The 114,287-nt window shown below is 75.2% G+C and carries 105 protein-coding genes and 1 riboswitch (2 of these 106 cut by a window edge); of the genes, 35 read left to right on the top strand and 70 right to left on the bottom strand.

Annotated features, from left to right (window positions below):
- From argB to E1O70_RS17120, 4 genes are all read right to left on the bottom strand, one after another.
- On the bottom strand, positions 1-748 hold the 5' portion of the coding sequence (gene argB / locus E1O70_RS17135; RefSeq protein WP_021482919.1) for an acetylglutamate kinase. The gene continues 239 nt to the left of window position 1, outside the view; only the first 748 of its 987 coding nucleotides appear in the window; the start codon lies at positions 746-748; its stop codon lies beyond the left edge, outside the window.
- Positions 745-1,956: a bifunctional glutamate N-acetyltransferase/amino-acid acetyltransferase ArgJ gene (argJ, locus tag E1O70_RS17130; RefSeq protein ID WP_061269212.1), complete on the bottom strand. Its 1,212-nt coding sequence runs from the start codon at positions 1,954-1,956 to the stop codon at positions 745-747. Before argJ ends, argB begins: the two co-directional genes overlap by 4 nt.
- A complete protein-coding gene (gene argC, locus E1O70_RS17125) occupies positions 1,953-3,047 on the bottom strand; it encodes an N-acetyl-gamma-glutamyl-phosphate reductase (RefSeq protein WP_061269211.1) in 1,095 nt (364 codons plus the stop codon). The genes argJ and argC overlap by 4 nt, the downstream gene beginning before the upstream one ends.
- Positions 3,048-3,550: 503 nt before the next feature.
- On the bottom strand, positions 3,551-5,305 hold the full coding sequence (locus tag E1O70_RS17120) for a 2-isopropylmalate synthase (RefSeq protein ID WP_061269210.1): 1,755 nt from the start codon (positions 5,303-5,305) through the stop codon (positions 3,551-3,553).
- Positions 5,306-5,484: 179 nt separating this feature from the next.
- On the opposite strand from E1O70_RS17120, the gene E1O70_RS17115 reads away from it, so the two are divergent.
- The 4 genes from E1O70_RS17115 to E1O70_RS17100 are packed head-to-tail and all read left to right on the top strand — an operon-like array spanning position 5,485 to position 8,566.
- A complete protein-coding gene (locus E1O70_RS17115) occupies positions 5,485-6,177 on the top strand; it encodes a FadR/GntR family transcriptional regulator (RefSeq protein ID WP_061269209.1) in 693 nt (230 codons plus the stop codon).
- Positions 6,178-6,203: 26 nt separating this feature from the next.
- On the top strand, positions 6,204-7,241 hold the full coding sequence (locus E1O70_RS17110; protein ID WP_061269208.1) for a quinone oxidoreductase family protein: 1,038 nt from the start codon (positions 6,204-6,206) through the stop codon (positions 7,239-7,241).
- Positions 7,238-7,519, top strand: a complete 282-nt coding sequence (locus tag E1O70_RS17105) for a hypothetical protein (RefSeq protein WP_061269207.1) — start codon at positions 7,238-7,240, stop codon at positions 7,517-7,519. Before E1O70_RS17110 ends, E1O70_RS17105 begins: the two co-directional genes overlap by 4 nt.
- A gap of 36 nt (positions 7,520-7,555) precedes the next feature.
- Positions 7,556-8,566 (top strand): DUF4862 family protein, encoded by a 1,011-nt coding sequence (locus tag E1O70_RS17100; RefSeq protein WP_061269206.1) that lies wholly within the window; start codon positions 7,556-7,558, stop codon positions 8,564-8,566.
- 73 nt (positions 8,567-8,639) lie between these two features.
- On the opposite strand, the gene thiD is transcribed toward E1O70_RS17100, so the two are convergent.
- Positions 8,640-9,611 carry a bifunctional hydroxymethylpyrimidine kinase/phosphomethylpyrimidine kinase gene (thiD, locus tag E1O70_RS17095; RefSeq protein WP_082774806.1) on the bottom strand — a complete coding sequence of 324 codons (972 nt, stop codon included), beginning with the start codon at positions 9,609-9,611 and terminating at the stop codon, positions 8,640-8,642.
- A riboswitch (TPP riboswitch) is annotated at positions 9,605-9,699 on the bottom strand. (Overlaps the previous gene by 7 nt.)
- Before the next feature lie 77 nt (positions 9,700-9,776).
- On the opposite strand from thiD, the gene E1O70_RS17090 reads away from it, so the two are divergent.
- Positions 9,777-10,001 (top strand): hypothetical protein, encoded by a 225-nt coding sequence (locus E1O70_RS17090; protein WP_061269205.1) that lies wholly within the window; start codon positions 9,777-9,779, stop codon positions 9,999-10,001.
- Positions 10,002-10,073: 72 nt separating this feature from the next.
- Here E1O70_RS17090 and E1O70_RS17085 read toward each other — a convergent pair whose 3' ends face one another.
- From E1O70_RS17085 to infC, 8 genes are all read right to left on the bottom strand, one after another.
- On the bottom strand, positions 10,074-10,958 hold the full coding sequence (locus E1O70_RS17085; protein WP_061269204.1) for an SDR family NAD(P)-dependent oxidoreductase: 885 nt from the start codon (positions 10,956-10,958) through the stop codon (positions 10,074-10,076).
- Positions 10,955-13,576: a phenylalanine--tRNA ligase subunit beta gene (gene pheT, locus E1O70_RS17080; RefSeq protein WP_061269203.1), complete on the bottom strand. Its 2,622-nt coding sequence runs from the start codon at positions 13,574-13,576 to the stop codon at positions 10,955-10,957. The genes E1O70_RS17085 and pheT overlap by 4 nt, the downstream gene beginning before the upstream one ends.
- Positions 13,576-14,697, bottom strand: a complete 1,122-nt coding sequence (gene pheS, locus E1O70_RS17075) for a phenylalanine--tRNA ligase subunit alpha (protein ID WP_082774805.1) — start codon at positions 14,695-14,697, stop codon at positions 13,576-13,578. Before pheS ends, pheT begins: the two co-directional genes overlap by 1 nt.
- A gap of 286 nt (positions 14,698-14,983) precedes the next feature.
- Positions 14,984-15,628, bottom strand: coding sequence for an RNA 2',3'-cyclic phosphodiesterase (thpR, locus tag E1O70_RS17070; protein ID WP_167496901.1), 645 nt, complete (start codon positions 15,626-15,628; stop codon positions 14,984-14,986).
- On the bottom strand, positions 15,625-16,503 hold the full coding sequence (locus tag E1O70_RS17065; RefSeq protein ID WP_061267617.1) for a TrmH family RNA methyltransferase: 879 nt from the start codon (positions 16,501-16,503) through the stop codon (positions 15,625-15,627). Before E1O70_RS17065 ends, thpR begins: the two co-directional genes overlap by 4 nt.
- Before the next feature lie 68 nt (positions 16,504-16,571).
- Positions 16,572-16,958, bottom strand: a complete 387-nt coding sequence (gene rplT, locus E1O70_RS17060) for a 50S ribosomal protein L20 (protein WP_024840664.1) — start codon at positions 16,956-16,958, stop codon at positions 16,572-16,574.
- A gap of 67 nt (positions 16,959-17,025) precedes the next feature.
- Positions 17,026-17,220 (bottom strand): 50S ribosomal protein L35, encoded by a 195-nt coding sequence (gene rpmI / locus E1O70_RS17055; protein WP_034653792.1) that lies wholly within the window; start codon positions 17,218-17,220, stop codon positions 17,026-17,028.
- 108 nt (positions 17,221-17,328) lie between these two features.
- The gene (infC, locus tag E1O70_RS17050; protein ID WP_240696753.1) at positions 17,329-18,297 is read right to left on the bottom strand and encodes a translation initiation factor IF-3; all 969 of its coding nucleotides are present in this window, start codon (positions 18,295-18,297) and stop codon (positions 17,329-17,331) included.
- Between the two features lie 432 nt (positions 18,298-18,729).
- On the opposite strand from infC, the gene E1O70_RS17045 reads away from it, so the two are divergent.
- From E1O70_RS17045 to E1O70_RS17020, 6 genes are all read left to right on the top strand, one after another.
- Positions 18,730-19,194, top strand: coding sequence for a Fur family transcriptional regulator (locus E1O70_RS17045; protein WP_081600341.1), 465 nt, complete (start codon positions 18,730-18,732; stop codon positions 19,192-19,194).
- Between the two features lie 113 nt (positions 19,195-19,307).
- Positions 19,308-20,822, top strand: a complete 1,515-nt coding sequence (locus E1O70_RS17040; protein ID WP_061267598.1) for a catalase — start codon at positions 19,308-19,310, stop codon at positions 20,820-20,822.
- Between the two features lie 154 nt (positions 20,823-20,976).
- On the top strand, positions 20,977-21,339 hold the full coding sequence (locus tag E1O70_RS17035) for a DUF1844 domain-containing protein (RefSeq protein WP_043659864.1): 363 nt from the start codon (positions 20,977-20,979) through the stop codon (positions 21,337-21,339).
- Complete coding sequence (locus E1O70_RS17030) at positions 21,336-22,091, top strand: hypothetical protein (RefSeq protein ID WP_240696749.1); 756 nt, start codon at positions 21,336-21,338, stop codon at positions 22,089-22,091. Before E1O70_RS17035 ends, E1O70_RS17030 begins: the two co-directional genes overlap by 4 nt.
- On the top strand, positions 22,088-22,849 hold the full coding sequence (locus tag E1O70_RS17025) for a S1 family peptidase (protein WP_061267597.1): 762 nt from the start codon (positions 22,088-22,090) through the stop codon (positions 22,847-22,849). Before E1O70_RS17030 ends, E1O70_RS17025 begins: the two co-directional genes overlap by 4 nt.
- A gap of 94 nt (positions 22,850-22,943) precedes the next feature.
- Positions 22,944-23,468 carry a hypothetical protein gene (locus tag E1O70_RS17020; RefSeq protein WP_051028483.1) on the top strand — a complete coding sequence of 175 codons (525 nt, stop codon included), beginning with the start codon at positions 22,944-22,946 and terminating at the stop codon, positions 23,466-23,468.
- A 72-nt stretch (positions 23,469-23,540) separates the two neighbouring features.
- On the opposite strand, the gene E1O70_RS17015 is transcribed toward E1O70_RS17020, so the two are convergent.
- The 6 genes from E1O70_RS17015 to E1O70_RS16990 all read right to left on the bottom strand — a co-directional run bounded on the left by E1O70_RS17015 (position 23,541) and on the right by E1O70_RS16990 (position 28,037).
- Positions 23,541-24,287, bottom strand: coding sequence for an SseB family protein (locus E1O70_RS17015; protein ID WP_061267596.1), 747 nt, complete (start codon positions 24,285-24,287; stop codon positions 23,541-23,543).
- Positions 24,284-25,015, bottom strand: a complete 732-nt coding sequence (gene priA / locus E1O70_RS17010; RefSeq protein ID WP_034654096.1) for a bifunctional 1-(5-phosphoribosyl)-5-((5-phosphoribosylamino)methylideneamino)imidazole-4-carboxamide isomerase/phosphoribosylanthranilate isomerase PriA — start codon at positions 25,013-25,015, stop codon at positions 24,284-24,286. Before priA ends, E1O70_RS17015 begins: the two co-directional genes overlap by 4 nt.
- An 82-nt stretch (positions 25,016-25,097) precedes the next feature.
- Positions 25,098-25,772, bottom strand: a complete 675-nt coding sequence (hisH, locus tag E1O70_RS17005; protein WP_051028482.1) for an imidazole glycerol phosphate synthase subunit HisH — start codon at positions 25,770-25,772, stop codon at positions 25,098-25,100.
- Positions 25,769-26,281: a hypothetical protein gene (locus E1O70_RS17000; protein WP_061267595.1), complete on the bottom strand. Its 513-nt coding sequence runs from the start codon at positions 26,279-26,281 to the stop codon at positions 25,769-25,771. The genes hisH and E1O70_RS17000 overlap by 4 nt, the downstream gene beginning before the upstream one ends.
- Complete coding sequence (hisB, locus tag E1O70_RS16995; protein WP_021482124.1) at positions 26,278-26,877, bottom strand: imidazoleglycerol-phosphate dehydratase HisB; 600 nt, start codon at positions 26,875-26,877, stop codon at positions 26,278-26,280. The genes E1O70_RS17000 and hisB overlap by 4 nt, the downstream gene beginning before the upstream one ends.
- Positions 26,874-28,037, bottom strand: coding sequence for a histidinol-phosphate transaminase (locus E1O70_RS16990; RefSeq protein ID WP_061267594.1), 1,164 nt, complete (start codon positions 28,035-28,037; stop codon positions 26,874-26,876). The genes hisB and E1O70_RS16990 overlap by 4 nt, the downstream gene beginning before the upstream one ends.
- Before the next feature lie 315 nt (positions 28,038-28,352).
- On the opposite strand from E1O70_RS16990, the gene adhP reads away from it, so the two are divergent.
- Together adhP and E1O70_RS16980 are read left to right on the top strand one after the other, a co-directional pair.
- On the top strand, positions 28,353-29,375 hold the full coding sequence (gene adhP, locus E1O70_RS16985) for an alcohol dehydrogenase AdhP (RefSeq protein WP_061267614.1): 1,023 nt from the start codon (positions 28,353-28,355) through the stop codon (positions 29,373-29,375).
- 363 nt (positions 29,376-29,738) lie between these two features.
- Positions 29,739-32,006: a RecQ family ATP-dependent DNA helicase gene (locus E1O70_RS16980; protein ID WP_061267612.1), complete on the top strand. Its 2,268-nt coding sequence runs from the start codon at positions 29,739-29,741 to the stop codon at positions 32,004-32,006.
- Positions 32,007-32,034: 28 nt separating this feature from the next.
- Here the strand turns inward: E1O70_RS16980 and E1O70_RS16975 are convergent, their stop codons facing one another.
- Together E1O70_RS16975 and hisD are read right to left on the bottom strand one after the other, a co-directional pair.
- On the bottom strand, positions 32,035-32,559 hold the full coding sequence (locus E1O70_RS16975) for a GNAT family N-acetyltransferase (protein WP_082774413.1): 525 nt from the start codon (positions 32,557-32,559) through the stop codon (positions 32,035-32,037).
- Positions 32,556-33,881, bottom strand: a complete 1,326-nt coding sequence (gene hisD / locus E1O70_RS16970; RefSeq protein WP_061267593.1) for a histidinol dehydrogenase — start codon at positions 33,879-33,881, stop codon at positions 32,556-32,558. The genes E1O70_RS16975 and hisD overlap by 4 nt, the downstream gene beginning before the upstream one ends.
- A 133-nt stretch (positions 33,882-34,014) precedes the next feature.
- Between hisD and E1O70_RS16965 the strand changes: the two genes are divergently transcribed.
- Positions 34,015-34,251, top strand: coding sequence for an RNA-binding S4 domain-containing protein (locus tag E1O70_RS16965; protein WP_034652908.1), 237 nt, complete (start codon positions 34,015-34,017; stop codon positions 34,249-34,251).
- 28 nt (positions 34,252-34,279) lie between these two features.
- Here E1O70_RS16965 and E1O70_RS16960 read toward each other — a convergent pair whose 3' ends face one another.
- The 24 genes from E1O70_RS16960 to mraZ all read right to left on the bottom strand — a co-directional run bounded on the left by E1O70_RS16960 (position 34,280) and on the right by mraZ (position 60,643).
- Positions 34,280-34,684, bottom strand: a complete 405-nt coding sequence (locus E1O70_RS16960) for a pyridoxamine 5'-phosphate oxidase family protein (protein WP_061267592.1) — start codon at positions 34,682-34,684, stop codon at positions 34,280-34,282.
- A gap of 58 nt (positions 34,685-34,742) precedes the next feature.
- Positions 34,743-34,874 (bottom strand): 50S ribosomal protein L32, encoded by a 132-nt coding sequence (rpmF, locus tag E1O70_RS20725; RefSeq protein WP_082774420.1) that lies wholly within the window; start codon positions 34,872-34,874, stop codon positions 34,743-34,745.
- Positions 34,875-34,898: 24 nt separating this feature from the next.
- A complete protein-coding gene (dnaE, locus tag E1O70_RS16950) occupies positions 34,899-38,435 on the bottom strand; it encodes a DNA polymerase III subunit alpha (RefSeq protein ID WP_061267591.1) in 3,537 nt (1,178 codons plus the stop codon).
- A 98-nt stretch (positions 38,436-38,533) separates the two neighbouring features.
- A complete protein-coding gene (locus tag E1O70_RS20510) occupies positions 38,534-38,671 on the bottom strand; it encodes a GNAT family N-acetyltransferase (protein ID WP_240696748.1) in 138 nt (45 codons plus the stop codon).
- A gap of 283 nt (positions 38,672-38,954) precedes the next feature.
- Entirely contained in the window at positions 38,955-39,884 is a 930-nt protein-coding gene (locus E1O70_RS16940; protein ID WP_043655591.1) for an RluA family pseudouridine synthase, read from the bottom strand.
- Positions 39,881-40,567 (bottom strand): signal peptidase II, encoded by a 687-nt coding sequence (locus tag E1O70_RS16935; protein WP_082774412.1) that lies wholly within the window; start codon positions 40,565-40,567, stop codon positions 39,881-39,883. Before E1O70_RS16935 ends, E1O70_RS16940 begins: the two co-directional genes overlap by 4 nt.
- A 59-nt stretch (positions 40,568-40,626) precedes the next feature.
- On the bottom strand, positions 40,627-41,088 hold the full coding sequence (locus E1O70_RS16930; RefSeq protein ID WP_021482712.1) for a TraR/DksA family transcriptional regulator: 462 nt from the start codon (positions 41,086-41,088) through the stop codon (positions 40,627-40,629).
- Positions 41,089-41,226: 138 nt separating this feature from the next.
- Complete coding sequence (locus E1O70_RS16925) at positions 41,227-41,901, bottom strand: DivIVA domain-containing protein (protein ID WP_061267590.1); 675 nt, start codon at positions 41,899-41,901, stop codon at positions 41,227-41,229.
- A gap of 225 nt (positions 41,902-42,126) precedes the next feature.
- The gene (locus tag E1O70_RS16920) at positions 42,127-42,417 is read right to left on the bottom strand and encodes a YggT family protein (RefSeq protein ID WP_240696747.1); all 291 of its coding nucleotides are present in this window, start codon (positions 42,415-42,417) and stop codon (positions 42,127-42,129) included.
- Positions 42,418-42,567: 150 nt separating this feature from the next.
- Complete coding sequence (locus tag E1O70_RS16915; protein ID WP_034652914.1) at positions 42,568-43,053, bottom strand: cell division protein SepF; 486 nt, start codon at positions 43,051-43,053, stop codon at positions 42,568-42,570.
- 139 nt (positions 43,054-43,192) lie between these two features.
- On the bottom strand, positions 43,193-43,999 hold the full coding sequence (gene pgeF, locus E1O70_RS16910; protein WP_240696746.1) for a peptidoglycan editing factor PgeF: 807 nt from the start codon (positions 43,997-43,999) through the stop codon (positions 43,193-43,195).
- A gap of 34 nt (positions 44,000-44,033) precedes the next feature.
- Positions 44,034-45,371 carry a cell division protein FtsZ gene (gene ftsZ, locus E1O70_RS16905; protein WP_061267589.1) on the bottom strand — a complete coding sequence of 446 codons (1,338 nt, stop codon included), beginning with the start codon at positions 45,369-45,371 and terminating at the stop codon, positions 44,034-44,036.
- Between the two features lie 149 nt (positions 45,372-45,520).
- Positions 45,521-46,591 (bottom strand): cell division protein FtsQ/DivIB, encoded by a 1,071-nt coding sequence (locus E1O70_RS16900; RefSeq protein WP_061267588.1) that lies wholly within the window; start codon positions 46,589-46,591, stop codon positions 45,521-45,523.
- Complete coding sequence (gene murC / locus E1O70_RS16895) at positions 46,591-48,069, bottom strand: UDP-N-acetylmuramate--L-alanine ligase (protein ID WP_061267587.1); 1,479 nt, start codon at positions 48,067-48,069, stop codon at positions 46,591-46,593. Before murC ends, E1O70_RS16900 begins: the two co-directional genes overlap by 1 nt.
- Positions 48,066-49,214, bottom strand: a complete 1,149-nt coding sequence (gene murG, locus E1O70_RS16890; RefSeq protein ID WP_128957523.1) for an undecaprenyldiphospho-muramoylpentapeptide beta-N-acetylglucosaminyltransferase — start codon at positions 49,212-49,214, stop codon at positions 48,066-48,068. The genes murC and murG overlap by 4 nt, the downstream gene beginning before the upstream one ends.
- A gap of 126 nt (positions 49,215-49,340) precedes the next feature.
- Complete coding sequence (gene ftsW, locus E1O70_RS16885) at positions 49,341-50,687, bottom strand: putative lipid II flippase FtsW (RefSeq protein WP_082774411.1); 1,347 nt, start codon at positions 50,685-50,687, stop codon at positions 49,341-49,343.
- Positions 50,688-50,699: 12 nt separating this feature from the next.
- Entirely contained in the window at positions 50,700-52,148 is a 1,449-nt protein-coding gene (murD, locus tag E1O70_RS16880; protein ID WP_061267586.1) for a UDP-N-acetylmuramoyl-L-alanine--D-glutamate ligase, read from the bottom strand.
- Positions 52,148-53,230 carry a phospho-N-acetylmuramoyl-pentapeptide-transferase gene (gene mraY / locus E1O70_RS16875; RefSeq protein WP_021483305.1) on the bottom strand — a complete coding sequence of 361 codons (1,083 nt, stop codon included), beginning with the start codon at positions 53,228-53,230 and terminating at the stop codon, positions 52,148-52,150. The genes murD and mraY overlap by 1 nt, the downstream gene beginning before the upstream one ends.
- Complete coding sequence (locus E1O70_RS16870; RefSeq protein ID WP_061267585.1) at positions 53,227-54,675, bottom strand: UDP-N-acetylmuramoyl-tripeptide--D-alanyl-D-alanine ligase; 1,449 nt, start codon at positions 54,673-54,675, stop codon at positions 53,227-53,229. The genes mraY and E1O70_RS16870 overlap by 4 nt, the downstream gene beginning before the upstream one ends.
- Positions 54,672-56,324, bottom strand: a complete 1,653-nt coding sequence (locus tag E1O70_RS16865; RefSeq protein ID WP_061267584.1) for a UDP-N-acetylmuramoyl-L-alanyl-D-glutamate--2,6-diaminopimelate ligase — start codon at positions 56,322-56,324, stop codon at positions 54,672-54,674. Before E1O70_RS16865 ends, E1O70_RS16870 begins: the two co-directional genes overlap by 4 nt.
- Before the next feature lie 115 nt (positions 56,325-56,439).
- Positions 56,440-58,383, bottom strand: coding sequence for a peptidoglycan D,D-transpeptidase FtsI family protein (locus tag E1O70_RS16860; protein ID WP_128957524.1), 1,944 nt, complete (start codon positions 58,381-58,383; stop codon positions 56,440-56,442).
- 149 nt (positions 58,384-58,532) lie between these two features.
- Positions 58,533-58,982, bottom strand: a complete 450-nt coding sequence (gene ftsL / locus E1O70_RS16855) for a cell division protein FtsL (RefSeq protein WP_061267582.1) — start codon at positions 58,980-58,982, stop codon at positions 58,533-58,535.
- Complete coding sequence (gene rsmH, locus E1O70_RS16850; RefSeq protein ID WP_061267581.1) at positions 58,979-60,040, bottom strand: 16S rRNA (cytosine(1402)-N(4))-methyltransferase RsmH; 1,062 nt, start codon at positions 60,038-60,040, stop codon at positions 58,979-58,981. The genes ftsL and rsmH overlap by 4 nt, the downstream gene beginning before the upstream one ends.
- 168 nt (positions 60,041-60,208) lie before the next feature.
- Complete coding sequence (mraZ, locus tag E1O70_RS16845; RefSeq protein WP_031316739.1) at positions 60,209-60,643, bottom strand: division/cell wall cluster transcriptional repressor MraZ; 435 nt, start codon at positions 60,641-60,643, stop codon at positions 60,209-60,211.
- Between the two features lie 445 nt (positions 60,644-61,088).
- On the opposite strand from mraZ, the gene E1O70_RS16840 reads away from it, so the two are divergent.
- From E1O70_RS16840 to E1O70_RS16830, 3 genes are read left to right on the top strand one after another with little or no spacing between them, the layout of a single operon-like run.
- Positions 61,089-62,096, top strand: a complete 1,008-nt coding sequence (locus tag E1O70_RS16840; protein WP_034655085.1) for an AAA family ATPase — start codon at positions 61,089-61,091, stop codon at positions 62,094-62,096.
- 1 nt (position 62,097) lies between these two features.
- Positions 62,098-63,438: a DUF58 domain-containing protein gene (locus tag E1O70_RS16835; protein WP_061267580.1), complete on the top strand. Its 1,341-nt coding sequence runs from the start codon at positions 62,098-62,100 to the stop codon at positions 63,436-63,438.
- The gene (locus E1O70_RS16830; RefSeq protein ID WP_061267579.1) at positions 63,435-65,732 is read left to right on the top strand and encodes a transglutaminase TgpA family protein; all 2,298 of its coding nucleotides are present in this window, start codon (positions 63,435-63,437) and stop codon (positions 65,730-65,732) included. Before E1O70_RS16835 ends, E1O70_RS16830 begins: the two co-directional genes overlap by 4 nt.
- On the opposite strand, the gene E1O70_RS16825 is transcribed toward E1O70_RS16830, so the two are convergent.
- From E1O70_RS16825 to E1O70_RS16815, 3 genes are read right to left on the bottom strand one after another with little or no spacing between them, the layout of a single operon-like run.
- A complete protein-coding gene (locus tag E1O70_RS16825; protein ID WP_031316425.1) occupies positions 65,680-66,075 on the bottom strand; it encodes a DUF3040 domain-containing protein in 396 nt (131 codons plus the stop codon). The two genes, E1O70_RS16830 and E1O70_RS16825, sit on opposite strands and share 53 nt — an antisense overlap.
- Positions 66,076-66,112: 37 nt before the next feature.
- Complete coding sequence (dinB, locus tag E1O70_RS16820) at positions 66,113-67,369, bottom strand: DNA polymerase IV (protein WP_061267578.1); 1,257 nt, start codon at positions 67,367-67,369, stop codon at positions 66,113-66,115.
- 39 nt (positions 67,370-67,408) lie between these two features.
- Entirely contained in the window at positions 67,409-67,852 is a 444-nt protein-coding gene (locus tag E1O70_RS16815) for an SAV_6107 family HEPN domain-containing protein (RefSeq protein ID WP_034655077.1), read from the bottom strand.
- An 80-nt stretch (positions 67,853-67,932) separates the two neighbouring features.
- On the opposite strand from E1O70_RS16815, the gene E1O70_RS16810 reads away from it, so the two are divergent.
- The gene (locus tag E1O70_RS16810; protein ID WP_082774409.1) at positions 67,933-68,988 is read left to right on the top strand and encodes a spermidine synthase; all 1,056 of its coding nucleotides are present in this window, start codon (positions 67,933-67,935) and stop codon (positions 68,986-68,988) included.
- 87 nt (positions 68,989-69,075) lie between these two features.
- Here E1O70_RS16810 and E1O70_RS16805 read toward each other — a convergent pair whose 3' ends face one another.
- From E1O70_RS16805 to E1O70_RS16785, 5 genes are all read right to left on the bottom strand, one after another.
- Positions 69,076-69,279, bottom strand: coding sequence for a cold-shock protein (locus E1O70_RS16805; protein WP_034655075.1), 204 nt, complete (start codon positions 69,277-69,279; stop codon positions 69,076-69,078).
- Positions 69,280-69,583: 304 nt separating this feature from the next.
- Positions 69,584-70,510, bottom strand: coding sequence for a proteasome assembly chaperone family protein (locus E1O70_RS16800; protein WP_034655073.1), 927 nt, complete (start codon positions 70,508-70,510; stop codon positions 69,584-69,586).
- Positions 70,511-70,621: 111 nt separating this feature from the next.
- Entirely contained in the window at positions 70,622-71,062 is a 441-nt protein-coding gene (locus E1O70_RS16795; RefSeq protein ID WP_021482350.1) for a response regulator, read from the bottom strand.
- Positions 71,059-72,729, bottom strand: a complete 1,671-nt coding sequence (locus E1O70_RS16790; protein ID WP_082774418.1) for a sensor histidine kinase — start codon at positions 72,727-72,729, stop codon at positions 71,059-71,061. Before E1O70_RS16790 ends, E1O70_RS16795 begins: the two co-directional genes overlap by 4 nt.
- Positions 72,726-73,964 (bottom strand): PP2C family protein-serine/threonine phosphatase, encoded by a 1,239-nt coding sequence (locus tag E1O70_RS16785; RefSeq protein ID WP_061267607.1) that lies wholly within the window; start codon positions 73,962-73,964, stop codon positions 72,726-72,728. Before E1O70_RS16785 ends, E1O70_RS16790 begins: the two co-directional genes overlap by 4 nt.
- Before the next feature lie 257 nt (positions 73,965-74,221).
- Here E1O70_RS16785 and E1O70_RS16780 point away from each other — a divergent pair, with 257 nt between their 5' ends.
- The 3 genes from E1O70_RS16780 (at position 74,222) to E1O70_RS16770 (ending at position 78,290) form a co-directional block, all read left to right on the top strand.
- Positions 74,222-76,462 (top strand): HelD family protein, encoded by a 2,241-nt coding sequence (locus E1O70_RS16780; RefSeq protein WP_061267577.1) that lies wholly within the window; start codon positions 74,222-74,224, stop codon positions 76,460-76,462.
- An 89-nt stretch (positions 76,463-76,551) separates the two neighbouring features.
- Complete coding sequence (gene serA / locus E1O70_RS16775) at positions 76,552-77,751, top strand: phosphoglycerate dehydrogenase (protein WP_021482809.1); 1,200 nt, start codon at positions 76,552-76,554, stop codon at positions 77,749-77,751.
- 119 nt (positions 77,752-77,870) lie between these two features.
- Complete coding sequence (locus tag E1O70_RS16770) at positions 77,871-78,290, top strand: pyridoxamine 5'-phosphate oxidase family protein (protein WP_021482810.1); 420 nt, start codon at positions 77,871-77,873, stop codon at positions 78,288-78,290.
- Positions 78,291-78,351: 61 nt separating this feature from the next.
- Here E1O70_RS16770 and E1O70_RS16765 read toward each other — a convergent pair whose 3' ends face one another.
- Positions 78,352-78,546 (bottom strand): DUF5302 domain-containing protein, encoded by a 195-nt coding sequence (locus E1O70_RS16765; protein WP_043654554.1) that lies wholly within the window; start codon positions 78,544-78,546, stop codon positions 78,352-78,354.
- 211 nt (positions 78,547-78,757) lie between these two features.
- Here E1O70_RS16765 and E1O70_RS16760 point away from each other — a divergent pair, with 211 nt between their 5' ends.
- Positions 78,758-79,855 carry an aldo/keto reductase gene (locus tag E1O70_RS16760; protein WP_061267576.1) on the top strand — a complete coding sequence of 366 codons (1,098 nt, stop codon included), beginning with the start codon at positions 78,758-78,760 and terminating at the stop codon, positions 79,853-79,855.
- 67 nt (positions 79,856-79,922) lie between these two features.
- Here E1O70_RS16760 and nrdR read toward each other — a convergent pair whose 3' ends face one another.
- Together nrdR and E1O70_RS16750 are read right to left on the bottom strand one after the other, a co-directional pair.
- Positions 79,923-80,453, bottom strand: a complete 531-nt coding sequence (gene nrdR, locus E1O70_RS16755) for a transcriptional regulator NrdR (protein ID WP_061267575.1) — start codon at positions 80,451-80,453, stop codon at positions 79,923-79,925.
- A gap of 368 nt (positions 80,454-80,821) precedes the next feature.
- Complete coding sequence (locus tag E1O70_RS16750) at positions 80,822-81,196, bottom strand: LysM peptidoglycan-binding domain-containing protein (RefSeq protein WP_061267574.1); 375 nt, start codon at positions 81,194-81,196, stop codon at positions 80,822-80,824.
- A gap of 336 nt (positions 81,197-81,532) precedes the next feature.
- Between E1O70_RS16750 and lexA the strand changes: the two genes are divergently transcribed.
- Entirely contained in the window at positions 81,533-82,267 is a 735-nt protein-coding gene (lexA, locus tag E1O70_RS16745) for a transcriptional repressor LexA (RefSeq protein ID WP_031315073.1), read from the top strand.
- A 114-nt stretch (positions 82,268-82,381) separates the two neighbouring features.
- On the opposite strand, the gene E1O70_RS16740 is transcribed toward lexA, so the two are convergent.
- The 3 genes from E1O70_RS16740 to hflX form a co-directional block, all read right to left on the bottom strand.
- The gene (locus tag E1O70_RS16740) at positions 82,382-83,389 is read right to left on the bottom strand and encodes an L-lactate dehydrogenase (RefSeq protein WP_082774407.1); all 1,008 of its coding nucleotides are present in this window, start codon (positions 83,387-83,389) and stop codon (positions 82,382-82,384) included.
- Between the two features lie 29 nt (positions 83,390-83,418).
- Positions 83,419-85,563 (bottom strand): ATP-dependent DNA helicase, encoded by a 2,145-nt coding sequence (locus tag E1O70_RS16735; RefSeq protein WP_370670908.1) that lies wholly within the window; start codon positions 85,561-85,563, stop codon positions 83,419-83,421.
- Positions 85,564-85,708: 145 nt separating this feature from the next.
- A complete protein-coding gene (hflX, locus tag E1O70_RS16730; protein WP_061267572.1) occupies positions 85,709-87,265 on the bottom strand; it encodes a GTPase HflX in 1,557 nt (518 codons plus the stop codon).
- A 158-nt stretch (positions 87,266-87,423) separates the two neighbouring features.
- On the opposite strand from hflX, the gene E1O70_RS16725 reads away from it, so the two are divergent.
- Positions 87,424-88,110, top strand: coding sequence for a class I SAM-dependent methyltransferase (locus E1O70_RS16725; protein ID WP_061267571.1), 687 nt, complete (start codon positions 87,424-87,426; stop codon positions 88,108-88,110).
- Positions 88,111-88,118: 8 nt separating this feature from the next.
- On the opposite strand, the gene dapF is transcribed toward E1O70_RS16725, so the two are convergent.
- Positions 88,119-89,147: a diaminopimelate epimerase gene (dapF, locus tag E1O70_RS16720; RefSeq protein WP_082774406.1), complete on the bottom strand. Its 1,029-nt coding sequence runs from the start codon at positions 89,145-89,147 to the stop codon at positions 88,119-88,121.
- Positions 89,144-90,214, bottom strand: a complete 1,071-nt coding sequence (gene miaA / locus E1O70_RS16715; RefSeq protein WP_061267570.1) for a tRNA (adenosine(37)-N6)-dimethylallyltransferase MiaA — start codon at positions 90,212-90,214, stop codon at positions 89,144-89,146. The genes dapF and miaA overlap by 4 nt, the downstream gene beginning before the upstream one ends.
- A 145-nt stretch (positions 90,215-90,359) precedes the next feature.
- Between miaA and E1O70_RS16710 the strand changes: the two genes are divergently transcribed.
- Genes E1O70_RS16710 through E1O70_RS16700 form a run of 3 tightly spaced genes read left to right on the top strand, consistent with a single transcriptional unit; the run spans position 90,360 to position 94,833 of the window.
- Positions 90,360-90,857 carry a type III secretion system chaperone family protein gene (locus E1O70_RS16710; protein ID WP_082774404.1) on the top strand — a complete coding sequence of 166 codons (498 nt, stop codon included), beginning with the start codon at positions 90,360-90,362 and terminating at the stop codon, positions 90,855-90,857.
- Positions 90,854-92,839, top strand: coding sequence for an HSP90 family protein (locus tag E1O70_RS16705; protein WP_082774403.1), 1,986 nt, complete (start codon positions 90,854-90,856; stop codon positions 92,837-92,839). Before E1O70_RS16710 ends, E1O70_RS16705 begins: the two co-directional genes overlap by 4 nt.
- A complete protein-coding gene (locus tag E1O70_RS16700; protein WP_061267569.1) occupies positions 92,836-94,833 on the top strand; it encodes a hypothetical protein in 1,998 nt (665 codons plus the stop codon). The genes E1O70_RS16705 and E1O70_RS16700 overlap by 4 nt, the downstream gene beginning before the upstream one ends.
- Here E1O70_RS16700 and E1O70_RS16695 read toward each other — a convergent pair.
- Positions 94,823-95,542, bottom strand: a complete 720-nt coding sequence (locus E1O70_RS16695) for a hypothetical protein (protein ID WP_061267568.1) — start codon at positions 95,540-95,542, stop codon at positions 94,823-94,825. The genes E1O70_RS16700 and E1O70_RS16695 overlap by 11 nt on opposite strands.
- A gap of 98 nt (positions 95,543-95,640) precedes the next feature.
- Between E1O70_RS16695 and E1O70_RS16690 the strand changes: the two genes are divergently transcribed.
- Together E1O70_RS16690 and E1O70_RS16685 are read left to right on the top strand one after the other, a co-directional pair.
- Positions 95,641-96,240 carry a type III secretion system chaperone family protein gene (locus E1O70_RS16690; RefSeq protein ID WP_081599986.1) on the top strand — a complete coding sequence of 200 codons (600 nt, stop codon included), beginning with the start codon at positions 95,641-95,643 and terminating at the stop codon, positions 96,238-96,240.
- Positions 96,237-96,749: a type III secretion system chaperone family protein gene (locus tag E1O70_RS16685; RefSeq protein ID WP_021483660.1), complete on the top strand. Its 513-nt coding sequence runs from the start codon at positions 96,237-96,239 to the stop codon at positions 96,747-96,749. The genes E1O70_RS16690 and E1O70_RS16685 overlap by 4 nt, the downstream gene beginning before the upstream one ends.
- Before the next feature lie 50 nt (positions 96,750-96,799).
- Here E1O70_RS16685 and miaB read toward each other — a convergent pair whose 3' ends face one another.
- Positions 96,800-98,473 (bottom strand): tRNA (N6-isopentenyl adenosine(37)-C2)-methylthiotransferase MiaB, encoded by a 1,674-nt coding sequence (gene miaB / locus E1O70_RS16680; RefSeq protein ID WP_061267567.1) that lies wholly within the window; start codon positions 98,471-98,473, stop codon positions 96,800-96,802.
- A gap of 102 nt (positions 98,474-98,575) precedes the next feature.
- On the opposite strand from miaB, the gene E1O70_RS16675 reads away from it, so the two are divergent.
- From E1O70_RS16675 to E1O70_RS16660, 4 genes are all read left to right on the top strand, one after another.
- Entirely contained in the window at positions 98,576-99,394 is an 819-nt protein-coding gene (locus E1O70_RS16675) for an amino acid ABC transporter ATP-binding protein (protein WP_082774402.1), read from the top strand.
- 119 nt (positions 99,395-99,513) lie between these two features.
- Positions 99,514-100,389 carry a glutamate ABC transporter substrate-binding protein gene (locus E1O70_RS16670; protein ID WP_021482423.1) on the top strand — a complete coding sequence of 292 codons (876 nt, stop codon included), beginning with the start codon at positions 99,514-99,516 and terminating at the stop codon, positions 100,387-100,389.
- Positions 100,390-100,485: 96 nt separating this feature from the next.
- Positions 100,486-101,175 (top strand): amino acid ABC transporter permease, encoded by a 690-nt coding sequence (locus E1O70_RS16665; RefSeq protein ID WP_061267566.1) that lies wholly within the window; start codon positions 100,486-100,488, stop codon positions 101,173-101,175.
- A complete protein-coding gene (locus E1O70_RS16660; protein WP_061267565.1) occupies positions 101,172-102,077 on the top strand; it encodes an amino acid ABC transporter permease in 906 nt (301 codons plus the stop codon). The genes E1O70_RS16665 and E1O70_RS16660 overlap by 4 nt, the downstream gene beginning before the upstream one ends.
- 87 nt (positions 102,078-102,164) lie before the next feature.
- On the opposite strand, the gene E1O70_RS16655 is transcribed toward E1O70_RS16660, so the two are convergent.
- The 5 genes from E1O70_RS16655 to E1O70_RS16635 all read right to left on the bottom strand — a co-directional run bounded on the left by E1O70_RS16655 (position 102,165) and on the right by E1O70_RS16635 (position 107,412).
- Complete coding sequence (locus E1O70_RS16655) at positions 102,165-102,656, bottom strand: regulatory protein RecX (protein WP_240696745.1); 492 nt, start codon at positions 102,654-102,656, stop codon at positions 102,165-102,167.
- 116 nt (positions 102,657-102,772) lie between these two features.
- Positions 102,773-103,885: a recombinase RecA gene (gene recA, locus E1O70_RS16650; RefSeq protein WP_034655657.1), complete on the bottom strand. Its 1,113-nt coding sequence runs from the start codon at positions 103,883-103,885 to the stop codon at positions 102,773-102,775.
- Positions 103,886-104,094: 209 nt separating this feature from the next.
- Positions 104,095-104,895, bottom strand: a complete 801-nt coding sequence (locus tag E1O70_RS16645; RefSeq protein WP_061267564.1) for an MBL fold metallo-hydrolase — start codon at positions 104,893-104,895, stop codon at positions 104,095-104,097.
- Positions 104,892-107,078, bottom strand: coding sequence for an alkaline phosphatase family protein (locus E1O70_RS16640; RefSeq protein ID WP_061267563.1), 2,187 nt, complete (start codon positions 107,076-107,078; stop codon positions 104,892-104,894). Before E1O70_RS16640 ends, E1O70_RS16645 begins: the two co-directional genes overlap by 4 nt.
- 100 nt (positions 107,079-107,178) lie before the next feature.
- Positions 107,179-107,412 (bottom strand): DUF3046 domain-containing protein, encoded by a 234-nt coding sequence (locus E1O70_RS16635; RefSeq protein ID WP_061267562.1) that lies wholly within the window; start codon positions 107,410-107,412, stop codon positions 107,179-107,181.
- 167 nt (positions 107,413-107,579) lie between these two features.
- Between E1O70_RS16635 and E1O70_RS16630 the strand changes: the two genes are divergently transcribed.
- Both E1O70_RS16630 and E1O70_RS16625 read left to right on the top strand, forming a co-directional pair.
- Positions 107,580-112,553: an Lhr family helicase gene (locus tag E1O70_RS16630; RefSeq protein WP_061267561.1), complete on the top strand. Its 4,974-nt coding sequence runs from the start codon at positions 107,580-107,582 to the stop codon at positions 112,551-112,553.
- Between the two features lie 44 nt (positions 112,554-112,597).
- Positions 112,598-113,437 carry a DNA-formamidopyrimidine glycosylase family protein gene (locus E1O70_RS16625; protein ID WP_061267560.1) on the top strand — a complete coding sequence of 280 codons (840 nt, stop codon included), beginning with the start codon at positions 112,598-112,600 and terminating at the stop codon, positions 113,435-113,437.
- 51 nt (positions 113,438-113,488) lie between these two features.
- Here the strand turns inward: E1O70_RS16625 and E1O70_RS16620 are convergent, their stop codons facing one another.
- Together E1O70_RS16620 and E1O70_RS16615 are read right to left on the bottom strand one after the other, a co-directional pair.
- Positions 113,489-113,830 carry a helix-turn-helix domain-containing protein gene (locus tag E1O70_RS16620; RefSeq protein ID WP_021483863.1) on the bottom strand — a complete coding sequence of 114 codons (342 nt, stop codon included), beginning with the start codon at positions 113,828-113,830 and terminating at the stop codon, positions 113,489-113,491.
- Between the two features lie 390 nt (positions 113,831-114,220).
- On the bottom strand, positions 114,221-114,287 hold the 3' end of the coding sequence (locus tag E1O70_RS16615) for a CinA family protein (protein ID WP_061267559.1). 473 nt of this gene lie beyond the right edge of the window; only the last 67 of its 540 coding nucleotides appear in the window; its start codon lies beyond the right edge, outside the window; the stop codon is at positions 114,221-114,223.

Below are 114,287 nucleotides of genomic sequence, written 5' to 3'. Positions count from 1 at the left end.
TGATCTGCGCGACGAGCGACCCGCGGTCCGGCCACGACGTGTACAGGCCCTCGACGTCGGTCAGGACGACGAGCTTCTTCGCGCCGAGCGCGACCGCGAGCGCCGCGGCGGCGGTGTCCGCGTTGACGTTGAGCACCTGGGTCGGGTCCTCGAGGTCGGGGGCGATGGTCGACACGACGGGGATGCGGCCGGCGTCGAGCAGGTCCTGGACCGCGGACGGGTGCACCTCGACGACGTCGCCGACGAGCCCGACGTCGACCGGCTCGCCGTCGACGGTCGCGTGCCGGCGCTGGGCCTGCAGCAGGCCGCCGTCCTCGCCCGAGAGCCCGACGGCGTACGGGCCGTGCGCGTTGATGAGACCGACGAGCTCGCGCGACACCTGGCCGGTGAGGACCATGCGGACGACGTCCATCGCCTCCGGCGTCGTCACGCGCAGGCCCCCGCGGAACTCGGACTCGATGCCGAGCCGGTCGAGCATCGCGGAGATCTGCGGGCCCCCGCCGTGCACGACGACCGGGCGCAGCCCGACGCGGCGCAGGAACACCATGTCCTCGGCGAACGCGGCCTTGAGCGTGTCGTCGACCATGGCGTTGCCGCCGTACTTGACGACGACGAGCGCGCCGGCGAACTCCTCGAGCCAGGGCAGGGCCTCGACGAGCACCTCGGCCTTCTGCTCGGGGCGCAGGTCGGTGCGGGTGTCGAACGCGGCGTCGTCCGGGTGGGGCGTGGGCGTGGTGGGGTCGCTCATGAGGAGTACGCGCTGTTCTCGTGGACGTAGTCGTGCGTGAGGTCGTTGGTCCAGACGGTCGCGCTCGCGGAGCCGGCGTGCAGGTCGATCTCGACGCGCACCTCGCGCTCGGCCGCGAGGTCGACGAGCTCGCGGGGCTCGCCCACTCCCCCGGCCCGGCAGACCTGCACACCGTTGACCGACACGTCGAGCAGGAGCGCGTCGAACGGCGCGACGTCCTCGGGGACGGTCCCGACGGCGGACACGATGCGCCCCCAGTTCGGGTCGTTGCCGAAGATCGCGGCCTTGAACAGGTTGGACCGCGTCACGGCGCGCGCGACGGCGACCGCGGCGTCCTCGCTCGACGCACCCACCACCGTGACGGCGACGTCGTGGCTCGCGCCCTCGGCGTCGGCGACGAGCTGGCGCGCGAGCGACCCGCACGCCTCGGTGACGGCGTCGGTGAGCGCGTCGAGACCGACCTCGACCCCGGACGCGCCCGAGGCGAGCAGGATCACGGTGTCGTTCGTCGACATGCAGCCGTCGGAGTCGACACGGTCGAACGTCGTGCGGGTCGCGGCCCGCAGCGCGGCGTCGGCCGTCGCGGCGTCGACGACGGCGTCCGTCGTCAGCACGCAGAGCATGGTCGCGAGGCCCGGCGCGAGCATGCCCGCGCCCTTCGCCATGCCGCCCACGGACCACGTCGCGGCGCCGTCCGTCGCGGTGGCGTCCGTGACCTCGCGGACCACCGCCACCGTCTTCGGCACGGTGTCCGTCGTCATGATCGCGAGCGCGGCGTCGCCGCCGCCGTCGACCGCGGCGACCGGGTCCGCGAGCGCCGCCGCGGCGGCGTCGACGCCCGCGAGGAGCGTGTCCATGGGCAGCCGCACGCCGATGAGGCCCGTCGAGCAGACGAGCACGTCGCCCGCCGACGTCGCGAGGACGTCGGCGACGTGCTCCGCCGTGCGGTGCGTGTCGGCGAAGCCCTCCGGCCCGGTGCACGCGTTCGCACCGCCCGAGTTGAGCACGACGGCCGTCGCACGCCCGTCGCGCACGGCCTGGCGCGTCCAGGCGACCGGCGCCGCGAACACGCGGTTCGTCGTGAGGACGGCCGCGGCGACGTCGAGCGGCCCGTCGTTGACGACGAGCGCGACGTCGCGCGCGCCCGTGGACTTGAGCCCGGCGGCGACGCCGGCGGCCCGGAAGCCCTGCGGGGTGGTGACGGTCACGGGGCGACCCCCTCGGTCGTGAGGCCCGCCGTCTGCGGCAGGCCGAGCGCGATGTTCATGGACTGCACCGCGGCGCCCGCGGTGCCCTTGACGAGGTTGTCGATCGCCGTGACGGTGACGACGCGGCCCGCCGCGTGGTCGACCGCGACCTGGACGAGCGCGGTGTTCGCGCCGAGGGTCATCGCCGTCGTCGGCCACTGCCCCGCAGACAGCACGCGGACGAACGGCTCTCCCACGTACGCGTCCTCCCAGGCCTGGCGGACGCGCGCGTCGAGCGCCGCGGGGTCGAGGCGCGCGGCGTCGTCGGACAGGCGCGCCGTCACCGTGGCGAGGATGCCGCGCGACATGGGCACGAGTGTCGGCGTGAACGAGATGCTCACGGCCGGGGCTCCGGCGGCCCGCAGGTTCTGCGCGATCTCCGGGATGTGCCGGTGCGACCCGCCGACGGCGTACGGCTGCGCCGACCCGAGCGCCTCGGACGCGAGCAGGTGCGGCTTGAGCGACTTGCCCGCGCCCGAGTACCCGTTGGCGAGCACCGCGACGAGGTCCGTGCCCTCGACGAGCCCGGCGGCGACGCCCGGCTGGATGCCGAGCGTGACAGCCGTGACGTTGCACCCGGGGACGGCCACGCGCCGCGCACCGGCGAGCCGCTCACGCTGCCTGGTCTCGGTCGCCGCGGCACCCGGCACGTTCGTCAGCAGGAGCTCCGGCAGCCCGTACGGCCACGTGCCCGCGTGCTCGGAGCCGTAGAACGCCGACCAGTCCGCCGCGGACTCGAGCCGGTGGTCCGCGCCGAGGTCGAGCACGAGCACGTCGTCGGGGAGCTGCGCCGCGATCTCGCCCGAGGCACCGTGCGGCAGCGCGAGGACGACGACGTCGTGCCCCACGAGGTGCTCGACCGCCGTCGGCAGGAGCACGCGGTCGGCCAGGGATCGCAGGTGCGGCTGGTGCTCGCCGAGGAGCGTGCCCGCGTTGCTGTGCGCCGTCACGGCGCCGATCTCCACCTCGGGGTGCCCGGCGAGCAGGCGGAGCGTCTCCCCGCCGGCGTACCCGGACGCACCCGCGACCGCGACTCTGATCGTCATATGCATCACTATACATACTTATGCAACGGTCGGGCCGGAGGTCCCGCCCCACGGTACGCGGGGTCGAGCTGGTGGGGTCAACGGTCCGCGGGTCACGTCCGCGGATCGGCATCGGCCTCCAGCCCCGCGGCCGGTCCGCCGGACTCGTCCGAGCCGACATGCGGTGACGACAAGCGAGAAGTAGCCCCACGAGCGGGGCTCGGAGGGGCCACTTCTCGCTTCTCAGCGGAACGTCCGGGACCGAGGCGACGGGCCGAGCCTGACCGAACCGCCGGGCGTGACCTCGGTCGTGCGGTGCGGGACAGGACGAGCGGTGGGGTCGGACCGTGCGCGAAGGACGTCAAGGCGCACTCCTTCGACCTCCGCCCGGAAGACCAGGGCGACGGTGCGCCAGTCCGAGCGCACGGTCCGACCCCACCGCGGACCCGACCCTGCGGGCCGTGGATCCCTGCAGACCCGCGGACCCGACCCTGCGGGCCGTAGATCCCCGCAGACCCGCGAACCCGACCTCAGGCCGTCGCCGCGCAGACCGCGCGGACGGCGGCTCCCAGGACGGACGCGTCACGACCCACGGTCCAGCGCGGGGCGCCGTCGGGGCCGCGGTGCTCGAGGTAGGTCACCGCGGTCGCGTCGCTGCCGCTGCCGACGGACTGCTGGGTGAGCGAGAGGACCTCCACCGGGCGGCCGAGGCGGGCCAGCGCGTCGACGAGGGCGTCGACCGCGCCGGTGCCCGTGCCGGACGTGGCGACGCGCTCGCCGTCGACCGTGATTTCGAGGTCGAGGTGCTCCGTCCCGCCGTCAGCGCGCCGGCTCGTCCATGCGACGGGCGCGACGGCGCCCGGGCGCGCGTAGGCCGCGTCGAACAGCGCGAGGAGGACGTCGGGCGTCACCTCGGCACCGGTGGCGTCGGCGTGCTCCTGGACACGGCGCGCGAGGTCCACCTGGAGGCCCCGGGGCAGGTCCAGGCCGTGGACGGACTGCAGCACGTACGCGACGCCGCCCTTCCCGGACTGGCTGTTCACGCGCACGAGGGCCTCGTACGACCTCCCGAGGTCCGCGGGGTCGACCGGCAGGTACGGCACGCGCCACGGCGCGGCCGCGGGGTCGAGGCCGGCCGCCGCGGCGTCGGCCCGGTGCCGCGCCATCCCCTTGCGGATCGCGTCCTGGTGGGTGCCGGAGTAGGCGGTGTGCACCAGGTCGCCCACGTACGGGTGGCGCGGGTGGACGTCGATCCGGTTGCACGCCACGACGACGTCGCGGATCGCGTCGAGGTCGGAGAAGTCGACCATCGGGTCGACGCCCTGCGCGTGCAGGTTGAGGCCCAGCGTCACGAGGTCGACGTTCCCGGTGCGCTCGCCGTTGCCGAACAGGCACCCCTCGACGCGCTGCGCGCCCGCGAGGACCGCGAGCTCGGCGCACGCGACGCCGGTGCCCCGGTCGTTGTGCGGGTGGACCGAGAGGATCACGCCCTCGCGCCGCGCGAGGTTCCGGTCCATGTACTCGATCTGGTCGGCGTAGACGTTGGGCGTCGCGACCTCGACCGTGGCGGGGAGGTTGAGGACGACGGGCCGCTCGGGCGTCGCGTCCCAGAGCGTCGTCATGCGGTCGCACACGTCGAGCACGTAGTCGGGCTCGGTGAGGTTGAACACCTCGGGCGAGAACTCGAACCGGACGCGCGGGTCGTCGCCGGCGTGGCGCAGCACCTCGGTCCCGGCGTCGGTGATCAGCCGGGCGAGCTTCTCGCGGTCGCGGCCGAGCACCACGTCCCGCCAGACGGGCGCCGTCGCGGTGTACACGTGGACGACGACCGGGTTGCGCAGCCCGCGCACGGACTCGACCGTGCGCGCGATCAGGTCGGCGCGCGCGGCGGTGAACACGACGACGGTCACGTGCTCGGGCGCGAGGTCGGTCTCGGCGAGCAGGCGCACGAAGTCGAAGTCGGTCTGCGACGCCGACGGGTAGCCCACCTCGATCTCGGTGTACCCCATCGCGACGAGCAGCTCGAAGAAGCGGCGCTTGCGCGCCGGGTCCATCGGTTCCGCGAGCGCCTGGTTGCCGTCGCGCAGGTCGACGGGGACCCACAGCGGCGCCTGGGTGAGCCGGCGGTTCGGCCAGCGGCGGTCGGGCAGGTCGGGCACGTCGACACGGGCGTGGACGTCGGCGTAGCGGGACGACGGCATGGGCGACGGGCGCTGCCGGTTCCACGGCGGCGTGGTCCTGGCGGCGGGGCGGTCCGTGCGGGCGGGCGTGGTGGAGACGGTCATGGCGGTCCTTCGGCTGGAGCCCCGGAGTGGGGGGCGCGGGACGACCGGCGCACGACGGACCCCCACGGCGGGGGGCCGGTCCGGTCAGACCCCGCCGTGGCGCCGAAGAAGGAGCGCCGTCCAGGACATGCGGGGTACGCTAGCGCCGATCAAGTCCTCAGACAACCTGAGAGGTTTCCATGACCGCGCTGCAACGACGCCCGCTGGCCGACCAGGCGGCCGAGCTCCTGCTCGAGCGCGTGCGCTCCGGTGCCTGGCCCCTCGACCACCGGCTGCCCGGGGAGCAGGCGCTCGCCGCCGAGCTCGGCGTCGGCCGATCGACCGTCCGCGAGGCGATCCGCCAGCTCGCGGGCCGCGGCGTCCTCGACAGCAGGCAGGGCTCGGGCGTGTACGTCGTCTCGACGGACACCGCCGACGACTGGGACGAGGTGCTGCGCCGCGGCGAGATCGTCGACGTGCTCGAGGTGCGCGCGGCGCTGGAGGCGGAGGCCGCGGGGCTCGCCGCCGCGCGCCGCACGCCCGCGGACCTGCGCACCATGACGACGGCGCTCGCCCGCCGCGGGCAGGTCGCGGCGACGGCGTCGCCCGCCGAGTACGTGGACGCGGACCTCGCGTTCCACCGGGCGGTCGTCGACGCCGCGCACAACGCGGTGCTCGCCGAGCTCTTCGCGACCTTCGTCCCGCGCCTGCGTCGCGCGATGGTCGCCATGGTCGACCTCGACCGGACGGGCACGACGCACCGGGACGACCAGGACGCGCACGAGGCGATCCTGGACGCCGTCCGCGACCGGGACACCGGCCGCGCCGCGGCGGCGGCGCGCGAGCACCTCGCGGCCGTGCACGCGAAGGGCGCCGACCGAGGGCGACCGTGACCGCCGCGCGACCCTAGGCTGAGGCCATGCACGCGATCGTGGCCCGCGCGGCGGGCGGTCCCGAGGTCCTCGAGTACACCGAGCTGCCCGACCCGTCGCCGGGCCCGGGGCAGCTTCTCGTCCGCTCCGCGGTGGCGGGCGTGAACTTCATCGACACGTACAAGCGCTCCGGCGTGTACGCGATGGAGTACCCGCACGTCGTCGGGAGCGAGGGGGCCGGGGTCGTCGCCGAGGTGGGCGAGGGGGTCGAGGGGTTCGCCGTCGGCGACCGCGTCGTGTGGACCGAGGCGCCGGGGTCGTACGCGGAGCTCGTCGCGGTGGACGCCGGGCAGGCGCTGCACGTGCCGGACGCCGTCTCGCTCGAGGACGCGACCGCCGTCGCGCTCCAGGGGCTCACGGCGCACTACCTGTGCACGTCGTCGTACCCCGTCCGCCCGGGCGACCGCGTGCTCGTGCACGCGGGCGCGGGCGGCGTCGGGCTGCTCCTGACGCAGATGCTCGTGGCGCGGGGCGCGCACGTGATCTCCACGGTCTCGACCCCCGAGAAGGCGGAGCTGTCCCGCGGCGCGGGCGCCGAGCACGCGATCCAGTACACGGCGTTCGCCGACCTCACGGCCGAGCTGCCCGAGGTCGTGCGGGGGCTCACGGGCGGCGAGGGCGTCGCGGCGGTGTACGACTCGGTCGGCAAGGACACGTTCGACGCGTCGCTCGCGTCGCTGCGCCGCCGCGGCACGCTCGTCCTCTACGGCGGCTCGTCCGGGCAGGTCCCGCCGTTCGACCCGCAGCGCCTCAACGCGGGCGGCTCGCTGTTCCTCACGCGGCCCAAGCTCGCCGACCACACGGCGACGCGCGCGGAGCTCGTCGAGCGCGCGACCGAGGTGCTCGGCGCCGTCGCGGGCGGCACGCTGCACGTGCGCGTCGGCGCGACGTTCCCGCTCGCCGACGCCGCCGACGCCCACCGCGCGCTCGAGGGACGGGCGACCACCGGCAAGGTGCTGCTCCGGCCCGCCGGGGCGGACGACGCTCCCGGCACGACGACCGGCACGACGACCGGCACCGCGTGAGCTGGGACTGGGTGCCGCCGCGTCCCGGCGAGGAGGACGGCTCCGACGGCGGCCCCTCCCCCGCGCTGCACCGCACCGTGACCGTGCTCGCCGTGCTGCTCACCGCGGTGTTCGTCGTCTACTACGTGACCGTGGCGGTGCGCCAGCAGGCGGACGCGTGCGTCGCCGACCGGCCCGCGGGCGTCGCGGTGCAGGACGTCGAGGCACGGTGGCGCTGGGTCCCGCCGGGCTACGCGTGCGAGTACGCCACCGCCGACCAGGACGTCGCCCGCGCCTGACGCATGAGGCACCCCCACCACGACCGACGAGGACCGATGACCGACCTGCACGACCGCCCCCTGACCCTGCTCGGTGCCTACGCCCTCGCGGGCGTCCCCGACCCGGGCGGCTGGTACGCCGCCCTCGACGAGGACGGCCTCGGCGGCCTCGAGCACCCCGTCGACCCGGACGACCCGGGCGCGCTCGCGACGACCGCGGCCGCGCTGCCGGCGCACTGGGCGCTGCTGCCGACGACGGTCGCCGCGACGGCCCGCCGCGCCGGGGCCGACCGCTCCTACGGCCTCGCGTCCGACGACGAGGAGGGTCGGCGCGAGGCGGTCGACGGCGTCGCACGCGTCCTCGCGGCCGTGACCCGGCTCGCCGAGGCGGAGGGTCGACAGCGCGTCGTCGCGGTCGAGCTCCAGTCCGCGCCCGGTCCGGGCCGCGGCTCCGGCGCGGCGCTCGCGCGCAGCCTCACCGAGCTGGCCGCCGTCGCGCCCGCCGGGCTGCCGCTCGTGGTGGAGCACTGCGACGCACCACGCCCGTGGGGCGTCGCGGAGAAGGGCTTCCTCGCGCTCGACGACGAGATCGCCGCCGTCGCGCGCGCGGCCCGGGACACCGGCCACCCCCTGCACGTCGGGCTCAACTGGGGCCGGTCCGCCATCGAGGGGCGCAGCGCCGCGACGCCCGTCGAGCACGCGCGGGCGGCCGCGGGCGCGGGCCTCCTCGCGAGCGCGATGCTCTCCGGTGCCGCGGGCCGGGCCGGCCGGTGGGGCGCGCCGTGGGCGGACGCGCACGTGCCGCCCCACGGCCCGGACCCCGCGCTCCCCGGCCCGGACGAGTCGATGCTCGGCCCGGCCGAGGTGCGCGAGTTCCTCGCCGCGGCCGGCCCCGTCCCGCTCGTCGGCGCCAAGGTGACCACGCGGCCCGCGGACGCCCCGCCCGCGCAGCGCCTCGCCGTCGCGCGCGCGACGCTCGCCGTGCTCCGCGACGCGCTGGCCGACCTCGACACCGACCGCGGAGCCGACCGCAGGGCCGCCCACGCACCGAGCCGCCCCACGGCCTGAGCGCGTCCCGCGGGCCGGGCGCAGGCACGTCACGGCAGCCCGGGCTCGCCCGGTCGGCCCGGTCGGCCTGGGCTCAGCCCGGCCGCACGGGCGCCGAGCGGTGCAGGTGGTCCACGGGCCCCCGGCCCGTCCCCACCCGCAGCGCGGCGCCGGCACGCAGCGCGCCCGTGAGCCACTCCTTCGCCTCGCGCGCGGCCTCCTCCCAGCTCGCGCGCTGCGGCCGCAGCGCTGCGAGCGCCGCCGAGAGCGAGCACCCCGTGCCGTGGGTGTGAGGCGTGTCGACGCGCTCGGCGTCGAACGTCGTGACGGTGGCCGCCCCCGGCGCGCGGCCCGTCGTCGGCCCGGGCGCGGGGACGACGAGCGCGTCCGGCGACGTGCGTCCGGTGAGGTGACCGCCCTTGAGCAGCACGACGGCGTCGCTCGCGGTCGCGTACGCCGTCGCCTGGCGCAGGGCGTCGTCCCACGTCGTCGCGGGCTCCTGCCCGCCGAGGACGCCGAGCTCGGGCAGGTTCGGCGTGACGACGTCGGCGCGCGCGGCGAGGTCGCGCACGGCCTGCTCGGCGCCCGCGTCGAGCAGGCGGTGGCCGGACGTGGCGACCATCACCGGGTCCAGGACCACCCAGGGCCGCGGACCGCCCGCGGCGGCGCGCGCCGCGGCGAGGTCGTCGAGCCACTCCCCGACGGCACGGGCGTTCGCCTCGTCCGCCACCATGCCGATCTTCACGGCGTCGACCTCGACGTCGTCGGACACGGCGTCGAGCTGCGCGCGCAGGAACGCCGGCCCGGGGACGTGCACCGACCGCACGCCGTGGGTGTTCTGCGCGACGAGCGCCGTGGTGACGGCCATGCCGTAGGCGCCGTGCGCGCAGAACGCCTTGAGGTCGGCCTGGATCCCGGCACCGCCGGTCGGGTCGGTCCCCGCGACGGAGAGGACGCGGGGGCGGGACGGGGCCCGGTCGGGCCGACGGCCCGGGTCGGGTCGGTGATCACGGTCCGCGGGGGCGGGGACCGGGTCGGAGGTGTGCCGAGGCAGGGCGAGCGTCATCGCGCGGACATCCCTTCGCTGGTACGAGCCAGATCAGGTTCGACGGGTCTCATCTCAGCCCCGGTGCGGGGCACCCCGTGTCGCGGGCCATGCTACGCGGCGACCCGTGCGCTTTTCACCCGCCCCGACGCGTGAGACGACGCGCGTGCGCGCGTCTTTCCGGGTATGACGCAGCACGTCGCCCCCGCGACCCGCCCCTTCCTGCCGGACGCGCACGTCCCGGTCCAGGTGCCCGCCCTCTGCACGACGTTCGACCGCGACGGCCGGCGGGTCGTGCTCACCGGCGTCGTCACGCACGACGCAGGCGGGCTCGTGGCGTTCGAGTACGAGCACCCCGAGCGGGGCCTGTGGCACGTGTGGGTCGACCGGGACACGTGCGTCCCGCTGTGACCCGGTGCCCGGACGCACGGACGCCGCCCGACCGGGGGGTCGGGCGGCGTCGGCCGTGCGGGGTGCGTGCGCTCAGCGGGCGGGGAGCTCTCCCGGCATCGGGTCGTCGGCGCCCCAGCGCGTGACGCGCAGCCGACGGCCGTCCGGCCCGGGCAGCGCGACGCCCGCGCGGGCGGCCTCCTGGGCGGCCGCGCGGAGCGACCCGGGCGAGTCGTGCGTCACGCGCACGAACGCCCCCGAGAACGCGTCGAGCTCGCCGCGGGCGATCGCGACGACCATCTCGACCGTGCGCTCGACGGGCGTCCACTCCGTGCGACCCTCGTGCATGACCATGGACGCCGTCATGTCGGTCTGCACGACGCCCGGCGACACCTCGAAGGTCCGCAGCCCGAGCGCGTGGCCCGAGCGGTGGAGGTTCGCCCCGAGGCGCAGCAGCGCCGTCTTGCTCGCGTTGTACGCGCTCGCGCCCTCCATGTCGTGAGAGCCCGCGCCGCTGTTGAGGTCGACGACGCGGCCGCCGCCGCGCGCGAGCATCCCGGGGACGACCGCGCGCGCGAGCAGGAACGGCCCGCGCACGTTGGTCTCCAGGACGGCCCACCACTCGTCGGGGTCCGCCTCCCAGAGCGGCACCTCGGCGTCGACCCGGCCCGCGTTGTTGACGAGCAGGTCCACGCTCCCGAGCGCGGCCTCGGCCTCGCGGACGGCCGCGGCCACCGCCGCCGCGTCGGTCACGTCCGCCGTGACGACGACGGCCCGGCCCGCGCCGGCGAGCGCGGCGATCTCGTCGGCCACCCCGGCGAGCCGGCCCGCGTCGCGCGCGAGGAGCGCGACGTCGAGACCGGCCGCGGCGAGCCCGACGGCGACCGCGCGGCCGATGCCGCGCGACGCCCCGGTGACGAGCGCGGTGCGCGCGGGCACCACGTCCGGCGTCGTGCCCTCCCCCGGTGCGTCGCTCATGCGCGCAGCTCCGCCCCGACGCGCTCGCGCGCGGCGGCCACGGCGCCCTCCCGGACCCGCGCGACGTCGTCGGCGGTGAGGGTGCGGTCCGCGGCGCGCAGCCGCAGCGAGAACGCGAGCGACTTGCGCCCGGCGCCCACCTGCTCGCCCGTGAAGACGTCGAACAGCACGACCTCCTCCGCGAGCTCGCCGGCGCCCTCGACGACCGCGGCGCGCAGCGCCTCGGCCGGCACGTCGGCGGCGACGACGAACGCGAGGTCCTCCTTCGCCGCCGGGAACCCGGAGACCGGCGTCGCCTGGACGGGCTCGTCGGACGCACCTGCGACGAGCGCCGACAGGTCGAGCTCGAACGCCACGGAGCGGGCGGGCAGGCCGACGTTCTCGAGCACCTTGGGGTGCAGCTCGCCCGCGTGCCCGACGACCGTCCCGTCGGCGAGCTCGAGGCGCGCGCAGCGGCCGGGGTGGAACGGGGCCCGCGCGGTGTCGGCGACCACGCGCACGGCGTCGTCCCCCCGCAGGCCGGCGCGGTCCGCGACCAGGCGCGCCGCGTCGAGCGCGTCCGTCCAGTCCGCCGGCCGGCCGGGGCCCCACCAGCCCGCCCGCTCGCGACGACCGACCAGGACGCCCGCGACGTGGCGCGGCTGCGCCGGGAGCGCGGCCTCGATCGCGGCGAGGTCGTCGTCGGAGGGACGCACCCCGCCGGGCAGCGACGGCGCGGCCGGGGCGCCCGCGCGCGGGTGCGTCACGAGCCCGACCTCGAACACGGCGACGTCCCCGAGTCCGCGGCCCACGTTGCGGCGCGTGGTCTCCAGGAGCGTGCTCAGCACGTCCGTGCGCATCAGTGGGCGGTCGTCGGCCAGCGGGTTCAGCAGGCGCAGCGCCCGGCGGCGCTCGTCGTCCGCGGGGATCCGCAACGCGTCGAGCTCGCCCTCGCCGACGAACGGGTAGCTCAGCGTCTCGACGAACCCGTGCTCGGCGAGCGCGCGGGCGACCGACCGGCGCACGCGCTGCTCGCGCGTGAGCCCGCGGCCGCCGGGGGCGGCGGGGAGCACCGACGGGATCTCGTCGTACCCGACGAGGCGCGCGACCTCCTCGACCAGCTCGGCCGGCTCGGTGAGGTCGGGGCGCCACGACGGCGGGGTCACGACGACGACGCCCGTCGCGGCGGCGTCGTCCGCGGCGACCGTGCACCCGATCGCCCCGAGCGTCCCGACGACCTGCTCGAGCGTGTAGGGCACGCCGACGAGACGCTCGGCCTCGCCGACGGGCAGGTGGATCGGGGTGGGCGCGGTCACGCGGTCGAGGTCGCTGACGGCCGGGTCGGCGGTCCCGCCGCCGAGCTCGACGAGCAGGTCGACGACGCGCTGCGCCGCGACGGCGGGCAGCAGCGGGTCCACGCCGCGCTCGAACCGCTTCGCGGCCTCGCTCGACAGCTTGTGGCGGCGCGACGTGCGCGCGACCGTCACGGGATCGAAGTGGGCGGCCTCGACGAGCACCGCCGTCGTCTCCGGCCCGACCTCCGACGAGGCACCGCCCATGACGCCGGCGAGACCCAGGACGCGCGCGCCGCGCGCACCGTCGGGGCTGTCGGTGATGAGCAGGTCCTCCGGGTCGAGCGCGCGGTCCACGTCGTCGAGCGTCGTGAGCCGCTCGCCCGGGGCGGCGCGCCGCACCACGACGGGAGCCGCGACCTTCTCGAGGTCGTACGCGTGCAGGGGCTGCCCGAGGTCGAGCATGACGTAGTTCGTCACGTCGACCGCGAGCGAGATGGGCCGCATGCCCGACGCCGTGAGGCGGCGCTGCATCCACGCGGGCGTCTGCGCCGCGGGGTCGATCCCGCGCACGACGCGCGTGACGAACCGGTCGCACCCGACGACGCCGTGGACCGGAGCCGCGTCGTCGACCTCGACGGGGAAGCCGTCGGGCGTCGCCGCGGGCGGGGGCGTGGGCAGGGAGCCGGGCAGGCCCGGGTCCGTGAAGCGCGCGCCCGTCGAGTGCGAGAACTCGCGCGCGACACCGCGGTAGGAGAACGCGTACCCGCGGTCGGGCGTCACGTTGATCTCGAGCACCTCGTCGCCGAGCCCGAGCAGCGCGACCGCGTCCTGCCCCGGGGTGAGGTCCTCGGCCGCGTACCCGAGCCGCGGCAGCACGATGATGCCGTCGTGGTCCTCGCCGAGGCCGAGCTCGCGCTGCGAGCAGATCATGCCGTCGGACACGTGCCCGTACGTCTTGCGGCTCGCGATGGGGAACGGACCGGGCAGGACGGAGCCCGGCAGCGCGACCACGACGAGGTCGCCCGGCGCGAAGTTGTGCGCGCCGCACACGATGCCGCGCGCACCGCCCGCCGGCATGTCGGCCGGCTCGACGCCCTTGATCTCGGCGGCGTTGTGCTCCGGCCCGACGTCGACCAGGCACCAGTTGATCGTCTTGCCGTTCTTCTGCGGCTCGGGCGTCATCTCCAGGACGCGCCCGACGACGAGGGGACCCGTCACGGCCGCGCCGTGGATCGCCTCCTCCTCCAGGCCGACGCGGACGAGGTCGGCGGCGAGCCGCTCGGCGGTGAGCCCCGCGGGCAGCTCGACGTGGTCGCCCAGCCAGTCGATGGCGACGTACGGCATCAGATCTCCGTTCCGAACTGGGCGGAGAAGCGCACGTCGCCCTCCACCATGTCGTGCATGTCCGCGATCCCGTGGCGCAGCATGAGCGTCCGCTCGATGCCCATCCCGAACGCGAAGCCCGAGTACTCGTCGGGGTCCACCCCGACGGACCGCAGCACGTTCGGGTTGACCATGCCGCAGCCACCCCACTCGATCCAGCCCGGTCCGCCCTTCTTCTGGGGGAACCACAGGTCCATCTCGGCGCTCGGCTCGGTGAACGGGAAGTACGCGGGCCGCAGGCGCGTGCGCGCATCCGGGCCGAACATCGCGCGCGCGAACGCGTCGAGCGTGCCGAGCAGGTGCGCCATGGTCAGGCCCTTGTCGATCGCCAAGCCCTCGACCTGGTGGAAGACGGGCGTGTGCGTCGCGTCGAGCGCGTCCGTGCGGAAGGTCTTGCCCGGGCACGCCACGTACAGCGGCACGCCACGCTCGAGCAGCGAGCGGGCCTGGACCGGCGACGTGTGGGTACGCAGGACGAGGTTCGACGGCTCCACGCCGTCCTCGCCGTCCGGGCCGGCGACGTAGAACGTGTCCTGCATCTGGCGCGCGGGGTGGTCCACGCCGAAGTTCAGGGCGTCGAAGTTGAACCACTCCGCCTCGACCTCGGGGCCCTCCGCGATCTCCCAGCCCATGCCGACGAAGAAGTCCGCGACGCGCTCCTGCAGCGTCTCGAGCGGGTGCCGCGCGCCCGCGGGGACGCGGTCCACGGGCAGCGTGACGTCCACGGCCTCCTCGACGAGGACGCGCTCGTCGCGCTCGGCCTCGAGCTCGGCCTGGCGCGCGGCGAGGGCCTGGTTGAGCCGGCCGCGCAGCGGGCCGAGGAGCTTGCCCGCAGTCTTCTTGTCCGCGGGGGCGAGCGAACCGATCTGGCGGTTCGCGAGCGCGAGCGGGCTGCGGTCGCCCGCGTGCTCGGTGCGCACGCGCTTGAGCGCGTCGAGGTCGCCGGCCGCGGCGACGGCGGCGAGCGCGGCGTCGAGCGCGCGCTGCAGCGCGTCGGCGTCGAGCGGGGAGGGTGCGGTGGTGGTGTCCGGTCCGCCGTCGCCCGCGTGGGGGGTGACGACGTCGGCGTCAGGGCTGGACATGCGTGCCTTCCTGGCGAGGGCGGGACTGCGGGGAGCGGACGACGGCCGGCGTCGACCCGCGGCACGCGCCGCTCGGGGCGGGGCGTGCGGGGCGCGCACGTGCGCGCGTCGCCGTCATTCTAGGGCGCCCGTCCGGGCCAGGACCCGTCCCGCCACGAGGCGGGCGGGGAGCACGCGTCAGTCGCGCGGGCCCGTGACGGGCCCGGGAAATCGACGACCACCGCGCAGGCTCATGCGGCCCATCCTCGCACAGGCGTCTCCGGGCGCGGCCGGAGGGTGGTCCCGCTCAGCGCGCGGCGGGCCCGAGCGGCAGGGTCCGCAGCGTCCGGTGCACCGGGTGCCCCGAGGCGTCGCCGAGGTCGGACTCGACGAGGTGCAGCGCGTCGGTCGTCCACCCCGGGCCGGCGTACACGGCGAGGGCCGCGGCGGGCGCGGCGAGCGGGTCGCCCGCGGTGCGGTCGGGACGGGTCGCGCCGCGACCGCGCGCCCGGCGGTTCGCCTGGCGCGCCCCGGCCGCGGCCCGCGCGACGGTGAGGTGCGCGCGCTGCCGGGGACGGCGGTCCACCCGCACGCCCGCGTCGCCCGCCGCCTCGGCGACCGCGGCGCTCAGCGCCCGCAGGGCGTCGGCACCGTCCCCGCCGACGCCCACCCACAGGACGCGGCGGTCGAACACGCCCGCGCCCCGGAGCCGGAGGTCGAGCGGCACGGCCTCGTGCGCGACCGGCTCGAGCGCCGCCGCGAGGTCGGGGACGGCCCCCTCGGGCACGTCGCCGAAGAACGACACCGTGAGGTGCCACAGCTCGGGGGACGTCCAGCGGACGAGCGGTGCGCCGTCGGGCCGGCGCGCCTCCTGGGCGTGCGCGTCCGCGAGGGCGAGCGCGAGGTGGTCGAGCGCCGCGGCGCTCGGGTAGAGCGCGGCGAACAGTCTCACGCGCCGCCCTCCGGGTCGGCGCCCGGGCCTCGGTCGGGCCGGTGCGCGCGGCTGGAGGCGTAGAGGCAGACCGTCGCCGCCGTCGCGAGGTTCAGGGACTCGGCCCGGCCGCGGATCGGCACGCGCACGACGGCGTCGGCCAGCGCGCGGTCCTCCGGTGGCAGCCCCCACGCCTCGTTCCCGAAGACCCATGCGGTCGGCGCGGCGAGGTCGACCGGGCGCTCCGTACCGGCGCCCGCGGCGCCGGCCACGTCGAGCAGGTCGTCGAGGTCGAGGTCCCCCGCGCCGTCGGCGGCGAGGACCGCGAGCCCCGCGCCGCGCAGCGCGGCGACGGCCTCGGCCAGGCTCACGCCCGTGACGACCGGGAGGTGGAAGAGCGACCCGGCCGTCGAGCGCACGACCTTCGGGTTGTGCACGTCGACGCTCTCGCCGGCGAGCACGACGGCGTCGGCCCCGGCGGCGTCCGCCGCGCGGACCACGGTCCCCGCGTTGCCCGGGTCCCGGACCGTCGCGAGCACCGCGACGAGCGCCGGGCGGTCGCGCCGCGCGAGCGTCGCGACGACGTCCTCCAGCCGCGGCGCGTCCGCACGCACGACGGCGAGCACGCCCTGCGCGTCGGCGCTCATCGCCGCCAGCACCTCGGGCGTCGCGCCGTGCACGTGCAGCCCGGCCGCGCGCGCGTCGGCGACGATCTCCGGGTGCCGGTCCGCCGCAGCGGGCGTGACGTAGACGTCACGGACCCGGTCAGAGGCGCGCCGGACGGCCTCGCGGACGCCCTGCGGGCCCTCCACGAGGAGCTGTCCGTGCCGTGAACGCGCCGGACGCCCGGCCAGCGCACGGACCGCCTTGACCCGGTCGCTGCGAGGGTTCGTCAGCGTGGGGTCGAGCGGGCCGGGCGCCGGACGGGCGTCCGTGGCCGACGGGCGGCCGGGCGAGGCGCTGGTCAGGCTGCGGCCTTGGGCGCGTTGACGTCCTCGGGGAGCGCGTCCTTCGCGACCTGGACGAGCGCGTTGAACGCGGCCACGTCGTTGACCGCGAGCTCGGCGAGCAGGCGACGGTCGACCTCGACACCCGCGGCCTTGAGGCCCTGGATGAGGCGGTTGTACGTCAGGCCCTGGGCGCGCGACGCAGCGTTGATGCGCTGGATCCACAGCTTGCGGAAGTCGCCCTTGCGCGCCTTGCGGTCACGGTAGGAGTAGACGAGGGAGTGGGTGACCTGCTCCTTCGCCTTGCGGTAGAGGCGCGAGCGCTGGCCGCGGTAGCCGCTGGCGCGCTCGAGGGTCGTACGGCGCTTCTTCTGGGCGTTGACCGCCCGCTTCACGCGTGCCACGTGATGCTCCTTGCAGTTCGGGGCTCAGGGGTGAGCCGGTCGGTGGCGGGTCCCGCCACCTGCCGGGTCACTTGCCGAGCAGCTTCTTGATGGACTTGACGTCGGCGGGCGAGACCACCTGGTCGGCAGCGAGGCGGCGCTTGCGCTTGGTCGCCTTGTGCTCGAGGTAGTGACGGGCGTTGGTCTGCTCGCGCATGACCTTCCCGGAACCCGTGATGCGGAAGCGCTTCTTGGCACCCGAGTGCGTCTTGTTCTTCGGCATGACTGCCGTCTCTCCTTGTGTCCGGTCAGCCACCTCGCGGTGGCCGACGTGTTCGGGTCCGGGCCGGTGGGCCCGGACCCCGAGCAGGGTCCGTCCGTGGTGCCGGTGTCAGCCGGCCTTGCCGCGCGGCGTCGGCTTGGGTGCCGGCTTGGGCGCGGGGCGCGGGGCGCCCGGCTTCGGCGCGGCGGGCCGGGGTGCTGCGGGCTTCGCGCCGTCCGACGACGCGGGCGAGGCCGCGGGCGTCGGGCGCGGCGCCGCCGGCTTCGAGTCCGCCGCCGGTCGAGCCGCGGGACGCGGGGCAGGAGCCGACCGCGGAGCCGGAGCCGACCGCGGAGCCGGAGCCGACCGCGGAGCCGGAGCGGAGCGCGGAGCCGGAGCGGCCTGCGCCGGGGCCTCGGCCGGGGCGGGCTCCTCGACCGGGGCGGCGGCCTCGACCGCGGCCGTGGTCTCCGTCGCCTCGACCGCGCCGGTGGCCTCGACGGTCTGCGTCTCGACCGTCTCGGGCTCGTCGGTCACGTCCGCGTCGTCGCCGGAGCGCGCAGCGGCGCGCTGGGCGGACTTGGTGAGACGCGGCTCGGCCTCCTGCGCGCGCTTGCGCTGCTCGCTCTTGGCGTCGGCCTTCTTCTTCACCGGACCGAGCACCATGGTCATGTTGCGCCCGTCCTGCTTCGGCATGGACTCCACGAAGCCGAGCTCCGCGACGTCGTCCGCGAGGCGCTGGAGCAGGCGGACACCCATCTCGGGGCGCGACTGCTCACGGCCGCGGAACATGATCATGACCTTGACCTTGTCGCCCGCCGCGAGGAAGCGCTCGACGTGGCCCTTCTTGGTGCCGTAGTCGTGCGGGTCGATCTTCAGGCGGAAACGGATCTCCTTGAGGACCGTGTTCGCCTGGTTGCGCCGCGCCTCACGCGCCTTCATGTCGGACTCGTACTTGAACTTGCCGAAGTCCATGAGCTTGGCGACGGGGGGCCGGGCGTCCGGGGCGACCTCGACGAGGTCGAGGTCCGCGTCCTGGGCAAGGCTCAGGGCAACCTCGGTGCGGACGACGCCGACCTGCTCCCCGCCGGGACCGATGAGTCGGACCTCGGGGACGCGGATCCGATCGTTGATGCGAGGCTCGCTGATGTGATGCTCCTAGGAAGTCGTCGGTAGACCGCCCGGACACGAAGAAGGCCTCCGTCCCTGGCGCAGGGCGGAGGCCATCAGGTCGGGACGTCACGCGAACGCGACGACCACGGCGGAACGGTCCCCGAGGGGCTCGCTCCGGACCAGGACCCGGCCTCTGTCGCGACGTGAGTCGGCGGTCGAAGCCCGGGTGGGATGTCATCCACTTGCGCACCCGCACGTCTTCCCCACCACCCAGAACCGGGCGGTGCGGACACGAACGGGTCGGTCAGCTGTCAAGGATAGCAGAGCGGCCGTGCGGGTCGAGCCGACCGTCCCCGTGGACATCTGATCCGATCCATCAATGGAACTCTTCCAGAATAGGGGGGTAGAGTGGGCGCCATGACCACAGGAGCGACGTCGACCGCGGGCACCGGCCTCGAGGACGGGCCCCGCCGCGCACGCCACGAGAGCGAGCTCCGCGACCACGGCCTGCGCGTCACCGCCGCACGCCTCGCCGTGCTCGACGCCGTCGAGGTGCAGCAGCACGCGGACGCCGACGACGTGCTGCGCGCCGCGCGCACGGCGCTCGGCTCCGTCTCCGTCCAGGCGGTCTACGACGTCCTGCACACGCTCACCGACAAGGGGCTCGTGCGCCGCATCGAGCCGGCCGGGCACCCGGCCCGCTACGAGCGCCGGCTCGGCGACAACCACCACCACGTGGTGTGCCGGGGCTGCGGCGCCGTCGCCGACGTGGACTGCACCGTGGGCCACGCCCCGTGCCTCACCCCCAGCAGCACCGCGGGGTTCCGGATCGACACCGCCGAGGTGACGTTCTGGGGACTCTGCCCGGACTGCGCCGACTGACCCCGCACCACCCGCTCCGGGGCCTCGTGCACCCGGAGCGCGTCCGTTTCCTCACGGATGCACTGTTTGAGAACGCCAGACGAGCCGTACCCGCGGCTCACGGAAGGAGACCCATGACCGCCCCCTTCACCACCACGAACGCCGGCGCCCCCGTCGCCTCGGACGCCCACTCGCAGTCCGTCGGCGCCGACGGCCCGATCGTCCTGCACGACCACTACCTCGTCGAGAAGCTCGCCCAGTTCAACCGCGAGCGCGTCCCGGAGCGCGTCGTGCACGCCAAGGGCGGCGGTGCGTTCGGCACGTTCACCGTGACCCAGGACGTCAGCGCCTACACGCGCGCGGCGCTGTTCCAGCCCGGCACGACGACCGAGATGCTCGCGCGCTTCTCCTCCGTCGCCGGCGAGCAGGGCTCGCCCGACACCTGGCGCGACCCCCGCGGCTTCGCGCTGAAGTTCTACACGACCGAGGGCAACTACGACCTCGTCGGCAACAACACGCCTGTGTTCTTCCTGCGCGACGGCATCAAGTTCCCCGACTTCATCCGGTCGCAGAAGCGTCTGCCGGGCTCGAACCTGCGCGACAACGACATGCAGTGGGACTTCTGGTCGCTCTCCCCCGAGTCGGCGCACCAGGTGACCTGGCTCATGGGTGACCGCGGCCTCCCGTCGAGCTGGCGCCACATGGACGGGTTCGGCTCGCACACCTACCAGTGGATCAACGCGGCGGGCGAGCGGTTCTGGGTCAAGTACCACTTCAAGACGCAGCAGGGCATCAAGAACCTCACCGCGGACGAGGCCTCGCAGCTCGCCGGGTCGGACTCGGACCACCACATCCGCGACCTGTACGAGCACATCGAGGGGGGCGACTTCCCGCGCTGGACGCTCTCGGTCCAGGTCATGCCGTACGAGGACGCCAAGACCTACCGGTTCAACCCGTTCGACCTCACGAAGGTGTGGCCGCACGCCGACTACCCGCTGATCGAGGTGGGCGTCATGGAGCTGAACCGCAACCCGGAGAACTACTTCGCGCAGATCGAGCAGGCGACGTTCGCGCCGAGCAACTTCGTGCCGGGCATCGCGACGAGCCCGGACAAGATGCTCCTCGCGCGCATCTTCTCCTACGCCGACGCCCACCGGTACCGCGTGGGCACGAACCACGCCCAGCTCCCGGTGAACGCGCCGCACGCCGCGGCCGAGGCCGGTCACTCGTACGCGAAGGACGGGTCGATGCGCTACTCGTTCTCGTCGGCGACCACGCCGGTGTACGCGCCGAACAGCCGCGGCGGCGCGCACGCCGACCCGGCCCGCGCGGCGGAGTCCGCCGGCTGGGAGGCCGACGGCGAGCTGACGCGCAGCGCCGCGACGCTGCACCCGGAGGACGACGACTTCGGCCAGGCGGGCACGCTCTACCGCGAGGTCTTCGACGACGCCGCCCGCGCGCGCTTCCTCGAGACGATCACGGGCCACGTCGGCGCCGTGCGCAGCGAGGACATCCGCGAGCGCGCCGTGCAGTACTGGACGTACGTCGACGCGAACCTGGGTCGCGAGCTGCGTGCGGCCCTCGCCGCCGCGGACGCCCCGCTCGAGGGCGGCCAGCCCGGGACGGCCGCGGAGCCGGTCCGCGTCTGACCCGTCGTGGCCGCCCTGCGGGGCGGTCGCACCCCGTCGGCCGTCGCCCCTCGCCGGGGGCGGCGGCCGACGTCGTCCCCGGCCCGGGGCGCGTCGGCCGTCCTTCCCGCGCACCGGGCCACCGCTCCCGCCGTCGGATGGAAAGATGGTCGCCATGAGTACCGAGAACGCCGCCGTGCCCGACCCCACCACCGACGCGGTGCGCGACATCGCCGACGTGGCCGCCGTGGAGGTCATCACGTCCGCGGCCGTCCACCTCATGAGCGCCGCCGCCGTCAAGTGCGGCCTCGCGGAGGACGCGCAGGAGCAGGGCCACCTCGACCTGGACGAGGCGCGCAAGCTCATCAACGCGCTCGCCGCGCTCGTGACGGCGAGCGCCCCCGACATCGGCAACCAGCACGCCCGCTCGCTCCGCGACGGGCTGCGCTCGCTCCAGCTGGCCTTCCGCGAGGCGTCGGTCTACCCGGACGCCCCGGGCGAGGGGCCGGGCGAGAAGTACACGGGCGCCGTGAGTTGAGCACGCCCCCGGTCCCGCCCCCGCACGGCGGTCCCGCGGGCCCGCCGCAGCCGCCCGAGAGCGTGCCGCGGGGCACCCCGGCCGACGCGGTCCCGGCGGCCCGACCGGGCGCCGTCGGGCCGCCGTCGTTCGCACCGGCGGCCGGCCCCGGGGGTGCCGCACCCGGGGCGGCGTCCGCCACGGCGACCGCGCCGGGCGACGGCGCGCCGGCGAGCGACGACGCCGCGGCGACCCGGCCGCGACGGCGTCGCGGGGCCGTGGTCGCGGTCGTCGTGCTCGCGCTGGCCCTCGCCGCGGCGCTGGGCGTCGGCGCGTACCTGTGGCTCACCACGACGCGCTGGCAGGAGACGAGCGCCGGGTGGGAGGCGCAGGCGCGCGGGCTCGGGCAGGACGTCGCGCAGCTGCGCACCGAGCTCGACGGCGCGAACGCGGAGCTCGAGTCCGCGCGCACCCAGCTCACCGCCGCCCAGGACCGCATCAGCGACCTCGCCAACGAGAAGGCCCAGCTGGGCGACGAGAACGAGGCGTCCCAGCAGTACCTGGACTACCAGAGCCGGGTCTCGGACGCCGCGGGCAAGGTCGCGGCCGCGCTCGGGCAGTGCACGACGGCGCAGACGCAGCTCATCGGGTACCTCAACGACCGGGACGCCTACGACCCCGCCGACATCGACCGGTTCGCGGACCAGGTCGGCGTGCTCTGCCAGGAGGCCACCGACGCGAACGCCCAGCTCCAGCAGGAGCTCGCCGGATGACGCGCCGCCCGTCCCGGCGCGCGGCGGTGCGCGTCGTCGGCGCGCTGCTCGGGCTGTCGCTCGCGGGCGGCTCGCTCGGCGCGTGCGGCGTCCTGCCGGAGCTCCCCGAGCCGGTGCCGGGCTCGGTCGTGCCGTCGCTCGTGGCGCCCGACGACCCGGCCGGCTCGGAGAACCTCTCCCCCGACGGGTTCGACGCCGTCCAGCGCATGGCCGTGCGCATCCGCAACGTCCGGTGCGACGGCCTGTCCACCGGCTCGGGGTTCGCCGTCGACTCCCGGACCCTCATCACCAACAAGCACGTGGTCGACTCGTCGCGCTCGCTCCAGCTCCTCACCTACGACGGGCGTGACATCGCCGCCCAGACGGCGAGCGTGGCCGGTCTGGCGGACCTCGCGATCGTCCGGACCGCGGAGGACCTCCCGTCCGCCCCGACCCTCGCCGCCGCCGACCCGGCGCCCGGCGACGCGGTGACGGTCGTCGGGTACCCCGAGGGCGGGCGGCTCACCGTGACGCAGGGGTCGGTCATCGGCACGACGACGGACCCGCTGCACGAGAACCTCGGCGAGGTGCTCGTCACCGACGCCCCCGTCGAGCCCGGCAGCTCCGGGTCCGCCGCGCTCAACGAGGCGGGCGAGGTGATCGGCGTGGTCTACGCGAAGACGTCGACGGAGAAGTCGCTCCTCGTGCCCGTGAGCACCCTCCAGACGATGCTCGGCGACGAGTCCGCGTTCACGGCCCTCCCGGAGTGCGACGCCTGACCCGTCCGGGCGCCCGTGCACCGACGGCCTCGACGACGAGGCGGTGCGCGCGGTTCCCGCGCGCACCGGGGGGCCCAGGTCTACCCTTCGTGCCATGAGCACACACGCGAGCTCGGACACGCCTCCCGTCGACCCGGCGCACATCACCCACGCGGCGCGCGACACGCTCACCGTGCGTCGCGTCTTCGGGGAGTCGTACGAGCGGGACGGCACGCTCGTCATCCCCGTCGCGACGGTCTGGGGCGGCACGGGATCCGGCTGGGGGTCCGGCGCCGGCGAGCTCTCCGGCAAGGGCGCGGCGGACTGGCGCCGTCGCGTCGGTGCGGCGGCCCGCGGGGCGGACGCCGGTCCCGACGACGGCACCGCGGACGGCGGCTCGACGTCCGACCCGGGCTCCGGCAACGCCGGGGGCGAGGCGGGCGGCGAGGGCTCGGGCGGTGGCGGCGGGTTCGGGGTGCGCGTCGTCGCGAAGGGCGTCTACGTCGTCGACGACGCGGGCGTGCGCTGGCAGCCCGCCCTCGACCTCAACCGCGTGATCCTCGGCGGGCAGGCCCTGGGCGCGGTCGTGGCGTTCTCGGCCGCGCTCGCGTGGGGCCTCAGCCGCCTGCGCCGGCGCTGAGCCCGGACCGCGCTGCCCGCCGACCCGTACGGCCGACGCGTCCGCGCGGGCCGGACCGGGCGGACGACCGCCTCAGTCGGCCCGGCCGACGCGGAGCTCGAGCCCGTCGACGCGCTCGGACACCACGGCGTCCGTGGCGAGCGCGGCGTTGACCTGCCCGAGCACGGCGTCGAGACCGGCGCGGTCGAGACCGGCGTCGATGCGCAGGACCACCGCGACCTCGGCCCGGCGGCCCGGCTCGGCCCAGACGCGCGCGACGTGCGGCACGCCCGCGAGCGACCCATGCACGGCGGCGAGCACCTCCGGCACGACGACCCCGTCGACGACCGCGGGCGACCAGTCCTTGCCCTGCGCGAGCGCCCACACGGCCGGGCGTGGCACGAGCGCGGTGACCGGTCCCGCCGGGTCGAGCACGAGGAGCGACCAGTCCTCGCTCACGGCGGACAGCGCCGCGCGGCGCGCGTCCACCGGCACCGGCCGCGCGCTCGCGCGCCAGGCCGCCATCGCCGCGACGGACGTGAACACGGGCAGCGCGCGGCGCCCGTCCGGCGCCTCGATGGCGACGACCCCCGCCGACGCCTCCTTGTCGACCGTGTGCCCGTGCTCGCCCTCGCCCGCGCTCTCGAGCTCGGCGAGGATCGGCACGAGCACGCGCGTCTCGCCGAGTCGCGCGACGACGTCGGACAGCGAGGCCGAGCCCGCGGCGTACGCGTCGAGGAGCCCCGCGAGCGCCGGGTCCGCCGACCCGTCGTCGCCCGCGAAGCCGGACGACGGCGGGAGCGCCTTGCCCGGGCCCGCGGGCTCGTGGTCGGTCGTCACGGCCGGCCCGCGACGTCGAGCGCCTGCGGGAGCGTGAACGCGCCCGCGTAGAGGGCCTTGCCCACGATCGCGCCCTCGACGCCGGCCGGCACGAGCGAGCGCAGCGCCTCGAGGTCCTCGAGGCTGGAGATGCCGCCGGACGCGACGACGGGCGCGTCGGTGCGCGCCGCGACGTCGCGCAGCAGGTCGAGGTTCGGGCCGCGCAGCGTCCCGTCCTTGGTCACGTCCGTGACGACGTACCGCGCGCACCCGGCGGCCTCCAGGCGGTCGAGGACCTCCCACAGGTCTCCGCCCTCCTGCGTCCACCCGCGCGCGGCGAGCGTGGTGCCGCGCACGTCGAGCCCGACGGCGATCGCGTCGCCGTGCTCCGCGATGACCTTCGCCGTCCACTCGGGGTTCTCGAGCGCCGCGGTGCCGAGGTTGACGCGGCGCGCGCCGGTGGCGAGCGCGCGCTCGAGCGACGCGTCGTCGCGGATGCCCCCGGACAGCTCGACCTGCACGTCGAGGCGCGCGACGACGTCGGCGAGCAGCTCCGCGTTGGAGCCGCGGCCGAACGCGGCGTCGAGGTCCACGAGGTGGATCCACTCCGCGCCGCCGGACTGCCAGTCGAGCGCGGCGGCGAGCGGGTCGCCGTACGAGGTCTCGGAGCCCGCCTCGCCCTGGACGAGGCGGACGGCCTGGCCGTCGGCGACGTCGACGGCGGGGAGCAGCACGAGGCGGTCGGTCACGAGGGTCTCCATCGGTGTAGGCGGTGGCGCGTCGCTCGCGCCGGGTGGTGCGCGCCGGGCGTGTGCCTCGGCGCGCGGACGGTCAGAGCGAGCGGACCCAGTTCTCGAGCAGGGTCGCGCCGGCGTCGCCCGACTTCTCGGGGTGGAACTGCGTCGCGGACAGCGGGCCGTTCTCGACGGCCGCGACGAAGCGGCCACCGTGCTCGGACCACGTGACGAGCGGTCGGCGGACGGGCGAGTCCGCCGGGAGGTCCTGGCCGGTCGTGAACGACCGGGCCGCGTAGGAGTGCACGAAGTAGAAGCGCTCGTGCTCGACCCCGCGGAACAGCACGCTGCCCTCGGGCACGTCGACGGTGTCCCAACCCATGTGCGGCACGACGTCGGCCTCGAGACGGTCGACGAGGCCCGCCCACTCCCCGAGCCCGTCGGTGAGCGTCCCGTGCTCGTCGCCCTGCTCGAACATGACCTGCATGCCCACGCAGATCCCGAGGACGGGCCGCCCGCCGGCGAGCCGCCGGCCGACGATCTCGTCGCCCCGCACGCCGCGCAGACCGGTCATGACCGCGGCGAACGCGCCGACGCCCGGGACGACGAGCCCGTCCGCGTCCTGCGCGCGCGCCCGGTCCGCCGTCAGCTCGACGTCCGCGCCGACGCGCTCGAGCGCGCGCACGGCCGAGCGGACGTTGCCGAACCCGTAGTCGAGCACGACGACGGACGGGCGGCGGGCGGCGGGCGTCGCCGCGGTGGGCTCGGTCATGCGCCGTCCTTCCGTGCGCGCCGCGCCGCCGACGTGAGCAGGCGCATCGCCTTCCAGCGCGAGATCGACGAGCTCGCCACGACGCCGTCCTGGTCCGCGAGCGTCGTCGTGCCGGTGAGCAGGTCCTCGAGCGACTCGGGCGCACCGCCGAGCACGAGGCCCGGCGCGAGGGTGTCACCCTGCACGCCGTCCGCCCAGCGCGTCATCGTGAGCTGCTCGCCGCTGCGCTCGACGAGCACGAGCGGCACGCCCTTGACGAGGGTCGTCAGAGCGGCGGCCGCGTGCGCGGGCGCGTCGCCCGCGGGGTCGCGCAGCACCGCCACGGCACCGACGTCGGTCGGGACGACGTCCGCCTCGACCTGCGCGAGCGAGCACGCCGCCGCGAGCGGCTCCGCGCCCGCGATCTGCGTGATGAGCGCCACGAGGTCGGGGACCGCCGAGGCCGTCAGCGACGAGAGGTCGTCGGGGATCTCGACGCCGTCCAGGCCGTCGTCGTCGTGCGTGCTCACAGGGCTCCCTTCGTGGACGGGACGCCCTCGACGCGCGGGTCCGGCGCGACGGCGGCGCGCAGCGCCCGGGCGAGCGCCTTGAACTGCGCCTCGACGATGTGGTGCGGGTCGCGGCCCGCGAGGACGCGCACGTGGATGCAGATGCCCGCGTGGTGCGCGATCGACTCGAGCACGTGCCGCGTGAGCGACCCCGTGAAGTGCCCGCCGATGAGGTGGTACTCCTGACCCTCCGGCTCGCCCGAGTGCACGAGGTACGGCCGCCCGGACACGTCGACGACGGCGAGCGCGAGGGCCTCGTCCAGCGGGACCGTCGCGTCGCCGAAGCGCCCGATGCCCACCTTGTCGCCGAGCGCGACGCGCAGCGCCTCGCCGATCGTGATCGCGACGTCCTCCACCGTGTGGTGCGCGTCGATGTGGGTGTCCCCCGTCGCGACGACCTTGAGGTCGATGAGCGAGTGCTTGCCCAGCGCCGTGAGCATGTGGTCGTAGAACGGGACGGTCGTCGAGATCTCGGTCCGTCCGGTCCCGTCGAGGTCGAGCTCGACGAGCACGCTCGACTCGGACGTCGCGCGCTCGATGCGCGCGGTGCGCTTCACAGTCCTGCCACCTCCACGAGGGCCTGACGGAAGGCCCTCATCTCGTCGCCGGTGCCGATCGACACCCGCAGCCAGCCGTCGGGACCAGTCTCCCGGATGAGCACGCCCCGCTCCAACAACGCCGCCCAGACCGCGTGCCGGTCCGCGAACGTGCCGAACAGGACGAAGTTGGCGTCGGACTCCGCGACCTCGACCGGACGACCGTCCGGGTGCCGCAGCGAGCGCAGCCACGCGACGGTCTCGTCGCGGCGCTCGCGCAGCGCGGAGACCTGCGCGAGCAGCTCGCCCGAGTGCGCGAGGGCCGCGCGCGCGACCGCCTGCGTCACCGCCGACAGGTGGTACGGCAGGCGCACGACGCGCAGCGCGTCGACGAGCTCGCGCGACGCCGCGAGGTACCCGACGCGAGCGCCCGCGAGCGCGAACGCCTTGGACATCGTGCGCGTCACCGCGAGGTTCGGGTAGCGCTCGAGCAGCTCGAGCGCCGACGGCGTCCCCGCGCGCCGGAACTCGCCGTACGCCTCGTCGACGACGACGACGGCGGGCGCCTCCTGCCCCCCGGGGAGCGGGACGCGCACCGCGAGCGCCGCCTCGCACACCGCCTCGACGGTCGCGGCGGGCAGCGCCGTCCCGGTCGGGTTGTTCGGGCTCGCGAGCAGGACGACGGACGGCTGCTCGCGCGCGATCACCTCGCGGGCGTGCTCCGGATCGAGCGTGAAGTCCTCCGCGCGGCGCCCGACGACCCAGGCCGTGTGCGTGTCGCGCGCGTACTCCGGGTACATCGAGTACGTCGGCGCGAAGGAGACGGCCGTGCGCCCCGGGCCGCCGAAGGCCTGCAGCACGTGGAGCATGATCTCGTTCGAGCCGTTCGCGGCCCAGAGCTGCTCCGCCCCCAGCGCGACGCCCGCCTCCGTCCCGAGGTAGGCGGCGAGGTCGGAGCGCAGGCCGAGGAAGTCGCGGTCGGGGTAGCGGTTCAACCCGGTGGCGGCGTCGTGCACCGCGCGCGTGATGGTCGCGACGACGGCCTCGCTCGGCGCGTGCGGGTTCTCGTTGACGTTGAGCAGGACCGGGACGTCGAGCTGCGGCGCGCCGTACGGCTCGACGCCGGCGAGCTCGGGGCGCAGCGGGAGCAGGGGTCGTCCCGCGACGGAGGGTGGGGTCACTCCCCCAGTCTACGAAGCGTGGACGCGCGGCCGCCCGTGACGTCCGGCACGCGGGCACCCGGGACGACGGGCACGCGGCGGTCCCCCAGGACGGTCGGCGAGCGGTCGGCGAGCGGTCGGCGCGCGGTCGGCCGGGACGGTCGGCCTCGCCGACAAGAGGCGGAGGTCCCGACCTGGGCGGACGTCGGTCGCCGGTCCGGCCGTCCGGGGCGCCGGAGCGGCGTCGCGCGCGTAGCGTCGAGAGCGAAGGGAGGACCGTCGGCAGGGTCCTCCTGGCCCTCTCCCCGAGAAGACGAGGTGATCCCCGTGCCCGCCATGCGTGCCGCCGTCGTCCGCTCGTTCACCGACCCGCTGGTCGTCGAGGAGCTCGACGTCCCGTCGCCCGGGCCCCACGAGGCCCTGGTCAAGGTCGACTACACCGGCGTGTGCCACACGGACCTGCACGCCGCGCACGGCGACTGGCCGGTCAAGCCCGCTCCCCCGTTCGTGCCGGGCCACGAGGGCGTCGGCACGGTCGTCGCGGTCGGCGACCAGGTCACGCGCGTGCGCGTGGGTGACACGGTCGGCAACGCCTGGCTGTGGAGCGCGTGCGGCGAGTGCGAGTACTGCGAGACGGGCTGGGAGACGCTGTGCCCGCAGCAGAAGAACGGCGGCTACTCGGTCGACGGCTCGTTCGGCCAGTACATGCTCGTCGACTCGCGGTACTGCCCGGTGATCCCCGACGGGGTCGACCTCTCCGCCGTCGGGCCGATCCTGTGCGCCGGCGTCACCGTCTACAAGGGGCTCAAGGTCACGGACACCCAGCCCGGCGAGTGGGTGCTGGTCTCGGGGATCGGCGGCCTCGGGCACATCGCGGTGCAGTACGCGGTCGCGATGGGCCGCCGCGTCGCCGCGGTGGACGTCGACGACGAGAAGCTCGCGCTCGCGCGCAAGCACGGCGCGGAGGTGACGGTGAACGCGGCGACGTCGCCCGACGCGGCGGCCGAGATCCGCGAGAAGACGGGCGGTGGCGTCCACGGCGCGCTCGTCACCGCCGTCAACGCGCACGCGTTCCCGCAGGCCGTGGGGGCGCTGCGCCGCGGTGGCACGGTCTCCCTCGTCGGCCTCCCGCCGGAGAAGTTCCCGCTCGACATCTTCACGACCGTCCTCTTCGGCCTGACCGTGCGCGGGTCGATCGTCGGGACGCGCAAGGACATGGCCGAGGCGCTCGACTTCTTCGCGCGCGGCAAGATCAAGCCGACCTACACCGTGCGTCCGCTCGACGACATCAACGCGATCTTCGCCGAGATGGAGGAGGGGCGGATCGACGGGCGCGTCGTCATGGACATGCGCTCCTGACGTCGGGCCGCTGCCCCGTCGTCCCCGGCCCGTGACCCCCGACCGGGTCGCGGGCCGGGGCTGTGCACGACGGCCCGAGGGTCGGCGGGTGCGCCTACGATCGTGCGGGTGAGCCCCACCGACCCGTACGCCGACCTGCCCTTCGACCCGGCCGACGAGCCGCCGCTCGACGAGCCCGCCGACTCGTTCGGCGACCCGTGGGCGGGGACGGCGCCGCAGGCACCGGCGGCCACGGCTCCCGCCGCGCGCACGGCCGGCGGCGAGGTCCCGGGCACGGGCGCTCGGGGCGACGACCCCGCGCCCGACCCCACGCCCGTTCCGGCGGCCGACGGCGGCGAGGCCGCCAAGCGCGCCAAGCTCGCCATGCTGCGCGGCCTCCTCGACGGGCAGTCGCTGCGCGAGGACGCCGAGACCGCGCTGCGCGCCCTCGTGGGGCGCGACGACGCGACGCTGCGCGAGGACCAGTGGCGCGCGATCGAGGCGCTCGTGGCGTTCCGCCGTCGTGCGCTCGTCGTGCAGCGCACCGGGTGGGGCAAGTCGGCCGTGTACTTCGTCGCGACCCGGCTGCTGCGGGACCGCGGCGCCGGCCCGACGGTGATCGTCTCCCCGCTCCTCGCGCTCATGCGCGACCAGATCTCCGCTGCCGCGCGCGCCGGGATCAAGGCGGTGACGATCAACTCCGCGAACGTCACCGAGTGGGACGACGTCCACCGCGCGATCGCGGACGGCGAGGTCGACGTCCTCCTGTGCTCGCCGGAGCGGCTGAACAACCCCGGCTTCCGCGACGAGGTCCTCCCCCGGCTCGCGGCCGACGCGGGCCTCGTCGTCATCGACGAGGCGCACTGCATCTCGGACTGGGGCCACGACTTCCGGCCGGACTACCGGCGCATCCGCACCCTGCTCGCCGACCTGCCGCCCGGCATCCCGGTGCTCGCGACGACCGCGACGGCGAACGAGCGCGTGACCGCCGACGTCGCGGAGCAGCTCGGCGTCACGGCGGCGCACGCCGGGGGCGGGGCCGTCGGCGACGCCGCGGGCGGAGCGGCCCACGAGGACGTCCTGGTCCTGCGCGGCGGCCTGGACCGCGAGTCGCTGCACCTCGCCGTGCTGCGCCTGCCCGACCAGCCGACGCGCGTCGCGTGGCTCGTCGAGGCGCTCCAGGACGTCGACGGCTCGGGGATCGTGTACTGCCTCACCGTCTCCGCCGCCGAGCAGGTCGCGAGCCAGCTCCGCGCCGCCGGTCTCGCCGTGGCGTCGTACACGGGCCAGACGGACCCCGCCGAGCGCGAGCGGCTCGAGGAGGACCTCAAGGAGAACCGCGTCAAGGCGCTGGTGGCGACCTCCGCGCTCGGGATGGGCTTCGACAAGCCGGACCTGGCCTTCGTCGTCCACCTCGGGGCGCCGAGCTCGCCCATCGCGTACTACCAGCAGGTAGGGCGCGCGGGCCGTGGCGTGGACTCTGCCGTCGTGGTGCTCCTGCCGGGCGAGGAGGACCGCCGCATCTGGGAGTGGTTCGCGTCCACCGCGTTCCCGCCGCAGGACCAGGTGCGCGCGACCCTCGACGCCCTCGACGCGGGCGGCACGCAGTCCGTCGCGCAGCTCGAGACGCAGGTCGACCTCAAGCGGTCACGCCTCGAGGGCATGCTCAAGGTGCTCGACGTCGACGGCGCGGTCCGGCGCGTCAAGGGCGGCTGGGAGGCCACGGGCGAGCCCTGGACGTACGACGCCGAGCGCTATGCGCGCGTCGACGCCACGCGCTCGGCCGAGCAGCAGGCGATGCTCGACTACGAGGCCACCGACGGGTGCCGCATGGCGTTCCTGCGCGCCGCGCTCGACGACCCGGAGCTCGAGGACGGGTGGCGGTGCGGCCGCTGCGACACGTGCGGCGGCGTGACGCTGCCCGCGCTCCCCGACGCGGAGGCCGTCGCTGCCGCGCGCGCCGACATGGACCGCCCCGGCGTCGAGGTCGTGGCCCGTCGGCAGTGGCCGAGCGGCATGGACCGCCTGGGGCTCGACCTGCGCGGGCGCCTGGGTGCGGACGAGCTCGCGGAGACCGGGCGCGCGGTCGCGCGCCTCGACGGGCTCGGCTGGTCCGCGCCGCTGCGCGAGCTCTTCGCGGCCACGACGCCCGACGGCGACACCCCCGTCGCGCTCCGGCGCGCCGCCGCGCGCGTCCTCGACGACTGGGCGGAGCTCTACGAGTCCGCCCCGCAGCCGGATCCGGAGACCGGGGCCGACGACGACTCTCCTGACGGCACGGCCCCGGCCGAGCGGCGGCTCCTCGTGGACGGCGTCGTCGCGGTCCGCTCCGCGACGCGTCCGCGGCTCACCTTCCACCTGGCGAACGGGCTCGCGAGCTACCTCGGCAAGCCGCTCATCGGCGCGGTCGGGCCGGTCCCGGGCCGCGAGGAGCCGGGCCGGCACGACGTGAACTCCGCGACGCGCCTCGCGGGCGTCGCGGGCCGCCTCCAGCTCGAGCTGTCGGACGCCGCGCGGGCGGGGCTCGCCGGGCGCCGCGTGCTGCTCGTCGACGACTACACCGAGTCGGGCTGGACCCTCACGGTCGCGGCACGCCTGCTGCGCCGCGCCGGGGCGGCGGCGGTGCACCCGTTCGTGCTCGGGGTGCGCTGACGCGGGCTCGGCCCGGCGACCGGGCGCGTCACCAGCGCAGGCGCAGCTCGGTGTACGTCGTGTCCACGAAGCCGAGCGACCGGTAGAGCGGCTCGCCCTCCGGCGTCGCGTGGAGGGACACCGAGTCCGCGCCCGCCGTGCGGGCCCAGTCCAGCGCCGCTCCGACGCACGCGCGACCGAACCCCCGGCCGCGGTCTCCTGGGTGCGTGCAGACGTTCGACAGGTGCGCCGTCGTGCCGCGCGGGTTGCGCGCCGACGGCGCGGACCGGTGCAGCTCGACGAGCGCGCACGCCGCGAGGCGTCCCGGCGCGTCGACCACGAACGCGACGACGTCGGTCGTCGCGAGACCCGCGGCGAACCACGCGCGTGCCCGGCCCTGCCACGTCGGGTCCTCCGCGCCGGGCTCGCCCATCGCGCGCATGAGGTGCACGCGCAACGACACGAGGTCGGCCGCGTCGCGCGGGACGGCACGCCGCACCCGCACGACGGCGTCCCGAGCGGAGACCCCGTGCGGGCCGCCGTCGTGCGACGCGCCGGACCGACCGGCGGTCACAGGAACCGCGCCCGCACCGCCTCGCCGTGCGCCGGGAGGTCCTCGTCGTTCGCCACGGCGACGATCCGGTCCGCGAGGTCCTCGAGGGCGTCGCGGTCGTACTCGACCACCTGGACGGCCTTGACGTAGCTGTGCACGCCGAGCCCGCTGGAGAAGTGCGCGCAGCCGCCCGTCGGCAGCACGTGGTTCGAGCCGGCCATGTAGTCGCCGAGCGAGACCGGCGACCAGGGCCCGACGAAGATCGCCCCCGCGCTCGTGACGCGCTCGGCGAGCCCGGCCGCCCCCGCGGCCTGGATCTCCAGGTGCTCCGCGCCGTAGGCGTCCACCACCTGCAGCCCGTGCTCGAGGTCGTCGACGAGCACGATCGCGGACTGCGGGCCCGCGAGCGACTGCGCGACGCGCTGCGCGTGCTTCGTCGCGGTCACGAGGTCCGCGAGGCGCGCCTCCACCGCGGCGGCGAGCTCGACCGACGGGGTGACGAGCACCGCGGCGGCCAGCGGGTCGTGCTCCGCCTGGCTGATGAGGTCGGCCGCGACGTGCCCCGGGTCCGCCGAGGCGTCGGCGAGGACCGCGATCTCGGTGGGGCCCGCCTCCGCGTCGATGCCCACGACGCCTCGCACGAGCCGCTTGGCCGCCGCGACGAAGACGTTGCCGGGGCCCGTCACCACGTCGACCGGCTCGCACAGCACGTCGCCGTCCTGCGGCTCGCTGCCGGCCGCACCGTACGCGAACATCGCGACAGCCTGCGCCCCGCCGACGGCGTACACCTCGTCGACGCCGAGCAGCGCGCACGCCGCGAGGATCGTCGGGTGCGGCAGGCCGCCCCCCTCACGCTGCGGCGGTGATGCGACGGCGAGGCTCGGCACGCCCGCCTCCTGCGCCGCGACGACGTTCATCACGACGGACGACGGGTAGACGGCCAGACCACCGGGCGCGTAGAGCCCGACGCGGCGCACGGGCACCCACCGCTGGCGGACCTGGGCGCCCGGCGCGACCTGGACCGTGAAGTCCTGCGGGCGCTGCGCCGCGTGCACGAGCCGGACCCGTCGGATCGACTCCTCGAGCCCTGCCCGGACCTGCGGGTCGAGCGCCGCGAGTGCCGCGGCGATCTCGTCGGCCGGGACCCGCAGGTGCTCCGGCCGCACGCCGTCGAAGCGCTCGCCGTACTCGCGCAGGGCCTCGGCCCCGCGCGTCCGCACCGCCTCGAGGATCGGCGCGACCCGATGCGCCGCGTCCTCCACGCCGACCTCTGCGCGCGGCAGGGCCTCGGCGAGCTCGCGTGCGGACAGGGAACGCCCTCGGAGATCGATGCGGGAGATCATGCGACGAGTCTAGGAGCCCGGGAGGCCCGCGACGAGCGCGTTTCGCCCACCGGTCGTCTTGGTGGCCCGCGCCGGGCGCGTTCTCGTCGGGAGTCGTGTCGTCGCGGCACGCGGCGCCGGGGAGAATGGCGTCATGAACGCCTCCGACGACGCCCGCCCGGTCGAGATCTCCGACGACGTCATCCGCCTCGGCCAGTTCCTCAAGCTCGCCGGGCTCGCCGAGTCCGGCGCGGAGGCGCGCGAGCTCGTCACCGAGGGCGAGGTCCGCGTGAACGGCGAGGTGGACACGCGCCGGGGACGCCAGCTGCACCGGGGCGACGTCGTCACGGTGGACCGGCCGCAGGGCGGGGAGAGCGCGACCGTCGCCTGAGCCGCGAGTACGACCCGCCGGGTAGGGGTCAGGCCATGTACGTCGAGGCCATCACCTTGTCCGGCGCGAGGCGCAGCACCACGCGCTCCGGCTTGGGCGTCAGCGGGCGGTAGCGGCGGGCGTAGCGCGCGACGGCGTCCGCCACCTCCTCCGCGTCCTCGACGACCTCGATCGTCCCCTCGAGCGTGAGCCACCGTCCGCCGTCGACCTGGCACACCGCGGCGCGCGGGTGCGCCCCGTCCGGCCCGGTCCGGCGGGCGTTGCGCGCCTTCACCGACCCGCGGTTCGTCGTGATCCGCACGACGCCCGCGTCCGGGTCCCAGGTGAACGCCACCGGGACGACGTGCGGGCTCCCGTCCTCGCGCAGGGTCGTGAGCGTGGCCAGGTGCCGCTCGGTGACGAAGACGCGCTGCTCGGGGTTGAGTCGGATCACGCTCGCGAGTCTAGGCGCGGCCTGCCCGGCACCGGCCGGAGCCGTCTCGTGCCGGTCGTCACACGACGCCGCCGACGAGCCGCAGCGGGTGCGCCGTCCTGCGTGCGCCGCAGCGCGGGCAGGACGGCACCGCCCGGGCGGTGGCACCGTCTGCGCGGCGGGACCGTCTGCGCGGCGGGACCGTGCGCAGTGCCGGACCGACGGCGTCGGCGTGTCAGAGCAGGCAGGACGGCCCGAGCAGCGCCTTGAGGTCGCCGAACAGCGCCGGCGACTTCTCGACCCGCAGCCCGTCGCCCGCGCGCACGACCGTGGTCTTGCCGGGCTCGAGGACCTGGACGTGCACCTCGGCCGAGCCGGGGTGCGTCGCGAGGACCTCGCGCAGACGCAGGATGATCGGCTCGACGCAGCGCGTGTGCGAGACCTTCACGGCGAGCGGCGACTCCGCGCCCACGGTGATGTCCGGGAGCGAGACCTCCATCGCCTGGAGCTGCATCGTGTCGTCGCGCCGGCGCACGCGCCCGCGCAGGACCACGACCTGGTCCTCGGCGAGGACGGTCGAGTACGCGAGATACGTCTCGCCGAAGAACATGACCTCGACGGCACCCTCGAGGTCCTCGATGGTCACCGCCGCCCACGGGTTGCCGTTCTTGCTCATCTTGCGCTGGAGCGACGTCACGAGTCCGGCGATCGTCACGGTGGAGCCGTCGGGCCGGCCCTCGTCGGCGAGGAGGTTCGCGATCCCGGTGTCTGCCGCGCGCGTCAGCACGTGCTCGAGACCGGACAGCGGGTGGTCGGACACGTACAGGCCGAGCATCTCGCGCTCGAACGCGAGGCGCTGCTTCTTGTCCCAGTCCGGGAGGTCGGGCACGTCGACGGAGAACGACATGCCGTCCTCGGCGTCGGCGCCCCCGAAGTCGGCGAAGAGGTCGAACTGCCCCTCGGCCTCCTTGCGCTTGACGCTGATGACCGAGTCGACGGCCTGCTCGTGCACGACGAGCAGGGCGCGCCGCGCGTGGCCGAGCGAGTCGAAGGCGCCTGCCTTGATGAGCGACTCGATGGTGCGCTTGTTGCACACCACGGCCGGCACCTTGTCGAGGAAGTCGGTGAACGACGTGAACGCGCCCTTCTCCTCGCGCGTGCGGATGATCGCGTCGACGACGTTCGCGCCAACGTTGCGCACGCCCGTGAGACCGAAGCGGATGTCGCCGCCCACCGCGGTGAACTTCGCCGCCGAGTCGTTCACGTCCGGCGGGAGCACGGTGATGTGCATGCGGCGGCACTCGTTGAGGTAGAGGGCCAGCTTGTCCTTGTCGTCGCGCACGCTCTGCAGGAGCGCCGCCATGTACTCCGTCGGGTAGTTCGCCTTGAGGAACGCCGTCCAGTACGCCACGAGGCCGTACCCGGCGGAGTGCGCCTTGTTGAAGGCGTAGCCCGCGAACGGGACCAGCGTGTCCCAGACCGCCTGGATCGCGGCGTCGGAGTACCCGCGCTCCCGGCAGCCCGCCTGGAACGGCACGAACTCCTTGTCGAGGATCTCCTTCTTCTTCTTGCCCATCGCGCGCCGCAGCAGGTCGGCCTGTCCGAGCGAGTACCCGGCGAGGATCTGCGCGGCCCTCTGGACCTGCTCCTGGTAGACGATGAGGCCATAGGTCTCGTCGAGGATCTCCGCGAGGGGCTGCTCGAGCTCCGGGTGGATGGGCTCGATCTTCTGCAGCCCGTTCTTGCGCAGCGCGTAGTTCGTGTGCGAGTTCATGCCCATCGGGCCCGGGCGGTACAGCGCGATGACGGCCGAGAGGTCGTCGAACTTGTCCGGCTTCATCTGGCGCAGGAGCGCGCGCATGGGGCCGCCGTCGAGCTGGAACACGCCCAGCGTGTCACCGCGCGCGAGCAGCTCGTACGACGCCTTGTCGTCGAGCGTGAGCGACTCGATCTCGATCGGCTCCTTGCCGTTCATCTCGATGTTCTCGAGCGCGTCGTCGAGGATCGTGAGGTTCCGCAGCCCGAGGAAGTCCATCTTGATGAGGCCGAGGCCCTCGGACGTCGGGTAGTCGAACTGCGTGATGACCGCGCCGTCCTGGGGACGGCGCATGATCGGGATGATGTCGATGAGCGGGTCGCTCGACATGATGACGCCCGCGGCGTGCACGCCCCACTGCCGCTTCAGCCCCTCGATACCCCGCGCGAGCTCGACGACGCGCTGCGCCTCCGGGTCGGTGTCGTGGAGCTGGCGGAACTCCGCCGCCTCGGAGTACCGCTCGTGCTTCGGGTCGAAGATCCCCGACAGGGGGATGTCCTTGCCCATGACGGCCGGCGGCATCGCCTTGGTGAGCTTCTCCCCCATCGCGAACGGGAAGCCGAGGAGCCGTGCCGAGTCCTTGAGGGCCTGCTTGGCCTTGATCGTCCCGTAGGTGACGATCTGGGCGACGCGGTCGTCGCCGTACTTCTCCGTGACGTACCGGATGACCTCCCCGCGCCGACGCTCGTCGAAGTCGACGTCGACGTCGGGCATCGAGACGCGCTCGGGGTTGAGGAACCGCTCGAAGATCAGCCCGTGCTCCAGCGGGTCGAGCTCGGTGATGCCCATGAGGTACGACGCCATCGAGCCTGCGGCGGACCCACGGCCGGGGCCGACGCGGATGCCCTGGTCCTTGGCCCAGTTGATGAAGTCGGCGACCACGAGGAAGTACCCCGGGAAGCCCATCTGGATGATGACCTCGGTCTCGTACTGCGCCTGCTTGCGCGCCGCGTCCGGGATGCCGTTCGGGTAGCGGCGGTGCAGCCCGCGCTCGACCTCCTTGACGAACCAGCTCGTCTCGTCCTCGCCCTCGGGGACGGGGAACCGCGGCATGTAGTTTGCCTTCGTGTCGAACGACACCTCGCACTGCTCGGCGATGAGCAGCGTGTTGTCGCACGCCTCGGGGAGCTCCGCGAAGACCCGGCGCATCTCGGCCGCCGACTTCACGTAGTAGCCGGTGCCGTCGAACTTGAACCGGTCCGGGTCGTCGAGCGTCGAGCCGGAGTTGATCGCGAGCAGCGCCTCCTGGCTGGAAGCGTCCTCCTCGCGCACGTAGTGGAGGTCGTTCGTCGCGACGAGGCGCGCCCCGATGGTCTCCGCGAGGCGCAGGAGGTCCTTCGTGACCCGTGTCTCGATGTCGATCCCGTGGTCCATGAGCTCGACGAAGAAGTTCTCGCGGCCGAAGATGTCCTGGAGCTCGCCCGCCGTCCGCACCGCCTCGTCCCACTGGCCGAGGCGCAGGCGCGTCTGGATCTCGCCCGACGGGCACCCGCTCGTCGCGACGAGGCCCTTGCCGTAGCGCTGGAGGAGGTCGCGGTCCATGCGCGGCCACTTGCCCATCTGCCCCTCGAGCGACGCGAGCGACGACGCCCGGAACAGGTTGTGCAGACCCTCGTTGTCCTTCGCGAGCAGCGTCATGTGCGTGTACGCACCGCGCGCCGACACGTCGTCGGACTCCTGCCCCTGCTGCCCGAACCGCACGCGGGTCTGGTCGAACCGGCTCGTGCCCGGCGTGACGTACGCCTCGACGCCGATGATCGGCTTGATGCCCTTCGCCTGCGCCCGCGACCAGAACTCGAACGCCCCGAACACGTAGCCGTGGTCCGTCGTCGCGATGGCCTTCTGGCCCAGGCGCTCGACCTCGTCGAACAGGTCCCCGATCCGGGCCGCACCGTCCAGCATCGAGTACTCGGTGTGGACGTGGAGGTGGACGAAGTCCTCGGTCGCGGTGGGCATGCACCGATCTTAGGCGTGCCCCACCCACACCCGGGCGAGGTCGCGGCGGGTCGTGCGGTACGTCACGCGAACGGCGCGCGGTGCCCCGCCGAGAGGGGTCAGACGTACGTCGTCAGGGTCTTGGCGGCGTCGCGGTGGTCGATGCCCGCGTCGAGGTAGACGGGTCCGGACACGGCGTACCCGAGCCGCTCGTAGAAGCCGATCGCCTGGACCTGGGCGGAGAGGAGGACGCGCACGGCGCGGCGACCGCGACCCGGCCGACGTGCACCTCTCCCGGGTGCGCGGGGTCCGTGAGGAGCCGGCCCGTGCCGACGACGTCCCCGCCCCGGTCGCGGTCCCGGACGAGCACGTGCGTGGTCGTCTCCGCGGTGTCCAGGTCGTCGATCTCCTCCTCGACCGGCACCCCCTGCTCGTCGACGAACACCGCGAGCCGCAGCGCGTGCGCGGCGGCCAGCCCGGCGTCGTCGGCCACGCGCTCCACGGCGAGCCGGGCGTCGCCCGGCCCCGAGGCGGCGACGGTCACGCGTACGCCCCGCGCAGCACCTCGAGCGCGTGCGCGAGGTCGTCCGGGTACTCGCTCGTCAGCTCGAGCCACTGCCCGGTCGTGGGGTGCTCGAACCCGAGGCGCATCGCGTGCAGCCACTGGCGCGTCAGGGACACGCGCGAGGCCAGCACCGGGTCGGCACCGTACGTGAGGTCGCCGACGCACGGGTGCCGCAGCGCGGAGAAGTGCACCCGGATCTGGTGCGTGCGACCCGTCTCGAGGTGCACCTCGACGAGGGACGCGGCGGGCAGCATCTCGAGCACCTCGTAGTGCGTGACCGAGGGCTTGCCCTCCGCCGTGACCGCGAACTTCCAGTCCGCGCTGGGGTGCCGCCCGATCGGCGCGTCGATGGTCCCGGTGGTGGGCTCGGGATGGCCCTGGACGAGCGCGTGATAGACCTTCTCGACCGTGCGCTCCTTGAAGGCGCGCTTGAGCGCGGTGTACGCGACCTCGCTCTTCGCGACGACCATGAGTCCCGACGTCCCGGCGTCGAGGCGGTGCACGATGCCCTGGCGCTCCGCGGCGCCCGACGTCGAGATCCGGTACCCCGCGGCCGCGAGGGCGCCGACGACGGTCGGGCCCGTCCAGCCCGGCGACGGGTGGGCCGCGACCCCGACGGGCTTGTCGACGACCACCAGGTCGTCGTCGTCATGCACGATGCCCATGCCCGGCACGGGTTCCGCGACGACCTCGACGGCGGGCGCGGCGTCGGGCACGTCGACCTCGAGCCACCCGCCCGGGACGAGCCGGTCGGACTTGCCGACCTCGCGCCCGTCGAGGCGGACGGCGCCGCCTGCGGCGAGCTCTGCGGCCCGCGTCCGCGAGAGGCCGAGGAGCCGGGACAGCCCGGCGTCGACCCTCTCGCCCGCGAGGCCGTCGGGCACCGGGAGCGACCGGAGGCTCACCGCGCCCCCTCGTCGTCGGTTCGCGTGGCGGTCGGCTCGGGTGCGGGCCCGGACGTCGGCTCGACGGCGTCGTCGGCGCTCGTCCCGGAGCCCGCGTGGTCGCCGCCGTGGCGCGTCCCGTCCAGCCCGATGCCGAGCACCGACAGGACGGCGATCATCACGGCCGCGGCCACGATCGCGATGTCCGCGACGTTGCCCACGAACCAGTTCGCGTAGGCGATGAAGTCGACGACGTGCCCGCGCGCGAAGCCGGGCTCCCGGAAGAAGCGGTCGACGAGGTTCCCGAGCGCGCCGCCCAGCAGGAGGCCCAGCGCGACGGCCCACGCGCGCGAGCCGATGCGGCTCACCATGCGCACGATGACGACGACGACCGCGACCACGACGATGGTCAGGAGCCACGTCATGCCGGTCGCGATGGAGAGCGCCGCACCGGGGTTGTAGATGAGCCGCAGCCCGAGCAGCGACCCCACCAGCGGGATCGTGTCGTCGCCCAGCGTGAGGCTCGACTCCGCCCACCACTTGGTGAGCTGGTCGAGCACGAGGACGAGGACGGCGAGGACGACGGTCCACACGACCAGGACGCGTCGCGGACCGCGCCGGACGGCTCCTGCGGCGAGGTCGGCGGGCGCCTGCGGGGAGGCGTCGGCGGGGTCGGTGGGCTCGGGGCGCGCGGAGGTGGACATCGGCCGCAAGTCTGCCACGTCGTCGCCCCGGTCGACGCGGCCCCGCGACGCGTCGGCGCTCAGCGCCGCTCGGCGCGCTGCTTGGCCTCGACCGAGAGGTTCGCGCGCGGGAACGCCTGGAGGCGCGCCTTGCCGATCGGCAGCCCCGTCTCCTCGCACGTCGCGTACGTGCCGGCCGCGATGCGGTCGAGCGCGTGCGACGTCTGCGCGAGGAGGTCGCGCACGTTGTTGACGAGCGTCAGCTCCTGCTCTCGCTCGAGGGCGCTGGACCCGGAGTCGGCCTGGTCGTCGCCGGCCCCGTCACCGGAGTGGCGCAGGAGGTTCGACAGCTCCTCGTCCGCGACGGCGAGCTCCCCCTCCAGCCGCTCCTTCTCGGCGAGCAGCTCCGCGGCGAGCTCCTCGGCCTCCCGCAGGGTCCAGGGCTCCTCCCCGTCGCGCACGGGGAAGGACTTGACGTCCTTCGCGAGGTTCGGGAAACGGTCGCGCACGGCCGAACGGGCCGCGGTGGTGAGCTTGGTCATGTCGCCCCTCCAAGTTCGAGTCACGCGAGAGTAGACGCAGCGGCCGGTACGCACAACACACCACGCCGGTCCGCCGAGGCGGGAGAGAAGGCGTAGGTGCGTGGCGTACCGGCCGCTGCCGGACGGTCGACGCAGGTGCTAGATGCCGGGAGCGAGGTCGCTCGTGCGGCTCGCCCCGCCGACGTTGCTGCGCGGCGGGAGGGCGCTGCCCCGGTTGTCCAGGTCGCCCAGCAGGTTCTGCAGGTAGCTCTTGAGACGCGTGCGGTAGTCCCGCTCGAAGATCCGCAGCTCGTCGATCTTGCGCTCGAGGAGCGAACGCTCCTGCTCGAGCTGCGAGAGCGTGCGGTGCGAGGTCTCCTCGGCCTCGCGCACGATGCGCGAGCCCTCCTCCTTGGCCTCCGCGATGAGGCGGTCACCCTCCTCCTGGCCGGAGCGCACGTAGTCGTCGTGCAGCTTCTGGGCCAGCTGGAGCATGCCCGTCGCCGACTCTGGCTCCGCCGCGTTCTTCGTGACGACGGCCTGCGAGATCGGGGCGGCGCGCACGGGCTCCGGCTCCGGCTCGGGCGCCTTCGGCGTCTCGACGACGGGGGGCTGCACCGCAGCGCTGGACGCGTCGGCTCGGCTGAGCTCGGCGAGACGACGCTCCGCCGCGGCGAGCTTCGCCTTGAGGTCCTCGTTCTCCTCCTGCACGGAGTTGAGGGTCCTCACCACCTCGTCCAAGAAGTCGTCGACCTCTTCGACGTCGTAGCCCTCGCGGAACTTCGTCGCCGAGAACTTCTTGTTCAGGATGTCCTCTGCAGTGAGCAGTGCCATCGGTTCACCTCATAGCGTTTGCGTGTCGGTCCGGGCGACCTCGCGATCACCAGACTCCAAAGTAGCGGACATTGCCCTCAGGGGCGGGAGCAGCCGCGCCGTCGCGCGCCGTCGAACCGTGCCGACGGCGTGCAGCGTGCGCGGGCGCGCGGTGGGGGTCGGGGCGAACCGGACGTAGCGGCCCGGTACGGACCGCCCGGACACCCCGATCGGGTGACGTGCGTCTCAGAGCGAGGACACGACCTGCGCCGCGATCGTCACCGCGAAGAACAGGATGATGAATGCGAGGTCGAGGCGCACCTGACCCAGCGAGAGCGGCGGGATGAGCCGACGCAGCGCGCGCAGGGGCGGGTCCGTCGCCGAGTAGATCACCTCGGCGAGCACCAGCAGGACCCCACGGGGCCTCCAGTCGCGGGCGAAGAACTGCACCCAGTCGAACACGAGCCGACCGATGAGCAGCAGCAGGTAGAGCCAGAGCAGGAATCCGACGATGCCTGTGATGAGGTCCCAGATCACGGGTCAACTGTGCCAGACGCACCGCCCCCGGCCCCGCCGGGGACACGCGCTACGCCCAGGGCGGACGCGCAGGAGGGACGGGCGCGTCACCGCGTCCGCCCCTCCGTGCGTGCGGCGCGTGCTCGGCGGGTCACCGCGCCGCGCGCACGCTCAGCTCTGGTTGTAGAAGCCCGCGCGACCGGGGGCCGGCGCGGCGGCCTGCTCCTCGCCGGTGATCTCGACGTGCTCGGGCGAGAGCAGGAACACCTTGTTGGTGACGCGCTCGATGGCCCCGTGCAGCCCGAAGATGAGGCCCGCGGAGAAGTCGACGAGGCGCTTCGCGTCCGCGTCGTCCATGTCCGAGAGGTTCATGATCACCGGGGTGCCGCCGCGGAACGCCTCGCCGATCACGCGCGCGTCGTTGTACGACCGCGGGTGCACCGTCGTGATCCGCCGCAGCTCGGCCGCCGACATGCTCGTCTGCGGCACCTCGCGCGGCCCGAGCGCGCGGTGCAGCGGCGTCACCGGTGCCTGGTAGTCGTGCGCCACGTCCGCCCCCGTCTCGTCGAGCTCGTCGACGTACTCGTCCTGCTCGTCCTCGCCGCGATCATCAGCGAGGCCCAGATACAGCATGGTCTTGCGCAGCGCTCCCGCCATGGGCCTTGCTCCGTCCTCGATCGATCCTCGGTCCACCGGCCGTCGGACCGGTGCGTTCACGCTAACCGAGGGTGCGCGGCGAGCCCCGGACGACACGCCCGGCGTGCGCAACCTCGTGCGGAGGTCGGACCGAGCCCGCTCAGGTGTCGGTGAGCGCCACGAGCCCGGCGAACCGACCGGTCGTCGTGCCGCGGCGCGCCGCCCGACGGTGCGAGAAGAACCGCTCGTCCTCGATCGTGCACGCCGGGACGCGCACGACGTCCGCCACGCCCGCCGCGACGAGGTCGGCGACGACCCCCGCGGGCAGGTCGAGCGCCGGCGCCCCCCAGGACGTCGTGGACCACGTGGCCGGACGCGCGAGCGCGACGTCGTCGCGCATCCACGCGGGCACCTCGTAGCACCGCCCGCACGCACTCGGCCCGACGGCGGCCCGCACCCGCTCGACCCGCGCGCCAGCGGCGACCAGGGCGCCCAGCGCCGCGTCGACCACCCCGTGCGCGAGGCCGCGGCGCCCGGCGTGCGCGACGCCGACGACGCCCGCCTCGGCGTCTGCGAGGAGGACGGGCACGCAGTCGGCCACGAGAACGCCGAGGCCCGCGCCGCGGGACGCGGCGACGAGGGCGTCCGCCTCCCCCACCGTGTCGACGGGGTCCGCACCGCGCGGCACAGGCTCCACCGTCGCGACGCGGGTGCCGTGCACCTGCGTCGCGAAGGACGCCGGGACGCCGAGCCACGCGGCCGCGCGCGCACGGTTGGCGCGCACCCGATCGGCGTCGTCGGTCACGTTCAGCCCGAGGTTGAGCGTGTCCCACGGCGCCGGCGAGAGCCCGCCGTCGCGCGTCGTGAAGCCGGCGCGCACCCCCGGCCCGAGGTCCACCTCGAGCAGGACGGGAGGGGCGGCGCCGTCGGCACCGCCCCTCCCGTCCTGCACGGCCCCGGCGCTCACGCGGCCCCGCACCGCGCCACGCGGTCGCGCACCGTCACTTGAGGAAGTCGGGCACGTCGAGCTCCTCGACCTTGCGGCGCGGGGGCTCCTCGTCGAAGATCCGCGGGGGCACGTCGACGCCCTCGTTCTGCCCGCCCGGCACGGCCTCCGCGTTGTGGTTCCCGGCGTCGCCGGAACCGACCACGGTGAACGGGGCGGGGGCGACCGGCTGCACCGGCACCGGGCCGTGACCGCCGTCGAGCGTGACGGGCACGTCGTCGGCCTCCGGCTGGATCGGCACGACCGGCCGCGGCAGCGTGTGCGCACCCGTCGTCGGTGCCGGCGGCACGGTCCGCGCGGCGGGCACGACCGGGATCGCGCTCGTCGCGGGGCGCTGGGCACCTGCCACCTGGCCGAGCGCCCGCGCGTCGCCCCGCACCTGCGGGGCACCGCCGTCGAAGCCGGCCGCGATGACGGTGACACGGACCTCGTCGCCCAGCGCGTCGTCGATCACGGCGCCGAAGATGATGTTCGCCTCGGTGTGCGCGGCCTCGTGGACCAGGCGCGCCGCCTCGTTGATCTCGAACAGGCCGAGGTCGGAACCACCCTGGATGGAGAGCAGCACGCCGTGGGCGCCGTCGATGCTCGCCTCGAGGAGCGGCGACGAGATCGCCATCTCGGCGGCCTGGACCGCGCGGTCGTCGCCCCGCGCGTTGCCGATGCCCATGAGGGCGCTGCCCGCGCCCTGCATGACGGACTTGACGTCCGCGAAGTCGAGGTTGATGAGACCGGGGGTCGTGATGAGGTCGGTGATGCCCTGGACACCGGACAGCAGCACCTGGTCGGCCTGGTGGAACGCCTGCAGCGCGCTGACGTTGCGGTCCGACATCGACAGGAGGCGGTCGTTCGGGATGACGATGAGGGTGTCGACCTCGTTGCGCAGGTTCTCGATGCCCTGGTCCGCCTGGACCGAGCGGCGGCGGCCCTCGAACGTGAAGGGCCGCGTCACGACGCCGACGGTCAGCGCGCCGAGCGAGCGCGCGATGCGGGCGACGACCGGTGCGCCGCCCGTGCCGGTGCCGCCGCCCTCGCCCGCCGTGACGAAGACCATGTCCGCGCCGCGCAGCACGTCCTCGATCTCCTCGGCGTGGTCCTCGGCGGCCTTCTTGCCGACCTCGGGGTCGGCGCCGGCGCCGAGACCGCGCGTGAGCTCGCGACCGACGTCGAGCTTGACGTCCGCGTCGGACATGAGGAGCGCCTGGGCGTCCGTGTTGATGGCGATGAACTCGACACCCTTGAGGCCGACCTCGATCATCCGGTTGACGGCGTTCACGCCCCCACCGCCGATGCCGACCACCTTGATCACTGCTAGGTAGTTCTGCGGAGTTGCCACGTCAATGCCTCTCGATCGGTCAGCCCTGAACCTTCACCCTCAAGTAGAGGGTTATAGTTATGTCAGGTCGTTCATGGGTCGACCGTAGGTGTCGACGTGCCCATCATCAACGACCGTCCCGCGCGTGTCGGGGATCGCCACGCGCGCATTCACCGCGTCACCGGGAGCCGTGGGGCCGAGACGTCGTACACGGTGACCCCCGCGTTCTCCGGGACGGCCCGGAGCGTCTGCAGGACGCGCACCTTCAGCGCCGCCTCCTCGGAGCTCCCCCACTCGACGACGACGCCGTCCCGCAGCGTCATGCGGACCGCGTCGCGCGTCGGCGCCGAGACCTCCGCGACCTGCGCGTGGAGGTCCGCCGGGAGCGCGTTGAGCAGCACGAGCGCGGCGTCGAGCGCCCGCGCCCCCTGGTCGTCGAGCGGCGCGTCGATCTCCGGCAGCCCCTCGGGCACGACCGGGTCGGTGCGCACGTGGACGCCGTCGGCGTCGAGCAGCGCGAAGCCGTCGTCCACGGGCACCGCCACGACGGGCTCGCGCGACTCGAGGAGCACAGCGAGCCCCGAGGGCCACGCACGCCGGATCTCGACGTCGCGCACGCCGTTGAGGTCGAGCACCTGCTCGCGCAGCGCGACCGTGTCGAGCCGCGGCAGCGGCACGCCGTCCGCGGCGGCGACCACGTCGCGGACCTGCTGCGGGTCGATCACCGTGCCCTCGCCGGAGACCGTGACCTTGTCGAGGTCGAGGCCGAGCACGGGCGAGAAGAACGCCACCCACGCGAGACCGGCGACGACGAGGAGCGCCGCGACCCAGCCGAGGACGCGCGTGCGGACCCGGTGACGGCGCATCGCGTCGCGCTCGGCGAGCCGCTCGGCCATGCCGTGTGAGACGACCCCGATCGGGGCGGCGGACGCGCCGCGCGGTACGGACGTCGTCGTGCCCGTGGCCCGGCCGCCGCCACCGCGCGCGGCCGGAGGACGACCGGTGCCGGGTCGGCCGCCCGACGAGCGCACGAGCTCGGAGCCCGGAGCCGCGACGCGGCGCACCGGTCGCGTCGGCGTGTCCTCGACCGGCGCACGGCGCGCGCCCGCGGGCGGGGCCGGCTTCGCGGAGCTCGGGGCCTGCTTCGCGGGGCCCGGAGCCGCGGGCCGTCCGGCCCGTTCGCCCGCGCCCGACCGGCCCGGCCGCGGCGCGGCGGGACGAGGCTGGGGCGGCGGACGCATCAGGCCTCGCCTCCTCCGGGCGCCGGGGCGCCGTCGCGACGCGCGCGGAGGCGCTCGAGGACGACGGCGCCCAGCTCCGTGACGTCCCCCGCCCCGACGGTGAGCACGAGGTCTCCCGGGCGGGCGGCGTCCGCGACGCGGCGGGCCGCCTCGACGCGGTCCTCGACCGCGTCGACGACCACGCCGGGAGCGTCGACCAGGTCGGTGATCGTGCGCGCGCTCACGGCCGGGTCCGGCTCCTCGCGCGCCGCGTAGACGCCCGTGACCACGACCTCGTCCGCGCCGGCGAGCGCCTGCGCGAACTCGCGGGCGAACGTCGCGGTGCGCGAGTACAGGTGCGGCTGGAACAGCACGAGCACCCGACCGCCGGCCGCGACGGGCCGGGCGGCGGCGAGCAGCGCGGCCACCTCGGTCGGGTGGTGCGCGTAGTCGTCGACGACGCGCACGCCGCCCGCCTCGCCGCGGGCCTCGAAACGACGGCCGGTGCCGAGGAAGCCGTGCGCGGCCGCGACCGCCGCCGCCGGGTCCACGCCGAGCACGACCGCCGTCACGACGGCCGCGGTCGCGTTGAGCGCGTTGTGGTGCCCCGGCACGCGCAGCAGCAGCGCGAGCCCGTCGAGGCGCGCCGCACCGACCGTGCCCGTGAGCGACGCCCGCACCCCGGGTCGGCCCGCCTCGTCGGTGGGGGCCACGTCCGCGAGGCGCACGTCGGCGTCCGCGGCCGTGCCGTACGTGACCACCGCTCCCCCGGCCCGGGCGTGGGACGACGCGAGAGCGCGCGCCCCCGCGTCGTCGGCGCACGCGACGAGCGTCCCGCCCGGGACGATCCGCGCCGCGAAGTCGACGAACGCCTGCTCGAACGCGTCGCGCGACCCGTAGTGGTCGAGGTGGTCCGGCTCCACGTTGGTGACGACGGCGACGTCGGGGGCGTAGTTGAGGAACGACCCGTCCGACTCGTCGGCCTCGGCCACGAGGACGTCCGACCCGAGGTGGCCGCCCGCGACGGGGCCGTCCTCGGTGAGCACCGTGCCGCCGATCGCGAACGACGGGTCGAGGCCCGCGCCGCGCAGGACGGTCGCGATCATCGCGGACGTCGTGGTCTTGCCGTGCGCGCCCGCCACGGCGACGGACCGGCCGCGCGCCATGAGCGAGGCCAGCGCCTGCGAGCGGTGCAGCACGCGCAGCCCGGCCGCGCGTGCCGCCGCGAGCTCGGGGTTCGTCTCGCGCACGGCGCTCGACACCACGACGGTGTCCGCGTCGGCGACGTGCGCGGCGTCGTGGCCCACCCACACCCGGACGCCGTCGGCGCGCAGCGCGGCGAGCGCGTCGCCCTCGCGCGCGTCCGAGCCCTGGACGGGGACGCCGTGCGCGGCGAGGAGACGGGCGACGACGGACATGCCCGCCCCGCCGGCGCCGACGAGGTGGACCGTGCCGAGCGCCTCGAGCGCGAGCGGGCCCTCGCCCGACGCCGCCGTCACGGTCGTGCCCCCGGTGCACCAGCGACGGCCTCGGCGACGAGGTCCGCGACCCGCGCGGCGCCGTCGCGCACACCCGCTCCCGCGGCGGCCGCGGCCATCGCGTCGAGTCGGCCCGGGTCACCGAGCAGCGCGGGGACCTCGCGCGCGACCCACGCCGCGTCGAGCTGCGCGTCGTCGACGAGCAGGCCGCCACCCGCGGCGACGACGGGGCCGGCGTTGAGCCGCTGCTCCCCGTTGCCGATGGGCAGCGGCACGTAGACGGCCGGGATGCCCAGCGCCGCGAGCTCGCCCACCGTGCCCGCGCCCGCGCGGCACACGACGAGGTCCGCGACCGCGAGCGCGAGCTGCATCTCGGCGAGGTACTCGCGCACGTCGTAGCGCGCGCCGGGGTGGCCCGCGACGGCACCGGCCGCCGCCTCGCGCACCGCGCCGTCCTTGCCCTTGCCCGTCAGGTGGAGGATCTGCGTGCCCGCCCCGAGGAGCGCGCCGGCGGCACCGGAGACCGCCTCGTTGAGGCTCTGCGCCCCCAGCGAGCCGCCGGTGACGACGAGCGTGCGCGCGCGGGGGTCGAGGCCGAGGCGCGCCGCGGCGTCCGCGCGCACCCCGGCGGCGTCCGCCGCCCGCGCGGCCACGAGGTCCTGGATCTCGCGGCGCAGCGGCAGCCCGGTGACGACGCCGCCCTTGAGCGGCGTGCCCTCGAACGTCACGCCGACGCGCGCGGCCCACCGGGCACCGAGGCGGTTCGCCAGGCCGGGGCGCGCGTTCTGCTCGTGGATCACGACCGGGACGTCGCGACGGCGCGCGGCGAGGTACGCGGGCGTGGAGACGTAGCCCCCGAAGCCGACGACGACGCGCGCGCCGGTCTCGTCGATGACGGCGCCCGCCGCGTCCACGGCGGACTTGAGACGGCCCGGGAGGTTGACCCATTCCGCGCTCGGGCGGCGCGGGAGCGGGACGCGCGGCACGTGCCGCAGCGGGTAGCCCCGGGCGGGGACCAGGTCGTCCTCCAGGCCGCCCGCGACCCCGAGCGCGGTCACCACCACGCCGGGCTCACGCGCCCGGAGCTCGTCCGCCACCGCGAGGAGCGGGTTCACGTGCCCCGCCGTCCCGCCGCCTGCGAGCACCACCGAACCGATCGTCGTCACGTACCTCGTCGTCCTTCCCTGCGGCAGGTGCCGCGTCCTGTCCGTCGTGCGGAGGTCTGTCGTGCGGGGCGGGGGCGCCCCACGGGTCCGGCGTCGCGGCCGGAGCGGCCGCGACGGCCGGGGAGGTCATCGCGCGGTCCGGCGCCGGGGGCGCGCCGCCCGGCCGACGACGGCGAGCGAGCGCCGCACGACGCTCCCTCGCGCGGCGAGCGCCTCGGCCGCGCCCGGTTCCGAGCGCGCGAACGAGATGAGCACGCCGAGCGCGGCCATCGTCATGATGAGCGCGGAGCCGCCCGCCGAGACGAGCGGCAGCGGGACGCCGATCACGGGCAGGAGCCCGATGACGACGCCGATGTTGATGAACGCCTGGCCGACGATCCAGCACGCGATCCCGGCCGTCGTGATCTTCACGAAGGGGTCGGGGTGGCGGCGCACGATCCGGCTCGTGGCGACGCCGACGATGACGAACAGCCCCAGCACCAGGAGCGTGCCGAGCAGCCCGAGCTCCTCGCCGATCACGGCGAAGATGAAGTCGTTGTGCGCCTCCGGCAGGTACGACCACTTCTCGCGGCTCGCCCCGAGGCCGACGCCCGTGAGCCCGCCCGTGCCGAGCGCGTACAGACCGTGCATCGACTGGTAGCACTCGCCGAGGGTGTCGGTGCACTCGCGGTACGTCGCCATGATGCGCGAGAGCCGGTCGCCGCCCGACTGGTTGAGGATGAACACGTACCCGACGACGAACGCGGCACCGCCCGCCCCGAGGGCGAGCAGACGCCCGTCGGCCCCCGAGACGAAGAACGCCCCCGCGATGATCGCCATGACGACGAGCGCCGTGCCGAGGTCGTGACCCGCGAGCACGAGGCCCACGACCGCGACCGCGACGGGGACCGCCGGGATCAGCACGTGCCGCCACTGCCCGAGCATCCGCTGCTTGCGTCCGAGCACGACACCGAGCCACAGCGCGAGCGCGAGCTTCGCGACCTCGGCCGGCTGGAACGTGAAGAGCCCGAGGTCGATCCAGCCCGTGTTGCCGTTGACGTTCTTCGCGAGCGGCGTGAACACGAGCATCTGCAGCCCGAGAGCCACGAAGAGCGCGGGCCACGCGAGCCGCTTGTACCAGTCGACCGGCACGCGCGTGGCGACGAGCAGGACGGGCAGGCCCATGAGGGCGAACTTCGCCTGGTCGAGGAACGCCCCGAACGGCGACTTGCCTGCGGCGATCTGCGTGACCGCCGAGCTGGAGAACACCATGACGAGGCCGATGATCGCGAGCAGCGTGGTCGCGCCGACGAGCAGGTAGTAGCTCGTCACCGTGCTGTTCCACTGCCCGAGCCACGGTCGCTCGGCGGGCTCGGGCCGCGGGCGTCGCGGCTCGCGGGTCGTCGCCCGGCCCCGCGGCACCGTCCGGCTCGTGCCGGCCCGGGGGACGGTGCGCGTCGAGGGCGCGCCTCGCCCGTTCGCGGTCTGGGTCATCGGCTGCCCGGCCTACCCGTGGTCGGGGCGCAGGGCGCGCGCCGCCTCGGCGAACGCCTCGCCGCGCGCGGCGTACGAGCGGAACTGGTCCATCGACGCGCCGGCGGGCGCGAGCAGCACCGTGTCGCCGGCCTGCGCGAGGCGGCGGGCGGAGTCGACGGCGCGGGGCATCACGGTCCCAGTGTCGCCAGGATCCACGCGCACGACGGGGATATCGGGCGCGTGTCGGGCGAGCGCACCGGCGAACGGCTCGGCGTCGACGCCGATCAGCACCACCGCACGCAGCCGGTCGGCGCGCGCGGCGACGAGCTCGTCGAACGACGCCCCCTTCGCGAGGCCGCCCGCGACCCACACGACGGTGCCGGGCGCGAACGCCGCGAGGGACGCGGACGCGGCGTGCGCGTTGGTCGCCTTGGAGTCGTCGACGTAGGCGACGCCGTCGACCGAGGCGACCTGCTCGATGCGGTGCGACCCCGTGCGGAACGCGCGCAGCCCGTCGCGGACGGCGACGGCCGGGACGCCGTGCGCCCGTGCGAGGGCGGCCGCGGCGAGCGCGTTCGCCACGACGTGCGCGGGCACGACGCCGTCGGCGCCCGCGAGGTGCGACAGGTCGCCGAGCGTCGCGAGCTCGGCGGCGTGCGTGTGCCGGTCCGGCGCGTCCGCGGGCGCGTGGAACGCGCGGTCGACGAGCACGTCCTCGATGACGCCGAGCTGGCCGCGCGCCGGGGCGCCGAGCGTGAAGCCGACGGCGCGGGCCCCCTCGACGACGTCCGCCTCGCGCACGAGCGCCTCGGTGCGAGGGTCCGCGACGTTGTAGACGCACGCGACCCGGGCGTCCTCGAAGACCCGGCCCTTGTCGGCCGCGTAGGCGTCGATGCCGCCGTGCCAGTCGAGGTGGTCGGGGGCGACGTTGAGGACGGCGCCCGCCTCGGGCGACGTCGTGTGCGTGAAGTGGAGCTGAAAGCTCGACAGCTCGACCGCGAGCACCTCGAGCGTCGGGTCGAGCGCGGCCTCGACCACGGGCGTCCCGACGTTGCCGACCGCCGCCGTCCGCAGGCCCGCGGTCCGCAGGATCGTCTCGAGCATCTCGACGGTCGTCGTCTTGCCGTTCGTCCCGGTGACGGCGAGCCAGGGCGCGGGCCGCCCCGACGGGCCGGCGACGCGCAGGCGCCACGCGAGCTCGACCTCGCTCCACACCGGCACGCCGCGCTCCGCGGCGGCCACGAGCAGCGGGTGGCTCGGGCGCCAGCCCGGCGAGACGACGACGAGGTCCGTCGCCGCGAGGTCCACGTCCGCCGCGTCGTGTAGGTCGGCGTCGGCGGCGCCGTCGTCGAGCGTGACGACCGACGCCGCGCGCGGGCGGAGCGCCGCCGCGGCGGCGCGCCCGGACACCCCGAGACCGGCGACGACGACGCGCGCACGCTCGAGCGGGACGGCGAGGTCGTGGGGGTCGCGTGCCACTAGCCGACCACCCACTCGGCGTAGAAGATCCCGATGCCCAGCGCCGCGAACAGCCCGGCGATGAGCCAGAAGCGGATGACGATCGTGACCTCGCCCCACCCGGACAGCTCGAAGTGGTGGTGGAGCGGCGCCATCTTGAACACGCGGCGCCCGGTCATCTTGAAGAAGCCGATCTGGATGACGTCGGAGAGCACGATGATGACGAAGAGCCCGCCGATGATGAGCGCGAGGAACTCGGTGCGCGTGAGGATCGACAGGCCGGCGAGCGCGCCGCCGAGCGCGAGCGATCCCGTGTCGCCCATGAAGATCTTCGCGGGGCTCGCGTTCCACCACAGGAACCCGAAGCACGCGCCGACGATCGCGGCGGCCACGATCGCGAGGTCCTGCGGGTCGCGCGTCTCGTAGCAGCTCGGCCCGGCCGACGCGAGGCGCTGGCAGGTCTGGTTGAGCTGCCAGATGCCCACGAGCACGTACGAGCCGAACACGATGAGCGAGACGCCCGTCGCGAGCCCGTCGAGACCGTCGGTGAGGTTGACCGCGTTCGACCACGCGGTGATGAGGAAGTTGGCCCAGAGCACGAACAGGATCAGCCCGACCGTGACGCCCGCGAACGCGAGGTCGAGGTTCGTGTCGCGCAGGAAGGAGATGCGCGTCGACGCCGGCGTGCGGCCGTGCTCGTTGGGGAACTGCAGCGCGAGCACCGCGAACGCGATCCCGACCGCGCCCTGGCCGATGATCTTCGCGCGGGCCGTGAGCCCGAGGCTGCGCTGCTTGCGGATCTTCGTGAAGTCGTCGAGGAAGCCGACGATCCCGAGCCCCGTCATGAGGAACAGGACGAGCAGGGCGGACACGCTCGGGAACCGCCCCGAGACGACGTACGACATCGCCCAGCCGAGCAGCGTCGCGCCGATGATGACGACCCCGCCCATCGTGGGCGTCCCGCGCTTGGTGAAGTGCGCCGTCGGGCCGTCCTGGCGGACGAACTGCCCGTAGTTGCGGTGCACGAGGAACCGGATGAACAGCGGCGTCCCGAAGAGCGCGACGAGCAGGGAGACGCCCGCCGCGACGATGATCGCGATCACGCGCGTTCACCTCCTGCCGCACCGGCGCCCGCGGCCGCCAGCTCGTCGCCGAGCCGCCACAGCCCGGACCCGTTCGAGGCCTTCACGAGCACGACGTCCCCCTCCTGCAGCTCGTCGCGCAGCAGCGCGGACGCCGCCTCGACGTCGGGGACGAAGCGCGTCTCGTCGCCCCACGACCCCTCCTGGGTCGCACCGTCGTGGATCCCGCCGGCACCCTCGCCGACCACGACGAGCAGCTTGACGTTCAATCGGACCACGAGCCGGCCGATGTCGTCGTGCGCGACGCGCGAGTCCTCGCCAAGCTCCAGCATCTCGCCGAGCACGGCGACGGACCGCCGGTCGCGCCCCGCCATGACGGCGAGCGCCTTGAGCGCGGCGCGCATCGAGTCCGGGTTGGCGTTGTAGGAGTCGTCGATCACCGTGATGCCGTCGGGACGCTCGGTGACCTGCATCCGGTGCGGGCTCAGGGCGCGCGCGTCGGACAGCCGGGCCACGACGTCGGGCAGCGCGACGCCGAGGCGCAGCGCGGCCGTCGCGGCCGCGAGCGCGTTCGTCACGTGATGCTCGCCGACGAGGCCGAGGGTCACGCGCGCGCTCGTGCCCTCGCCGCGCGTCGCGTCGCCCGACGCGCCGGGGCGCACGCGCAGCGTGAAGGACGCCCGGCCCGTGCGGTCGATGCCCAGGTCCTCCGCGCGCACGTCCGCCGCAGGGATCGTCCCGAACGTGACGACCTCCCCCGGCGCGACGTCGGCCATCGCCGCGACCCGCAGGTCGTCCGCGTTGAGCACGGCCACGCCGCCGGGCGCGAGGCCCGTGACGATCTCGGACTTGGCGCGCGCCACGGCCTCGATCCCGCCGAACTCGCCCAGGTGAGCGCTGCCCACGACGAGCACGACCGAGAAGTCCGGGGGCGCGATGCGCGTGAGGTAGGTGAGGTGACCCACGCCGCTCGCGCCCATCTCCAGCACGAGGAAGCGCGTGGACTCGTCGGCCTCCAGCACCGTGAGCGGCAGGCCGATCTCGTTGTTGAACGACCCGCGCGGCACCACGGTGGGGCCCTCGGGGCGCAGGAGCTGGCCGAGCAGGTCCTTCGTCGTGGTCTTGCCCACGGAACCCGTGACGCCGACCACGCGCACGTCGCCGCGCTCGCGCAGCGTCGCGAGCACGTGGCGGGCCAGCTCGCCGAGCGCGGCCTGGACGTCGTCCACGACGACGCACGGCACGTCGAGCTCGCGCGCGGCGAGGACGAGCGTCGCGCCAGCCTCGACGGCGCCGGCGGCGTAGTCGTGACCGTCGACGTGCTCGCCCGGCAGCGCCACGAAGAGCGACCCCGGCGCGACCCGGCGCGAGTCGACGACGACGGGCCCCCCGACCCGGACCTCCGGGTCGGCGGACAGGCGTCCGCCGGTCGCTGCGGCCACCTGCGCCGCAGTGAGCTCGATCATGCGTGGTGCTCCTTCAGGTCGGGGGTGTCGTGGGGCGGCGTCGTCGCGGGGCGCTCCTCGAGCGCGGCGCGCGCCTCGACGCGGTCGTCCAGGGGGTGGTCGACGCCGGCGATCTCCTGCCACACCTCGTGGCCGCGGCCCGCGACGAGCACCGTGTCGTCCGAGCCCGCGGCGAGGATCGCCTCGCGGATCGCCCGGGCGCGGGGCGCGACCTCGAGCACGACGACGTCGCGCGGCTCGGGTGCGGCGGCCGCGGCCTCGCGCGCCGCGTGGGCGCCGGGCAGCACCTCCGCGCGGATCGCGGCCGGGTCCTCGCCGTGCGGGTCGTCGTCGGTCACGACCACGACGTCGGCGCCCTCGACCGCGACGCCGCCCATCGTGGGCCGCTTGCCGCGGTCCCGGTCGCCGGTCGCGCCGAACACGACCACGAGCCGGCCCGTCGTGGTGGGCCGCAGCGCGTCGAGCGCGAGGGCGAGAGCGTCCGGGTTGTGGGCGAAGTCGACGACGACGCGCGGCCGGTGGGGTGGCTCCGAGACGACCTCCATGCGGCCCGGGACCGCCGGGTCGAGCCCGCCGGCCGCCGCGAGGGCCGTCTCGAGGTCGCGCGCGTCCGTGCCCGCCTCGAGCACGAGGGCCAGGGCGAGGGCGGCGTTGGCGACGTTGAAGTGCCCGGGCAGCGACGTCGTCGTGCGCACGCTGCGGCCGTCACGGTGCCGCAGCGTGAACGCCGAGCCACCAGCCTCCGACGGCTCGACGTCGTGCACGGTCCAGTCCGCCGCGGGCTGCTCGTCGCCCGCCGCGGTCGGGCTCACGCGCAGCGTCGCGACGGGGACGCGCGCGGCCGAGACCATGCGCTCGCCCCACGCGTCGTCGACCACGACGACGCCGCGGCGTGCGTGCTCGGGCGTGAACAGCAGCGCCTTGGCCTCGAAGTACTCCTGGAGGTCGCCGTGGAAGTCGAGGTGGTCCTGGCTGAGGTTCGTGAAGCCCACGACGTCGTAGACGAGCCCGTCGACGCGGTGGAGCGCGAGCGCGTGCGACGAGACCTCCATCGCGAGCGTGCGCACGCCGTCCTCGCGCATCGCCGCGAGCAGGGCCTGGAGGTCGGCCGCCTCCGGGGTCGTGAGGCGGCTCGGCAGCACCCGGTCGCCGGAGCGCATCTCCACGGTGCCGATGAGGCCGCCCGTCCAGCCGAGCGCGCGCAGCGCGTGGTCGACGAGGTACGTCGTCGTGGTCTTGCCGTTCGTGCCCGTCACACCGAACGTCGTGAGGTCCTGCGCGGGGGCGCCGTACACCCAGGCCGCGACGGGGCCGAGGAGCGCGCGGGGGTCGGGGGCGACGAGCACCGGCACGTCGAGGCCGGCGTCCGCGAGCAGGTCGGCGCCCTCGGCGTCCGTGAGGACGGCACGGGCGCCGCGGCCCACGGCGGCGGGCGCGAACCGCGCCCCGTGCGCCCGGGCGCCGGGCAGCGCCACGAAGAGGTCGCCCGCGTCGGCGGTGCGGTCGTCCGACGCCACCGACCACACCTCGACGGAGCCCGGTGCGGCGGCGCTGCCCGCGCGGACGTCGAGCCCGAACCGTGCTGCCAGGTCCGCCACCGACCGACGGGTGGTCGTGGCAGGGCGAAGACGGTCGATCGGGGATGTCACGTGTAGAACCTACCGTGCCGGGACGGGCCGCCCCGCAAGCCCGCGGGGCGCTGCACCCGGGCAGGGGCGCGCTTCACGGGACCTTCACCGGGGACCGGGAGAGGGGCGGTGAGGTTCACCACGTCGTCGGGAGCGGCACGTAGGGCTCGGTGCTCGGCTGGACGCCCTCGTGCTCGAGGGTGAAGCCCATGATCTCGCTGAACACCGGGGCCGCGACGACGCCACCGAAGATCGACGAGTGCGGGTTCTTGAGGAACACCGACACGGTGAACCGCGGGTCGTCCGCGGGCGCGACGCCGATGAACGACGCCATGATCCCGGACAGCCGCCCGTCGTCGCCCGCCGCCTCCGCGGTGCCGGTCTTGCCCGCGACGCGGTAGCCGGGCACCGAGGCGCTCGAGCCGGTGCCCTCCTCCACGACGGACTCCATCATGTGCAGCACCGTGTCCGCCGTCTCCTGGGACACGACGCGCTCCGGCGCCGGACGCTCCGCGGGCACGAGCTCGCCGCGCTCGTCCGTCGTCCCGGCGACGATGCTCGGCGTCGCGCGGACCCCGCCGTTCGCGATCGTCGAGAAGACGCTCGTCGCCTGGATCGCGTTGACCGACACGCTCTGGCCGAAGAGGACCGCGTACTCGGTGCGGCCGTCCCACGAGTCCGCGGGGTGCAGGATGCCCGCCGACTCGCCGGGCAGCCCGAGGCCGGACTTCTGGCCGAAGCCGAACTTCCGCAGGTAGTCGTAGCGGACCTGCTTGGGGATCTTCTCGCCGACCTGGACCGTGCCCGTGTTCGACGACTCCGCGAGGATGCCCGCGAGCGTCAGGCGCTCGACGGGGTGGTCGTGCGAGTCCTTGAACGTCTGACCGTTCGGGGTCGTGTACCGGTCGGGCACCTCGAACCGCGACCCGGCGTCCGCGTGGCCGCCCTCGATGGCCGCGGCCATCGTGACGACCTTGCCCGTCGACCCGGGGTCGAACACGTTCGCGACGGCGCGGCTCGGGCGGGCGACGGCGTCCGTCGAGCGGTCGTTCGGGTTCACGGTGCCCGAGTCCGCGAGCGCGAGCACCTCACCCGTGCGGACGTCCTGCACGACGGCGATCGCGTACTCCGCCCCCGTCTCGCTCACCGCCCGGTCGATCGCGTCCTGCGCCTTCCACTGCACGTCGCGCACGGTCGTGAGGCGCACGTTCAGGCCGGGCACCGCCTCGACGACGTCGCACCGACCCGTCGGGATGAGCTGTCCGCCGAGCCCTGCCTCGCACCGGCGCGAGCCCGGCGTCCCGGCCAGGACGTCGTCGTACGACGCCTCGATGCCGCCCCCGCCCGTCTGCTCGTCGTTGACGAAGCCCACGAGGTTGCCGGCGACCGTGCCCGCCGGGTAGGTGCGCTCGCTCGTCATCGTCGTGCTGACGAACGCGGACAGCCGCAGGTCGGCGATCTGGCGCTGCACCTCGGGCGTGACGTCCTTCTCGAGGACGAGGTACCGCGACGTGCCGACGAGGTCGGCCGCGAGCTCGACCGCGGACCGGTCGAGGATCGGGGCGAGCAGCTTCGCGACGCCCACCGCCCCGCCCTCCTCGAGCGGCTCGCCGTTGACCAGGTCGCCGGCACGGGGCTCGAAGCGCGCGATCGCCTGGAGGTCGGCCGCGACGGTGTACCGGTCCACGGAGGTCGCGAGCACCACGCCGTCGGCGTCCGTGATGTCGCCGCGGTGCGCGATCGTCGTCGAGCTGCGCGTGCGGTCGTTCTGGGCCTCGGCCGCGAGCGCGGGTCCGCGGAGGACCTGGACGTTGACGAGCTGCGCGATGAACACCGCGGTGATCACGCCCGCGACGACGATGAGCCAGCGCTGCCGACGCTCGGGCCGGCCGGGCTCGCGGGTCCCTCGGGCCGGACGGGCCGGCGGGCGGCCGGCCCCGCGCGGCGCCCGCGACACCGGGGCACGCCCCGACGTGCTCCGCGTGGTCGGCACGCGACCGGACGTGGTGCGCGCCGTCGAGGCGCGACCGGACGCGGCGCGCGCCGAGGCGGTGCCCGTCGAGGCGGTGCGCGCGGGCACGGGACCTCCGGAGCGAGCACCCGCGGCCCGACCGGTGGACGCAGGACGGCCTCCCGAGGAGGCCCGGGAGGCCGCGGTGGCGGGACGGGGGCGCGGGGCGCCCGCCGCCGGTCGTGACCGGCCGGTGCGCCCGGCACCCGTGCCCTGCGTCACTCCCCCGCCCCCTCCTGCGCCACGCCGAGCACCGTGCCGTCGGACAGGCGGACCATCGCCGGGTCCTGCGCCTCGACCATGCCGAGCCCGCGCGCGGTCTCCGGCAGCGCCGTCCTCTGCTCGGCGACCTGCAGCTGCAGGCTCTGCGTGTCCTGGGCCACGCGACTCACCTCCCGGCGCAGCTCCGACATCTCGTAGGAGTTGCGCGCCATCGTCGTGTTCACCAGGAGAGCACACAGGAGCGCGGCGCCGAGGATCGACATGCAGACGACGAGGAACGGGACCTTGGACCGCGCCTGCAGCGGCGCCCGGACGAGCTCGAGACGCGAGCGCAGCGCCCGCTCGGACGCGCCGCCCGGCAGGGCGGTCAGCGACGGGCGCGGTGCGGGCGCCGGCCGGGCCGGGCGCGGGAGCGGGCGGGCGGCGGTCGACCTCTGTGCGCTCATCGTGTCGTCTCCCCCGGGTCGTGCGGTCGGTCGGTCGGTCGGTGGCCGGGCGCCGGCGAGCGGCGAGCGGCGGACGGGCGGCGGTGCGGCGGTGTCGGGCGGGTGCGCTCGGCGGCACGCAGGCGCACGGACGCGGACCGCGGGTTCGTCTCGCGCTCCCCGGCCGGCGCCTCCTCGGCCCCCCGGGTCAGCAGGCGCAGGTACGGCTCGTCCTGCTCGGGCACGACCGGCAGGCCGGCGGGCGCGCTGATCGTCGCGCCGGCGGCGAGCACGCGCTTGACGATGCGGTCCTCGAGCGAGTGGTACGACTCGACGACGATGCGCCCGCCCACGGCGAGCACGTCCACCGCGGCGGGGACCGCGCGCTCGAGGACCTCGAGCTCGCCGTTCACCTCGATGCGCAGCGCCTGGAACGTGCGCTTGGCGGGGTTGCCGCCCGTCGTGCGGGTGGCCGCCGGGATCGACGCGCGGACGAGGTCGACGAGGTCCGCGCTGCGCTCCCACGGCTGCTGCTCGCGCCGGCGCACCACGGCCCGCGCGATCCGCTGGGCGAACCGCTCCTCGCCGTAGTCGCGCAGGATCCGGGTGAGCGCGCGCTCGTCGTACGTGTTGAGCACGTCCTTGGCCGTGAGGCCCACGGTCGGGTCCATGCGCATGTCGAGCGGTGCGTCGTGCGCGTAGGAGAACCCGCGCTCCGTCTCGTCGATCTGGAGCGAGGAGACGCCGAGGTCCATGAGCACGCCCTGGACCGGTGCGCCGACCACGTCCGCGACGACGTCCTCGATCTCGTCGTACACGGCGTGCACGGCGCGGAAGCGGTCGCCGAACCGGGCGAGCCGGCGCGACGCGCGGTCGATCGCCTCGGGGTCGCGGTCGATGCCGACCACGCGCGCCGTCGGCACCTGCTCCAGGACGGCCTCCGTGTGGCCGCCCATGCCGAGCGTGCAGTCGACGAGCACGGAGCCCGGCTCGCCGAGCGCGGGCGCGAGCAGGTCGACGCAGCGCTGGAGGAGGACCGGGACGTGCCGCTCGGCGGCGTCGTCGGGGGTGCTCGTCACGTCCTCCTCCTCTCCGTGCTGGTCGTCGTGCTCCGGTGCTGCTGCTGGTCGTGCTGTGCTGCGGGCCCCGTACGGTCAGGTCTCCCTCCGCGTCCTTTCTGGCGCCGGGGAAGTGCGCCAGACCGGGCGGGAGGAGGCCTCACCGTGCGGAGCCGGTGGTGCTCGGCCCTAGAAGCGCAGGTCCGGGAACACCTCCTCCGCGGTGTCGGAGTACGCCGACTCCTGCTCCGCGAGGTACGTCTCCCACGCCTGCGCGTCCCAGATCTCGACGCGCGTGCCGGCGCCGATCACGGCGACGTCGCGGTCGAGCCCCGCGTACGCCCGCAGGGGCGCGGGGATCGAGACACGTCCCTGCTTGTCCGGGATCTCGTCGCTCGCCCCCGAGAGGAAGACGCGCAGGTAGTCCCGGGCCTGCTTGCTCGTCACCGGCGCCTGCCGGATCTGGTCGTACATGCGCCGGAACTCGTCCATCGGCAGCAGGAACAGACAGCGCTCCTGCCCCCGTGTCATGACGAGACCCGGTGCGAGCCGCGACCGGAACTTCGCGGGGAGGATGAGCCTCCCCTTGTCGTCCAGACGCGGCGTGAAGGTGCCCAGGAGCAGGCCGGAGGAACCGCCGAGCACGTCGTCCACGAAGCCGGACATGCACCTGGCACCTCCCCTCCTGCTCCCTTCTGCTCCACGGTACTCCACTTCCCTCCACCGCTCTCGGCGAAAGTCCCAGGTTTCACCCGTCTTCGCAGGATCTCCGCAGGTCAGACGGGCTGGAGCGCGGTGGAGGGGAGGACTCCCCAGGGCGCGTCGCGGCCGCGTCCGGCGGGACCGTCGTCGGGGGCGACCGCTTCCAGGAGCCGTCCGGCGGGTCCTGGGCGGCGGCGCCGGGTGCACGTGGAGGGAGAGGGAGGGGCACGGGTCCGCCGATCCCGGACCGCGCGCCCCCTGGCCGGGGTCGGCGGACCTCCCACCGTCTACTAGGCTCTTCCCACCCGCGGTCTCGCCGGTCCGCGGCCCTGCGCCACCGACGACGGAGGTCCCCGTGCTCCCCGACATCGCCCCTGTCGCGCCCTCCGACGAGCCCGGGTCAGGACGGCTCGCCGGTCTCGACGAGCTGGTCGAGACCACCGGACGGATCCGCTCCGGCATCGAGTCGGTAGTCACCGGGCGACCGGACCTCGTGACCGTCACCGTCGCCGTCCTCCTGGCACAGGGGCACCTTCTCGTCGAGGACGTCCCCGGCGTGGGCAAGACGACGCTCGCCAAGGCGCTGGCGCGCACGATCGACTGCAAGGTCGGCCGCATCCAGTTCACGCCCGACCTCCTGCCGAGCGACCTCACCGGCGTCAACATCTACCGCGCCGCGAACCACGAGTTCGAGTTCCGGCCCGGCCCCGTCTTCTCCAACATCGTCATCGGCGACGAGATCAACCGCGCCTCCCCCAAGACGCAGTCGGCGCTCCTGGAGTGCATGGAGGAGGGCCAGACGACGGTCGACGGCACGACCCACATGCTCCCGAGCCCGTTCCTCGTCGTCGCGACCCAGAACCCGGTCGAGATGGAGGGCACCTACCCGCTCCCCGAGGCCCAGCGCGACCGCTTCATGGCACGGCTCACCGTGGGGTACCCCGACGTCGACGCCGAGCTCCGGATGCTCGACCGCCAGGAGTCGGACAACCCGCTCGCGCACCTGCGGCCCGTGACCACCGGGGCGGACGTGCTGCGGTTCGCCGAGGTCGCGCGCTCGGTCCACGCGTCCACGGCCGTCAAGCGCTACGTCCTCGCGCTGGTCACCGGGACGCGCGAGCACCCGGGCCTGCGCCTCGGCGCCTCCCCCCGCACGACGCTCCAGCTCCTGCGCGCGGCGAAGGCCCTGGCCGCGATGGCGGGGCGCGACCACGTCCTCCCCGACGACGTGCAGTACCTCGCGGTGCCCGTGCTCGCGCACCGGCTCGTCGTCACCACCGAGGCACGGCTCTCGGGCCAGGACGCCGAGGCCGTCGTCGCGTCCCTCGTGGCGCAGACGCCGATCCCCGCCCTGGACGCGACCGAGCGACGCTGACGTGCGCGGACCGTCGTTCCTCGCGCGGCTCCGGCGCAGGACCAGGAGCCTCGCCAGCGCGCGCCCGACCCGCCGCGGCGTCGTGGTCCTCGGTGCGGGCGCCGCGCTCGTGGTGCTCGGCGTCACGCTCGGCCTGCCGGACCTCGTCGGGCTCGGCGCGGCGGGGCTCCTCGCCGTGGGGGCCGCGTGGTGCTGGATGGCGGCCCGGCGCATCGACCGGGGGCGCGGCGCGCTGCACGTGACGCGCCGGGTCCAGCCCAACCCCGCCGTGCGCGGCCAGCTCACGACCGCGCGCCTGACCGTCGCGGCGGCGCGCACGACGTCGTCGACGGCCTCCACGCTCGCACGCCTGCGCATCAGCGAGCAGGCCGCGCACGAGCTGTCCGACCAGGGCTCGCTGCGCGCGCAGGTCGCGACGGTCGGCGACCACATCGCCGTGCGGTACCGCCTGCGGCCGCTGCGCCGCGGCCGGTGGCCGCTCGGCCCGCTCCTCACGACGCGGACCGACCTGTTCGGCCTCGTCAGCGCGACGCAGGAGCTCGGCGACCCGACGGCCGTGGCAGTCTGGCCGCGCACCGTCGAGCTGCCCGTGCGCGGGAGCCGCGCGTTCGGCGAGCACGAGCGCTCGGCCTCCGGCGCCCGGCTCGCGTCGAGCGACGACTCGGTCCTGCGCGACTACGTCGCCGGTGACGACCCCCGCCGCGTGCACTGGGTCAGCGCCGCGCGCCGCGGCCAGCTCATGGTGCGCTCCGACGAGAGCGCGGGCCTGCCACCCGTGACCGTGCTCCTCGACCGCGGCCTCCTGCCCCACCCGGAGCTCGCCGCGTCGAGCCCGCGTGCGCTGGCCGACGGCGAGTGGGCCGTCGAGTGCGCGGCGTCGATCGGGGTGTCGCTGCTCCACGCGGGGCACCCCGTCCGCCTCGTCCCCACGTCGCTCGCCGCGGTGGTCTCCGGCACCGGCTTCCGCGTCAACCGGTCCGGCGAGGGCCCGGCCGACCTGCTCGACGCCACGGTCGACCTGCACGGGCACCAGGTCGTGGCAGACGCCGACCGCTCCGTCGTGACGACCTCCGAGGCGCTGCGACGCGACCGCCGCCCGGGCGAGATCACCGTCGCCGTGCTCGGCCCGCTCGGCTCCGTGGCCCGGCACACCGTCGCCGCGATGGCCGGGGACGGCGTCCACCGCGCGCTCGTGGTGAGCACCCGGCCGTGGGCCCCCGAGCACGCCGACGCCGTCGAGACCGTCGCCGCGCTCCGCTCCACGGGGTGGCATGCCGCGCTCGTCGACCCGTCCGTGTCGCTCGAGCACGCCTGGACCCTGCTCGTGGAGGGCTCACGATGACCGCACCCCGGCCGGGAACCTCGGACTCCGCGGGCCTGCGCGTGCTCGCGACGAGCGCGCTCGTCGCCACCGCGGTCGTCGCGTCGGCGTACGCGCTGGGGAGCGTCGTCGGGCCGGGCGGCTGGACGGGCACGGTCGTGCGCGTCGTCGTCGTCCTCGCGCTCGTCACCGGTCTCAGCCGCTGGGCGCTCGAACGGAGCCACGCGGCGCGCGGCGAGGTGCTCGCCCCGCCGGCGGCGCTCCTGCCGTCGCTCGCGGGGCTCGTCGTCGGGCTGTGGGCCCTGCTCGGGCTGTACGGCGGGCCGACGGACCGGTTCTCGCTCCTCATCGGCCTGTCCAACGTGGACCGCGTCGTGTCCCGCCTGGGCACCGCGCGCGACCTCACGCTCGCGGAGGTCGCCCCGATCGACCCCAGCCTGCCCATCGCTCTCCTGGCGGTCGGCGGCGCGGTCGTGGTGTTCGTCGTCGCCGACCTCATGGCCGGCGGGCTGCGGCTCGGCGCGGGGGTCGCGCTGCCGCTCCTCGCCCTGTGGGTGCCCGGGCTCGTCATCGTCGGCGAGATCCCGCCGCTCGCGTTCGTCGTGACGGTCACCGCCCTCGTGCTCCTCCTCGCGGTGGACAACCCGCACCGCGCCGTCCGCCGCGGGGCGTCCGCGCGACGCCCGGAGGACCGCGCCGCCGGAGGCCTGCGTGCCGCGGGCGCGCTCGTCGTGGCGGTCGCCGTGGCGGTCACCGCGCTCGGCCTCGGGTCGGCGAGCGCCTCGCTCCCCGAGGTGGCGTCGGCGTCGTGGTCGCGCCTGTTCTCCTCGACCGGCCAGACGGTCCGGCTCTCCGACGACCTGGACATGCGGCGCGACCTCGCCGAGCGCTCGGGCGAGGTGGTCCTGCGCTACCGGACCGACGGCGAAGGCGTCGGTCCCCTGCGGGTCTTCACGCTCACCGGCTTCGACGGCACCAACTGGCGCCGTGGCGCGGACCGCGACGGCACCCCCATCGACGGCGGCGAGCAGGTCCTGTGGCCCGACGACCCGGGCGCCACCGGGGACCCGACGTCGCTGCGCGTCACGCTCGAGTCGCTGCGCGACACCAAGCTGCCGCTGCCGACCGAGCCGCGCGCCGTCGGCATCGACGGCGACTGGGCGTACGACGACGTGCGCGACGAGGTGCTCGGCGAGCAGCCGACGGGCGCGGGCACGTCCTACGAGGTCACGGTCTTCCCGCGGCCGCTCGACGCCGACGCGTTGCGCGGCGCCAGCGGCGCGGACCCCGACGACCCCAACTACCTCGACGTGCCCGCGACGGAGCACGAGCAGGACATCCGCGACCTCGCGACGTCCGTCGTCGACGGCGCGACGACGCGCTACGACCAGGCGCTCGCGCTGCAGACCTACTTCCGCGACATCTCGCAGTTCACGTACTCCACCGAGGTGCCGCCGGGCACCTCGGGCGACGCAGTCTGGGACTTCCTCCAGGACCGGACGGGCTACTGCGTCCAGTTCGCGACGTCGATGACGATGATGGCCCGCACGCTCGGCATCCCCGCGCGGCTGGGCGTCGGGTTCCTGCCGGGCGAGCGGGTCGACGAGTCGAGCTACCAGGTCACGGGTCGCGACTCCCACGCATGGCCCGAGCTGTACTTCCCGGGCCAGGGCTGGGTGCGTTTCGAGCCGACGCCCGCCCAGCAGACCGGTCCGACGCCGACGTGGGCCACCCCGGTCGCCGTCACGCCCGGCGGCCCGGCAGACCCGGGGAACGTCCCGACGCCGGGCGCCACCACGGCCGCGCCGTCAGCGCCGGCGACGCCGGCACCCACCGCCCCGGGGGCCGGCACGACGGGCGGCACGCAGGAGGACTCCACCTCGTGGCCGCTCGTCGTGGGCGTGGCGCTGCTCGTCGCGGCGGTGCTCGCCGCAGGGCTGTGGTTCGTGCTGCGCCGACGCACCGAGGCGGAGAGCCTGCGGGACGCCGAGGACGCCTGGGCCGAGCTCGTGGCACGGCTCGGTGCGCTGGACGTGCGGTGGCCGTCGTCCACGACGCCGCGCCGCGTGCCCGCGGTCGTCGTCGCGACCCTGCAGGCGCGACGCGGGACCGATGCCGGGGACGAGGACCTGGCCGAGGCGCTCACGGCCCTCGCGGCGGCGCTCGAGGCGGAGCGCTACGCCCCGCGTCCGCGCGAGACGGTCACCCCGGAGCGTCTCCAGGCGCTCGTCGACGCCGCCGTCGAGGGGATCGAGAGGTCGCTCAGCGACCGTCCTGCTCGCGCCGACGGTCCCAGCGCTCTTCGAGTCGGCTGAGGAACGGCTTGCGCGAGGTCCTGCTCGCTGCGGCCGGCCGGACGGTGCCGTCGGCCTCGACGGTGCCGACCGGTCCCTTGCGGGAGGCGCGCGGTGCCTGGAAGACCAGCACGACGCCGGCGAACATGAGGACGAAGCCGATGACGCCGAGCCAGGTCTGCGAGAGCGCGGCGCCCAGCACCAGCAGGAGCAGCCCTCCCACGACGCCGACACCGGCCAGGACGTAGCGCAGCGCAGAGCGACGTCGAGGGGCCTGGAGCGTGTTCGCCAACCGCGGATCGTCCGAGGTGAGCGCGCGCTCCATCTGCTCCAAGACCCGCTGCTCGTACTCAGACAGAGGCATGAGCACCCCGATTCTCCACGGTGGTCGTGTGACACCCTCAGGATAGATCGACATCCGCGGGGGTGGTAGTCGAGCGGGCCCGGGCGGGCCCCATCGCGATGGATCTCACCCCGAAACGGCCGCGGACGGCGTCGACGGCCTCCTCCGCGCGCCGTCGGACGGCGTTCGTCCCCACCACGGCCTCCTCGAGCGTGGGCTGGACGACGGCCTCCGCGCGCGGCTCGAGACCTTCCGCACGCACCCCCACGAGCCGGACCGCGAGCCCTCGCAGGTCCACCCCCGCGACGAGCTCGCGCGCGACGAGGTAGATCTCGCGCGCGACGTCCGTCGGGGCGCCGAGCGTGCGGGCGCGCGTGACCGTCCGGAAGTCGCTCGTGCGGACCTTCACGCTCACCGTGCGGGCGACGAGGCCCTGGTGCCGGAGCCGCCCGGCGCACCGGTCGGCGAGCTCGAGCACGCGCGCCTGCACGGCGGCGAGGTCACGCAGGTCGTGCTCGAACGTCGTCTCCGCGCCGACGCTCCGCTCCGAGCGCTCCGGCTGGACGGGGCGCGGGTCACGACCCCACGCGAGGTCGTGCAGGTGCGCCCCGGACACCTTGCCGACCGCCGTCTGCAGGGACGCGACGTCGGTGTCGGCGAGCTCGGCCACCGTCCGGATGCCCCACTGCGCGAGGACGGCCTCCGTGCGCTCGCCCACGCCCCACAGCGCCCCGACCGGCAGGGTGCGCAGGAACGGCACCGTCGCCGCGGCGGGCACGAGCAGCATGCCGTCGGGCTTGGCGTGCGTGGACGCGAGCTTCGCGACGAACTTCGTGGTCGCGATCCCGACCGAGCACGTGATCCCGTGGTCCGCCTGGACCCGACGCCGCAGCGCGGCCGCGATCCGCGTGGGCGGCCCGAGGCGGCGCCGCGCGCCGCTGACGTCGAGGAACGCCTCGTCGACGCTCACCTGCTCCACGAGCGCGGTGATCTCGCCGAGCGCGGCCATGACCGAGCGCGAGACCTCGTGGTACCGCGTGTGGTCCGGCGGCACGACGACCGCCTGCGGGCACAGCCGGCGTGCGGTCGTCATGGGCATCGCCGAATGGACGCCGAACGCGCGCGCCTCGTAGGTGGCAGCCAGGACGACTCCCCGCTCGGCAGCGCCGACGATGACCGGCCGCCCGACGAGCTGGGGACGCCGCGCGAGCTCGACCGAGGCGAAGAACGCGTCCATGTCGACGTGCAGGATCGAGCAGCCGCTCTCGTCGTCGCCCCAGTCCCGGCGGACGACGGCACGAGGACCCCGGCTCATCGGGTGCTCACCGTGCCCGCGGGCCGACCGGCCGGGTCGTCACGACGCCACCGTGCGCAGCCCGGGGAGCCGGACGAAGCCGGCGTCCGGGTCGACCAGCATCGCGACCTCGTCGCGGAAGTCCTCGGCGCACGCGACGAGCTCGTCGGCGCGACGCGGGTCGACCTCGTCGAACCGCCCGGCGTCCACGGCGGCGCGGACGCGCGCGCCGCTCGCGAAGTACACCGACCACGCGGCGAGCGCGGGCTCGGCGTCCGCGAGCTGCTCCCACACCGAGCGGGCGCGCCCACGGCGCACGGGGCGCGCACGGAGCGCGACGACCGCGGCGGCTGCCCGCAGCGCGCCGAGGTGGGCGTGGACGAACCGCTCCCCCGCGTCCTGCGCGAGCGCCGCCGCGACGAGCTCCGCGTCCGCGCGGGCGAGCAGCCGCCGGACCTCGGCGGGTACCACGACCTGCGCCCTCGCGCCTGCTTCGTTCGACATCGCGCACCTCCTGCTCCACTATCGAACACCTGTTCGATCCTGTCAACGTGCCGGACGCCGACAGCCCGTACCGTGGGCACATGGCTCGCCGTACCTCCCGACGCCCTCCAGGGTCCTCCGCACCACCCACACCGCCCCGGCGTCGGGGCCCCGCGCGTGGTGGGCCTGCGGCGTCCGACCTCCCGGACGAGCCCGTCGCGACCACGACGGGCACCGCGCGCGTCGAGCGCGACCCCGACCGCCCGTCGGCGGTCACCCTCTACGTCAACGGGGTGCCGAGCTCGTACCTCGACCTGGACGACCCCGGGATGCTCGCGTTCGAGTACATGCAGCAGATGGCCGCGGTGGTCGACGAGCTCCACCCCGGGCCCGTGCGTGCGCTGCACCTCGGGGCCGCCGGGTGCAGCCTGCCGCGCTGGGTGGAGCACACCCGCCCCGGCTCGACGCAGCTCGGGGTCGACCTCGACGCGCGCCTCCTGGAGCTCGTGCGCGCCTGGTTCGACCTGCCGCGCTCCCCGCGGCTGCGGCTGCGGCCCGACGACGCCCGGCACGCGGTGGAGGGGCTCGCCGACGCGTCGTTCGACGTCGTGGTCCGGGACGTCTTCCACGGCGACCGCACGCCCGACCACCTCGTGACCCTCGGCATGGCCGAGGAGGTGCGGCGCGTCCTGCGACCGGGGGGCGTCTACCTGGTCAACTGCGCGGACCGGCCGCCCCTCGCGTCGGTGCGGCGCGAGCTGGCGACGCTCGCGGCCGCGTTCGGGGAGGGCGCGGGCGCCGGCGCCCTGGAGGAGGGGCGCGTCGCGGCGATCGCCGAGCCCGCACAGCTCAAGGGCCGCCGGTACGGGAACGTGGTGCTCGCCGCGGTCGCGCCGGGAGGCGCCGGCCCCGGCCTGGCCGGCCCGGGCCTCGCGCGCGCCGTGCGCTCGCTGGCCGTGCCGGCGCGCGTCCTCGTGGGGGGCGAGCTGCGGACCTTCGTCGGCCCGGCGGCGCCCCTCCTGGACCCCACGCCCGCGGACCCCACGCCCGCGGACCCCGGGTCCGCCGACCCCACGTTCGGGGGACCCGCTCCCGGGGACGCCACGACCGCGCGGCCGGCGACCGACGAGCGCGCGCGGGCGCCGCGCGAGGGCTGACACGCCAGGAGCCGCGCCCCCGGGAGGGGACGCGGCTCCTGCGCTGCTGCTACGACCGGGCGACCCGACCGCAGGACGTCGTGGACGTCAGAGCGGGCGGACCTTCTCCGCCTGCGGGCCCTTCGGCCCCTGGGTGATCTCGAACTCGACCCGCTGCGCCTCGTCGAGCGTGCGGTACCCGTTCGACTCGATCGCCGAGTAGTGCACGAAGACGTCGGCACCGCCGCCGTCCTGCGCGATGAAGCCGTAGCCCTTCTCGGCGTTGAACCACTTCACAGAACCCTGCGCCATGCTGTTCCTCTGACCTTCTGTCCATCCGGGGACATCAGCAGGCGGACCCTTCGTCCACCCCCGTGCGCCGCAATGCCATGTCCCACGTCCTTCGCCGGCATCCCGGCCGTGTGCGGCCGGCGAGGCCCGACGTCGGACCGCCCCGCCGGGCGGACCCACGTTCCGGCCCTGTACCGGGTCGTGCGCAAGTACGTCACTGCAACGGGTCACAGTGTGGCATGGACCACGTCAGGTCCGCCATGGAGAACGGGCCCTCTCGTGCCGATTTTTCGGCACATAGTCTCCGGCTCTGCGGCGCGCGCGGTCACTCCCCCGACTGCTGCGCGAGGAAGCGCTCGAACTCCGCGCCGAGCTCGTCGGCCGTGGGGATCGGCGCCGACTCGGCGAGCAGGCTCGTGCGCCCGACCGAGCGGGCGAAGGCGTCGTACTGCTCCTCGAGCGCCCGGACCACCGCCGCGACCTCCTCGGAGTCGCGCACCTGGCGCTCGACCTCGGTCTTCGCGTCCTGGACCGCCTCCGCGAGGCCGCCCGTGGCGAGGTCGAGTCCCGTCACGCGCTGGACGTGCTCGAGCGCGACGACCGCCGCGGGCGGGTACGACGACTGGGCGAGGTAGTGCGGCACGTGCACGGTGTAGCCGACGGCGTCGTGGCCCGCGCGCCCGAGCCGCAGCTCGAGCAGCGCGGCGAGGCTCGCCGGGACCTTGACCGTCCCGAACCACGACGTGTGCTCGCCGAGCAGCTCGGGGCGCGTGGCGTGCGCCGTCACCGAGAGCGGCCGCGTGTGCGGGATGCCCATCGGGATGCCGTGGAAGCCCACGACGAGCGAGACGCCCAGGCGCTCGACGACGTCGCGCACCGCGGCGACCACGCGCTCCCACTGGACGTCCGGCTCGGCGCCGTGCAGCAGCAGGAAGCCGGTGCCCTCGGCGTCGCGCACGTGGTCGACGACGAGGTACGGCTCGTCGTAGTCGGACCAGCGGTCCGTGCTGAAGGTCATCGTGGCCCGCTTCGAGCGGTAGTCGATGAGCTGGTCGGCGTCGAACGTCACCAGGCGGGTGACCTCACCGATCTCCAGCAGGTGGTCGACGGCCACCTCTCCCGCGCTGCCCGCGTCGACGAACCCCGCGACCGCGTGCAGCAGCACCGGCCCGGAGCCCGCCTCGGGCGGCGTGGGCCACAGGCGCGCCACGGCCTGCTCGTCGAGCTCGTAGATCCCGCGAGGGTCCAGCATGCATCCTCCTCGTCACGTCCTTCGCCCGTGCGCCGCCGGTGGCGCGCTGCGGGCCTGACGAGGTAACGCGACCCGGGCCGGGGATCATTCCCGGCCGGGCGGTGGCGGCGGTCAGCGACCGGGGAGCCGCACCACGGAGACGAAGAAGTCGTCGATCTGCCGGACGACGTCGATGAAGCGGTCGAAGTCGACGGGCTTGGTCACGTAGGCGTTGGCGTGCAGCGAGTAGCTGCGCACCACGTCCTCCTCGGCCTCCGACGTCGTGAGCACGACGACGGGGATCTTGCGCAGCGCGTCGTCGGCCTTGAGCTCGGCCAGGACCTCGCGCCCGTCCATCCGGGGCAGGTTGAGGTCGAGGAGGATGAGGTCGGGCGTCGGGGCGCCCGCGTGCTCGCCCTCTTTGCGCAGGAACTGCAGCGCGCTCACGCCGTCGGACACCACCGAGAGGCGGTTGGTGACCTTGTGGTCCTCGAACGCCTCACGGGTCATGAGCACGTCGCCCGGGTCGTCCTCCACCAGGAGGACGTCGATCGGCTTGCTGCCGTGGCTCATGGGGGGCTCTCCTCGTCGTCGGGGCGCGCGGGGGCCGGAGCGTCCGGACCGGCGCCGCCGGGGTCGGAGCGAGCGTAGCCGACCTGCGCCTGGACGTAGGCGTGGGCGAGCGTGAAGCGGATGGTCGTGCCGCCCTCGCGCGGCTCGATCCAGATGCGCCCGCCGTGGTACTCGACGATGCGCTTGCACAGCGCGAGGCCGATGCCCGTGCCCTCGTACACGTCCTTGGCGTGCAGGCGCTGGAAGATGACGAACACGCGGTCGGCGTACTGCGCGTCGATGCCGATCCCGTTGTCCTCGACCGACAGCTCCCAGTGGGTGTCGCGCGCGAGCACGCCCACGTGCACGGCGGGCGCCCGGTCGGGGTGGCGGAACTTCAGCGCGTTGCCGACGAGGTTCGCGAGGAGCTGGTGCAGGAGCGCCTGCTCTCCCACGACGACGGGGAGCGGGTCGTGCGTGACGCGCGCCCCGGACTCCGCGATCTTCTCGGAGAAGTCCTCGAGCACGCCCCGGAGCTCGTCCTCGAGGTCGACGTCGACGCGCTCGGTGCCCGTCCGGCCGACGCGGGAGAACCCGAGCAGGTCCTGGATGAGGCGCTGCATCCGCTTCGCGCCGTCGACCGCGAAGTCGATGTACTGGTCGGCGCGGTCGTCGAGCTCGCCCCCGTAGCGCTTCTTGAGGAGCTGCGTGAAGCTCGCGACCTTGCGCAGCGGCTCCTGGAGGTCGTGCGAGGCGACGTACGCGAACTGCTCCAGGTCGCGGTTCGAGCGTTCCAGCTCGCGCGCCTGCTCGGCGAGCAGCTCGTGCGAGCGCGCCGCGTCCTCGTGCGACGCCTTGATCTCCGCGACCTGGCTGACGAGCTCGACGCGCATGTGCTCGACGTCCTGCGCGAGGTCCGCGATCTCGGCGGGCCCGGACGTGACGACCGGCTCGTCGAGGCTCCCGGAGCTCACGCGCCGCACGCGGTGCGCGAGCTCGGCCATGGGTTCGGTGACCCAGCGCTTGAGGCAGACCCACAGGATGATGCCGACCGCGAGCGCCGAGCCGACGAGGACGAGGACGCTCCCGAACAGGGCGCGGCTCCACCGGTCGAGCGCGTCGAGGCGTTCGACGCGCTCGTCGCGCAGCTGGTCGACGTACTGCGCGGTGTCGGCGCGCGCCGCCGCGAAGAGCTCGGCGCCGCGCGCCTGGTCGACGGCGCGCACGCGCCCGGGGCCCTGGGCCTCGGTGGTCGCGATGGCGGGCTCGGCCGCGTCGGAGACCCAGGCGCGCACCGAGGACTCGGCCTGGGTGAGCGTCCCGGCGAGCTCGTCGTCGAGGCCGAGGCGGTCGACGAGCGCGGCGTCGGGGACGACGCCCTCGGCGTCGACGCCCACCGCGCGCGTGTAGGCCTCGAGCGCCGTCGCGTCGCCCGTGGCGACGTAGGCGCGCACCGCGACCTCGGCGTCGAGCAGGCCGACGTACGCGCCGTCCGCCTCGCTCACCGCGTCGAAGAACGGCCCGGTCACGTCGGTCTGGAGGGTGAGGACGCGCGACAGCGCGATCGCGGACGTCGCGAGCACGCCGAGGAGGATCACCCCGGCGACGACGAGCGCCCAGCCGAGCCGCCGACGCAGCGTCGGGGCACGACGCTCGCCCGCGCGCCTGCGGTCGCCCGCGGCGCTCACCGGGCCCACTCGTCCGAGTCCGCGAGGGTGGCCGACCGCTCGCCCGGGGAGGTGCCCTTGCCGTCCCACCCGAGCACGAGGAGGGCCGCGTCGTCCGCGAGGGGGCCGCCGTGGAGGTCGCGCACGCGACGGAAGACGCGCTCGACGACGCCCTCGACGCCCTGCTCCAGGGCGCTGTCGACGGCGCGGCGCAGGCCGTCGACCCCGACGCGCTCGGGGCGGGTCCGCGCGTCGCCCGCCCCGGCTCCCGCGACGGTCGCCTCGACGAGGCCGTCGGTGTAGAGCATGAGGGCCCAGCGCTCGCCGAGCTCGACCGGCTGCGACGTCCAGCCGCCCGCGACCGGGATGCCCAGGGCGCGGCCGCGCGACGTCGGCGTGATCTCCGACGCCGTGTCGCGCAGCAGCAGCGGCGCGAGGTGGCCCGCGAGGTAGACCTCGGCGCTGCGGCGGTCCGCGGAGACGACGACCTGGCAGAGCGTGACGAACACCTCCGGGCGCGCGCGCTCGGGGACGAGCACGCGCTCGAGCAGCGGCAGGATGGCCTCCGGCTGGGTCTCGCTGAGGACGATGGTGCGCCAGGCCGTGCGCAGCGTCGCGCCGAGCGCGGCCTCGTCCGGGCCGTGCCCCGCGACGTCCCCGATGACGCACAGGACCGTCCCGTCCGGGCGCTCGACCGCGTCGAAGAAGTCGCCGCCCAGCAGGCCGTTGCCGCCCGGCACGTAGCCGACCATGACGTCGAGGCGGTCGTCCTGCACGAGCGGGGTCGGCAGGAGCGCGCGCTCGAGGCGCGCCGTCTCGGCCGCACGGACCTCGCTGCGGTACAGCGCGCGCTGCTGCTCGACGGACATGCGGCGCTGGACCGCGTAGCGCACGGACCGCCCCAGGAGGTCGCCGTCGACCTCCCCCTTGACGAGGTAGTCGTCGGCGCCCGCGGCGACCGCCTGCACGCCGAGGTCGATGCCCGAGTGGCCGGTCAGGACGACGAGCGCCGGCGGCCGCGACCCCGCGCGCACGCGCTCGACGGCGGACAGGCCTACGGAGTCGGGCAGACCCAGGTCCAGCAGCACGCAGTCGACGTCGTGGGAGACGACCATCTCGAGGGCGCCGTCCAGGGTCGTCGCGCGGTGCAGCTCGACCTTGAGGTTGCCGTCGGCCAGCAGCTCCTCGACGAGGATCGCGTCCCCGTCGTCGTCCTCCACGAGCAGGATCCGGAGCTCGTCCGTCGGGGCCAGCACGGCGCGGCCCCGGGTGCGCCTGGTCCGGTCCGGCGGCGTCGTCGCCGCGCGCGGAGGGTCGGCCCGGGGCCCGCTGCTCGCTCCCGGTCACGACGCCCGCTCCCCTCTGGTCGCCATGGGCCACGATCCTAGCCGCAGGCCCGCGTCCGGCCCGGTCACGGCGCCGGGACGCGCCGGTCGCCGGTCCCCGGACGGCCGTCGTACGCCATAATGGACGGCCGCGCGGGCGGCGCGGCGCCGGTCGAGGAAGGGACAGCGTGGGACGCAACGACGAGCTCCGGCTCGAGCAGGAGGTCGTGGACACCCTCTACGCGCGCCTCGACGAGCTGCGGGCGGCCGCCCGGGCACGCCTCGACGAGGTCCGACGGTCCGGCCCGTCGGGCTCGCCGCAGAACCGCAGCGAGCGCGACGCGTTCGCGACGCTGTACGAGGACCGTGTCGCGCAGCTCGACGCGGTCGAGGACCGCCTCGCGTTCGGCCGCCTCGACCTCGACGACGGCACCCTGCGCTACGTCGGGCGCATCGGCCTCACCGACGAAGAGCACTCGAGCCTCCTCACGGACTGGCGCGCGCCCGCCGCCCAGGCGTTCTACCGCGCGACGGCGGCCCACCCGGACGGCGTCGTGCGCCGTCGGCACCTCGTGACGCGCGGTCGTGCCGTGACGGGGCTCGAGGACGAGCTCCTCGACCTCGACGCCCCGGAGGCCGTGACCGGCACGTCGCTCTCGGGCGAGGGCGCGCTGCTCGCCGCGATGGCCGCGGGCCGCACGGGACGCATGGGCGACATCGTCGCCACGATCCAGTCGGAGCAGGACGCGATCATCCGCTCCGAGCTCGCGGGGGCGCTCGTCGTCCAGGGCGGGCCCGGCACGGGCAAGACGGCGGTCGCGCTGCACCGCGCGGCCTACCTGCTGTACGCGCACCGGCGGCTGCTCGAGCGCTCGGGCGTGCTGCTCGTCGGCCCCAGCCTCTCCTTCCTGCGCTACATCGACCAGGTGCTGCCGTCGCTCGGCGAGACCGGCGTCGTGAGCACGACCATCGCCGACCTCCTGCCCGGCGTCGTCGCCGACGGCGAGGAGGACCCGCGCGTCGCGCGGGTCAAGGGCCGGGCGGTCATGGCCCGTGCGGTGCGCCGGGCCGTGCGCGCCCGCGAGCGCGTGCCCGCGGCCGACGTGCCGGTCCGGCTCGACGGCCACGACCTCGTCATCCGCCGCCGCGACGTGCGCGACGCCATCGCGAAGGCGCGACGCACCCACAAGCCGCACAACCTCGCGCGCGTCACGTTCGTCCGCGAGATGCTCTCGCGCCTCGTCGAGCAGTACGGGCGCCAGCTCGGCGAGCCCCTCGTCGGCGAGGACCGCGCGCTCGCGCTGGAGGACCTGCGCTCCCACCGCGACGTGCGGGTCGCGCTCAACCTGGCGTGGCTGCCGCTCACGCCCGAGCGCCTCGTCGAGGACCTGTGGACCAAGCCGCACCGGCTCGCCGAGGCCGCGCCCGAGCTCTCCCCCGAGGACCGACGGCTCCTCGAGCGGGCGAAGGGCGCGCCGTGGACCCCCGCGGACGTGCCGCTCCTCGACGAGGCGGCGGAGCTCCTCGGCGAGGACGACCAGGCGGAGCGGGCCGAGGCCGCCGCGCGCGCGGCGCAGCGCGCGCAGGACCTCGAGTACGCGCGCCAGGTGCTCGAGTCGTCCGGTGCGGGCGGCGGGATCGTCGGCGCCGACGTGCTCGCCGAGCGGTTCGCCGCGAGCGGCCCGCGCCTGACCACCGCCGAGCGCGCCGCGCAGGACCGCACGTGGACCTACGGCCACGTCGTGGTCGACGAGGCGCAGGAGCTGTCCGCCATGGCGTGGCGCATGCTCGTGCGCCGGTGCCCGACGCGGTCGTTCACGGTGGTCGGCGACGTCGCCCAGACGTCCTCGCTCGCGGGCGCCCGGTCGTGGAAGGGCATGCTCGACCCGGTCTTCCGCGACGCGTGGCGGCTCGCCGAGCTCACGGTCAACTACCGCACCCCGGCCTCCGTCGCGGACGCGGCCCGACGCGCGGCCGTCGCGGCCGGCCTCCCGGTCTCGCCGCTCACGTCCGCGCGCGACGTCGAGGACGCCCTGCGCGTGGTCGAGGTGGCACCGGGCGCGCTGGAGGCACGTGTCCGGGCCGAGGCCGAGGCCGCGCGCGCCGAGTTCGTCGCCGCGGAGTCCGGCCGCGTCGCCGTCGTCGCGGCCGCGCCCGCAGTCCCCGCGCTGCGGGCCGCGCTCGGGCTCGCCGACGCGGGCGGCGAGGACCCGGTCGTCGTGCTCGACCCGGTGCAGGTCAAGGGGCTGGAGTTCGACGCCGTCGTGCTGGTCGAGCCCGCCGACGTCGCGACCGGGCCGTCGGGCCCGTCCGACCTGTACGTCGCCATGACGCGGCCGACCCAGCGGCTCGTCGTCGTGCACACGCGCGCGCTGCCCGCCGGGGTCGCCCCCGCGCCGTCGGACGACGCACGGGGCGCCGGAGCCTGAGAGCGGTCGGGGTCCGGGCGCGGGGTCACCTCGTCCCGAGGGTCAAGACCCGTTTGGTCCGGACCGCGGGACGGGCGCACCATGGGGACGTGCTACGCGCCCTCCTCCTCGAAAACCTGCACCCCCTCGCCGCCTCGAACCTCGAGGCCGCGGGCATCGACGTCACCGTCCGCACCGGGGCCCTCGACGAGTCCGAGCTGATCGAGGCGCTCGACGGCGTCCACCTGCTCGGCATCCGGTCCAAGACGAACGTCACGGCGAACGTGCTCGAGAACGCTCCCGACCTGGTGGCGCTCGGCGCGTTCTGCATCGGCACGAACCAGATCGACCTGCGCTCGGCCGCGACGCAGGGCGTCGCCGTGTTCAACGCGCCGTTCCAGAACACGCGCTCCGTCGTCGAGCTCGCGCTCGCCGAGATCATCGCGCTCACGCGCCGCCTCACCGAGCGCGACCGCGCGCTGCACGAGGGTCGCTGGGACAAGTCGGCCGAGGGCGCCCACGAGGTCCGTGGCCGCACGCTCGGCATCGTCGGCTACGGCAACATCGGCACGCAGCTCTCGGTGGTCGCCGAGAACCTCGGCATGTCGGTCGTGTTCTACGACACGGCGGAGAAGCTCGCGCTCGGCAACGCGCGCCGCATGGACACGCTCGACGAGCTGCTCGAGCAGGCCGACGTCGTCACGCTCCACGTCGACGGGCGCCAGGGCAACGCCGGGCTGTTCGGCGCCAAGCAGTTCGCCCGCATGCGCCCGGGCTCGATCTTCCTCAACCTGTCGCGCGGCTTCGTGGTGGACTACGGCGCGCTGCGCGAGGCGATCGTCGAGGGCCGTGTGGCCGGTGCCGCGGTCGACGTCTTCCCGCACGAGCCCAAGCGCAAGGGCGACGCGTTCGACTCCGAGCTGCGCGGCCTGCCGAACGTCATCCTCACGCCGCACATCGGCGGCTCGACGGAGGAGGCGCAGGAGGCGATCGGGCAGTTCGTGTCCGCGAAGCTGCGCGACTACCTCACCACCGGCTCCACGACGCTCAGCGTCAACGTGCCGAACCTCGCGCTCGAGCAGACGACGGGCATCACGCGCATCACGCACCTGCACCGCAACACCCCCGGTGTCCTCGCCGCCGTCAACGCGACCCTCGCCGAGCACGGGACGAACATCGAGGGCCAGCTCCTCGCCACCCGCGGCGAGATCGGCTACGTCGTCACCGACGTCGGCTCGCGCGTGGAGCCCGCCGTCATCGAGGCGCTGGCCGCGATGGAGCAGACGATCGCCCTGCGCATCCTCGACTGACGGAGCCCCGCACCCCGGGACCCTTCGCCGCGCGCGGCCCGTCCGCACGCGGCGAAGGTCCTCGGCGGCGGTGACCTTCGCCGCTGAGCGCCGCTCGCGCGCCGGTGCCACGATGAAGCATGACCGGATACTTGCACGACGCGCCGCAGATCCTCGACGCCGACGCGTCGTGGGACCTCGTGGAGGGGACCCACGTCGCACGCCTCGCCGTGAGCGTGCGGGGCGAGCCGGACATCTACCCCGTCACCGTGCGGGCGCACGAGCGCACGCTCGCGTTCCGCACGGTCCCGGGCACGAAGCTCGCGACGCTCGCGATCAACGAGCGGGTCGCCCTGGAGTGGGACCACGTCGACGACGACGGGGCGTGGAGCGTCGTCGCGCGCGGCACCGCCCACCGTCTGCGCACCGAGCATGAGGTGGATCCCGTCCGGGAGGGTGCGGACCCGCTCGTCCCGACCGTCGACGTCCCGACCGAGGAGTGGGTCGTGGTCGAGGCCCACGAGCTCACCGGGCGACGCTTCGCGCGCGCGGAGCCGTAGACCCCCCGACGCACGACGTCCGGCCGCCCCGCAGGGGACGACCGGACGTCGGAGGTGGCGCTCAGCCGGACTTGCGGCGGAACGTGCGCTGGACCGGTCCGACGGTCTCCGAGCCGTGCACGGAGCCCGTGTTCGACTCGCCGTCCGCCGTGCGGTGGCGCGCGGCGTTCTTCCGGTCGAGCGCCTCCCGGAACTTCGCCTTGGCCTCCTCGGTCGGTGCGGTCTCTGCAGCGGGTCGCTGCGGGTCGGACGCCATGGCGGTCTCCTCGTCGACGGGGGAACTCAGTGGGGGCACTGCGGTCGGCCCGACGCTGCGGGCACCCCGCCAGCGTCCCCTACCGCGCCGCCCGACGCCACCTGATTTGTCCGCTCGGCCTCGCCGTCCCGGACCTGCGGGCGGTGGCGCAGGCGAACGCGCTGCGAGCGCCGACGACCGGGCGGCGAACGCCGTCGGGTAGCGTCGGGACGTGTCGCCCGATCCCACGCCGCAGGCCTCCCCCGCTCCTCCCCGCGCCACCGGCGGTCCCGCGCCGGCACGTGCCGCGCTCCCGCATCGCACGCTCGGCCGGAGCGGTCTGCGCGTGCCGGAGGTCGCGCTCGGGCTCTGGCAGAACTTCGGCGTCACCGACCCCTTCTCGACGCAGCGCGAGATCGTGCTGCACGCCGTCGACCGTGGCGTGACGCACCTCGACCTCGCCAACAACTACGGGCCGCCCGGTGGCGCTGCGGAGGAGTCGCTGGGCCGGCTGCTCGCGCGCGAGCTCCGACCCGTGCGCGACGAGCTCGTCGTGACGACCAAGGCGGGCTACCGCATGGGACCCGGCCCCTACGGCGAGGGCGGGTCACGGAAGTACCTGCTCTCGTCCCTCGACGCGTCGCTGCGCCGGCTCGGGCTCGACCACGTCGACATCTTCTACTCGCACCGCTACGACCCGTCCACCCCGCTCGAGGAGACCATCGGTGCGCTGGCGACGGCGGTCCGGTCGGGGCGCGCCCGCTACGCCGGCATCTCGTCGTACTCCGCCCGGCGCACGCGTGAGGCCCTGCGGGTCGCGGCCGACGTCGGGGTCGAGCTCGTCGTCACGCAGGTCTCCTACTCCATGCTCAACCGGTGGATCGAGGCGCCCGACCCGCACGACGAGGCGGGGGCCACCGTGCTCGACGTCGCGGGCGACGAAGGGCTCGGCGTCGTCGCGTTCTCCCCGCTCGCCCAGGGCATGCTCACGGACCGCTACCTCCACGGGGTCCCGGACGGGTCGCGCGCGGCGCGCGGCGGGCCGCTGCGTCCGGCGTTCCTCTCGGAGAAGAACCTCGACCGCGTGCGCCACCTCGACGAGCTCGCGCGCGCCCACGGGCGGACGCTCGCGTCCACGGCGATCCGCTGGGCGCTGCGCGACGAGCGCGTCACGTCGGTCCTGCTCGGCGCGAGCTCGACGCGCCAGCTCGACGACAACCTCGCGGCCCTCGACGCCCCCGACCTCTCCCCCGAGGAGCTCGCGGCCGTCGACGCCCTCCCCGTGGACACGGGCATCAACATCTGGGCGTCGCGGTCCAGCGACCTGTAACCGTGTCCGGCTGCGGGGCCACGAGCCTCGGGCCGGAGTCACGAGGCGCGGAACCGTCCCGTGACCGTCAGGGCTGGGGTGCCGCCTCGCGGTCGGTCGCGGCGTCGTCGGCGGCCTCGGCCGCCGCACGGCCCGCCGCCGCCTCGCGCTCCTCCCGGTCGACGCGCAGCGACGTGATGGCGCTCTCGAAGTCCTCGAGCGAGTCGAACGCCTGGTAGACGCTCGCGAAGCGCAGGTAGGCGACCTCGTCGAGCTCGCGCAGCGGCCCGAGGATCGCGAGGCCGATCTCGTAGGCGTCGAGCTCGGCGCTCCCGCTCGCGCGGATGGTCTCCTCGACGCGCTGTGCGAGGACGGCGAGGTCGTCCTCGTTCACCGGGCGCCCCTGGCAGGCCTTGCGGACGCCGTTCACGATCTTCTCGCGCGAGAAGGGCTCGGTCACCCCGGACCGCTTGACCACGGACAGGCTGGCGGTCTCGATCGTGGTGAAGCGGCGGTTGCACTCCGGGCACTGGCGTCGCCGGCGGATGGAGGCACCGTCGTCGGACGTGCGGGAGTCGACGACGCGGGAGTCCGCGTGACGGCAGAACGGGCAGTGCATGGCGGGCTCCTCCGCGGGTCGCGCCGACAGGTCGGCGCGACGAACGTATGTCGTCGCAGGCACGCGGTGCAACACGCCGACGGCGCACCCGGCCCCGGACAGCAGAACGGGGGCGGTCGAAGTCGACCGCCCCCGTCGGGACGCCCCCGTCCCCATCTCGCGCGCGACTCGCCTCGCGCGCGGCGACGTGCACAGGAGTCGCGGTGGTCCGCACACTCCTCGCCTCGTCCGCCCAGCCCCCCAGCCGGCGTGTGAGGTGATACTAACTTAGGCGGACCTAAGGCACCGGCGCAACCCTCGGCCGCAGCCTGTCGCGCGTCGGCACCGTGTGCTGCGTCACAGGACCTGGACCGCGCCCGAGCGCCGCGTCACCGCTCAGCGACCGGAAGCAGGATGGTCTGGCCAGCCTGCACGCCGGACGACGACAGGCCGTTCAGCTCCACGAGCCCGCTGACCACCTCACGGAGGTCCTCACCCGGGGCCGCGACGCCCTGGGCGAGCTCCCACAGGGTCTCCCCCGTGCTCACGACGTGGACCCGGACCTCGACCGGCTCCCCGGGCCCGCCCGCCACGGCCAGGCCGACGCGCGCCGCGAGGACGAGCACGAGAGCCACCAGGAGCACGAGGACCGCACGGCCGCGTCGCGTGAGCCGCAGCGGTGCCTGCGGGCGCACGCCTCGCTCCGCCGCAACGCCCCGCCCGAGCGCGGGCGGCGCTGCCGTCGCCATCGCCACCGTGTCCATGTCCCCTCCGTCCCGGCCCGCGAGCCCGATCGCCTTCCCCGGTCGATCGGACCCGCGTGCCCGTCTCATCTCCACGCCGACCCGCTGCGGTCGAACACCTGTACGTAGAACATCTGTACGAAGGTCTATCACGAACGACCGACAGAGTCGAGACATGCTCGAACAGGTGTTTGATTCGTGTCGCATCCTCCCCTAGCCTGGGCTCAGGTCGGTTCGCCGGACATGTCCGCTCGGACCCGGAGGGGCGACCGAGCTCCCGGGGCGCACGCTCCGGGGAGGGGAGGCCGCAGGCCCGGCTGGCGCCGGCGGCACGCGACGGACGAGGGCGGAGCGACCATGGCGGGACGAGGCACGGACAGGGCACGGGGGCTCGCCGAGGTGCGCGAGCTGCCGGACGGGTCGGCAGGGGGTGACGGGCTCACCCCGCGCCAGCGGCTCGTGCTCGAGACCATCCGCGCGTGCGTCGAGCAGCGCGGCTACCCGCCGAGCATGCGCGAGATCGGCGAGGCCGTCGGGCTCACGAGCCCGTCCTCCGTCAAGCACCAGCTCACCACGCTCGAGCGCAAGGGGTTCCTGCGGCGCGACCCGAACCGTCCGCGCGCCATCGAGGTGGTCCAGCCCGACGACGCCCGCCGCGCGACCCCGCTCGCGCCAGCTGGCACGGCCCCCGAGCCGGCGTACGACGAGGCCCACCCCGCGCCGTCGTACGTCCCCGTCGTCGGCCGTATCGCCGCCGGTGGCCCGATCCTCGCGGAGCAGGTCGTGGAGGACGTCTTCCCGCTGCCGCGCCAGCTCGTCGGCGAGGGAGAGCTCTTCCTCCTGCGCGTGCAGGGCGACTCGATGATCGACGCCGCGATCTGCGACGGCGACTGGGTCGTCGTGCGGCGCCAGCCGGTCGCGGAGAACGGCGAGATCGTGGCCGCGATGATCGACGGCGAGGCCACCGTGAAGAGCCTGCGGCGCGCCGACGGCCATGTCTGGCTCATGCCGCACAACGCCGCGTACGACCCGATCCCCGGCGACGACGCCCAGGTGCTGGGGCGCGTCGTCTCCGTCCTGCGCAGCCTCTGAACGGTCCCCGAGCGGCTCCGGGCGCCCCTGCGGGCAGGCTCCGGACAGCACGAGAGCCGGGCGGTCCCTCGACCGCCCGGCTCTCGTCGTGCCAGGCCCGACGGGCCCGCGGGCTCAGAGCCCGAAGCGTCGCGCGACCGCGCGCAGCGACTCCGCGGACGAGCGCAGGCCCGCGAGCTCGTCGTCCGCGAGCGGGACCTCGACGCGCTCCGTCGCGCCCCGGCGGTCGACGAGCGTCGGGAGCGACAGGCAGACGTCCTCGAGCCCGTAGATGCCGTCGAGGAGCGTCGACACGGGCAGCACCCGGTGCTCGTCGGCGAGCACCGCCTCGATGATCCGGGTGCCCGCGAGCCCGACCGCGTAGTTGGTCGCGCCCTTGCCCTCGATGATCCGGTAGGCCGACTGCACGACCTCCCGCGCGATCTCGTCGCGCACGTCGCCCGTGAGCGGTCCCCGACCGCCGATGCCCTGCCACTCGAGCAGCGGCGCACCGCCGATCGTCGCGGAGCTCCAGAGCGGGATCTCGCTGTCGCCGTGCTCCCCCGCGATGTACGCGTGCACGTTCTGCACCGCGACGCCGCAGTGCTGCGCCACGAGGAACCGCAGCCGCGAGGAGTCGAGCACGGTGCCGCTGCCGAAGAGCTGGGTCGGGGGCAGCCCCGAGAACTTGAGCGCCGCGTACGTGACGATGTCGACCGGGTTGGTCACCATGACGTAGACGGCGTCCGGGGCGACCTCCACGAGGCCCGGGAGGATCGTCCGCATGAGCCCGATCGTGCCCTCGGCGAGGTCGAGACGCGTCTGGCCCGGCTTCTGCTTGGCGCCGGCCGTGACCACGACGACGTCGGCCCCCGCGCACACCGCGACGTCGTCGGACCCCTCGACGCGCGCCATGGGCATGAACTGGATGCCGTGCTGGAGGTCGAGGACCTCGGCCTCGACCTTCGCGCGGTTGACGTCGAGGAGCGCCACCGTGCGCGCCGCGCCGCGCATGAGCGCGGCGTAGGCCAGCGTCGATCCGACGGCACCGGCGCCGACGATCGCGAGCTTCGTCGTCCGCGCTCCCCCTCCCAGACCGCCCGTGGTCGCGTCGCCGGTGCCCTGCGGTGACGTGCTCGTCATGTCGCCTCCGTGAAGTCGCTGGAAAGGGCTCAGCCTAGGGCGGCGAGGCGGCGGAGCGCAGCGGTGGCCACGTCGCGGTCGGTCGTCTGCCAGAACCCCGGCATGGACCGCGTGAGGAAGGACCCGTAGCGCGCCGTCACGAGCCGCGGGTCCAGGACCGCGACGACCCCGCGGTCGGCCGTGGACCGCACGAGCCGCCCGGCCCCCTGGGCGAGCAGGAGGGCCGCGTGCGTCGCGGAGACCTGCATGAACCCGTTGCCGCCCGCAGCCTCGACGGCGCGAGCCCGGGCCGACTTCACCGGGTCGTCCGGGCGCGGGAACGGGATGCGGTCGATGAGCACGAGCTGGCACGACGGCCCGGGCACGTCCACGCCCTGCCACAGCGACAGCGTGCCGAACAAGCACGTCGCCGGGTCCTCGGCGAACTCCCGCACGAGGGTCGGCAGCTGGTCGTCGCCCTGGCACAGGACCGGCACGTCCAGCCGCTCGCGCATCGCCTCCGCCGCGGCCACCGCGGCGCGCCGCGAGGAGAACAGGCCGAGGGTCCGACCGCCGGCGGCCTCGACGAGCGCCGCGATCTCGTCGAGCTGGTGCTCGGTCGACGCCTCGCGGCCGGGCGTCGGCAGGCGCTTCGCGACGTAGAGGATGCCCTGGCGCGGGTAGTCGAACGGGCTCCCGACGTCGAGCCCGCGCCAGCGCGGCGCGTCGCCGTCGCCCGCGTCCGCGGCTCCGCCCGTCGCCGCGGGGCCGAGCCCGAAGGTGCGCGCGACGGCGTCGAAGCTCCCGCCGAGCGCGAGCGTCGCGGACGTGAAGACGCCGGTGCGCTCCGCGAGCAGGTGGGTCCGGATGAGGCCCGCCACGCCGAGCGGGGCGGCGTGCAGGCGGCTCGCGCCGTCGCCGAAGCGGTCGCCGGACCAGCCGCCCTCCCCGGGCCGCGAGCACCACAGCACGTCGTGGCCCGTGGGGTCGGCCGCCATGCGCTCGGCGACCTCGAAGAGCTGCAGCATCGTCGACTGCGCCATCTTCCGGCCCGTGTCCGGCTGGGCCGGCTTGGTCACGCCGGTCTCGGGCTTGAGCGTGGAGAGCACCTCGCGCGCGGCGTCCCGGACCGCCGCGACGGCCGAGCGCGCGGCGTCGGGCAGGCCGTCCGGGAAGCGCTCGGCGGGCAGCGACCCGACGACCGTGCCGAACGCGGCGGACGCGGCGTCGAGCGCGTCCGTCGTGACCCCGCCGTGGCGGCGGGCGAGGCGCGCCGCGCCCTCGATCGCCGGGACCGAGAGGTCCACCGTCGCGGCGGCCGTGACGCGGTCGGCGAGCTCGTGCGCCTCGTCGACGACGAGGACGTCGTGCTCGGGCAGCACGCCGGGCGACCCCATGGCCGCGATGCCGAGCATCGCGTGGTTCGTCACGACGACGTCGGCCTCGCGCGCCGCGGCGCGCGCCCGCTCGGGGAAGCACTCGGCGAGCAGCGGGCAGCGCTGGCCCAGGCACTCGAGCGCCGTGACGGAGACCTGCCGCCACGCCTTGTCGCTCACGCCGGGGACGAGGTCGTCCCGGTCGCCCGTGGCCGTCTCGTCGGCCCACTCCCGCAGGCGCACGACCTGCTCGCCGAGGGCCGCCATGCTCGTCCCGGCGCGCGCGGCGGGGTGGTCGGCGGCGCCCGCCGCCTCGCCGGGGAGGTCGAAGAGCGTGGGCTCGTCCGCGGGGTAGCCGCCCGCGATCTTGTGCACGCACAGGTAGTTGTGCCAGCCCTTGAGGAGCGCGATCGACGCGGGCCGCGGGAGGCGGTCCGCGACGGCGTCGGCCACGAGCGGGAGGTCCCGCGTGATGACCTGGCGCTGGAGGGCGAGGGTCGCCGTCGAGACGACGACGCGCTCGTCGGTCGCGACCGCGTGGCGCACCGCCGGCACGAGGTACCCGAGCGACTTCCCCGTCCCGGTCCCGGCCTGGACCACGAGGTGCTCGGAGCCCTCGATGGCGTCCGTGACGGCACGCGCCATGGTCCGCTGGCCGTCGCGCCGCGCGCCGCCCAGGCGCGTGACCGCGAGGTCGAGGAGCTCCTCGACGGCGGGCACGTCGCCGGACGCCGACGCAGCCGCGTCCGCCCCGGCCCGGCCCGTCGCCTCCGTGTCCGGACGGTCGGGCACGGGTGCGGTTCGGGTGGAGGGGGGCACGCGACGAGTCTACGGTCGGGCGCCCACGCCGCGGGCGAGGGCTGTGGACGCGGCGAAGACGGGACGACCCCGCGCGGCGCAGGCCGCACGGGGTCGTCCACGAGGTCGGGCCGCCCGGTCCGCCGGCCGTCCCGGCGGGAGGAGCTCAGCTCGCCGCGGAGGCTCCGACGAGCTCCGTCGCGAGCGCCTGGGCGACGCGGCCGCGCAGGAGCGTGCCCTCGGGCGTGTGCTCCTCGTGGTCGATCTCGCCCTCGGTGTGGACGCGGTGCACGAGGTCGCCCCGGTGGTACGGCACGACGACGTCGATCTCCACGTCCGGGCGCGGGAGCTCGTGTGCGATGAGCTCGCGCAGGTGCTCGATCCCCTCGCCCGTGTGCGCCGACACGACGACCGTGCGGCGTTCGCGCAGCCGGATGCGTGCGATCGTCTCCGGGTCGGCGAGGTCCGCCTTGTTGAGCACGATCACCTCGGGCACGTCCTCCACGCCCGGGATGTCGGCCAGCACGTGGCGCACCGCCGCGATCTGGCCCTCCGGGTCCGGGTGCGAGGCGTCCACCACGTGCAGCAGCAGGTCGGCGTCGCCGACCTCCTCGAGCGTCGAGCGGAACGCCTCGACGAGCTGGTGCGGCAGCGCGCGCACGAACCCGACGGTGTCGGCGAGCGTGTAGACCCGGCCGTCCTCGGTGCGCGTGCGGCGCACCGTGGGGTCGAGCGTCGCGAACAGCGCGTTCTCGACGAGCACGCCCGCGCCGGTGATGGCGTTGAGCAGGCTCGACTTGCCCGCGTTCGTGTAGCCCGCGATCGCGACGGACGGCACGGCGTGCCGCTTGCGCGACGCGCGCTTCGTCTCGCGCCCCGGGGCCATCGCCTGGATCTCGCGGCGCAGCTTGGCCATGCGGTTGCGGATGCGCCGGCGGTCCAGCTCGATCTTCGTCTCACCGGGACCGCGCGACCCCATGCCCGCGCCGGCGCCGCCGACCTGACCACCCGCCTGGCGGGACATCGACTCGCCCCAGCCGCGCAGGCGCGGGAGGAGGTACTCGAGCTGGGCGAGCTCGACCTGGGCCTTGCCCTCCCGCGACTTGGCGTGCTGGGCGAAGATGTCGAGGATCAGGGCGGTCCGGTCGATCACCTTGACCTTGACGATGTCCTCGAGCGCGCGCCGCTGGGAGGGAGCGAGCTCGCCGTCGATCACGACCGTGTCCGCGCCGCTGGCGGCGACGACGTCGGCGAGCTGCGCGGCCTTGCCGGAGCCCAGGTACGTGCCCGGGTCGGGCTTCGCGCGGCGCTGGATCACGCCGTCGAGCACCTGCGAGCCCGCGGTCTCCGCGAGGGCGGCGAGCTCGCGCAGCGAGATCTCGGCCTCCTCGGCGGACGTGGGCGCGCCGTCCTCGCGCGGGTCGGAGCCGGGGCTCCAGAGCCCGACGAGCACGACCTTCTCGAGGCGCAGCTGCCGGTACTCGACCTCGGTGACGTCCTCGAGCTCGGTCGACAGGCCGACGACGCGGCGCAGCGCGCTGCGCTCCTCGAGCTCGAGCTGCTCGCCGTCGTGCTCCGTGTGGACCGTGCCGCCCTCGGCGCGTGCCGTCCCGGCCCGAGCGAGCACCCGCGCCACGACGTCGCTCGCGATGTCCCGCGTCGCGCCGGTCGGCTCGTCCTGAGCCGAGGTGGGGTTCGGGGTGTTCGCAGGGGTTGGGCTCATGTGCCGCCTTCCGTCGGTGGTGGGCGCTCGTGCGTCCGGGTGTGACAACAAGCGTGGCACGCGAAATCGTCCCGGGGCCAGCGGTTAAGCGCACGACGAGCGGCCCGGGCGCGCCGCGCCGCCTCCTGACTGGGCGCGCCCGCGTAGGATCGGCCGACGTGACCGAGGACCAGGACCCCGCCGTCGACGCCGCGCCCGACGGCGCGGCGGACCACTACTTCACCGCCCGGCCCGCGTCCGCCGCCGAGCGCCGCACGATCTCCGTGCGGCTCGCGGGCCGCGACGTCGAGGTCGAGGTCGCCTCGGGCGTCTTCTCCCCCGGCCGGCTGGACCTCGGCACGCAGGTGCTCCTGCGCACCACCCCGCCGCTCGACGACGTCCTCGCGGCCCGGCCCGACGACGGACCCGCCCACGTCCTCGACCTCGGCTGCGGCTGGGGCCCGGTCGCCCTGACGATGGCCCTCGAGGCGCCGGAGGCGACAGTGTGGGCCGTCGACGTCAACGAGCGCGCGCTCGACCTCGTGCGCCGCAACGCGCAGCGGCTCGGGCTGGACAACGTCCGGGCCGTCCTCCCGGACGACGTGCCCGACGTCGCGCTCGCCGCGCTGTGGTCGAACCCGCCGATCCGGGTCGGCAAGGACGCCCTGCACGGGATGCTCCTCCACTGGCTGCCCCGGCTCGCGCCGGGCGCGAGCGCGCACCTCGTGGTGCAGCGGAACCTGGGCTCGGACTCGCTCCAGCGCTGGCTCGCCGAGGCGCTGCCCCCGCTCCTGTCGGGCGCGGTCGTCGAGCGCGCCGCGAGCGCGAAGGGGTTCCGCGTCCTCGAGGTCGTCGCGCCCCGCTGAGCCGGCGGTCAGACCGGCGCGCGGTCGCCCTCGGACGCCGCCGCGACCGGCTCGGCGGGCTGGTCGGTCACAGGCCCGTCCGCGCCGTGGTGCGCGTCGTCGTCCGCCGGGCGCGGCGTCGCCGGGAAGAGCGCGGCGAGGTCGATCTCCCCCGCGTGGACGAGCACCGCGGGACCGGCGAGCTCGACGCGGCCGCCCGGGAGCGCCCGCACGCGCACCGTGCCGCCCGGGACGTCGACGAGGTAGGTGTCCGGCGCGTCGGGACCGCCCCACACGCGGACCGCGAGCGCCGCCGCGCACGCGCCCGTGCCGCACGACGGCGTCTCCCCGACGCCGCGCTCGTGCACGCGCATGCGCACGTGCCCGACGACGGTGCCGTCGTCCGCGGTCGTCTCGCCGAGGGGCACCACGAGCTCGACGTTCGTCCCGTGGGACGGATGCGGCTCGACGACGGGCGCCTCGGTGAGGTCGGCGCGCTCGAGCACGTCCTCGCGCGCGACGGCGAGGACGGTGTGGGGGTTGCCGAGGTCGACGCTGAGCGCCGGGCGCGGGACCTCCCAGCCCCGCACGACGACGGTCGCGTCGTAGCCGTCCTGGAGCGCGGGGCGCCCGCCGGGGAGGAACCACGGGCCCATGTCGACGGCGAACCAGCCGTCGTCCTCCTTGCGCACGCGCTTGACGCCCGCGCGCGTGCCGACCGGGACCTCGGTGCCCCCCGCGAAGCTCACGAGCCCGAGGCGCTCGGCGAAGGCCGCGAAGACGCGGACCCCGTTGCCGCACATCTCGGCGACCGAGCCGTCAGCGTTGCGGTAGTCCATGAACCAGATGGCGTGCGGGTCCTCCGCGAGCACGTCGCGCGACTCCGGGACGAGAGCGGTCGGCACGAGGCGGATGACGCCGTCCCCCCCGACGCCGCCGCGGCGGTCGGCGAGCGCGCGCACGAGCTCGGGCGTGAGGTCGAGCTCGCCCTTCGTGTCGGCGAGGAGCACGAAGTCGTTGCGGGTCCCGTGGCCCTTGGTGAAGCGGGTGCGCGTCATGAGCCCAGACTACGGCGCACGGGCGCGCCGCCGTCCGCCTCGTCCGGCCCGACGGCGGTGCCCGGCACGGTCGCGGGGTCGTGCCCGTCCGTGCCCTGCGCGGCAGCGCGCTCGTCCGCCGCGGCGACGAGCGCGAGAGCGTCCTCGACGCGCGTCGGCGACTGCGCGTCGAGCCACCCGACGCGCGGGTCCCGGCCGAACCAGCCCATCTGCTTGCGCGCGAGGCGCCGCGTGTTCGCGGTGACGGCCTCGCGCGCGGCGTCCTGCGTGGTCTCGCCGTGGAGCGCGGCGAGCACCTCCGCGTAGCCGACGGCGCGCCGGGCCGTGCGGCCCATGCCGTGCGCCTCGACGCGGCGCACCTCGGCCACGAGGCCCTGCTCCCACATCCGCCCGACGCGGCCGGCGACCCGCGCGTCGAGCACGGCCCGGTCGCAGTCGAGGCCGATCTGCACGGTCGGGCGGACGTAGACCTGGCGCGGGAGGTTCGCCGTGAACGGCTCGCCGGTGAGCTCCATGACCTCGAGCGCCCGGACGAGCCGGCGGGTGTTGGCCGGGCCGATGCTCGCGGCCGCCGCGGGGTCGCGCCGGAGGAGCTCGTCGTGCAGCGCGCGCGGGCCCTGCTCCTCCGCGCGCGCCTCGAGCGCCGCCCGCACGGCGGGATCCGTGCCCGGGAACCGCATGTCGTCGAGGAGGGCGCGGACGTACAGCCCGCTGCCGCCCACGACGACGGCACGCGCACCCCGCGCGGCGATCTCGTCGAGCACGCGGCGGGCCTCGGTCTGGTAGCGGGCCACGGACGCGTCCTCGGCGGGGTCGAGCACGTCGAGGAGGTGGTGGCGCACGCCGCGGCGCTCGGCGACGGGGACCTTCGCGGTCCCGACGTCCATGCCGCGGTAGAGCTGGTAGGCGTCGGCGTTGACGATCTCCGCGGGCGCCCCGGGGACGGACAGGCGCTCGGCGAGGTCGAGAGCGAGGTCGGACTTCCCCGTGGCCGTCGGGCCGACGACGGCGACGACGACGCCCGGGCCGGGCCGGGGCGGGCCGGCGGGGTCGTGCTGGGTTTTCACCCGCGCAACGCTACCGTCCGGGCGGCCGACGGCCCGAGGGGTGTGGGCGGGGATGCGTAGTGTGTCCGTGGTCGGTCCGCCCTCGCGCGTACCGCCGCGTACGACCTCAGCACGACGACCTCTCAGACGACAAGGACTCGAGAACATGGGTTTCTTCACCAAGCCGGACGCCGCACCGACGAGCCAGAACGCGCCGCTGACGCGCGAGCGCGTCGAGGCGTTCCTCACGAGCCGCGAGTGGCGGTACTTCGTCGACTCGGACGGGGACCTGGGCGGCAACTGGGACGGGAAGGTGTTCTTCTTCTTCCTCATGGGTGAGAAGCAGGAGATCCTGCAGGTCCGCGGCCGGTGGAACCGGACCCTCCCGGCGTCGGCCGAGGCGCAGGTCGCGCTCGTCGCCAACGAGTTCAACCGCGACAAGATCTGGCCGAAGGTCTACGCGCGCGTCGAGGACGACCAGCTCGCGGTCTACACCGAGGTGGCGACGGACCTGGAGTTCGGCGTCGCGGACGACCAGCTCGGCCAGCTCATCGAGTGCGGCCTGTTCACGGGCCTGCAGTTCTTCGACGCGCTCGACGTCCGCTTCCCCGACACGGCCGCGCAGACCGTGGCCGAGGGCGGCGCCGACGTCGACGCGCGGTGACCGGCACGCACGAGACCACCGCGGGCCGCACCGCCCCGGGCGGCGGCACCCCGGGCGAGGCGACGACGGCCTTCCAGGTCGACCTGCGGGGCGTCGTCGACCTCCTGGCCCGGCACCTGTACTCGAGCCCGCGCGTCTACCTGCGCGAGCTGCTGCAGAACGGCGTCGACGCGATCACCGCGCGCGCCGGGCTCGAGGGACCGCAGGCGCCGGCGCGGATCCTGCTCCGTCCGCGGCCCGACGGCGGCCTGGAGGTGCACGACTCGGGTGTCGGCCTCACGCGGGACGAGGCGCAGGAGCTGCTCGCGACCATCGGGCGCAGCTCCAAGCGCGACGTCGAGCTCGGGACGGGTCGCGAGGAGTTCCTCGGTCAGTTCGGCATCGGGCTCCTGTCCGCGTTCATGGTCGCCGACGAGATCGAGCTCGTCTCGCGCTCCGCGCGCCCCACGGCGGCGGGCGACGCGCCCGTCCCTGTGCGCTGGCGCGGCCGCGCCGACGGCCGGTACGAGCTCGTCGAGCTCGCGCCGGACGACCCGGCGGCACCCGCCGAGCCCGGGAGCGTCGTCCGGCTGCACCCGCGGCGGGATACCGAGCACTGGCTCGCCCCGGAGTCGGTGGTCGCGCTCGCCCAGGACTTCGGCTCGCTCCTGCCGGTCGAGCTGCTCGTCGAGACGCCTCTCGACGGCGGGCCCGGCGAGGGCCGCGACGACGGCGCGGGGGGCGGCGCCCCGGTCGCGGTGCGCCGGCTCAGCGGGGAGGACCTGCCGTGGCGCGCTGCGCACGCGACGCCCGCGGCCCGCGACGCCGCGCTCGCCGGCTACGCCGAGCGCACGCTCGGCTTCACCCCCCTCGCACGGATCGACCTCGACCTGCCGCTCGCCGGCCTGACGGGCGTCGCGTACGTGCTCCCGGCCGCGGTCGCGCCGACCACGACGTCGCGGCACCGGGTCTACCTCAAGCGCATGCTCCTGGGCAGCGCGGTCGACGACCTGCTGCCCCCGTGGGCGTTCTTCGTGCGGTGCGTGCTGGACGCGTCCGTGCTGCGCCCGACGGCGTCGCGCGAGGGGCTGTACGAGGACGAGGTCCTGCTCGCGACCCGCGACGCGCTCGGGGCGCAGGTGCGCCGGTGGCTGCTGGAGACGCTCGCGACGGACTCTGTCCTCGCGCGGCGCTTCCTCGAGACCCACCACCTCGCCGTGCGCGCGCTCGCGCTCACCGACGACGAGATGCTCGACGTCGCCGCGCGCGTGCTGCCCTTCGAGACGACGGCCGGGACCACGACGCTGGCGGACCTCGCGACGGACCACCCCGACGGGCGCCTGCTGTACACGGCGAGCGTCGAGGAGTTCCGGCGCATCGCGCCCGTCGCGGCGGCGCAGGGGCTCGCGGTCGTCAACGGCGGCTACGTCTACGACGCCGACCTGCTCGAGCGCGTCGCGGCGCGGTTCCCGCAGTGGCGGCTGTCGCCCGTGTCGGCCGCGGACGTCGCGCACGTCCTCACGGAGGTCGAGCCGCTGCGCGAGCTCGAGGTCGCCGACGCGCTCGCGTCGGTCGACGCCGCGCTCGCCGAGCAGGACTGCGACGTCGTGCTGCGCCGGTACGAGCCCGACGCCCTCCCGGCCATGCTCCTGCACGACCGCGAGAGCGACCACGCGCGCGAGGCTGCCCGCGTCGCGGAGACGGACGACCTGTGGGGCGAGATCCTCGCGGGCCTCAGCGCCCCGGCCCGCCCCCGCCGCCTGGTCCTCAACGACGCCAACGCCACGGTGCGCGACCTGCTCGCGAGCCCCGACGCGCAGGTGCGCGCCGCGGGTGCCCGCTCCCTCTACGTCACGGCGGTGCTCGCGTCCGGCAAGGCGCTCCAGCCCGTCGAGGCGACCCTCATGAACGACTCCCTGTCGCTCCTGCTCGCCCGCGCCCTCGCGGCCGGGCAGGACCCCGCCACGGAACCCGATCCCCCTGCCGACGAGGAGAACCGATGACCCGGTCCGTGGACCAGGTGAACGCCGCCCTGTACGACGTCCGCCGCATGCCCTACGGCCTCGCGCGCTCCACGGCCGCCGCGGCCGAGCTCGAGCGCGTCGAGGCCGAGGGCCCCGACGCGGCGCGCGCCTACGCGCAGTTCGTCCTCGTCGAGTCGTACGTGTGGGGCGGCGAGGTGACCAAGGCGTACCTGCCGTTCACCAAGATGCTGCGCTGGTGGGACGAGCACCCCGAGCACTTCGACGCCGAGGACACGCACTCGCTGTTCTGGTCGTTCAAGTGGATGGTCGGGCACCTCATGGAGTTCCCCGACGTCCCCGCCGCGCAGATCGAGCGCACGCTCGACGACATGGCGCACCGGTACGCGCTCGCGGGCAACGGCACCAACGCGGTCGCCCTGGAGCGCTTCGAGTGGGCGCGCGAGCGTAACGGTGCGGACGTCGAGGACGCGTACCGCGCGTGGGTCGCGACCCCGCGCGACGACTACTCGCAGTGCGAGGCGTGCGAGCCGGGCGACCGCGCGGCGTACCTCTTCGCGACGGGCCGGCACGACGAGGGCATCCGGCTGCTCGAGGGCGTGCTCCAGGGGTCGCCGTCGTGCGCCACCGAGCCCGGCGACATGCTGTCCCACCTCCAGCTCGCGTACGTCGAGGTCGGCGACGCGGAGGCCGCTGCGCGCACTCACCGCCGCGGGCTGCGCCACCTCGACACCGGGGTGACGATGACGGGCCCGAAGGGTCGTCACGTGGAGTTCCTCGCCCGGACGGGCAACGCGTCGCGCGCGCTGCGCCTGCTCGTGGAGCACCAGGCGTTCCTCACGGAGGCGGACTCGCCGGGCGACCGGCTCGGCTTCCTCACGAGCGTGAGCGTCGCGACGGGCGTCCTGCGGGCCGACCACGGCGACACCGCGCTCGCCCTGCGGGACGTTCCCACGACGACGCTCGCGGAGCTCGACGCGTGGGTGCGTGGCGAGGCGGCCGCGCTCGCGCAGTCGTTCGACGCGCGCAACGGCACGACGGCGGCGTCCGAACGGTTGCGCGCGGCGTGGGAGCGGGGCGCGCGCACGCTCCCCGTCGACCTGGCGGTGCTCTCCCTGGACGCCCAGTCGGCGTCGCCGCGGCCCGTCGCCGTGGCCGAGGGCGCGACGAGCGGTCCGTCGGACCTCCCCGCCGGGATCGCACCGGAGGAGTCCGCGGTCACCGGTGGAGCCCCGGCGGAGGGCACCGACGAGCCCACCGACGCCGACGGCCTGCTCGCGCTCGCCGACGACGTCGCGGGTGACGACCCGGTCCGGGCGGCACGCCTCCTGCGTCGCGCGTCGTCGCACCTGGAGAGCTCCGGCCACCTCGACCGCGCCGGCTTCGCGCTCGCCGAGGCGGCGCAGCTCGCCGCGCTCGAGGGCGACGACGAGGGCGCCGCGCCCGCGTTCCTGCACGCGCTCGCGCTCCTGCGGGCCGGTGGTGTCGCGCCCCGGTTCGTCGGGCAGGTCGTGCGCGCCTACGCGCGGCTCGAGGCCGGGCGGGGCGACGTGACCGCCGCCCTGGCCCAGGTCGAGCGCACGCTCGACGACCTGTCCGCAGCGGGCGAGGGCAGCGACGTCACACCCGCGCCGCGGGCCGCCGAGCTCGTCGAGCGCGACGCGGCGGCCGACGCGCGCGAGCGTCGCGACCTCGACGACACGCGTGCCCGCCTCCTCGCGACCGCGGGCGACCTCGACGCGGCGGCGACGCTCGCGGAGTCGGTCGCCGAGGAGTTCGCCCGTGCGGGGGACGTCCGCGACGCGGCGCACGCCTTCTGGCTCGCGGGGCGCTCGCGCTGCGCGTCGGGGACGGACACGGACGCGGTGGAGCTGCTCGAGTCGGCCATGGAGGGCTTCGCGATCGTCCACGACGCGGAGTCGCGCGCGATGGTCGGCAACGAGATGGTCGCGGCGCTGCGCCGCCTCGGGCGCGACGACGAGGCGGCCGCCGTCGGGACGGGCCTCAGCGGCTGACGACGGGCCCCGCCGGGCGGGCGGCGGCTGCGGGGGCGCGGACCTCGTACCGCCGGACCGCCACGGCGGGGTCCGGCTCGTCGGCCGTTGCGACCGGCGCGGCCTCGGCGCCCGCCGCGGCGACGAACCCGTCGAGCACGGCCTGCGGCAGGGGCGCACGCGGGTCGTGCACGACGACGAGCCGCGCCCCCTCGCGGGCGAGCTCCGCACCGAGCTCCCGTGCGGCGTCGAGGGCGGTCTCCGTGGCCGCACCCACCTCCGTGCTCGTCTCCGAGCTCGTCTCCGTACTGGTCTCCAAGCTCGTCTCCGTGCTCGTGCCTGCCGCGGACCGCGTCGCCGCGCCACCGAGCTCGACGACGTCGACGGGACCCGTCCAGCCCGCACCGGCGAGCGCGAGGAGCGCCACGGAGGCGGCCGTCCCGGCGACGGGTCGGTCGAGCGGTCGCGTGGCGGCCGCCCACGCGGGATCGATCCACCGGTCGGCGACGCCCGCCGCGGCGAGCGAGGCCCGGGCAGGGCCGCGCGTTCCCTCCACGCCCGGGGCGACCACGACCACGGCCGGCGCCGCCGCCACACCGAGCCGGTCCGCCACGAGGTCGGCGAGCGCCGCCAGTGCGGCGTCGCGCACCGGTCCGAGGACCGAGGCGGCGCCGGCCGCTCCCGGGACGAGCAGGACGGTTCCGGGGAGCACGACGGCGCGGACGGTCACCGTCCCACCGTAGTGGTGCCCGCTCCCCCGCCGTCGCCGCGGCCTCCCGACCGGCCCGCGATGCGGCGTCCGCGGGCGCGCGCGAGTACGGTAGGGAGGTGAGGTTCTTCGGGGCGCGGGACGACGACGACCGGCGGGACGGGAATCCCGGCGGGGCGCAGGACGGGGGCCGGTCCGGCGCGGCCCGGCCGGCGGACGACCTGCAGTCGCAGGTCGAGGACCTGCTGGCACGCGAGCTGGGTCAGGTCGCGACCGACGTCCTGCGGCCTCCCACACCGCTCACGCTCTCGCGGGTCGTCGAGTGGATCACCGACAGCGGGTACAGCTACTTCGTCGACTCCGACGGCGACGTCGGCGGGCTGTGGCACGGCCGCCTGTTCTACTTCCTGCTCTTCGGCAACGACGACGAGATCCTCCAGGTGCGCGGCCAGTGGAACCGCGACCTCGCGCTCGAGCGCCTCGAGGAGATCCTCGAGTTCTGCAACGAGTGGAACGCCGACCGGATCTGGCCCAAGACGTACACGCGCGTCCGCGACAACGGGATGATCCAGGTCTTCACCGAGGTCACGGTCGACCTCGAGCACGGCGTGACGGACGACCAGCTCGACCAGCTCCTCCAGTGCGGTCTGAGCACGGGGTCGATGTTCTTCGACGCGCTCGACGAGTTCTACCCCGACCCCGCGAGGCAGGCGCCATGACGCAGGCCCGCACCAACTGGTTCACGCGTCTGTTCGGCAACCGCCGGCCCAAGGCGCCGGACTCGCTGCCCCGCGAGGAGGAGCTGCCCCGCGCGCTGTCGATGGCGCGCATCGGCGACCACCTGACGCGCCGCGGCTACCACTTCCGCGTGGACGACGACGGCGACATCACGGGTACGTGGGACGGGCACCGCTTCTGGTTCCTGCTGCTCGGCGACCGGTCGGAGATCCTCCAGGTCCGCGGCCGCTGGTCGACGACGCTCCCCGTCGAGTCGCGCCTCGTCACGCTCCAGACCGTCAACGACTGGAACCGCGAGCGCATCTGGCCCAAGGTCTACGTGCGCGAGGAGGGCGGACGGCTCGCGCTCTACGCCGAGGTCTCCGTCGACCTCGAGCACGGCGCGACCGACGACCAGCTCGCCCAGACCGTCTCGTGCGGGCTGGGTACGGCCGTGCAGCTCTTCCACGCCATCGGCGCCCAGCTCCCACCGGGGACCCTGGACGACTGACGTCCTGGCGCCGTCGTGCGCGCCCGCCGTCGGGTCCTGGACCCCGACGTTCAGGCGCGGAGCGTGGGGAGCCCCAGGACGACGGGGCCGGACGGCGCGCCCCCGCCGTGCCCGTGGCCGTGGTCGTCGTCGCCCCCGCCCAGGCGGGCGCGCTCGCGCCGCGCCCACGCGTCGCCGGAGCGGGTGCGGCGCACGGCGAACGTGCCGCCCGCGAGCGCCGAGTCCGCGATGAGGTGGTGCGGCGCGGAGCGGGTGACCTCGACCGTGACGACGTCGCCGGGACGCGGCAGGCGGACGTCGAGGTCGTCCGCGAGGCGCGGGTCGACGGACCCGGGCGTACCGGTGCCGTCGGTCGGGGCGTCGTCGGGTGCCCCGGCCACGACGGCCGCGGGGAGCGCGAGGTGGACGAGGCGGTTGTCGGGGGCGCGACCGGTGACGCGGTGCGTCGCGCCGTCCTTGCGCCCTGCGCCCTCGCCGACGAGGACGTCGATCGTCCGGCCCACCTGGCGTGCGGACTCCTCGCCGGCGATCCGCTCCTGAAGCGCCTGGAGCCGCTCGAAGCGCTCCTGGACGACCTCCTTGGGGAGCTGGCCGTCCATCGTCGCGGCGGGCGTCCCGGGGCGCGGGGAGTACTGGAAGATGAACGCGGAGGAGAAGCGCGACGCCTCGACGACCCGCATCGTCTCCGCGAAGTCCTCCTCGGTCTCGCCCGGGAAGCCCACGATGATGTCGGTGGTGATCGCGGCGTCGGGCATGACGGCCCGGACGCGGTCGAGGATCCCGAGGAACCGCTCGGATCGGTAGGAGCGGCGCATCGCACGCAGCACGCGGTCGGAGCCCGACTGGAGCGGCATGTGGAGCTGGGGCATGACGTTCGGCGTCTCGGCCATGGCCGCGATGACGTCGTCGGTGAACGCGGCCGGGTGCGGCGACGTGAACCGCACGCGCTCGAGCCCGTCGATCGTCCCGCACGCGCGCAGGAGCTTGGCGAAGGCGCCGCGGTCGCCGAACTCGACGCCGTAGCTGTTGACGTTCTGGCCGAGCAGCGTCACCTCGATGGCACCGGCCTCGACGAGCGCGCCCACCTCGGCGAGGACCTCGCCCGGACGGCGGTCGCGCTCCTTGCCGCGCAGGTGCGGCACGATGCAGAACGTGCACGTGTTGTTGCAGCCGACGCTGATGGACACCCACCCCGCGTAGACCGACTCGCGCTTCGTCGGCAGCGTCGAGGGGAACACCTGCAGCGACTCGGCGATCTCGACCTGCGCCGCCTCGTTGTGGCGCGCGCGCTCGAGCAGGACGGGCAGGGCGTCGAGGTTGTGGGTGCCGAACACGACGTCGACCCAGGGGGCCTTCTCGACGATGGTGCCGCGGTCCTTCTGCGCGAGGCAGCCGCCGACCGCGATCTGCATGCCGGGTCGCGCGGCCTTCACCGAGGCGAGCTGGCCGAGGTTGCCGTAGAGGCGCGTCGCGGCGTTCTCGCGCACGGCGCACGTGTTGATGACGACGACGTCGGCGCGGTTCGCGGCCTCGTCCTGCGCGCTCGCCCGCGTGTAGCCCGCCTGCTCGAGCATCCCCGCCATGTGCTCGGAGTCGTGGACGTTCATCTGGCACCCGAGGGTGCGCACGACGTAGGTGCGGGGGTGCGCGTCGTCGGCCGGCGCAGCGGCGGTGGCGTGCGGTGCGGGGGCGGCCGGGACGGGGGCGGGGGCGATCGTGGACATCACCGTCCAGGGTACGGCTCCGGGTGCCGTGTTACTGAACTGTTGCCCGGTTGTTGCCGGGTGAGGTGGCACCGTGCAACAGAAGGGACATAGTGTCCAGGAATGGCCGACGAAACCCCTTCGCCGTCCGACGCGCAGCGCAGCGCTCAGGACGCTCAGCCCCTCCCCGCCGAGCAGGTCCTCGGTGAGCCGCTCGTCGAGCTGCGCGACGTGAACAAGCACTTCGGCGAGCTGCACGTGCTGCGCGACATCAACCTCACGGTCCGGCGCGGCGAGGTGCTCGTCGTCATCGGGCCCTCCGGCTCGGGCAAGTCGACCCTGTGCCGGGCGATCAACCGGCTCGAGACGATCGACTCGGGCGAGATCCTCGTCGACGGCGAACCGCTCCCCCAGGAGGGCAAGGCGCTCGCGCGGCTGCGCTCCGACGTCGGCATGGTCTTCCAGTCCTTCAACCTCTTCGCGCACAAGACGATCCTCGACAACGTGACGCTCGGGCCCGTCAAGGTGCGGCGCGAGCGGAGCAAGGACGCGAAGGAGCGCGCCCTGGCCCTCCTCGACCGGGTCGGCGTGAAGAACCAGGCGCAGAAGATGCCGGCGCAGCTCTCGGGCGGCCAGCAGCAGCGCGTCGCCATCGCCCGGGCCCTCGCGATGAAGCCCAAGGTCATGCTCTTCGACGAGCCCACGTCGGCGCTCGACCCCGAGATGATCAACGAGGTCCTGGACGTCATGGTCTCCCTCGCCAGGGAGGGCATGACCATGATCGTCGTCACCCACGAGATGGGCTTCGCCCGGAAGGCCGCGAACCGCGTGGTCTTCATGGCGGACGGCCAGATCGTCGAGGAGGCGCACCCCGAGGAGTTCTTCACCGCGCCGAAGAGCGAGCGGGCCAAGGACTTCCTCTCCAAGATCCTCACGCACTGAGGTCCCCCGTCCTCACCACGCACCGACCACCAGGGACCGGGCCGCCAGGCCCCCCACACCCGGCCGACCGACGAGGCACACCGTCGTCGGACGACCACCACTCACGAAGGGTAGGAACGATGCGCACACGACACGCAGGTGCTGCCGTGCTGGCCGCTCTCACCGCGCTCACGCTCGCAGCGTGCAGCAGCGGCGACGTCGGCGACGACAGCACGACCACGGACCCCGAGCAGTCCGCCGGAGGCAGCGGCGACGGCGGCGGCGAGACGGTCAAGATCGGCATCAAGTTCGACCAGCCCGGCCTGGGGTTCCAGGACGGGTCGTCGTACACGGGGTTCGACGTCGACGTCGCCACCTACGTGGCGGGCGAGCTCGGCTTCTCCGAGGACCAGATCGAGTGGGTCGAGGCGCCGTCCGCGCAGCGCGAGACGATGCTGCAGACCGGGCAGGTCGACATGATCTTCGCGACGTACTCCATCACGGACACGCGCAAGGAGACCGTCGCGTTCGCGGGGCCGTACTTCGTCGCCGGGCAGGACCTGCTCGTCGCCGAGGACAACACCGACATCACCGGCCCGGAGTCGCTCGAGGGCAAGAACCTCTGCTCCGTCACGGGCTCGACGTCGGCGCAGCGCATCAAGGACGAGTACGCCGCGGGCGTGCAGCTCCTCGAGCGCCCCGGGTACGCCGAGTGCGTCACCGCGCTCACGGCCGGCCAGGTCGACGCCGTCACGACTGACGACATCATCCTCGCGGGCCTCGCGGCGCAGCCGCAGAACCAGGGCAAGGTGAAGGTGGTCGGGGCGCCGTTCTCGACCGAGCGCTACGGCGTCGGCCTGCCCCAGGACAACGACGTCTGCGAGGACGTCAACGCCGCGATCGAGAAGATGATCGAGGACGGTTCCTGGGAGGAGTTCGTCAGCAAGAACACCGAGGGCACCGGGTACACGCCGAACGCGAGCGAGAACCCGCCGACGGTCGACCCCTGCGCCTGACCTCTCTGCCGGGGAGCGGAGCGCGGCGTGCCGCGCTCCGCTCCCCGGCCTCGTCCGGTCGGTCCACGACCACGCCCTCCCGGAGGATGACCAACCGTGGGTGACTACCTCTCCCAGTTCACCGAGCTCCTCAGCACCTACGACGTGCTCGGCGCGTTCTGGGTGAACATCCAGCTGACGTTCTGGGCTGCGATCTTGTCCCTGATCCTCGGCACGGCGCTCGCGCTCATGCGGATCTCCCCCGTCTCGAGCCTGCGGTGGGCCGGCTCGACCTACGTGAACCTCCTGCGCAACACGCCGCTGACGATCATCATGACGTTCATGGTCCTCGCGGTGTGGACCCAGCTGCAGATCAGCCTGTCCCCCGACTTCCCGACGAACTTCTTCCGGTTCGCGGTCATCGGCCTGACCGTCTACCACGCCGCCTTCGTGTGCGAGGCGATCCGCTCGGGCGTCAACACGGTGCCGATCGGCCAGGCCGAGGCGGCGCGGGCGATCGGCCTGTCCTTCGCTCCCGCCGCGCGCCTCGTCATCCTCCCGCAGGCGTTCCGCGGCGCCATCGCCCCCCTCGGCAACACCCTCATCGCGCTGCTGAAGAACTCCACCGTCGCGGCCGCCGCGAGCGTCACGACGGAGACGTCGAGCCTCATGCGCACGATGATCGAGTTCAACTCGAACTACATCTACGCGATCTTCCTCACCTTCGCGATCGGCTACGTGATCCTCGTCATCCCGATCGGCTTGCTCACCACCTCGCTCTCGACCCGATTGGCGGTCCGCCGATGAGCGCCCCGCGTCAGTCCGTCCTCTTCGACGCCCCGGGGCCCCGGGCCCGGCGCGCGATCGCCGTCGGCAACGTGATCGGCGCCGTGATCGTGATCGGGATCGCCGTGCTCGTGCTGCTGGAGCTCGGACGCAAGGGCCAGCTCTCGTGGGAGCAGTGGGGTCCTGTCTTCACCGCCAACGCGTGGGAGAACTTCTTCCTGCCGGGCCTCCAGAACACGCTGCGCGCCGCCGGGTTCGCGATCGTCGGTGCCGTGATCTTCGGGCTGGTCTTCGGCTCCGGCCGGCTCTCGCACGTGCGCGCGCTGCGCTGGGCGTGCGGTGTCGTCGTCGAGTTCTTCCGCGCCGTGCCGGTGCTCCTCATGATGATCTTCTTCTGGCTCCTGCTGGGGCTGCAGAAGGTCCCGGACGCCCCGTTCCTCGCGGTCGTGATCTCCCTCGTGCTCTACAACGGCTCGGTGATCGCCGAGCTCGTCCGGTCCGGCGTCGGCAACCTGCCGAAGGGCCAGGGAGAGGCCGGCGTGGCGATCGGCCTGACTCGCGGGCAGACCCTGCGGTCGATCCAGCTCCCGCAGGCGCTCATCGCGATGCTGCCCGCGCTCGTGTCCCAGCTCGTCGTCGTGCTCAAGGACACCGCGCTCGGGCAGATCATCACGTACCCCGAGCTGCTGCGGGCCGCGCAGATCCTCGGCACGGCCTTCGGCAACACCCTGCAGACCCTCACGGTGGCCGCGGTCATCTTCATCGTCATCAACTACGCCCTGACCACCCTGGCCCAGTGGCTCTCACGCTTCCTCAGCGGGCGTACCGCGGGCGCCACGGCTGCCGGCCCGGGGATCGGCAACCCGACAGCCGTCGCGGGCGGTCCCGCGGACGAGGCGTCGGCCGTGTCCACCGCGCGCTGACGCACCCGTCGCCCGCCCGGTCAGTGGCGGGCGGCGGGCCGCTGCCGCCGAGCGGCCCGCCGGTCCGCGACCGGGTCCGCGGGGCGGTCACTCCTCCGCGTCGAGCTCGCGCTGCACGATCTCGAAGGCCAGCCCGGGGCTGTACCCCTTGCGGGCGAGCGCGCCGACCGTCCGTCGCACGCGCACGTCGCGGTCGAGGCTGCGGGTCCTGGCGAGACGTGCCCGCGCGAGGGCGAGGGCGGCGTCCGCCTCGGAGTCGTCGTCGACCTGCTCGAGCGCGGCCGCGCCGACCTCGCCGTCGATCCCCCGCCGGCGCAGCTCGGTCGAGATCGCGCGGCGGGACAGCCCCCGCTCGGCGTGCCGCGTGCGGACGATCATCTCCGCGTACTGCGCGTCGTCGACGAGCCCGACCTCCTCGAAGCGGTCGAGGATGGGCAGCACGACGTGCTCCGGGTAGCCCTTGCGCGCGAGCGACTGCGTGAGCTCCGCGCGGCTCTTCGGGGCCGCGGTGAGGATGCGCAGGACGGTCTCGCGGGCACGCTCGGCGAGGTCGGCGTCGCTGATCTCGCCGCGCTCCACGAGCTCGTGCAGCGACGGGCGCGGGCGCCGCCCGGCCTTGCGGCCGGAGCGGCGCCCGTCGTCCTCCGCGGACGGGTCGACGGGCTCGGCGCCCTCGACCCCGTCCTGCTCGCCGATCAGAACGGCGACTTCTTCCCCTTGCCGGCCGCGGCGGTCGCCTTGGCCGGAGCGGCCACGGCGGCGTCGGCCGCGACGGTCACGCCGGCGGCCGGGTCGGCCGGTGCGTCGACCTTGGCCCCGACGCCGAGCTTTTCCTTGATCTTCTTCTCGAGCTCGTTCGCGAGGTCGGGGTTGTCGCGCAGGAACGAGCGCGCGTTCTCCTTGCCCTGCCCGAGCTGGTCGCCGCCGTAGGTGAACCACGACCCGGACTTGCGCACGAACCCGTGCTCCACGCCCATGTCGATGAGGCCACCCTCGCGGGAGATGCCGACCCCGTAGAGGATGTCGAACTCGGCCTGCTTGAACGGCGGCGCCATCTTGTTCTTGACGACCTTCACGCGGGTCCGGTTGCCGACCGCGTCGGTGCCCTCCTTGAGGGTCTCGATGCGGCGGATGTCGAGACGGACCGAGGCGTAGAACTTCAGCGCCTTGCCACCGGTCGTCGTCTCGGGAGAGCCGAAGAACACGCCGATCTTCTCGCGGAGCTGGTTGATGAAGATCGCGGTCGTGCCGGACGCGCTGAGCGCGCCGGTGATCTTGCGCAGCGCCTGCGACATGAGGCGGGCCTGGAGACCGACGTGGCTGTCGCCCATCTCGCCCTCGATCTCCGCCTTGGGCACGAGGGCCGCGACGGAGTCGATGACGATGATGTCGAGCGCGCCCGAGCGGATCAGCATGTCCGTGATCTCGAGCGCCTGCTCCCCCGTGTCCGGCTGGGAGACGAGCAGGGCGTCGGTGTCGACGCCGAGCTTCTTGGCGTACTCCGGGTCGAGGGCGTGCTCGGCGTCGATGAACGCCGCGATGCCGCCGGCGCGCTGGGCGCTGGCCACGGCGTGCAGCGCCACGGTCGTCTTTCCGGAGGACTCCGGGCCGTACACCTCGATGACGCGCCCGCGCGGCAGGCCCCCGATGCCGAGCGCGATGTCCAGCGCGATGGAGCCCGTGGGGATGACCTCGACGGGGGCGCGGCCTTCCTCGCCGAGGCGCATGACGGAGCCCTTGCCGAAGCTCCGGTCGATCTGGGCGAGGGCTGCCTCGAGCGCCTTCTCGCGGTCTGCGGGTGCGGGCATGTCAGTCCACCTTCGGTTCGACGTCCATCAGTTCGTTGTGGCCCGACGTTACGGGCAGCCACCGACACGCGGTGCCGACGAGCCCCGGACCTGGGGACCGTCGTGCCGGACCGGCGTCCTGAGCCCGCCGGAGCGCGCCCTGTGCACAACTCTAGCCGAACACGTGTTCGATCACGGAACCCGCCCCGGCGTGTCCGCGACTCGCGGGCTCACTCGTCGTCGTCCGCGGACCACGACTCGCCGGGCCGCAGCACGACGACCCGCGTCCCGGGCGCCTCGCGCTGCGCGGCCGCCTCGAACGCCGCGCCCGCGTGGTCCATCCAGCCGCGCGGCAGGTGCTGGCCGCCCGGCGCGTGCAGCGTCCCCCAGTGCACCGGTACCGCGACCCGCACCCCGACCTCGGCGCACGCCCGCGCGGCCTGCACCGGGCCCAGGTGCCCGCCCGAGAGCCGCGGCCCCCACCCGCCGACCGGCACGAGGGCCACGTCCACCGGACCGCCCGCGAGCGCCGGGAGGTGCGCCATCCCGGGGTGGTGCTCGGTGTCGCCCGCCACCCACACGCGCAGGCCGTCGGGACCGGTGGTCCGCACGAGGTGGCCGTTCGCGGCGTTGGGCCGGTGCGGCATCGGCCGGTGCCCGTGCACCGCGGTGACGAGCCGCGTCTCGACCCCGGCCCCCGCCGGCCCCACGGCGTGCCACTCGTCGTCCAGCCCGACGCCGCGCAGCCCCTTGCCGCGCAACCACCGCGCGTTGGCGGGCGCCGTGAGGACCGGCACGTCGCCGAGGAGCCGCAGCGACCGCAGCTCGGCGTGGTCGTGGTGGAGGTGGGACAGCAGGACGGCGTCGCCGCCCCGCCACACCGGGGCCGGCTGCTCGCCGCGCCGGCGCAGCATCCCCGCGTGCCGGTGCAGGAGCGGGTCGGTCACGAGCCGCGCCGTCGGGCCGCCGGCGGTCGCGGCGAGGTCGAGGACCGCGGTCGAGTGGCCGAGCCACGTCACGGTGACGCTCACGCGCCGCTCCCCCGGCCCGACGCGTCCTCGGCCACCGGCGGCCGTACCCCCAGGTCGGTGAGCCACGCGACGAGCCGGCGGTGCACCGCCTCCGCCCCGACGAGCATCGGCGTGCCGTCGACGTCCTCGAGCTCGTCGCCGGGCACCGCGAGGTGCGCCGGGTGCAGCAGCACCGCCTGGTTCTGCGCCCCGCCGAGGCCACCGTGCGACCCGACCAGGCCTTCGAACGCGTGCACCATCCCCACCTCGTCGACGCTCGAGACCAGCACGAGGTCCCCGGCGTCCTCCAGCCCGGCGACGCGCACGAGGTCCGCCACCGCGCGCGACCCGAACGGTGCGACCGGGTCGACGCCCACGACCTCGCCCGTCAGCAGGTCGCGCGAGCCACCCCGGCCGTGCGCCCGGACCTCCCCGCGCGGGCCACGCTCGACGACGACGCCGACCGCGGGGTTCGCGACGAGACCCGGGAGCAGCGCGGGCCACCGGGCGCGGACCTCGTCACCCGTGAGGCGCCGCGGCTCGCGCGGGAACCACACCATCCCGAGGTTGCCCGACCCGACGACCGCGACCTCGGGCAGCTCGGGCAGGGCGGGTGCGGCGTCGGCGCGGCGCTCGGAGCGGTCCGGGCCCACGAGCATGCGGCCCGCCTGCGCGTCCGGCTGCCCGGGCCGCAGCGCGTTGAGGGCCGTGTTCGCGGGGCCCCACGCCTCGCTGTCCGGGGCCGTCGCCCGACGCCGGCCCTCACCCCGGGCGGACGCGGAGCCGTCCCGGGCGCGGCCGTCGTCGTCCGCACGAGCGCCGTCGCCAGGCGGGTCGAGCGCCATGAGGCGTCGCACCTCGTCGAGGAAGGACCGCCCGGTGACCTGCTCGAACGTCGGGCCGAGCGACTGCCCGTGGTCCGAGAGCACGACGACGTCGTAGCGCCGGGGCGCGACGGCCGCGACCTGCTCCCAGAGCCCGACGACGCGGTCCAGGCCCTCGAGCGCGCGCAGCGACTCGGGCCGCAGCGGCCCGGCGTGGTGCGCGATCTCGTCGTAGTCCACGAGGTCGACGCACACGACGGGCGCCCCGCGCACGAGCTGCTCCGCGACGAGCGTCGTGTTGAGGTCGCGCAGCACGACGTTCGTCACGGCGCGCAGCACCGGGTACCAGCCGAGGCGCGAGACGCGGGGCTCGACGCCGCGCACGGCCTGCTGCCAGCCCTGGTAGAGCTCCTTGAGCAGCTCGCCGAGCGCGACGACCACGGCGCGCACGAGGACGAACGGGCTCGCGAAGAAGTGCACGAACATCTGCCCGGGCCCCAGGCCCTCGCGCGCCCGGCTCATGACGAGCAGGCTCGTCGCCGCGTCCCCGGAGAACATCGTCGAGACGGCCACGCCGCCGCCCGCGAGCAGACCCGCGCCGTCGCTCGTGCGCGCCTCGACCGCCGCCGCGTCCGCGGGCCGGTTCGTCACGACGAGCCGCCCCAGCGCGCGCGACCACCACCGGAAGGCGGGGACGTGCTCGGTCGACCCGTGCAGGAGCCCGAGGGTCGAGGCCGGCGTCGTCGCGGGCACGCGGGCCCACCACGTCGTGAGGTGGTGGCTGCCGTCGCCGAGCCACCGCGCGACCGTCGGGGCCAGGCCGGCCTGGAGGGCGTAGTCGAGCGTGGGGCGCGCGACGCCGTCGAGCAGGACGACGAGCAGGCCCGCCTGGCGCTCCGCGGCGGCGCCCGCGGCGGCTCCACGGGGCACGCCTGCCTGGCGCCGCGCGCGCCGGAGCAGGTCCCCGATCACGTACTCGTTGTCGCTCGCCCCGACGACCCAGCGCCCGAGCGCCATGAGCACGGCCGCGATGACGAGGACGGCGAGGACGTCGGTCCACGTCCCGCTGCGGAACCCCGGGAGGTAGGTGAGCGCGGCCCACGCGACCGCGACCTGGGCGACCACGCCCGACACGAGCGCGCCGACGACGCCAGACCGGCGTGCGACCCCGCGCAGCACCGGGCGCAGCAGCGCGTCGCCCACCGCCACCGCGAGCGCCGCGAGGACGAGCGACCAGGGGTTGGTCACCTCGACCCCGGGGACGACCCAGATCGCGAGCCCCAGCCCGGCCGCCGTCGAGACGAGAGACCAGGCCGCGCCGCGCACGTCGGCGGCGGTGAGGCGCAGCGTGGCGAGGCGGCCGCGGGCGGGAACGCTCATGCCGCCATCATCGCGGGGCGCGGCAGGGTGCGCCCCTCGGGCGTCCCCGGGTCCCGAGCAGGTCGGGGCAGGTTTGGGCCGCGCAGGTCGGCCGGGCCGGTCAGCGGCGCGGCGGCGCCTGGCGGTGGTCGTCGTTCCCCCAGCGCCGCGGGTCGGGCACGTCGAGCGCGTCGCACAGCGCGTGCCAGACGACGCGCGGCTCGACCCCGTCCTCGAGCGCCTGGGCGGCGGTCCGGTCGTCGAGCGCGGACAGCACCTGCTCGCGCACGTAGGCGCGGCCCAGGGCCTCGCCGAACACCTCGTCGACCAGCTCGGAGAACTCGCGGTAGCGCACGGACCAAGCCTTGCACGGATCCGCGGCCGCCCGGTCGCGCGCCGGGACGCGCGGGCCGCACCGCGTCGTCCGGGTTCGCACCCGGTCACCGAGGCGCACGGGCGGGCCGCCGGGGCGCCGGCACGCTGCGGCGGGCGCGTGTGGGTGGGCACCCCCAGAATGGGCGCGTGACCTCGGACCCGCTCGCCCGCTTCGCCGCGCCCACGCGCGCGTGGTTCTCGGGCGCGTTCGACGCGCCGACCGCCGCCCAGGCCGGTGCGTGGGAGGCCGTGTCGAGCGACCGGCACGCGCTCGTGGTCGCCCCGACCGGTTCGGGCAAGACGCTCGCCGCGTTCCTCTGGTCGCTCGACCGGATCCTCGCCGCGCCCCCGGAGGAGGCCCCGGCACTCGAGGCGCGCTGCCGCGTCGTCTACGTCTCGCCGCTCAAGGCGCTCGCCGCGGACGTCGAGCGGAACCTGCGCTCGCCGCTCGCGGGCATCCGCCAGGCCGCGGTGCGGCTCGGGCTCGACGTGCCGGACGTCGTCGTCGGCACGCGCACCGGGGACACCCCCACGAGCGAGCGCCGCCGGCTCGCCACGCACCCGCCGGACATCCTCATCACGACGCCCGAGTCGCTGTTCCTCGTGCTGACGTCGCAGGCGCGCGCGGGGCTCGTGGGCGTCGAGACGGTGATCGTCGACGAGATCCACGCGGTGGCGGGCACCAAGCGGGGCGCTCACCTCGCCGTGTCGCTCGAGCGCCTGGACGCGCTGCTCGAGGCGCACGAGCGGCCCCCGGCGCAGCGCGTCGGGCTCTCGGCCACGGTCCGCCCCGTCGAGGCGGTCGCGACCTTCCTGGGCGGGCACCGGCCCGAGGCCGAGGGCGGGCGCGAGGTCGTCGTCGTGCAGCCGCCGTCGAGCAAGCACATCGAGGTCGACGTCGTCGTGCCCGTCCCGGACCTCTCGGACCTCGGGACGGCGGCGATCGTGCCGGACGCCGGGTCGCGGTCGGACGGCGACCTGCCGCCCCTGCCCCCCGGCGAGCGCAACCTCACAGGCCCGGCGACGTCGCGCCCGACGGGCGCGCCCGACGTCCGGCCGCCGCGCCCGTCGGTCTGGCCGCACGTCGAGGAGCGGGTCGTCGACCTCGTCACCGACCACCGCTCCACGCTGGTCTTCACGAACTCGCGCCGCGGAGCGGAGCGCCTCACGGCGCGCATGAACGAGCTGTGGGCCGAGCGTCAGGGCGAGGACGTGCTCGACCCGGGCACGGTCACCGCGGCGCAGGTGCAGGCGCAGTCGGGCGCGAGCTCGGGCGTCGAGCCCGTCATCGCCCGCGCGCACCACGGGTCGATGAGCCGGGCCGAGCGCACGCGCACGGAGACGGAGCTCAAGGACGGCCGGCTGCCCGCGGTGGTCGCGACGTCGAGCCTCGAGCTCGGCATCGACATGGGCGCGGTGGACCTCGTGGTCCAGGTCGGGGCGCCGCCCTCGGTCGCGTCGGGCCTGCAGCGGATCGGGCGCGCGGGCCACCAGGTGGGGGCCGTGTCGCACGGCGTGGTGTTCCCCACGCACCGGGGCGACCTCGTGCCGTCGGCGGTCGTCGCCGAGCGCATGCGCTCCGGCGGCATCGAGGAGCTCCACGTGCTCGCCAACCCGCTCGACGTGCTCGCCCAGCAGGTCGTCGCGATGGTCGCGGTCGACGAGTGGACGGTCGCGGAGCTCGCGACGCTCGTGCGGCGCAGCGAGCCCTACGCGCACCTCGGCGACGCGTCGCTGCACGCCGTCCTCGACATGCTCGCGGGCCGCTACCCGAGCGAGGACTTCGGCGAGCTGCGCGCGCGGATCGTGTGGGACCGCGCGTCGGGCCGGCTCACCGGGCGGCCGGGCGCGCTGCGGCTCGCCGCGACGAGCGGCGGCACGATCCCCGACCGCGGGATGTACGGCGTGTTCCTCGCGACGGACGCCGGGACCGGGACCGTCGCGGGCGACCCGGACACCGCGGGCGGCCGCGCCCCGCGCGGCGGCAAGCGCGTCGGCGAGCTCGACGAGGAGATGGTCTACGAGTCGCGCGTCGGCGACACGTTCACGCTCGGGTCGAGCACGTGGCGCATCGAGGACATCACGCCCGACCGCGTGCTCGTCACGCCCGCGCCGGGCATCCCGGGGCGGCTGCCGTTCTGGAAGGGCGACTCCCCCGGCCGACCCGCCGAGCTCGGCCGTGCGCTCGGCGCGTGGGTGCGCGAGACGGACGCGCTCGCCGCCACCGACCCCGACGCGGCGACCGACCGGCTCCGCACGGCAGGCCTCGACGCGTGGGCGAGCGACAACCTGCTGGCCTACCTGCGCGAGCAGCGCGACGCGACCGGGCGCGTCCCGGACGACCGCACGGTCGTGGTCGAGCGCTTCCGCGACGAGCTCGGCGACTGGCGCGTCGTCGTGCACTCGCCGTACGGCGCGAAGGTGCACGCGCCGTGGGCGCTCGTGCTCGCCGCGCGCCTGCGCGAGCGCTACGGGGTCGACGCCGCCGCGATGCACGCCGACGACGGCATCGTCCTCCGGCTCCCGGACACCGGGGACTCGTGGCTCGAGGGAGCGACCGACGGCTCGGGCGGCCTCGGCGGGGACGCGCCCGTCGTCGGCGTCGAGGACCTGCTCCTCGACCCGGACGACGTGCTCGACGCGGTGCGCGACGAGCTCGGCGGGTCGGTGATGTTCGCGTCGCGGTTCCGCGAGGCCGCCGCCCGCGCGCTCCTGCTGCCCCGGCGTCGTCCGGACCGGCGCCAGCCGCTGTGGCAGCAGCGGCAGCGCTCGGCGCAGCTCCTGTCGGTGGCGTCGGAGTACCCGGAGTTCCCGATCGTCCTCGAGGCAGCGCGCGAGTGCCTGCAGGACGACTTCGACGTCGCGGCGCTCACCGACCTCATGCGCGACCTCGCCGCCGGGCGCGTGCGCCTCGTCGAGGTGACGACCCCGACGCCGTCGCCCTTCGCGCAGTCGCTCCTCTTCGGGTACACCGCCCAGTTCCTCTACGACGGCGACGCCCCGCTCGCGGAGCGCCGCGCCGCCGCGCTGTCGCTCGACCCCACGCTCCTCGCCGAGCTCCTGGGCGGCGACGGCGTCGCGGCCCAGCTCGCCGACCTGCTCGACCCCGCCCAGATCGAGCGGACCGAGGCCGAGCTCGGCGCGCTCGCGCCCGAGCGGCAGGCGCGGCACGCCGAGGACGTGTGGGACGTGCTGCGCCGGCTGGGCCCGCTCACCGAGGCCGAGGTCGCGGCGCGGACCCGCGAGGACGTGCGCACCGACGTCGCGGCCTGGCTGCGCGAGCTCGAGGCCGCGCGCCGCATCATGCCCGTGCGGCTCGCGGGGGTCGCGCCCGAGCGTGCGCAGCAGTGGGCGGTCGTGGAGGACGCCGGCCGTCTGCGCGACGCGCTCGGCGTCGCGCTGCCCGTCGGTATCCCCGAGGTGTTCACCGAGCCCGTCCCCGACCCGCTCGGCGACCTCGTGCGCCGCCACGCCCGCACGCACGGCCCGTTCACGGCCGCCGACCTCGCCGCACGTCTCGGGCTGGGCGTCGCCGTCGTCGTGCAGACGCTCGAGCGGCTCGAGGCGGCCCGGCTCGTCGTGCGCGGGCGGCTGCGGCCGGAGGCGATCGGCGGCACGGGCGACGACTGGTGCGACGCCGAGGTGCTGCGCGTCCTGCGCCGGCGCTCGCTCGCCGCGCTGCGCGCCGAGGTGGAGCCCGTCCCCGCCGAGACGCTGGGCGTCTTCCTCCCGCGTTGGCAGGGTCTCGGCGCGCTGCGCGGCGTCGACGGGCTGCTGCGCGTCGTCGAGCAGCTCTCGGGCGCGGCCGTCCCCGCGTCGGCGCTCGAGACCCTCGTGCTCCCGGCGCGCGTCAGCGACTACACCCCGACGATGCTCGACGAGCTGACGACGACCGGCGAGGTCGTGTGGTGCGGGCACGCCCCGCTGCCCGGCTCGGGCGGCGGCGACGGTCTCGTCAGCCTCCACCTCGCGGAGTGGGCGCCGCTCACGCTGCCCGACCCGGGCCCGGCACCCGAGACCGGCCTCCACGCCACGCTGCTCGACCTGCTGGAGGGCTCCGGCGGGTACTTCCTCCCGCGGCTGGCCGAGCGCGCCGGCGCGGAGACCGTCCCGACGCTCGAGGCACTGTGGGACCTCGTCTGGTCGGGCCACGTGACGAACGACGGCCTCGGGTCGCTGCGGGCGCGGCTCGGCGCCGCCGGGGGGACCCACCGCGCGCCGCGCGCCCCGGCGCGGGCCCGGCCGCTCGCGCGCGGCCGGTTCGCGGGCCTGCGGCCGCCGACGTCGCCCGAGACGGTCCTGCGCGGCGGCGCCGGGCGGTGGTCGGCGCTGCCGCCGCGCGAGCCCGACCCCACCCGCCGGGCGCACGCGCTCGCCCGCGTCCTGCTCGACCGCCACGGCGTGCTCACGCGCGCCGTCGCGCCCGCCGAGGGCGTCGCGGGGTCGTTCCGCGCGGTGTACCGCGTGCTGAGCGAGCTGGAGGCCACGGGTGCGGCGCGGCGCGGGTACTTCGTCGAGCACCTCGGCGGCTCGCAGTTCGCGCTCCCCGGCGCGGTCGACCAGCTCCGGACCGACGCGCAGGACCGCGAGCGCGCGCTCGAGGCCGACGCCGCGGCGGCCGCGTCCGACCCGTTCGCCCCGCTCCCCGACGCGCGGACGTCGCGCGGCGGTCCTCGTCCCGGCGCCGTGCTGCTCGCCGCGACGGACCCGGCGAACCCCTACGGCGCGGCGCTGCCGTGGCCCGCCCGCCCGTCGACCGGACCGGGCGCACCCGGCACGGACGGCACGGACGGCACGACAGGCGAGGGCTCGCGCGGCCACCGCCCGGGCCGCAAGGCGGGCGCCGTCGTCGTGCTGAGCGACGGCGACCTCGCGCTCTACGTCGAGCGCGGCGGGCGGTCCGTGCTGTCCTTCGTGGACGGCCCACGCCTCGCCGAGGCGAGCGCGGCGCTGGTCCGCGCCGTGCGGGCGGGCACGCTCGGGAAGATCGTGGTGCAGCGCGTCGACGGCGTCGAGGCCCTCGCGGGCGCCGGCACGACCCGGACCCCGGCGGACGACGCGGTGCGCGCGCTGCTCGACGCCGGCTTCCGCGCGACGCCGCGCGGCCTGCGGGCGGCCTGACGTGCAGCGGTCGTCGCGCGCCCCCGACCACGGAGGGCGGTCGCGTGCCCGAGGGTGACATCCTGCGTCTCGTCTCGGCCCGGCTCGACGAGGCGCTCAAGGACCGGGTGCTGGTCCGCTCGGACCTGCGGTGGCCGAGCGCCGCGGAGATCGACCTGGTCGGTCGGACGGTCGTCGGGAACCAGGCCTACGGGAAGCACCTGTTCACGCGGTTCGACGACGGCCGGTCCCTGCACACGCACCTGCGCATGGAGGGGTCGTGGCGGCTCGCCCGGACGGGCACGCACGACGCGCGCGGGGCGGAGCCGAACGTGCGCGTCGTCCTCGCGAACGAGTGGTGGACGGCGGTCGGGAACCGGATCGGCATGCTGCACGTGCTGCGCACCGCGGACGAGCGCGTGATCGTCGGGCCGCTGGGGCCCGACGTGCTCGGCGACGACTTCCCGGAGACCGGGCTGCCCGAGGCGGCCGCGCGGATGCGGGCCGACGACGCGGCGGGCGGGAGCGGCCCCCGGTACCGGCCGGAGCGGGCCGCAACGGGTGTGCCCGTCGCGGAGGCCCTGCTCGACCAGCACCTCGTCGCCGGCATCGGCACGATCTACACGGCCGAGTCGCTCTTCGCCGAGCACGTCTACCCGTGGACGCCCGTCCGCGACGTCGAGGACCTCGAGGGCCTCCTGCTCACGGCACGCACGCTCATGCAGCGCACGGTGCGGCACGGGTTCGACCCGCGCGCCGGCGTCGTGCGGCACGTGCACGGGCGCACACGAAAGGCGTGCCACGTGTGCGGCACGCCTGTCGCGGAAGGTACGGCGAACGAGCCCCCGTACGACCGTCCGATCTTCTGGTGTCCGACCTGCCAGGCACCGCCCGCAGCAGGATGACGGCGGGCGTCGCTGCCCCCGCTCCCGGTGCGGCCGGTCCCGGCCCGACCGTCAGCCGACGGGCTGCAGGTCCTCGCGGCGTGCCGTGCCCTCGGGATGCTGACGACCCAGCACGGCCGTCGCAAAGTCGGCCGGGATGGTGTCGGGGATCAGCAGACCCTCGGCGACGGCGACCCGGTCGCTGACCTCGCGCAGCACCAACGACATCGGGATGTCGAGCGCCTCGCAGATCGAGCCGAGGAGCTCCGACGACGCTTCCTTCTGACCGCGCTCGACCTCGCTGAGGTAGCCCAGCGAGACCCGTGCGGCGGAGGACACCTCTCGCAGGGTGCGCCCCTGTCGCTGGCGAGCGTCTCGCAGCACGTCCCCGATCTCTCGTCGAAGAACAATCATCTGGCGACCCCCTTCCGTGTCCCGTGCGCCCCCGGGAGCCGGAGAGGCCCCCACCTGGGTGCGCGAACTGCTCGTGCCGGTCTTCCTGTTCACTGCCCCGCGTGACGGGGTCGTCCTACCGTACCCCGCCCGCGGGCCGCTCACGTCGCCGGTGCCCCGTGCGGGACGGGGCGCGGGCGCGTTGTCCGTGCGTCCCACCGGTCGGTTGACGGTCCTGTTGGCGATCACGTGCTGTGCAACGTCGCGACGTGGGGTGTTGTTCCCGCGCCGGGCCTCCCGGCCGCTCCCCCGCGGCACGTTCACGACGTCTCCACGACGCCTCCGGCCCGGTCCACGCCCGGCCGGGCGGCCGACGCTCCCGCCGACGATTTCACCCGGCAGGGGGCATCGTCACGCCGTCGGCGGCCGGGGTCCGAACGCCGCGCGCGCGAGCGCCACCGCGGCGGCCACGGTGGCG

Origin of the sequence: Cellulosimicrobium funkei (assembly GCF_004519295.1) — a bacterium.
GTDB classification, from domain to species: Bacteria; Actinomycetota; Actinomycetes; order Actinomycetales; family Cellulomonadaceae; genus Cellulosimicrobium; species Cellulosimicrobium funkei.
The sequence above is the reverse complement of the archived record's forward strand: the minus strand, read 5'-3'. Positions and strand labels throughout refer to the sequence as shown.

What these genes read in the sequence shown, in the direction of transcription:
- E1O70_RS16750 (WP_061267574.1), bottom strand. Translation starts at nt 81,196, where the DNA reads ATGGACACGGTGGCGATGGCGACGGCAGCGCCGCCCGCGCTCGGGCGG.
- E1O70_RS16765 (WP_043654554.1), bottom strand. Translation starts at nt 78,546, where the DNA reads ATGGCGTCCGACCCGCAGCGACCCGCTGCAGAGACCGCACCGACCGAG.
- E1O70_RS16815 (WP_034655077.1), bottom strand. Translation starts at nt 67,852, where the DNA reads ATGTCGAACGAAGCAGGCGCGAGGGCGCAGGTCGTGGTACCCGCCGAG.
- pheS (WP_082774805.1), bottom strand. Translation starts at nt 14,697, where the DNA reads ATGTCCAGCCCTGACGCCGACGTCGTCACCCCCCACGCGGGCGACGGC.
- E1O70_RS17100 (WP_061269206.1), top strand. Translation starts at nt 7,556, where the DNA reads ATGACCGACCTGCACGACCGCCCCCTGACCCTGCTCGGTGCCTACGCC.
- E1O70_RS17090 (WP_061269205.1), top strand. Translation starts at nt 9,777, where the DNA reads ATGACGCAGCACGTCGCCCCCGCGACCCGCCCCTTCCTGCCGGACGCG.
- nrdR (WP_061267575.1), bottom strand. Translation starts at nt 80,453, where the DNA reads ATGCACTGCCCGTTCTGCCGTCACGCGGACTCCCGCGTCGTCGACTCC.
- rpmI (WP_034653792.1), bottom strand. Translation starts at nt 17,220, where the DNA reads ATGCCGAAGAACAAGACGCACTCGGGTGCCAAGAAGCGCTTCCGCATC.
- E1O70_RS16670 (WP_021482423.1), top strand. Translation starts at nt 99,514, where the DNA reads ATGCGCACACGACACGCAGGTGCTGCCGTGCTGGCCGCTCTCACCGCG.
- dapF (WP_082774406.1), bottom strand. Translation starts at nt 89,147, where the DNA reads ATGACGCGCACCCGCTTCACCAAGGGCCACGGGACCCGCAACGACTTC.
- E1O70_RS17085 (WP_061269204.1), bottom strand. Translation starts at nt 10,958, where the DNA reads ATGAGCGACGCACCGGGGGAGGGCACGACGCCGGACGTGGTGCCCGCG.
- E1O70_RS16930 (WP_021482712.1), bottom strand. Translation starts at nt 41,088, where the DNA reads ATGACCAAGCTCACCACCGCGGCCCGTTCGGCCGTGCGCGACCGTTTC.
- adhP (WP_061267614.1), top strand. Translation starts at nt 28,353, where the DNA reads ATGCGTGCCGCCGTCGTCCGCTCGTTCACCGACCCGCTGGTCGTCGAG.
- E1O70_RS16915 (WP_034652914.1), bottom strand. Translation starts at nt 43,053, where the DNA reads ATGGCGGGAGCGCTGCGCAAGACCATGCTGTATCTGGGCCTCGCTGAT.
- recA (WP_034655657.1), bottom strand. Translation starts at nt 103,885, where the DNA reads ATGCCCGCACCCGCAGACCGCGAGAAGGCGCTCGAGGCAGCCCTCGCC.
- E1O70_RS16620 (WP_021483863.1), bottom strand. Translation starts at nt 113,830, where the DNA reads ATGATTGTTCTTCGACGAGAGATCGGGGACGTGCTGCGAGACGCTCGC.
- E1O70_RS16660 (WP_061267565.1), top strand. Translation starts at nt 101,172, where the DNA reads ATGAGCGCCCCGCGTCAGTCCGTCCTCTTCGACGCCCCGGGGCCCCGG.
- E1O70_RS16900 (WP_061267588.1), bottom strand. Translation starts at nt 46,591, where the DNA reads ATGCGTCCGCCGCCCCAGCCTCGTCCCGCCGCGCCGCGGCCGGGCCGG.
- E1O70_RS16965 (WP_034652908.1), top strand. Translation starts at nt 34,015, where the DNA reads ATGAACGCCTCCGACGACGCCCGCCCGGTCGAGATCTCCGACGACGTC.
- E1O70_RS16830 (WP_061267579.1), top strand. Translation starts at nt 63,435, where the DNA reads ATGACCGCACCCCGGCCGGGAACCTCGGACTCCGCGGGCCTGCGCGTG.
- E1O70_RS17040 (WP_061267598.1), top strand. Translation starts at nt 19,308, where the DNA reads ATGACCGCCCCCTTCACCACCACGAACGCCGGCGCCCCCGTCGCCTCG.
- E1O70_RS16800 (WP_034655073.1), bottom strand. Translation starts at nt 70,510, where the DNA reads ATGCTGGACCCTCGCGGGATCTACGAGCTCGACGAGCAGGCCGTGGCG.
- E1O70_RS16825 (WP_031316425.1), bottom strand. Translation starts at nt 66,075, where the DNA reads ATGCCTCTGTCTGAGTACGAGCAGCGGGTCTTGGAGCAGATGGAGCGC.
- E1O70_RS17115 (WP_061269209.1), top strand. Translation starts at nt 5,485, where the DNA reads ATGACCGCGCTGCAACGACGCCCGCTGGCCGACCAGGCGGCCGAGCTC.
- thiD (WP_082774806.1), bottom strand. Translation starts at nt 9,611, where the DNA reads ATGACGCTCGCCCTGCCTCGGCACACCTCCGACCCGGTCCCCGCCCCC.
- E1O70_RS17025 (WP_061267597.1), top strand. Translation starts at nt 22,088, where the DNA reads ATGACGCGCCGCCCGTCCCGGCGCGCGGCGGTGCGCGTCGTCGGCGCG.
- ftsL (WP_061267582.1), bottom strand. Translation starts at nt 58,982, where the DNA reads ATGAGCGCACAGAGGTCGACCGCCGCCCGCCCGCTCCCGCGCCCGGCC.
- E1O70_RS17110 (WP_061269208.1), top strand. Translation starts at nt 6,204, where the DNA reads ATGCACGCGATCGTGGCCCGCGCGGCGGGCGGTCCCGAGGTCCTCGAG.
- E1O70_RS16925 (WP_061267590.1), bottom strand. Translation starts at nt 41,901, where the DNA reads ATGGCACTGCTCACTGCAGAGGACATCCTGAACAAGAAGTTCTCGGCG.
- E1O70_RS16795 (WP_021482350.1), bottom strand. Translation starts at nt 71,062, where the DNA reads ATGAGCCACGGCAGCAAGCCGATCGACGTCCTCCTGGTGGAGGACGAC.
- E1O70_RS16640 (WP_061267563.1), bottom strand. Translation starts at nt 107,078, where the DNA reads ATGAGCGTTCCCGCCCGCGGCCGCCTCGCCACGCTGCGCCTCACCGCC.
- E1O70_RS17045 (WP_081600341.1), top strand. Translation starts at nt 18,730, where the DNA reads ATGACCACAGGAGCGACGTCGACCGCGGGCACCGGCCTCGAGGACGGG.
- pheT (WP_061269203.1), bottom strand. Translation starts at nt 13,576, where the DNA reads ATGCCGTACGTCGCCATCGACTGGCTGGGCGACCACGTCGAGCTGCCC.
- E1O70_RS16685 (WP_021483660.1), top strand. Translation starts at nt 96,237, where the DNA reads ATGACGCAGGCCCGCACCAACTGGTTCACGCGTCTGTTCGGCAACCGC.
- dnaE (WP_061267591.1), bottom strand. Translation starts at nt 38,435, where the DNA reads ATGCCCACCGCGACCGAGGACTTCGTCCACCTCCACGTCCACACCGAG.
- E1O70_RS16870 (WP_061267585.1), bottom strand. Translation starts at nt 54,675, where the DNA reads ATGATCGAGCTCACTGCGGCGCAGGTGGCCGCAGCGACCGGCGGACGC.
- lexA (WP_031315073.1), top strand. Translation starts at nt 81,533, where the DNA reads ATGGCGGGACGAGGCACGGACAGGGCACGGGGGCTCGCCGAGGTGCGC.
- dinB (WP_061267578.1), bottom strand. Translation starts at nt 67,369, where the DNA reads ATGAGCCGGGGTCCTCGTGCCGTCGTCCGCCGGGACTGGGGCGACGAC.
- hisD (WP_061267593.1), bottom strand. Translation starts at nt 33,881, where the DNA reads ATGATCTCCCGCATCGATCTCCGAGGGCGTTCCCTGTCCGCACGCGAG.
- E1O70_RS16935 (WP_082774412.1), bottom strand. Translation starts at nt 40,567, where the DNA reads ATGTCCACCTCCGCGCGCCCCGAGCCCACCGACCCCGCCGACGCCTCC.
- E1O70_RS16810 (WP_082774409.1), top strand. Translation starts at nt 67,933, where the DNA reads ATGGCTCGCCGTACCTCCCGACGCCCTCCAGGGTCCTCCGCACCACCC.
- argC (WP_061269211.1), bottom strand. Translation starts at nt 3,047, where the DNA reads ATGCATATGACGATCAGAGTCGCGGTCGCGGGTGCGTCCGGGTACGCC.
- E1O70_RS16770 (WP_021482810.1), top strand. Translation starts at nt 77,871, where the DNA reads ATGACCGGATACTTGCACGACGCGCCGCAGATCCTCGACGCCGACGCG.
- E1O70_RS16700 (WP_061267569.1), top strand. Translation starts at nt 92,836, where the DNA reads ATGACCCGGTCCGTGGACCAGGTGAACGCCGCCCTGTACGACGTCCGC.
- miaB (WP_061267567.1), bottom strand. Translation starts at nt 98,473, where the DNA reads ATGTCCACGATCGCCCCCGCCCCCGTCCCGGCCGCCCCCGCACCGCAC.
- E1O70_RS16740 (WP_082774407.1), bottom strand. Translation starts at nt 83,389, where the DNA reads ATGACGAGCACGTCACCGCAGGGCACCGGCGACGCGACCACGGGCGGT.
- E1O70_RS16710 (WP_082774404.1), top strand. Translation starts at nt 90,360, where the DNA reads ATGGGTTTCTTCACCAAGCCGGACGCCGCACCGACGAGCCAGAACGCG.
- hisH (WP_051028482.1), bottom strand. Translation starts at nt 25,772, where the DNA reads ATGACCGAGCCCACCGCGGCGACGCCCGCCGCCCGCCGCCCGTCCGTC.
- E1O70_RS17020 (WP_051028483.1), top strand. Translation starts at nt 22,944, where the DNA reads ATGAGCACACACGCGAGCTCGGACACGCCTCCCGTCGACCCGGCGCAC.
- ftsW (WP_082774411.1), bottom strand. Translation starts at nt 50,687, where the DNA reads ATGACCCAGACCGCGAACGGGCGAGGCGCGCCCTCGACGCGCACCGTC.
- E1O70_RS16675 (WP_082774402.1), top strand. Translation starts at nt 98,576, where the DNA reads ATGGCCGACGAAACCCCTTCGCCGTCCGACGCGCAGCGCAGCGCTCAG.
- E1O70_RS16980 (WP_061267612.1), top strand. Translation starts at nt 29,739, where the DNA reads ATGCTGCGCGGCCTCCTCGACGGGCAGTCGCTGCGCGAGGACGCCGAG.
- E1O70_RS17120 (WP_061269210.1), bottom strand. Translation starts at nt 5,305, where the DNA reads ATGACCGTCTCCACCACGCCCGCCCGCACGGACCGCCCCGCCGCCAGG.
- E1O70_RS17035 (WP_043659864.1), top strand. Translation starts at nt 20,977, where the DNA reads ATGAGTACCGAGAACGCCGCCGTGCCCGACCCCACCACCGACGCGGTG.
- E1O70_RS16805 (WP_034655075.1), bottom strand. Translation starts at nt 69,279, where the DNA reads ATGGCGCAGGGTTCTGTGAAGTGGTTCAACGCCGAGAAGGGCTACGGC.
- hflX (WP_061267572.1), bottom strand. Translation starts at nt 87,265, where the DNA reads ATGAGCCCAACCCCTGCGAACACCCCGAACCCCACCTCGGCTCAGGAC.